This window comes from Thiohalorhabdus sp. (genome assembly GCF_036628635.1).
Classification (GTDB): domain Bacteria; phylum Pseudomonadota; class Gammaproteobacteria; order Thiohalorhabdales; family Thiohalorhabdaceae; genus Thiohalorhabdus.
The window spans coordinates 1-107,395 of the sequence record NZ_JAZKRM010000004.1 but is presented as its reverse complement, the minus strand read 5'-3'; the positions used below and the strand labels follow the sequence as shown (position 1 = coordinate 107,395).

The window sequence follows — 107,395 nt, the reverse complement described above, 5'->3', positions numbered from 1 at the left end:
GGTTGAACACCTCTACTACCTACTGAAAGCTGGTCCGGACTGATGGTCCGATCCCTTTTGATTTTGCCTTTTTGGCATGGTCGCTGGAACGCCGAACTGCCCCTGTCTTAAAGCTTGCGTAATGCTTATAGTTTGGGGTGGCAGGCTGGCCCGCGGGGCCGGCGCCAAAGGGGGGCACCCTGTGCCCTGAGAACGGCGTGAAAGGCGGTCGCGGGTATGCTTAATGTCATGATCGTGGACGACCAATCCACCGATCGTCAGATCCTTGCCCAGCTTACCGCAAATCTCGACGAAGGCATCCATGCGGAGGCGTTCGAGGAGCCCTACATGGCTCTCGAATGGCTCCGTTTCAACCAGCCCGACCTGATCCTTGTGGATTACCGTCTGCCCGGGATGGACGGGCTCACCTTCCTAAAGCGGTGCCAAGAGCTACCCTCCGGCGAGGGCGTCCCCGTTATCGTTATAACGGTGGTCCAAAGCTCCGAGCTGCGCTACCAGGCCCTTCAGGCCGGGGCCACCGATTTCCTTACCAAGCCTCTTGATGTCCAGGAATGCCAGGCTCGCTGTCGCAATCTGCTAACCCTGCGCAACCAGCAGTTGATCATTGAACGCGATGCCGAGCGTTTGGCTGCCGCGCGCAAGCGCACGGGCCGGGCCCTGAATATTCTTACCCTTGGCAGCGAGCTCCTCGTTCGGGTGCGGGAAGAGCAGGCCCTGGTTGAAGGCATGTGCCGGGTGGTTATGGAGCAGGGTGGCTATCCGTGTGTCTGGGTAGGCCTACCCGAGGGGGTCTTTGGAGCAAGTATAAGGGTAGTCGCTTCGTCGGTAAGGGACGGCAATAACGGGGTGGCGGATAAAGCCTCCGTGCCGCCGGAAACCCTTTTGAAGGTGGCCGAAACACATTGCCCCCTGGTCCTGAACGACTTGAGTGGCGAGGTGGGCTATGAGCCCTGGTTGGCAGGCCTGCGGGGTGCCGGACTGGGGGCATTGATAGTCCTTCCAGTGCGCATCGAAGGCCATGCCAACGGGGTTCTCGCGGTATTCGCCCGCATGCGGGAGCAGTTCGATGAGGACGAGATGGAGTTGCTGGCGCGCACGGCGGACAATCTGGGTTACGGTGTGGCGGCTCGGCGGGCCGACCAGAAGCGGAAACAGGCTGAGCAGGATGCGGAAAACCTGGCTTACTACGATCGCCTAACCGGCCTGCCCAATCGGACCGGGCTGATCAGGCACCTAAGGGCCCTGACCCAGGAAGGGAGCGAGTCACTGACCGCTCTGCTGGTGATCAACTTGGACCGATTCAAACTGGTGGACGATACGGGCGGCCCCAATGTCGGGGATATGCTTCTGCTTCAGGCAGTTTCTCGCCTCAAGAGCGTCGCCGGCCAGGGAAATAAGCTCGCCCGGCTCTCGGGGGACGAGTTCGCCCTCCTGGTGCCTGCCAGCAACGGAGGAGAAGGCGGGGACAGTCGGGGCGGTGAGGCGTCCAGGTTGGCGGAGCGGGTGATCCAGGCCTTCCGCCAGCCCTTTAAGGTGGTTGGATTCGAGTACTTCATAGGCGCCAGCGTGGGCATTACCACCGTGGAGAATGCCGACGAGGACCTGCAACGGCTTCTCCAGCAAGGCAATACCGCCCTTCGCCTGTCCAAGGAAGCCGGGGGGAACACCTATTCCTTCTACTCCGGAGAGCTCACGGAGCGGCATACCCAGCGCCTTTCCCAGGAAAGGCGGTTGCACCGGGCGGTGGAAAACGGCGACTTCGTTCTCCACTACCAGCCTATCGTGCGCCTGGAGGATGCTCGCATAGTGGGGGCCGAAGCGCTTCTGCGCTGGCCCCAGGAGGACGGCAGCCTCATGGGGCCCGATGCTTTCATCCCGTTGTCTGAAGAGATCGGGCTTATGGTATCCCTGGGCAGCTGGGTGTTCCGGACCGCCTGCGAGCAGATCCGGGCCTGGAACGATGCCGGTCACGACCTTTACGTCTCCATTAACCTCTCCAACCATCAGCTCCTGAGCCCGTCCCTGAACGAGGACCTGGTGGCCGCCATGGATACCACAGGGGCGGCGCCTTCCCGGCTGGAGCTGGAGGTGACGGAGGGGGCCATGATGACGGATCCCCCTCGGACCGAGCGCATCCTGGAGGGCCTCCACGAGCAGGGCCTGAAGATCGCCGTGGACGATTTCGGAACCGGCTTCTCCTCCCTGAGCCGGCTCAAGCATCTCCCCATCAGCACGCTGAAGATCGACAAGGACTTCGTCCTCGGCCTTCCCGGCAACCCCAATGACCGCACCATCACCCAGAGCATTACGCAGCTGGCCGCCAACCTGGGGATGCGCGCGGTGGCCGAGGGCGTGGAGAGCGAGAGCCACCGGGAGGCGCTGATGGGCATGGGTTGTCAGTTCGGCCAGGGGTTCTATTTCAGCGCGCCCCGGCCTGGGGAAGAGGTCCGGGAGGAGCTTGCGGCGGGAAAAAAGGCCTAGGGTCGAGCATTCCGGGCGGTAGACGGGTAGAATAAGCTGGGGCAAGCACGGGGCCTTTTATGCGATTGCTGGACCGTCTCAAGCAATCTCCGGATACCGAGCACGAGCAGGCGATTGTGCGGGTGGCCGTGGTCAGCGCTATCCTCGTCTACCTAACCGCCTACCCCCAGTGGTTCCAGACTGAGCCGAGCACCATGTTCTCGGCGATTGCCCTTGCCGGCGGTTTCCTGGGCGTTTCCCTAGTATATGTCGTTTGGTTACTGCTCTCCCCTGGGCGATCCCACCTGCGCCGGGTGCTCGCCACCGTAATGGACCACGGCACACTGTCTCTGCTAATGCTTTGGTACGGGGAGTTGGTGGCACCTCTTTACATCGTCTTCCTGTGGGTAATCATCGGCAACGGCCTGCGCTACGGCCGAACCTACCTTTTCCTCTCCATGATGGTGGCGCTGTTCGGCTTCGCTACCGTGATTTCGACCAATACCTATTGGCAGGAAAACACCACACTGGCCTGGGGGCTTTTGGCAGGCCTGGTTATTCTGCCGCTATATTTCCGTACCCTTCTGGCCAAGCTGGACCGTGCCCGGGCCGAGGCCGAGGCCGCCAACCGAGCCAAGAGCCAGTTCCTGGCCAACATGAGCCACGAGATTCGGACGCCCATGAGCGGCGTTGTCGGCATGGTCGACCTGCTCAAGGACACCTCCTTGTCTCCTCTGCAGCGCCATTTCACCGAGACCATCCACCGCTCGGCCAAGGCCCTGTTGGAGCTGCTGGAGAATGTCCTCGACCTTTCCAAGATCGAAGCGGGTAAGATTGCCGTCCAGCCGGGGGACTTCGACCTGTACGCCACCGTCAAGGGCACCGTGGACATGTTGGTCCACCAGGCCGAGACCAAGGGCCTGCGCCTGGAGCTGTCCATCGACCCGCACACTCCTTACCGGGTCCACGGCGACGAGGTTCGGCTCCGCCAGATCCTGATCAACCTCATTAACAATGCCGTCAAGTTCACCGACCAAGGCCGGGTGGCATTGTGGGTAGCCCCTGAGGATACCGGGGATGCCACCACGGGAGTCCGGTTCGAGGTGGTGGATACCGGCATCGGCATGTCGGACGAGGTCCAGGAGCATATCTTCGAGGTCTTCACCCAGGCCGACGGCTCCATTACCCGGCGCTATGGCGGTACCGGCTTGGGGACGGCCATCTCTCACCAGCTTGTAGACCTGCTGGGGGGCACCATCGAGGTGGAGAGCGTTCCCGAGGTGGGGACCGCCTTCACCGTGACTCTGCCCTTGGGTAGGCCGCAGACCGCAACCAGTCACGGAACCCTTTCGCCCGGGGGGCGGGTGCTTCTGGTAAGCCGCGACCGCGCCCTGGTTCGAACCCTTGCCCATTGGATGGACGTCTGGGAGCTGGAGGCGGAAGTGGTTGGCGGATCCGATGAGTGTCTGGCCCGGATACAGGACGGGGAGGCCAGCTACCGGGCGGTACTGATGGACGAAGGGGAGGTCCTGGACCCCATGGGGTTCATAAGCTGTTTCGGTTCCCCCAGTGCCGATTCCATGCCTGGCCTAGTCCTGCTGCGGCGGGACGCTACCAGTACCCGCCTGCGCGGTCTGGAAGGCAATTTCTCCGCGATTCTGGACCTCCCTCCGGAGAAGCCGTTGGTCTTCAACGCCCTTTATGCCCTGCAGACCGATCTGCCCGACGACGAGCGCGTGGTGGACCTGGCCAAGCACCGTCAGGCCCAGGGGAAGTCCGTATCTGCTGGACACATTCTGGTGGCGGAGGACAGCGCCACCAACCAGGAGGTGATCCGCCTGATCCTGGAAAAGGGCGGCTATCAGGCTACGGTGGTGGATGACGGCGAACAGGCCCTAAACGCCCTGGAGAACCAGAACTTTGACCTCGCCCTGGTAGACATCCACATGCCCGAACGCAGCGGCCCCGAGGTCGTCAAGACGCACCGGTTCATGGACACCGAGGGAGCCGGCATGCCGTTTGTCCTGCTTACCGCCGATGTCACCAGCGATGCCGAAAAGCAAGCCGAGGAGGCCGGCGCTGCGGCGCACCTGACCAAGCCCGTCGAGGCCAATAGGCTCCTGGCTACCCTGAAGCGGGTCCTTCCCGAAGATGGCCCGTCCGCCGGCTCCCCGGAGGGCCCCTTCCTCCCATCGTCGGGGGAAGAAGGGAACGCCTCCGGGGAGCCGGCGACGACGCCGGACGGTCAGCTGGTTTCGGCCCAGACGCTGCGTGAGCTGGCCGGCCTAACTTCCGATCCCGCCTTCATGGCCAGCCTCATCCAGGGCTTCCTGCGCGACGCCGACAACCTGCACGCCAAGATGAAAGAGGCCGCCGGCGCGGGCAACCTGGAGGAGCTCCAGGGGCACGCCCATGCCCTCAAAGGCAGTGCCTCCAATATCGGGGTCGAGGCGGTGGCCAATGTCTGCCACCGGTTGCAGGAGGCCGACGCAACTGACTTGGGTAGTGGCACAGTGCGCTACGAGCTGGACTGGCTGGCCGAATTGCTTCAGCGGGCCAGGCCGGCCCTCCTGGTGCATGCCAGCGGCCAGCTCCAGCATTGAGCGTGGTGCAACACACCGCTCCACGGGCCTAGTTGGCCTGGCGGTCCTCCTTACCGGTGCGCCGGTCCTGGGCCCGCACCAGGCGCTCCATGGTGCGCACATCACGCTCGCCCAAGGCCAGGGCGGATTCCACCCACAATTCGGCGATGTCCCGTAACTCCTCGAACGGCACCCGGTTGTGGCGAGCATGTACGCGCTGGAATAGGCGCTGCACGGAACGGTGTTTGTCGGCATCGGTCATAAACTCCTGAAGCTTTTCCCGCCCCTCGCCAGGTTCGGCGAGGAAGTCCACAACGCCCATGTCGTAAAGCTCTTCGGCAGAATACAGCCGGCCGGAGAGGATCATGCGCTCGGCTAGGCCAGGGGCGATTTTGCGCGACAGGAAGCTGTAAGCCCCCATGCCTGGGAAGAGGTTGAACAGCACCTCGGGGAAGCCCATCTGGGCGTCGCGTTCGGCGATCAGGACGTTACACGCTAGCGCAGCCTCGAAGCCGCCGCCCTGGGCCCGGCCCTCCACAAGGGCGATGGTGGTCAGTGGCAGGTCGAATCCCACCGAGAAGTCGTGAGCCACCTGGATGCAGCGCAAGGCGTAATCGCGCAGTCCCTGCCCGTCGCCGTTGCGGATCAATTGCCCGAACAGGTCTAGGTCGCCGCCGTAGTTGAAGACCCCGGGAAGCCCCGAGGCCACCACCGCATATCGAAGGCTCTGGGGATGGCCCGCTTCGAGTTCCGATTGGACCCGATTGGCAATGTCGGTCTTGAACTGCTGCAGGTCAGCCAGCAGCTGTGGGGTGAAGCTCGGCCGGGGACGCGGCTCCATGAAGATGTAGGCGGCCTCCTCCTGATTGTTGATGAGGGCCTGGGACTGCTGGTTCTGCCCTTCGCTCTTGGGGAACGGGATCAGGTTGCTCATGGCACTAACCTCCAAGGGTGTTGAATTGGCCAGGGCCCGGCCCCGGCCCGGAAAGGACGACGTTAAGGCGTAAAGGGCGCAACGGGTTATCGGCCCGCACTCGGCGGATCCCGAGCAGGGCGGTCCAGGGGAAAGGCGGTTGGCGGCGCGAGGAAGGGGGCGGGGCCCAGAACCAGGCACACTCGGCCGCTACCCGCTGCGGCCGGTTGTGGCGACAGGCGTAGGATGAGGGCGATCGCCGAGCGAGGGTCGCCTGAGCGGTTAAAGGTCACGGGCCCCCCTTTTTGGCTCGGTACCGAAATGGCAAAGGGACCGGGAAAGGCCCGTGCCCCCGTTGCGGGATAGGACTGATTCCTTCCAGCTTAACGCGTATAATGGCGACGTGAAGATGAAATCCTGCGCCCTTAGAAAAGCATAAAAACTATGGTGGCCCTTCCTCCGGGGCCGGCCCTTGGCTCCTAGGGGGGCGGAGCCTATAATAAATTTCCTGTTAAAGCCGGTCTGAACCGCCTCTATGCCTAAAAAGCTCTACATCCGCACGTTCGGCTGCCAGATGAACGAGCATGATTCCACCCGCATGGTGGACCTGCTCGCCGAAGAGTTGGACGTGACCACCACTCAGGATCCCACCGAGGCGGATATTCTCCTGCTCAACACCTGCTCGGTGCGGGAAAAGCCCCAGGAGAAGGTGTTCTCCGAGCTGGGGCGGTGGCGGCCGGTCAAGGAGTCCCGTCCGGGCACCGTGATTGGTGTGGGCGGCTGCGTGGCCCAGCAGGAGGGCGATCGGATCCGCCAGCGCGCCCCCTATGTGGACGTGGTCTTCGGCCCCCAGACCATCCATCGCCTGCCCCAGATGATCGCCGAGGCCGAGCAGCAGCAATCCGCCGTGGTGGACGTGGATTTCCCGGAAATCGAGAAATTCGACCACCTGCCGGCACCGCGGGTGGAGCGCGCCCGTGCTTTCGTCACTATCATGGAAGGCTGCGACAAGTTCTGCACCTTCTGTGTGGTCCCCTATACCCGGGGGCGGGAGCTGTCGCGCCCGTTCGATGACGTCCTCGCGGAGGCCTTCGAGCTGGCCCAGCAGGGGGTTCGCGAGATCACCCTGCTGGGCCAGAACGTCAACGGCTATCGGGGGGTGATGGAGGACGGCACCGAGGCTGATCTGGGCCTGCTGCTGCACTATCTGGCCGGTATCCCGGGCATTGATCGGCTGCGCTTTACCACCAGCCACCCCAACGAGTTCGGTGACGGTCTGATCGAGGCCTTCCGCGAGGTTCCCGAATTGGTCTCCCATCTCCACCTGCCGGTGCAGACCGGCTCGGACCGGCTGCTGGCCCGCATGCACCGCAACCACACCCGAGCCGAGTTCCTGGACAAGGTGGCCCGCCTGCGCGAAGCCCGTCCCGACATCGCCATTGGCAGCGACTTCATCGTCGGCTTTCCGGGCGAGACCCAGGAGGACTTCGCCGATACCCTGGACTTGGTGGCCGAGGCCGATCTCGATGCCAGCTTTTCGTTCAAGTACAGCCCCCGGCCGGGTACGCTCGCCGCGGAGATCCCGGACGATGTCCCCGAGGCAGTCAAGGCCGAGCGCCTAAGCATTCTGCAGAACCGGCTCAATCAGCAGGCCATGGAAAAGAGCCGCGCGCTCGTCGGTCAGCGCCGCAGCGTCCTGGTGGAAGGATCCAGCCGCAAGGATGCCGATGAGCTTATGGGCCGCACCCCTTGCAACCGCATCGTCAATTTCTCCGCGCCTCCGGAGTACATCGGGCGGCTGGCAACGGTTGCCGTGACCGAAGCCCTGCCTAACTCACTGCGCGGTGAGCTGGCCGAAGAGGCGCGCCTGACGGTCACCCCCTGATCTCGTCCCAGCCCCGTTCGCCGTCGATTCCCCATGCGCCAAAATCCGGAGCCCGCCTTGCCAATGCCTTCCTCCGCATTGCCGCCCGTTTACCGCCGGGGCCCGGATGGCCCTCGGGCCCTGCGGCCGGTTCGGGGAGGTCCCTGATGGCTGAAATCCATGCCGGCACCGAGGCGGGGAACGGCGAGGCCAACCCGGTGGTGGTCCAGTTACCCGCCGATGCCTCCGGCTTGCCCTCAATCCAATCGATAACCGAATGGGTGCGTGCCGCCCTAGCCCGCGTACCCCGAGGTGCCCCCGCGGGGGAGGTAGTGGTTCGGGCCGAGGATGCCGACGAGATGGCTCGCCTCAATGCCGATTTCCGGGGAAAGGAGGCGCCCACCAACGTCCTCTCCTTCCCGGCGGATCTGCCGCCGGGCCCCTGGGAGCCGGTCCTGGGCGATGTGGTCCTCTGTCCCCAGGTGGTGGACCGGGAGGCAGCCGATCAGGGCAAGACGGTCGAGGCTCACTGGGCCCACATGGTGGTGCACGGTACCCTTCATCTTGTGGGCTACGACCACCAGGAGACGGCGGAGGCCGAGGCCATGGAAGGGCTGGAACGGCGAATCCTGGACGGCCTTGGGTACGATGACCCCTATGCGGAGGAGTAGCGCGGTGGCCGAGGAGGGCCCGAAGCGACGCAATTGGATCGAGCGCCTGGCCCGCGGCTTGGGCTCCGCGCCCGAGTCGCGTCAGGAGCTGTTGGAGATGCTGCGCGAGGCGGGCGATCAGGGCCTGCTGGATGTGGAGGATCTCCACATGATCGAAGGCATCTTCAAGGTCTCCGAGACCCGGGTCCGCGACGTCATGGTGCCGCGGGGCCAGATGGAGGTGGTGCGCACCGACGAAGCACCCGACGGGTTCATCCCGCGCATAGTTGAAGTGGGTTATTCGCGTCTGCCGGCGATCGGCGAGGACCGCGACGATGTACGCGGCATCCTCTTCGCCAAGGACCTGCTGCGCTATTGGGGGTCCGAAGAGCGCGATCAGTTCGACCTGATGTCGGTGATTCGGTCCCCGGTCTTCGTCCCCGAGAGCAAGCACCTCGACAGCCTCCTCCACGAATTCCGCGCCAGCCGCAACCACATGGCCATCGTGGTCAACGAGTTCGGCGGGACCGCTGGATTGGTGACCATCGAGGACGTCCTCGAGGAGATCGTCGGCGAGATCGAGGACGAGTTCGACATCGAGGCGGTCATGGTGGAGCAGCGCGGCCAGGGGCGGTTCCAGGTGGACGCCCAGATCCCCCTGGAGACCTTCGCCGCCCGCTTCGGGAGCCACCTGGAGGCCGATGGCGTGGACACCCTGGGTGGCTGGATGGTGCGCCACATGGGCCACCTGCCGGCAGTGGGCGAGTCGGTGCGGGTGGACGGCCTGCTGCTGGAGGTAATCCGCGCCGATCGCCGTCGCCTCCGCTCCATCCGGGTGGTGGAGGCGGACCAGGCCGGCCGCGAGGGCACTTCCGGTCCCACGGACCAATCCGTGTGATCCTGCTGTGACGCGCCCTGGCGGCCTTGGTTTCGACCTCCTTTGCCTGGCCGCCGGCCTGGCCCTGCCCCTGGCCTTCGCCCCCTGGTCTCTCTACCCCCTGGCCTGGGTGGCCCTCATCCCCCTTTTCGCGGTCAGCGAAGCTCCCGGACCCGGCTTGCGCTTCCGGCGGGGTCTATGGTTCGGGCTGGGGCAGTTCGGCTTTGGCCTGTACTGGCTGCTGCCAACTATCCACACCTTTGGCCACATGCCGCTAGTCCTTGCGGTGCCCACGTGGGTACTGCTGGTAGCCTATTGCGCCCTCTATCCGGCCTTGTTTGCCCTGCTTGGCGGTTGGCTCGGTGGCCCGGCGGCGCTACGCTTTGCCGCGGTCCTGCCGCTATTGTGGGTTGGCCTGGAGGCCCTGCGGGGCTGGGCCTTCACCGGTTTCCCCTGGCTCAGTCTGGGGGCAAGCCAGGCCCCGGGACCCCTGGCCGGTTGGCTCCCGGTGGCCGGTAGCCTTGGCACCGGCCTAGTGCTGGCCGTGGTTAACGGTTTGGTTCTGCTGGCCGGACGGGGCCTGGCCCACCGGCGCTGGCTGGTGGGGGCGGTGCCGTTGCTGGCGGTTGCGGCCCTGGCAGGAGCGGGCTCAGTGGCCGCCGGGTGGAACTGGACCCGGCCCGACGGACCGGCGGTGGAAGCCGCGCTGGTCCAGGGCAACGTCCCCCAGGGGGAGAAGTGGGACGCGGAGCGCCGAGGCGAGATCCTGGGGCGCTACGAGCGGCTGACGCGCGCGCACCTTGACGCCGACCTGGTGGTGTGGCCCGAGACGGCCGTCCCCCTGTACGCCGACCGCGCTACCGGTTACCTCAACAGCCTGGCCACCGACGCTCGCGCCCGCGGCAGCACCCTCCTGGTCGGGGTCCCCGAGCGGGAATGGGTGGCGGGCCGGCAGCGCTTCTACAACAGCGTTTTGGCCCTGGGTGCCCACCAGGGCCGTTACCGCAAGCGCCACCTGGTGCCCTTCGGCGAGTACGTGCCTTTGTCCAGCGTTTTGTTTTTCGCCGAGCGGTTCGTACCCGGCGGGGGAACCTTCGTCGGCGGAGACAGCGCCGAGCCGCTGGCGCTCGGCGGCTACCGGGCGGGCCTGTCCATATGCTACGAGGACGCCTTCCCCCGGGAGGTGGCCGCCACCGTCCATCGCGGCGCCACGTTACTGGTCAACGTTACCAACGACGCCTGGTTCGGCCGGTCCATAGGCCCAGCGCAGCACGCCCAGCTGGCGCGGGTGCGGGCGCGTGAGATGGGCCGGCCCATGCTGCGGGTGGCCAATACCGGCCTGACCTTTGCCACCGACCATACCGGCCGAGCGCTGGCGGCTATCCCGCCGGACCAGGCCGGGGTGGCCGAAGTCCAGGTCAGGCCCCGGGCCGGGGTCACCCCCTATCAGGTGCTTGCCCGCGGCTGGCTATCGGGAGGGCTGGCCCTGGCCCTGGTTGTAGCGGCGGCCTTCCTCTGGCGCGGCCCTCTACCCCGCCGATTTCGGCGCTAAGCGGCGCTTACTCAACTTTCAGTCCAGTCCCAGCTCCGGCCACAGGGCGTCGACCTGGGCCCGGGTGTCGGCATCCATGCGAACCGGCTGGCCCCACTCGCGATCGCTCTCGCCCGGCCACTTGTTGGTGGCGTCGATGCCCATCTTGGAGCCCAGCCCCGAAACCGGGGAAGCGAAGTCCAGGTAGTCGATGGGGCTGTTGTCCACCAGGGTGGTGTCCCGGGTGGGATCCACACGCGTGGTGAGCGCCCACACCACATCGTCCCAGCTGCGGATGGCGATATCGGCGTCCACCACGATGACGAACTTGGTGTACATGAACTGCCGCAAAAAGGACCAGACACCCATCATCACCCGTTTAGCGTGGCCCGGGTACTGCTTGGTCATGGACACCACCGCCATGCGGTAGGAGCAGCCCTCCATGGGCAGGTGGAAGTCCGTGATCTCCGGGAACTGCTTCTGCAGCAGGGGCACGAACAGCTCGTTCATGGCCAGGCCCAGCACCGCGGGCTCGTCCGGGGGGCGGCCCGTGTAGGTGGTGTGATAGATCGGATCGCGGCGGTGGGTGAGGCGCTCCACCGTGAGCACGGGGAAGGTCTCGGTCTCGTTGTAATAGCCGGTGTGGTCGCCGAAGGGGCCTTCCACCGCGGTGTCGTCCGGATAGATGTGGCCCTCCAGGACGATCTCGCTGTGGGCCGGGATCTGCAGGTCCACGCCGAGGCCCGTGGCGAGCTCGGTGCGGGCGTTGCGCAGCAGGCCGGCGAACTGGTGCTCGGAAAGGGTGTCCGGAACCGGGGTCACCGCCGCCAGGATGGTGGCCGGGTCGGGGCCCAGGGAGACGGCTAAGGGGAACGGCGCGTCGCCGTGGACCTCGCGCCAGCGGCGGTAGTCCAGGGCCCCGCCGCGGTGCGCCAGCCAACGCATGACCACGCGGTTGGCGCCGATCACCTGCTGGCGGTAGATGCCCATGTTCTGGCGCTGGCTGTCCGGGCCGCGGGTGAGGGTGATGCCCCAGGTGATTAGCGGTCCGGCGTCCTCGGGCCAGCAGGTCTGCACCGGCAGCCGGGCGAGGTCGACGTCGCCGCCTTCCAGCACCACCTCCTGGCACGGCGGGTTCTTGCGCTCCTTGGGCCGCATGTTCAGGGCCTTGCGCAGGATGGGGACGGTGTCCCACAGCTCGCGGAAGCCCCCCGGGGGCTCGGGCTCCTTGAGGTAGGCCAGCAGCCGGCCCACCTCGCGCAGCTCGGCGGTGGACTCGCGCCCCATGGCCCAGGCGATGCGCTGCTGGCTGCCGAACAGGTTGGTCAGGGCCGGACAGTCGCCGGCTTTGGGCTGCTCGAAAAGCAGTGCCGGGCCGCCGGCTCGCAGGACCCGGTCGCTGATCTCCGTCATTTCCAGGTGGGGGTCCACGGGGCGGGATATGCGTTTGAGTGCCCCCCGCTGTTCGAGGTGGTCGATGAAGGCGCGGAGGTCTTTCATGGGGGATCCCCGGTGAGGTGTGAGGCGTGAGGTGTGAGGTGTAACGGCGCCAACGGCTTATCCGCAGATGACGCCGATGACCGCAGATGGGCAAGGCGAACGACACAACAGTTCCGGTAAAGGTCCGAGATTTTTGACGTCATCTGCGCCATCCGGGTCATCTGCGGATCCTGCCTTTGCCGGTGTCTTTGCGCCTTCCCTCACCCCTCACAGTAAATATTCCAGCACGATCCCGGCGAACACCGCCCCGCCCAGCCACTGGTTGTTCAAAAAGGCCCGCAGGCAGGGACCGCGTTCCCGGTTGCGGATTAGCCACTGCTGGTAGCCGCCGAAGGCCGCCGCGCCCACCAGTCCCGCGGCGTACCAGGCGCCGAGGCCGGCCTGGGTCCCGGCCAGGCCCAGCAGAACCAGGGCTCCCAGCTGGGAGGCGGTTACCGCCGTGCGGTCCCAGGCACCGAGCAGCACGGCGGTGGAGCGGACCCCGATCCGGAGGTCGTCGGGTCGGTCCTCCATGGCGTACATGGTGTCGTAGGCCAGGGTCCAGCAGATATTGGCGGCAAACAGGATCCAGGCGATGGCCGGCACGGCGCCGGAAACAGCGGCGAAGGCCATGGGGATGCCCCAGCCGAAGGCCATGCCCAGGTAGGCCTGGGGCAGGTGGGTGTAGCGCTTCATGAAGGGGTAGGTGGCCGCCAGCACCACCGCCACCAAGGCCAGATACAGGGTCAGCCGGTTGAGCAGCAGGACCAGGCCGAAGGCAACCAGGCACAGGCCCACGAATAGGGCGATGGCCTCGCCCGGACGGACCTCGCCAGCCGCCAGCGGGCGGCTCTGGGTGCGGGCCACGTGGGGATCGATCTCACGGTCGGCGTAATCATTGATGACGCAGCCGGCCGAGCGCATGAGGAAGGTGCCGATCACGAAAACGGCCACGATCCAGGCTGGCGGCGCCCCCTCGCCGGCGATCCAAAGCGCCCACAGGGTGGGCCATAGCAGCAGCAGGGTACCGATGGGCCGGTGCAGGCGCATCAGCCGGGCGTAGGCCCCGAGCCGTTGGCTGACCTTGGCTGCGGTCAGGGGCATACCGAATCCATCGCGGGCAGGAAGACCTCCCCCACCAGCAGACGACCGGTTTGGGTCTCGTGCAGGGAGCGCCGGGCCCACAGGGTTTCGCCCTCGGGACCGGCCACCGGCGCGGCCTCCAGCCGCAGACGCCGGAGCCCGGAATCGGGGTCGAACAGCCGATCCCCTAGGGGATATTCCCCGGGATCGGCAAGGACGCCGTCCGGGATCCAGCTGCGGGCGAATACCACGTCGGCGCCGTCGCACTGGAGGAAGACCTCCCGCTTGGCCACCTCTTCTCCCGCCGGCCGATCCAAAAGGTCGGCCGCACCAGGGGGCAGCGCTACCCGGCAGCGGTCGTGGATGCGGAGAGCGAAGGTTCCCCCGCAGGCAGCCCGTAGGGCTTTGCTCAGGGAGTCGTCCAGGGTCAGCCAATCGGCCAGGTGGGCGCGCTCGGCGAGTCGGCCTATCCAGGCCCGGGGCGGTTGCCAACGCCCCAGGGTGGGGAAAAGGTCAGTCTCGGCGGGAAAGGGGTCGGTCATGATACCGAGGGGCCCGGGTGGCGGGGGGATAACGGAAGCGCAATTCTAGTGACCTGGCCCGCAAATGCCTAGGGGGTCTGAGCGACCTGGGCGGCTCCGATGCTCCCTGCGGGCAGCCCAGCATGGCGGACGGCGCGGCGTCAGCGCTCCTGGACGGGCAGCCAGCCCGCCTGCGTCGCGCTTCCTAGCGGCGCCCGCCGTGCTGGCGCGCAGAACCCCTAGGCATTTGCGGGCCAGGTCCTTCCCGCAGGGCGACGTCAGGCGCCACCGTTGGTCTGCCCATCCAGCCGGCGGTAGTGGACCGCCTCGGCGATATGGCCCCGACCGATGGTGGTGTCCCCCGCGAGGTCGGCCACGGTTCGGGCCAGCTTGAGGATGCGGTGGTAGGCGCGGGCGGATAGCCCCAGGCGCTTGCTGGCCGTCTCCAGGAAAGCGAGCCCGTCGTCGTCGGGGCGGCAGTAAGCTCTGACACCCTGGCCGCTGAGGTTCCCTGCGGGGGCGGCCATGGTGGCCAACTGGCGGGCGCGGACCGCCTCCACTCGCCGTCGGACCACGTCCGAGGGCTCACCGTCCCCAGGGGTACCGGGCCGCAGCTCCTCCACCGGCAGAGCGGGCACCTCCAGCTGGACGTCGATCCGGTCTAGCAAGGGGCCGGAGAGGCGCCCCCGATAGCGTTGGATTTGGGCCGGCGTGCAACGGCAGGCGTGCCGGGGATCGCCCAGATAGCCGCAGGGACAGGGATTCATGGCAGCCAGCAACTGGAAACGGGCCGGGAAACGGGTGCTCCCCTGGGCCCGCGCGATGCCGATCTCCCCGGTCTCCAGTGGCTCACGCAAGGCCTCGAGGACGGAGCGTTGGAACTCGGGCAGCTCGTCAAGGAACAATACCCCCCGATGGGCACGCGTAATTTCCCCGGGTCGGGGCGGGCTGCCACCGCCCACCAGGGCGGCCTGGGAGGCGGAATGATGCGGAGCCCGGAACGGCGGAATCGGATCCAGGGCGGTGACCGCTTCGCCCTGAACCGAGCGGATGCGGGCCACCTCGATCTGGTGGGCCGGTTCCAGTCCCGGCAGGATGCCGGGGAAACAGCGTGCTAGAAGGCTTTTGCCTGCGCCCGGCGGGCCGCTCATCAGAAGCCCGTGCGCTCCCGCGGCCGCAACCTCCAGGGCGCGCTTGGCGGGAGCCTGGCCTTGTACCTCGGCCAGATCCGGCGGGTGATGGTCCGGGGGTCGGCCGGCGGCGGCCGGCGCCACTGGCTCGTCGCCCCGGAGGTGCGCGGTGATGGCGTTGAGGCTATCGACCCCGTAGACGGGGATGGTGTCGGCTACCGCCGCCTCGGCGGCGTTGTCCCCGGCCACCACCAGACCACCGCGCTCGGGGGCCGGTTCCAGCGCCGCCGCCAAGGCCCCGGTGACCGGCCGCAGGCGGCCATCCAGGGTGAGCTCGGCCAGGAACTCGTAGCCTGCCACCGCCTCCCGCGGTAGCTGGCCCGAAGCCACCAGGATGCCGAGGGCGATAGCCAGGTCGTAGCGGCCGCCGTCCTTGGGCAGATCCGCCGGCGCCAGATTGACGGTAACGCGGGCGGTGGGGAACTCGTAGCCGCTGTTGACCAGGGCCGCCCGCACCCGATCCTTGGCCTCCTTAACGGCCGTCTCGGGTAGGCCAACGATGGCAAGCGTGGGCAAGCCGGCGGCCAGATCCACCTCCACTTCCACCGGCGGCGACGCCACACCCGCCAGGGCACGGCTCGCGATTACCGCGTGCGCCAAGGTTTCCCCCCTTTTCATGCTGACTAGGCGATTGGCTCAGACAGGCAGACCCCAATTGCTACCGGGTTCCGAAGGAGCGGTTGCCGACCGTGGCAATCGGGGCTCCCGGCGGAGCCGTCCTCATACAGGAGCTGTTGGTTGTGTAGGACCCCGATTTATCGGACAAGCCGTTGGGACCTCTGCGGGTCGCTCCACTAACACCTCGCACGGCCAGGCGGGCCCCCGCACGGCCCGCTCCTGACCGGAGCGGGTAGCCAATCTTTCGTTCCGGTTGCTTGTGCCCGGGGCGGTTTTATTTGCGGGGCTCGTTAGGGTCGTAGTCGGCGGAGGGATCCCCGGGGTCGGTCGCCAGGGGCTCGGTTTGGAGAGTGCCCCCCTCGCTACCGGGCGGCGGTGTCACGCCCAGCTTGGCTTCGAGGGCTTCCACCCGCCGACGGGTCTGCTCAAGGGCTTGCTGCTGTTGCTCGAACTCCTCCCGAGTGATCAGGTCCATGCGCTCCAGAACGGGACGCACGGCGTCTCGGACCGCCTCTTCGATACGCTCGGGCGGAAGACCCAACCGGCCCAAGGCCTGTCCGATCTCGCGGGCCAGATTGTCCAGCATGCCGGAAGAAGATTGGCTCATTGACGTGCCTCCAGAACGGTTTGGCGGAGAGGTAATTGCCTCTAACCATCCTAGCAGACCGGAAAGGCATGCTGGCCAGTTTCCCGGTGGGCTCCTCTCTCTGGTGCGGCAGGTCGGGCTAGGGGTTTTTAGACCCCCGAGCCGGCGCCCTCGCCTGTGCGCACCCGGAACTGAGCGAGGGCCTCCTGGAGGGAAGAAGCCAGCTCGCCGAGCTGCTGCGAGGCCTCCTCGATCTGTCTGACGCTGTCGCTGACCTGCTCCACGTTGGAGGAGACTTCGCCGATGTTATCGGTGGTCTCCGGCATGGTCGCCGCCAACTCCTCGGCGGCCGAGGCGATCTGGTTCGCGGTGGCGTCGGTATGCTCGATCATGCGCAGGACCTCGTTCATCTTCTCCTGCACCTGATCCATGGCCGCCACCGACGAGTCGGAGTGGATGCGCACGTCGTTGACCACATCGCTCACCTGCCCGGTGGCCTGGGAGGTCTGCTCGGCGAGCGTGCGCACCTCGTCGGCCACCACCGCGAAGGCCTTGCCCTGCTCGCCGGCCTTGGCCGCCTCGATGGCCGCATTGAGGGCCAGCAGGTCGGTCTTCTTGGCGATGGCCTGGATGGTCTCCATGATCTCATCCACCCGCTCGCCGGAGGCCTTGAGCTGGTTGATGCGGTCGGAGGCCTGCTCCACCGCCTGCAGGCCCTCCTTGGTGGTGCTCGTCGACTGGGACGCGGAATCGGAAACCTCGGTGATGTTCTTGGCCACGTCCTGGACCACCTGGTTCACCTCCTGGGCGGAGTTGGCCACCTCCTCCATGGGGTAGCCGGTGATGTCCTTGCCATCCGATCGGCCCCAAAGCGCCTGAGAGCGTTCAGGTCGCCGTGGCAGTTCCTGCAGACCTCCCCAAGGCGGACGGGGCGAAAATAACCAACCGCGTTGGCCTCCTCATCCACGAACGAGTATTCCTTGGCGTCGGGGTGGTTGCGGAAGTGGCGTATGGCCCGCATCTCGGTTTCCGAAGCGGTGTGGTCCGCGTTGTGCGGCTTCTCCCGGATAGGCTTGAACGTGAAACCGGCCCCCTCGGCCTTGGCCTGAGCGGTGCGCCAGGCGGTCACCACCGGAACCGCGGACAGGATCATGTCCTTGCGGGCTTCCTTGGTCCCCGCCTCGGCGACCCAGCTCCGTACCTTGTCGGTGGAGTAGATGTCCTTCTCTCACTTTTCCGCTATCTGCTCCCGCGCCGACTCGGCCATGAGCACCAGGCCGCGGGCCTTGGCCACCTCGCCCTCGATGACGGACCCCCCCGCCTGGTAGGCGTAGCCGGTTAACAGCACCGCCACCAGGATGCCCATGGCGGCCCCCGCAAAGATGGCGATCTGGCTTCCCAGGCCCATATTTTCCAAAAGGCCATCATCCCACTCCATATGGTGGTTTGGCCCGGATGTGGGCGCTGGCTCTCAGCATGAGCCAGTGCCCAGTGCACAGGACGCTCGGGCTGCCGGTCCGGGTTGGTGTGGCCGCTTCCCCACGGCGACCCCCTTATGCTTGATAAGCCTTCCGCAGCAATCGAGAAACCGGGAGTAGCGCCCCGGTATGGGGAAGCGGCTACTCTGGCGTACGGTCCCAACTTAAAGGTTCAATAGCATATTAAGAAGGGATTGGCATTTATGAAAGGAATGTTTCGGGCCGTGGGCGGTTCAAGACCGTTATGCTAGGCTGACCTCGGCATTTTCCCTATCCGGCGGGCCATCATGGGTACTGGTACCGACGACCAGCTCGGTTTTGTGGGCTCTTTTCGCGCTGCCGCCCCGTATGTCCACGCCTTTCGGGGCCGTACCTTCGTCGTGGTCTTCGGTGGCGAAGTGCTCAGCGATGGTCAGTTCGTTGCGCTGGCCCACGATCTCGCCCTGCTCAACAGTCTGGGGATACGCCTGGTGCTGGTGCACGGTGCCCGCCCCCAGATCGAATCCTGCCTGACCACCCATGAGCTCGGGCCCCGCTACGAGCAGGGCTTGCGGGTGACCGATGCCGCCGCCTTGGGGGCGGTCAAGGAGGCGGTGGGCCGCCTGCGCCTGGAAATCGAGGCGGGCCTGTCCATGGGCCTGGCCAATACGCCCATGGCGGGTGCTGGGCTGGTGGTGGGCACGGGCAACGTCGTGCGCGCCCGGCCCCTCGGGGTCCGCGGCGGTGTGGACTACGAGTACACCGGCGAGGTGCGCAGCGTCGATGCCGAGGGCATCCAGGGGCGGCTGGATGCCGGCGAGGTGGTGCTTCTGTCGCCCATTGGTTATTCCCCCACCGGCGAGCTGTTCAACCTCCGCGCCGAGGAGGTGGCCTCCGCCGCGGCGTCCGCCCTTCGGGCCGACAAGCTGTTGTTCCTGGTGGACGCGCCAGGCCTGACCGACATCAACGGCCAGCTCCAGCGCCAGGTGGGTCTGGAGGAGATCCGCCAGGTCCTGGCGGTTCGCCGGGATCTGCCCGAAGAGATCCGCCTCCACCTGCGCACGGCCCTGAGCGCCTGCCAGGCCGGGGTGCCGCGCGTGCATTTGGTCAGCCGCCACCGCGACGGCGCAGTGCTCCAGGAGCTTTTCACCCGCGACGGCATCGGCACCCTCATCGCTGCCGACCGCTACGAGGAGACCCGGCCGGCTACCGCCGACGACATCGGCGGCATCCTGGAGCTGATCGAGCCCCTGGAGGCCGACGGTACCCTGGTTCGGCGAGGCCGCGAGCGCCTGGAGGCCGAGGTGGACCGCTTCCTGGTCATGGAGCGCGACCGCACGGTGGTGGCCACCGCCGCCCTCTACCCCTTCCCCGACGCCGAGGCGGCGGAGCTGGCCTGCCTGGCCGTGCACCCCGACTACCAAGGCCAGGGCCGCGGCGACATCCTGCTCACCGAGGCGGAGGAGCGGGCCCGGGACTGGGGGCTGAGCGCCTTGTTCGTGCTTACCACCCGCGCCGAGCACTGGTTCCGCGAGCGCGGGCTCAAGGAGGTGGGCCTGGACGCCCTGCCGGTGGGCCGCCAGGGCCTGTACAACCTGGACCGGCGCTCCAAGGTCTTCTGGAAGGACCTTTCGGCGTGATCCCGATTTCGGCGGAACCGCCGCCGGCCGCCGGCACCTAAGGGGTAAAGGATACTCCCATGCCCATGCCCAGCCCGAGCAACAGCTTCCTGGCCCGAAACCGGGCCGGTCGGGAGCCGACCGAAACAATCTCCGTCCACGGCCGCCCCGTAGCCCTGCACCTCACCCCGGCGGCCCGCCGCGCCCTGGCGCACCGGGCCGAGCCGCTGACGGTGGAGCTGGAGCTGTTCTTCAGCTGCCTGATCCGCACCCGGGTCCGTTTCCCGGCTACCGGTGATGCCGAGGACGCCGAGGACGGCGAGGTCCTGGCGGCGAACGGGCGCCTGCGGCTGCGCTTCCGGCCGGTCATGAGCCGGCACTGCAGCCTAGCGGAAGGTCACCAGCTCAACGGCTTCCCCCTGGCCGAGCCCCAGCCCTTCGTACCCCATTGGGTGCGCCTGGACTACCGGGCCGGCACCGGCTGGACGGGCGCTTTCGGCTACGGCACCGGCCAAGCCCAGGAGGCCGCCGCATGAGCGGCGATGATTCGCTGTTCTTCATCCCCGCCTCGGACGAGCACGTCGCCCGTGAGAAGGCCAAGGCGCGCGAGCTCAAGCGCAGCCAGTGGTGGAAGCGCCGGCGGGCCAAGGGCGTGTGCCACTACTGCGGGGGCACGTTCCCGGCCAAGGAGCTGACCCTGGACCACGTGGTGCCGCTGATCCGCGGCGGCGAGACCACCAAGGGCAACTGCGTGCCCGCCTGCGCCGAATGCAACGCCGACAAGCGATACCAGCTGCCGGTGGAGTGGCAGGGCCTGTTCGACGGCGATTCGTGACGGCCAAACGCCAAACCGCCACCCGCTTACGCGAAAGGCTAAGCCAGGTTTCCCGCTGTCTGTTGTAGGAGCCCGGCTTCGCCGGGCGAGATTTGTGGGGGGACCGGGCCGAAGGCGAACGGGTCGCCCAATGAATTGGGCTCCTACAGGAAAAATCGGGTGCGGCCAGGTATAGCTGAGCCAGCCGGGAAAACGAAGGGCACCCCGTGCGGGGTGCCCTTTCCTGTTGGCGGGAATGCGTGCCCCTGTACCCTTATTTGCTCAGAAGGCGGCGTCCAGGCCCAGCAGCAGGTAGTGCTCGGCCTCGCGGTGGGCGAAGTTGTTGGTTGCCCGGAGGTCGCCGTTGGCCTCCATAACCCCCCGGACGTTGGTGCCGAAGTAGTAGGAGGTGGTGAAGGTGACGGTGTTGAGGTTGAGGCCGTCATAGCGGTTGTTGGCGAAGGGATCGCTGCTGCTGGAAACGGCCGGAAAATCGGTGAGCCGCACTTCGTCGAAGTCCCCGGCGTCGGCGTAGTTGTACAGCAGGGAGAAGGCCCACTTCTCATTGGGGATCCAGTCCACCCCGGCGAAGGCGCCCCACCAGCTGTAGTCCTCGCCCTCGGCGAGGAAATCGTTCCACTGGTTGTACAGGCCCTGGGCGTACCAGTAGACGCTGCCACCGACCTTGCCGGAGAGATCAACGCCGGCGATTTTCTTTTCCGCCTTGTGATCCGGGATGGTCGAGCTTCCCCCCGTATTGATGTTCCCGCCCTCCTGCTGGAAGCCGTTGGGCTGCTCGCCGGTGAGGCCGAACAGGCCCACCCCGACACCGGAGACGTCGAAGCCGAGGCGGCCGAACACCGATTTGCGGTCGTTGTCGTCGAAGGTGTGGTCGGGGCGCTCGAAGCCGCTGGCGGTCAGGCTGGGCCCTTCCTCGATGCCGTTGCCGTTGGTGACGCCGAGGGCCACGTCCACCGGCCCGAAGCCGCGCTCCAGCAGCAGGCCGCGGTCGTAGGTGATGCCCGCCATGCGGTAGGGGATGTAGTCCTGGAAGGACAGGCGCACCTCGCGCGGGAACATCAGGTCCGACACCTGGAACTGGCCGAGCATGGCCTCCACGCCGGTGCCGAAGACGTCGTCGTGGCGGATCCAGGCGTCCTCGATCAGGACCCTGCCGTTCTCGCTCTTCTCGGCGAAGATGCCGTAGAAGTAGGTGTTGATGTGGTCGGTCAGCGGCGCCCCGCCGAGGAGCTTGATGAAGTAGGGGCTCTGGAAGTCGGCGTTGGCGGCCTCATCGTTGTTGTTGGCGCGGTCGGCCGAGCGCAGCTGGCCGAAGCCCTGGATGCGCACCGCCAGGGGCACGGAATCGGGGAGGTTCAGGCGGTCGTCGCCGTAGCTCTCGCGCTTGGCCTTCCAGTCGGGCAGGCGATAGCCGTTGGCGGCGAAGTCCTCGCCGAAGCTGTTGAGCTTGGGCACCGCCGCGTGGCAAGTGGTGCAGCTCATCTGGGTCTGGCGGGCGAAGGCGGGGATGGCCTGGGCCGCTTGGGGAAGCCACAGGGCCAGGGCCAGGAGCAGGCCCAGCACCATGCGGGGGGCGTGAGAGCGTGCCATGGCTATGCCTCCTTGGTGGGTCGAGGGCGGCCTGCGGCGAGGCCGTTAGCGTTGGCACCAGTCAGGCTAGGCGGGTCCCCTTAATTCACGCTTAACGCACCTCCACGAGCTAGGCAATTGGCCACCAGGCTCACTCGGCGTGGAACTCGCGGGAGATCTCAAAGACCTGGGTCTCGTCGCTGCCCTCGGGCTGGATGTGAAACTCGATGCGCACGGTCTCCGGGGGGTCGATGCGGAAATCGGCCAGGTAGTAGATGGCCTCGGCCTCGTCCACCTCATGCATGTCCAGCTCGCGGCGCTGGGCCGACAGGTTCACTGCCACCGCCCGGACATCGGCGCGGACGGCCTTGCTGCGCCCCTCCTCGGTGTTCTTGCGCACGGCCACGGTAACTAGGCCACGGTTCTGGCTGCGCTGGATGTCGTACTGGCGGGCCACGTTGGGGTCGAGATTGGCCGTGAGCATGGTGCCGTGATGGACCACGTAATCGCCGAAGAGCTTTTGGGCCGTGGCGCTCATGGGCAGGGTGACGAGGGCGGCGAGCGCTGCAAGGGCGAGAGTCAGGTGGCGCATTAGGCTCTCCTGTCGAAGATGCAACCGGATAATAGTCCCCAGTGTAGGTCGGCCGTGTCCGGGACGCCATAGGGGCGATAACCCGTTGGGCTTAATGGCCGCGCTATAGGCTCATCCCGGGCCCCCGCTGGATGCGGTACATGGCCGTGGCACCGTAAAGGTTGGGCAGCCTGTGAGCGAGCATGCCCGAGCGGCCGTGGCGGTCGAGCACCCGGCGCTCTAGAATCTCGATGTCCTCCTGGCGGCACAGGAACTCGAAGTCGCGCAGAGTGTGAAGATGGATGTTGGGGGTGTTGTACCAGTTGTAAGGCAGGCTCGGTGTCCGCGGCATGCGCCCGCCCAGTCCCAGCTGGGCACGGGCCAGCCAATGGCCAATGTTGGGAAAGGAGACGATGGCCTCGCGGCCCACGCGCAGCATCTCCCGCAGCAGGTAGTGGGGATGGCGGATGGCCTGCAGGGTCTGGGACAGCACCACGAAGTCCACCGAATCGGGCTCGAAGTCCTGCAAGCCGGTGTCCAGGTCCGCCTGGATCACCGGAACCCCTTTGTCGATACAGGCGATGATGTTGTGGACGCTGATCTCCACGCCATAGCCGGAGATGGTCTTGTTGTCCCGCAGCCGGGCCAGGAGGGTGCCGTCGCCGCAGCCCAGGTCGAGGATGCGCGTGCGGGGCTCGACCCAGGACTCGATAACGTCGAAGTCGACGCGGAAGCGCTTGGCTCCGGTTTTCATGCCATGGCCCCGCTGGTCATAGCCCCGCATCCCGGCTCAGCCGGTCCATGAAGGTGGCCACCATGTCGTGGTAGGCCCGAATATTGAGCAAAAAGGCGTCGTGGCCGTGGGGCGATTCGATCTCGGCGAAGGTGACGTCCAGATTGTTGGTGTACAGGGCCCGGGTGATCTCCCGCGAGCGCTCCGCGGAGAAACGCCAGTCGCTGGAGAAGGCGACCACCAAAAAGCGGTTGTCCGAGTGGGCGAAGGCTCGGGAAAGATCACCGTCGTAGTCGGCGGCCGGATCGAAGTAGTCCAGCACCTTGGTGAGATAGAGGTAGCTGTTGGCGTCGAAGCGGTCGACGAAGCGCCGGCCTTGATAGCGCAGGTAGCTTTCCACCTCGAAATCCACGTCGAAGCCATAGGACAGCGGCTGGCCCTTGCGCAGGTCGCGGCCGAACTTGTCCCGCATGGCGTCTTCGGAGAGGTAGGTGATGTGGCCGATCATGCGCGCCAGGGCCAGACCCCGCCGGGGCTTTTCGCCACCGTAGTAGCGGCCGCCGTGGAACTCGGGATCGGTCATGATGGCCTGGCGGGCCACCTCGTTGAAGGCGATGTTCTGGGCGGACAATTTGGGGGCGGCGGCCACCGCCACGCAGGCCTCCACCCGTTCGGGGTAGTCGATGGCCCACTGCAGGGCGTTCATGCCGCCCAGGGAGCCACCCACCACCGCCCGCCATTGGCTTATGCCCAGGCGGTCCATGAGCCGTATTTGACTGGCGACCCAGTCCTTGACGGTAACAATGGGGAATTCGAGGCCGTAGGGCTCGCCGGTAGCGGGGTTGATGCTGGAGGGTCCCGTGGACCCCTTGCAGCTGCCCAAGACGTTGATCGACACTACGTAGAAGCGCTCGGTGTCCAGGGGCTTGCCGGGCCCGATCATGTTGTCCCACCAGCCCGGTTTGCGGTCCTCCATGGACAGATAGCCGGCGGCGTGCTGGTCCCCGGAAAGGGCGTGGCAGACCAAAACGGCGTTGCTACGCTCGGGATTGAGCGTGCCGTAGGTCTCGAAGGCTAGGTCAAACGCCTCCAGGCGCTCGCTACTTTCCAGCTCCAGGGGCTCGTCGAAGTGCTCGACAGCGCCCTCGACGATGCCAATAGAATCTTCGGGGATCCGTTCCGGCATGGGGTCCCTCAGGCTCGCTTGGCCCCGCGCCTTTCGGGGGCGCGGGGATCGGTCCGGCGGGGGCTCACCATTCGGGCTCCGGAGCTGGTGCGAACAGCTCACCGGGCGGATCGGCATGACCGGTCACCGAGACCCGCTGGGCCTCGGTGCGCAGCCTTCCCTCGGCGTACCAGCCTACCGCCTGTGGCAACAGGCGGTGCTCCAGCGCCTGGACGCGCTCGCGCAGGCTGTCCGGAGTATCGGTTTCGTGCACCCGCAGCGCCGCCTGGGCGATGATGGGCCCGGCGTCCAGGTCCTCGGTGACGAAATGGACGGTGGTGCCGTGGATTCGGCAGCCTTCCTCCAGGGCTTTGCGATGGGTATGGAGGCCCCGGAAGGCGGGCAGCAGGCTGGGATGGATGTTGATTAAGCGCCCCCCGAACCGGGCCACGAAATCGGGGGTCAGTACCCGCATGAACCCGGCCAGCACCACCAGGTCCGGCTCGAACCGCGCGACCGCGTCCTCCAGGCCCGCATCGAAGGTGGCCCGGTCGAGGAAGGCGGTATGGTCCACCACCTGGGTGGCGACCCTGGCCGCGCCAGCCCGCTCTAGGGCATAAGCGTTGGGCCGGTTGCTGACCACCGCCGTCACCTCGGCGCCCAGGGTGCCTTCAGCGGCCCGGTCCAGCAGGGCCTGCAGGTTGCTCCCGGAGCCCGAGACCAGCACCACGCAGCGGCAATTTTCAGCCATCCACGTGCACTCCTTGGGCGGGGTCGTCGACCAGCCGGCCCACTCGGTAACCGGGCTCGCCTGCCTGGCTCAGGGCCTGGAGCGCGGCCTCTGCGCGTGCCTCGGGAACGGCGGCGACCAGGCCCAGCCCCTCGTTGAAGGTGGCCAGCATCTCATCAAGGGCGACGTTGCCCCGCTCCATCAGCCACGGGAAGATGGCGGGCCGGGGCCAGCTGTCACGCTCCAGACGGGCGCCGACGCCGTCGGGCAGCGACCGGGGCAGGTTGCCCGGCAAGCCCCCGCCGGTGATGTGGGCAATTGCGTGCACCGGAACGGCTTTGGTGAGGGTACGCACTGCGGATACGTAGATGCGGGTGGGCTCGAGAAGCGCCTCGCCCACGGTGGTGTCGCCCAGGTCGGTGGCCAGATCGGCGCCGCTGTCGGCGAGGATGTGCCGAGCCAGGGACAGGCCGTTGCTGTGTACCCCCGAGGAAGGCAGCCCGATTAAGGCGTCGCCAGGAGCGGCGCGGCTGCCGTCGATGAGGCCGTCGCGCTCCACCACGCCCACGGCGAAGCCGGCCAGGTCGTAGTCGTCGCCGGCGTACATGCCGGGCATTTCGGCGGTCTCGCCGCCCAGCAGGGCGCAGCCGGCAGTCTCGCAGCCGCTGGCAATACCGGCTACCACGGCCTCGCCGCGATCGGCGTCGAGCCGGCCGGTGGCGAAGTAGTCCAAAAAGAACAACGGCTCGGCGCCACAGACGATGAGGTCGTTGACGCACATGGCTACCAGGTCAATGCCCACGCCGTCATGGCGGTCCATGTCCAGGGCCAAGCGCAGCTTGGTACCGACGCCGTCGGTGCCGGCCACCAGCACGGGGTCGCGATACCGCTGCGGATCCAGGCGGAACAGGCCACCGAAGCCCCCTAGACTGCCCAGGACCTCGGGGCGCTGCGCCTTAGCCACCAGGGGCTTAATGCGCTCCACGAAGGCTTCTCCGGCGGCGACGTCGACGCCGGCGTCCTTGTAGGTCAGGGAATGCTGGCGGTCTTGGCTCAATGGAACGCTCACGGGTGGGGCGGTGAGGGGAAGTAATGGTAAAGGAAAAGGCCACCGCCCAAAACCAAGGGGCAATTCGGGTGGGGGTGAAACGGTTGACGGGCCCCGGGGGGTGGCATAGTTTCCCGCGCATGCACGCCCGCCCCCTGGTCCGCTTACTCATTCTGGTTTTTGCCGTTCTCCTCACCGGCGCTGGCGCCCACGGCGGCCGTGTGGATCAGCTGTATACGGCGGAGGCCGGTACCGAGGATCTCGGCCTTGTCGGTGTTGACCCCGAGGAGGCAAAGCAGACCGGGGACCGTCCGCTGCGCCGGGACCTCATGCGCGCGGCCCTGGCCCGGGTCCTGATCCGTGTCGCAGGCACCGCCGAGGTGGCAGCGGATGCGGCTATGCAGGAAGGTCTGATTGAGCGGGCACCGTCACTGGCGAACCAGTTCCAGTTTCTTAACCGGGGAGGACCCGAGGGACCTCGTATCCGGGTCCATTTCGACCCGGCGGCGGTGCGCGAGGGCCTATGGCGGTCGGACTGGCCGGTCTGGGGCGCGCTGCGTCCTGGGATCCTGGTCTGGGTAGCCCAGCGAAACGGTGGCAGCCTGGAGCTGGTGGGGCCGGACGACTCTCCGGAGGTGTTCGAGCCATTGCGCCGGGCCGCGGCTCGCAGTGGTCTGCCGCTGGTGCTTCCCCTCATGGACGGGACCGATCGCCGCAGCCTGGATGGCCGGGACCTGCTCCTGGAGGACTGGGCGGCCATCGGAGAGGCATCCCGGCGCTATGATGCCGAAGCCGTTCTGATCCTGCGGCTTGCCGGCAAGGGGGACAGAATGCGGGCCGAGTGGGTCTTGCAGGAGCGGCAGGGAGGCCATGCCTTCACCACCAGTGGCCCCCACACGGACCAGGCCCTGGCCAACGGCATGAAAGCGGTTTTGGAGTACCTGGCGCGCAAGCACGCGGTGCATCCCGGCGAGGCTTCCACCGTCCGCATGGTGGTGGACGGACTTCCTGGGCTTGGGGGTTTTGCCCGGGTGGAGCGTGCCCTGAGCCGGTTGGTGGCCGTTCAGACGCTCGCTCCGGAGCGGGTCGCCGGGGATGAGGCTCGGTTCCGCCTGGCTTTCCGCGGGCCTCCGCAAGATGCGGCCCGCATTCTGGGCCTGGTCGATCTACTGGAGCCCAAGAGGGAGCCGGTTTCGGCTCCCGGGCAAGGCGAAACGGAAACTGGCGACCCGGGGCAAGGCGATGAGCAGACCCAAGGTGGCGACGATTCCCGCACCGTCGATCCTCGATTAATCTTCACCTATCGGCCTTGAAGACGAACCGCTATTTCCCCGGTGGCGAGGTGAGGTCGTGACGCTAGCTAATGCCCTTACCCTGCTCCGGCTTATCCTGGTTCCCATCTTGGTGGTGCTGCTGCACGAAGGCAGTTACGTCGGAGCCCTCGCATTATTCGTTTTCGCCGGACTTACCGACGCCGCCGATGGTTTTGTTGCCAAGCGCTACAACCAGGTTACCGAGCTGGGCAAGGTGCTCGATCCCATCGCCGACAAGGCGCTGGTGGTCGCCCTTTACGTCACGCTGGCTTGGCTCGGCTGGGTGCCCTTCTGGCTGGTGGTGGCCGTGGTGGCCCGCGACGTTATCATTGTCACGGGGGCGCTGCTCTACCACTACCTAACCAGCGGCCTGGAGGTGGCGCCCACCCTGTTGTCCAAGGCCAACACCGCCCTGCAGCTGGGCTATGTTGCGCTGATCCTGGTGGATGGCGCCCTCACCATCGATTTAGGGGGCTGGCACTTCCCCCTGGCCGTGGCGGTGGCCGTAACCACCGTCGCCTCGGGGCTGCAGTACGTGCTGGTGTGGCTGCGCAAGGCGGTCGAGCATGAACTGGGCACGGGCTAGGAACTGATGGAGGGCCAGCTGCCGCTCGTCCTGGATCGCCCCGACCGCCACCGGCTGGACCTGTTCCAAGTGGGGGCCGAGGGGCGGGAGGCATGGGAGCGCGTCCAGGCTTTGCTGCGGGCGGAGGTCCGCTTCGCCTTTGTGTGGGGTGGCAGCGGCGCCGGTAAAACCCATCTCCTGGAAGGAGCGGCGCGCGCGGGAGGGGGTACCTACTGGGAGCTGTCGGCGCTGCGGCGGGAGGCAGCGGCGGCGGGCGTCTCCCCGGAAACGCTGCTGGCGGTCGGCTCCGGCGGCGGCCTGGTGGCCCTGGACGGGGTGGAGGCGATCGCCGGTGACACCGATTGGGAGGCGGTGGTGTTCCACCTCTATAACCGCCTCAATGAGGAGGGTGGTCGGCTTTTGGCCGCCGCCACCGTCAACCCCAATTCCCTGGAGCTGGTGCGAGAGGAGCTGCGGTCCCGTTTGCACTGGGGCGGCAGCTTCCCCCTGGGCCGATTGAGCGACGACGAGCGCCTAGCGGCGCTCCAGGGCCACGGCGAGGCCCGGGGCCTGGCGGTCAAAGACGAGGTGGGCATCTACCTCCTGCGCTACTACAGCCGCAATATGCATCAGCTGATGGCTGCCCTGGAACGCCTCGACGCCGCCGCTCTCGCCGAGCGGCGGCGTCTTACCGTGCCTTTCGTTAAAGCCCAGCTCGGGCTCTAGTGTTCTGCCCCAGGACACTAAGCAGGCCAAGGCCAGTGGCTTACTTGCCGGACTTCTTGATCTTGTACATCCAGATCCCGAGCCAGCCGATGATGACGGCGAGGGCCCCGATCACGGTGACGAGGGAGAGGATACCGATGGGGCTTTGGAATAGGACCTCGGCCACGGGTCGCTCCTGTGCCTGTCTGGTCGGTTGGGCGGGTTAAAACCCCTTCTTTACTCAAGAAAATGTAGCCACGCCGTTAGGGGGTGTCAACGCCGCCTCCCGAGGTGTGGTGGAGGCTAGCCGATGCACGAGCTGGTGGCGGGCAAGGGGCGAACCGTGTATCACGTGTGCGGTGGGGAGCAGTCTCCCGCCGTTTACTGGATCCGGGACCGCGAGGCCGGGGGCATCTTGGTCAATACCCCTGTCTTCGACGGGGGTCTGGCTGCCGAATTGGTGGCTGCGGGAGGCGTGGATTTCCTGTTCCTGCCCAGCGCCCGTGGGGGCGCCGACCTGGATCAATGGCGGGATGCGCTGGGGGCCGAGGCCCTGGCCGGTCAGGACGAGGTCCAGCGCATCCCGGGGGAGGTCGACCGGCCGTTGGACGGCACCATTCGCCTGTCGCGCAATATCCGCTTCTACACCATGTCGGGACGTACGCCCGGGAGCACCGCTTTGTACTTCAAGCACTGGCCGAGCATGCTGTTCCTCGGCCCCGTCCTGGAACCCGGTGGCGACGGTTGGCCCACCTTGATTCCCCACCACGACGACTGGTCCTGGGAGAACCGGGTGATGGGGGCCCTGGGCCTCCAGGACCTGCGCTTCGAATACGTCTTCACGGACCATCTCGACCCTGACACTCGCATCGGTCCTGGAGCTGCCCAAGGGGTAAAGGCGGCCCTTAAGCGCTTTTACGCCTAGCCTAGTTTCCTTTCTTAGGGTTCGGCCGTCGGTGGGTTGGCTCGTAGGTGATCGGTGAAGGTATCGGCAATGGCTAGGTGGGGCCTCTGGGGTGCTCTCGCACCGCCCAGAAGGCGCGCTCCAGTTTGATCCCGCGCACCGGTAGCAGCACCAGGTAGCCGCTGATTTCGGCACAGCGCCGATGCCTCAGGGATGACAATGCCGGCGGGAGCCGCCCAAACCGTTGCCGCCTCCAAGGGATGGCTAGGCAGGCTTGCCAAGGTCGCGACAGGGCGGCATTATTGCCCCTGGTAAATGCCAGGGTGCTAGCGGGAGGAGCGCAATGACCGAACAGGTCAACCTGGACGAGATCGAACTGGAGCCGGACTACAAGCCCGGCCCAGACGAGCCCTACATGAACAACAAGCAGCTCGCCTATTTCCGGTTCAAGCTGCTGGACTGGCGGCGACAGATCTTGGAGGACACTACCAACGCCAGAGAAAGCATCAACGAAACCGAGAATCAGGCCGACGAGGTCGATCGCGCCAGCATCGAGACCGACCGCTATACCGAGCTGCGCACGGTGGAGCGCGAGCAGCGCTTGCTGTCGAAGATCGACGCCGCCCTGCGGCGCATCGAGACCGGCGAGTTCGGTTACTGCGAAGTGACCGGCGAGCCCATCGGCCTCCGCCGGCTCGATGCCCGCCCGGTTGCCACCATGAGCATCGAGGCCAAGGAGGCGCAGGAGCGCCAGGAACGCCATATCGCCGAAGACTGAGCCAAAGCACCCGGCATTAGGGGCCTTCCGTCCTCCGGGACGGAAGGCCCTGTTTGATTGCGCCCTCTCGTTAGCCCCAGGAGCCCGCCATGACTGCGGATGCCTTTCAGCCCCTGAGCTGCGTAGTGCTGACCGTCTCCGACACCCGTACACCGGATAGCGACACCTCCGGCGGCCTGGTGGTTGAGCGCCTGACGGAAGCCGGTCACCAGGTGGCCGAGCACCGCATCGTCCCCGACGAGCGCCAGGGCCTGGAGGCACTGTTGCGCGAGTGGGCCGCGGAGCCCTGGGTGGATGCGATCCTGACCACCGGCGGCACTGGCATCACCGGCCGCGATGTTACCCCCGAGGCCGCCGCGGCGGTGTACACCAAGGCCATCCCCGGTTTCGGCGAGCTGTTCCGATGGCTTTCCTACGCCGAGATCGGCGCCGCCACCATCCAATCCCGAGCCCAGGCGGGCCTGGCCGGCAGCACTCTGATCTTCAATCTGCCCGGCAGCTCCGGTGCCTGCCGCCTGGCCATGGACAGTATCATCCTGCCTCAGCTGGACAGCCGTACCCGCCCCTGCAACTTCGCTGAGATCATGACTCGCTTCGGGGAGCGCTGAATCCGGGCTAACCGCCAAGGGCGCCAAGTATGGCAGAGACCACGCTGGGTCCCCCGGCCCTGTAGGGGCGTGGCCGCGCCGCGATGCTTTGTTTCGGCCCCCTCATTGAGCCTCTGCCACAACGTCCCCCTTCCAACGCCCGGTTGCCTCTGCCTCTCTTGACCCGCTTGGCGTCCTTGGCGGTTAAGCTTAGCCGGGCCTTCCCCGCAACCCCATCACCACCGCGAACACCGCTCCCTGAAGGAGCACGATCAGGGCGCCAACCGGTGCTTCCACCGGGTACGACAGCAGCAAGCCCGTCACTGCCGTCAACGCCCCCAGGCTCGAGGCCATCATAGTGATCGCCAGGAAGGTGCCGCCGAGCAGCCGGGCGGTAGCAGCCGGGACCACGAAGAAGCTGGCCACCAGCACCACGCCCACCACCTTGACCGACGCTACGATCGCCAGCGAGGCCGCGGCGTAGAAGCCGTAGTCCAAGAGACGCACCCGGACCCCGGAGGCCTGGGCTAGCTGGCGGTCGAAGGTGACCAGGGTGAGCCGTCCCCAGGTGGGTACCGTGAAGGCAGCCACGGCGGCCGTTATGCCGGTCATGAAGGCCAGGTCGGTGTTGCCGATGGCAAGGATAGAGCCGAACAGGTAGGCGGAAAGGCTGGCGTTGGCCCCGGCCAGCGACAGCAGGAGCACGCCCAGGGCCATACCGGCCGCGAACAGGATGCCCACCACCGTGTCCTCGGCGAGGTTGCCGCGTAGCCGCAGGAAAGCGATGACCAGGCCGATGCCGAGGGCCACGGGAACCGCCACGGCAAAAGGGGCAACGCCTAAAAACAGACCCAGCCCGATGCCGGCGAAGGAGCCGTGACTGACACCAGCGGCCAGAAAAGCCAACCGCCGCTGAATCAGGAAGACCCCCAGCAAACCGCCCAGGAAGCCGGTGAGCACGGCGGCCGCAAGGGCTCGCTGCATGAACGGCATGGTCAGCAGCTCAGCCATGGTTTGACCCTAACGCGTGGGCGTGGCCCATGTGACCGAAGGCCTGACGCAGGCAGTCCTCGGTCAGAACCTGGTTCGAGGGCCCGAAGCCAATCACCCGGTGATTGAGGATCAGCGACTTGTCGGCGTGGTGGCGGGCCACCTCCCAATCGTGGGTGATCATGGCGATGGCCACCCCAGGCCTTTCGCGCTGGTAGGCTTCAAGGTACTCATAGATGTCGTACTCGCCCGCTCGGTCAATGCCCGCCGCAGGCTCGTCCAGAAGCAGCAAGTCGGGCTCATGCACCAGCGCCCGGGCCAGATAGACCCGCTGCAGCTGGCCGCCGGACAGCGCGGCCAGCTGCCGCTCGGCGTAGTCGCTTGCTCCTACCCATGCCAGGGCCGCACGGGCCCGGGGGAAGTGGCGACGGTCGCGCCAGCCCGGCCAGCGGTCGGTAACCCCGGAGGTCACGACCTCCACCGCCTTGCCGGGGAAGCTGCGGTCGAAATTCTTGATCTGGGGGACGAAGCCAACGCGCTGGGCCCGGTTAACGATGGTGCCGCGGTAGTCGGTCAATCCCAGGATGCAATGGAACAGAGTGGTCTTGCCCGAGCCGTTGGGACCCAGCACCGCCAGGAAATCGCCCGGGTCGATTTTGAAGCGGACGTTGTCCAAAGCGGTAACATCGCCGAAACGGACGCTCACGCCCTCGGTGGTGACGAGGGGGCGCCCCCCCCAGTCGTCAGGGACGGTAGGCATCGCGGACCTGACGGGCGTTATAGCGGAGGAGGTCGGGGTAGCCGTCAATGCCCTCGGCGAAGCCCAGCGGATCGAGTACCGCCAGGTCCACCCCGGCCTCCTCCGCCAGGGAGCGGGCGGCATTGGCGGGCAGCTGGGGTTCCCGGAATAGCGCCGGCAGCTGATGGCGGCGGATGGTTGCCAGGAGCTCGGCGATGCCTCGCGACCCAGGCTCATTGCCGGCGAGGTCGCGGTAAGTACCGACCGCCTCCAGGTTGAAGTGGCGGAAGAAGTAGTCGAAGCCCGGGTGGAAGGTCACGAGCTTACGGGTGGGTAGCTCCTGCAACCATTTCCGGCACTGGGCCTCGGCGCTCGTGACCGTTTCGCCAAAAGCGTTCGCGTTGGCGGCGAAGCGTTCCGCCGCCTCGGGCCGGAGCTGCCCAAGGCGGTCGGCTAGGGCATGGGCCGCTTGGGCCATCACATCCGGATCGAGCCAGATGTGGGGATTGGTCTCGCCCCCTGGTCCCCGGATGGGCTCGAACGCGGCTGCTTCGGCCACGGTGAACAGGGAGGGATCACCCGCAGTTCGCTGGATATGGTCTTCCACCGGGCGCATGCCGATGCCGTTGCGGATGACGGCGTCGGCCCGGCGCAGCCGGGCCATGGCCGATACTGTGGGATCGAAGTGGTGGGGGTCGTGGCCGCGCTGCACCATGGCCGCCACCTCCGCATTCTCCCCGGCCACCGCCCGGGCCAGCATGGCGTAGGGGGGAATCGTAGCGACGATGCGCAGCGCCTGGTCATTGGCCCGGGCCGCCGATATGCCCGAGGCCAGCAGAGCGACAGCAACAGCCGCCAAGCCGAGTAAGCGCTGGATATGGGTCAAGGTCGCCCCTTTCCGGTGAAACGATACCGCCTGGCGCGGTAACGGACCTTTGATTGCAAGGCGCAACCTTAGCAACCCTGTCAACCTAGACCGGGCCTAGAGCCGGGGCATGCGCTCCGCCAGCTGACGGCGCCGGTCGTAGGCCTCGCGCACGATGGCCAGGTCCTCGGCGAAGTACGGCAGCTCCTCCAGATGCAGGGCCTGAGGTCCGTCCACCAGGGCGTGCTCGGGGTGGGGATGGAAGTCGGTCAGGACCATGTTGGCCCCGGCGACTACCCCCTGGGCCGCGGTGTGCTGGAGCTCCAGCAGGCCGTCTGGGGCGCGCTCGCGGCTGCCCACGGAGTGGCTGGGGTCCACGCACACCGGCATGCGAGTGAGGCGCTTGAGTGCCGATACATGGCCGAAGTCCACCAGGTTGCGGTGGGGGGCGCCCATGTGGGATTTCACCCCGCGCAAACAGAAGACGATGTTGCGGTTGCCGCCAGTGGCGATGTACTCGCAGGCGTTTATGGACTCCTCCAGGGTGATGCCAAAGCCGCGCTTGTACAGGATGGGAAAGCGCTGCTGGGAGCCCGCGGCGGTTAGCAGCTCGAAGTTCTGGGCGTTGCGGGTGCCGATCTGGAGCATGATCCCGGTGGGGCTGCCGGCGTCGTCGAGGGCGCGGTTGATCTCCTCGATGTGGGCCGGCTCGGTCACCTCCATGGCCACTACCCGTATGTCGTACTTGCCGGCGAGCTCGAACACGTAGGGCAGGCACTCGGCGCCGCGGCCCTGGAAATCGTAGGGGCTGGTGCGCGGCTTGTAGGCACCCATCCGGGTGGTATGCAAGCCCTGGCGGTGCAGGGCGGCCATCATGGCCTCGGTGTTGGCCGGGTTATCCACGGCGCAAAGCCCGGCGAACAGGTGGAAATTGTCCTGGTCGAAGCGGACGCCGTTGTACTCGAAGCCCGTGGCCTCCACCTGCCCCTTGTGCCGGCCCAGAAGCCGGTAGCGGTCGGACACCCGGACGACCCGCTCCACCGCCGGCTCGCCGGCGACCTCCTCGGCGTCCAGGGCGGCGGTGTCGCCGATCAGATAGAGCTCGGTGATGGTCGCCTGGGTACCGTGCTCCTGGTGCTTGCGCACCTCGATACCGGGCTTGGCCTCCAGGTAGTCGAGCAGGGAGCGGTACTCGGGATCGGACTCGCTGACGCCGGTCTTGAGGATGATGATCATGGTGGCTCGGGATCGGGTCGGGGGACGGCTCAGCCGCTCGGCGAGTCGCCGAGCTCGCCGCCCCGGGTGAAATTGAGGTAGTGGCTGATGGTGTAGGTTTCCGGATGGCTCCGGCTCATGCCATCCGGGAAGGGGCTGAACGGGGCCGCCAGGCGCAAGATACGCTTTGCCGAGGCGTCCAGGATCTCGGACCCGGAGGATTCGAGCACCGCCACGCTGGCTAGGCTGCCATCCGGCCGGATGTGCATCTGGAGCCGGACCTTTCCGGTGATGCCGCGATCCCGGGCCTCCTCCGGGTAGTTCATGTTGCCCACCCGCTGGACCTTGTTCAGCAAGCTAGTGGTGTAGGCCGCAACGGCATCCTCACGGGTGGCATTCCGGGCCTTGCCGGCGGTATCGGCGGCCGCCTGGCGTCGCTGGCGCTCGTCGTCCCACCGTGCCACCTCCCGGTCGGAGGGAAACATCTGGAGGGTCTCTTTTTCGGAGCCTTTCGCAGATGCCTCCGGTGCCGGGTCGCCGGCTTCGCTGGGAGCGGCCACTTCGGCGGGGGCGTCTTCGGCCTGGAGAACCGGTGCCTGGTCGGAGCCTTCGGCTCCCGGAGGCTCCGGGGCGCCGGCGGTTTCGGGCTCGGGGGCCGTTTCCGGGTCCGTGGCGGGCTCCGGGGCCGGCCGCGGTGGTGACGGGTTGCGGCCGGCGTCGGGGGCGGTGGCCTCCTGGGACCGGCGGTCTTGACCGCGGGCTTGCTGGGAACGGCTCGCGGAGCGGGCCTCGGGGGATTCCGGAGCGGTCTCCTGGGTGGACTCCGGCATGTAATCGACCATGTGCAGGACCTTGTCTTTCGACTCCCCGCTGCCGTCGGGGGCCAAAAAGCCCAGGCCCAACAGGACGACCACGTGCAGCACCGCCGACACCAGCAGTGCCACGGACAGGTTGGGGTCGGGATCAGGTCTGATCGCCTGCAGGGCCATCGCCGTGGGCGGCCTCCGTATGCCACTCGCGGACCAGCAGATAGGCCGCAAGGCCGTTGAGGGTGCCGGTGGTGGCCGCGGCCAAGCTAAGCACCGGCGCGAGCACGAACAGGCCGGCGTGCTGCACGAACAAGGCGTAGGCTACCAGCAGTTGGCCGCCGATGTGGGCCACGGCCGCCAGTACACTATAGCCTACCGGACCCAGGCCCCGTCCCGGCAAGGCGGAACCGACGCCAAGCATGGCGAGGGCGGCCACGGCACCCCCGAGGGACAGCCAGAACGCCGGTGACAACAGCGTGCCCAGCAGGATGGCGGCCACCAGCACCCGCAACAGGGTCACCACCGCCGCCGTGCGCCAGCCCCATAGGCAAAGGGCCGCCACGGTGATGACATTGGCCAGCCCCGGCTTGATGCCCGGGATGACCGGCGGCAGGGCCGCCTCCAGCAGGTGCAGCGCCACCGCGAAGGCCGCCAGCCAGGCCAGATTGGTGTCCCGGCGCAGCCGGGTGAGGGCCGCCGGTTCGCGGGGGACGGTCTCAGTAGTTGACGGCATCCCAGCCCTGCTCGGAGGTCCCAGCCACCCGCACCATGACCTTGTTGGGGACGCAGGCCGCGCTCGCCCCCGCCCGGTGCTGCCAGCCGCTGCGCACGCAGCGCTTGGCGCTGCAGGGCGCGTGGGTGAAGCGCACACCGCCATCCGCCACGCGCAACTCGGTGGACCCCTGCCGGCCGTCAACCGTGATCCGCTGCTCCCGGTCCAGATCCAGCCGCCGGACCTCTTCGCCCGCCACAATAACCACCACCTCCTGGCCCGCCGGGGCGCTCCAGGCAGTGGCCGCCAAGATCACCATGCCCGTCCAGGCGGCGGCCAGAACAAGGCGGTCCGCGGGGGTGGTGGCCTCTCGCAGGAACCTTAGGAAAGCCGTCAAGGGGCCGGAACCTTCTGTGATTGCCAGTCCAGCCGGGACCGCATGACAAGGTTAGCATGGGCGTTCCCCGCGCCGTCGATAACCAGCCCCGGCTGCGTCGGACCCAGCCGATCCAGGCCGTCGCTTCCGGCCACGAACAGGGCCGTGCTCCAGGCATCGGCCTCGGTGGCGCGCGGCCCCAGCACGGTGGCCTGGCGGGCGGCCCGCGCCGGCCGGCCGGTGGCAGGGTCTAGCAGATGGTGGTAGCGGCGGTCGTCGTGCTGGAAGGTCCGTTCGTAGTCGCCGGAGGTGACGATGGCCTCCCCCGGCTCCAGGGCCACCACGGCCATCACCGCATCGCGGTCGCGGGGATTGCGGATGCCGATGCGCCAGGGGCGGTCGCCGCGCCGCCCCAGGGCGCGCAGATCCCCGCCGGCGTTGATCAGGGCATCGCTGACGCCGTTTTGGCGCAGGATGCGGGCGGCCCGGTCCAGGGCGAGACCCTTGGCAATGCCGCCCACATCCAGAGCGGCGCCGGGCCGGGTCAATCGGGCCTCGAGCCCGTCGCTACGGCGAAGCCTCAGGGCGCGGTCGCCCGCTCCGGCGGCCAGGAGTGCCTTGACGGCGGCCTGTTTGGGAGGCCCGTCGGGGAAAGGCGGCTCGCGGAAGCCCCACAGCCCCACCAAGCGCCCCAGGTGCGGGTTGAAAGCGTTGCCGCTGGCCCGCTGGACCGATAGGGCCCGCGGCAGCAGCGACCTCAGAGGATCCTCCAGGGGCGTCCACTGGCGAGTGGCGCGTCGGTTGAACGCTGCCAGGGCATTGTCCGAGGCCACGGGGGTGAGGGCGTCGTGGATGGCCCGCATGTCCCGGAAGGCTGCCCCGGTGGCCTGGGTGAAGGTGGCCTGGGATACCCCGATACCGGTAATCTCCACCAAGGTGCCCATGACGAAGGCTTGCCCGTGCCGGGGCTCGGGATTGGACTGGCAGCCGGCCAGTATGATCCCCAACAGCCCCAGCAGGAGGGTCCACCCTACCCGATGGGGCTCAGGCCGGTTCATGGTAGGGCGGCCCCGCCGCTAAGCGGCCTTCGATGGCGTCGAACAAGGTGGCGCAGATGTGGGTATTGGCGTAGTAGTCCAGCTCCTGCACCCCAGTGGGGCTGGTGACGTTGATCTCGGTCACCAGACCGGCGATGACGTCGATCCCGACAAATGTCAGGCCCCGCGCCCGCAGCTCCGGGGCCAGGCCCTGGCAGATGCGGTAATCGCCGTCATCGAGATCGGCCAGCTCGGTAGTGGCGCCAGCGTTGATGTTGCCCCGGAAATCACCGCCTCCGGGGATCCGCAATAGCCCGTAGGGAACGGGCTCGCCGTCGATGAGGATGATGCGCTTGTCGCCTTCGGCGGCCTCGGGCAAAAACGCCTGGGCCATGGCGTAGCGGGTGCCGCGGTGGGTGAGGCTCTCCACCACCGAGTTGAAGTTGGGATCCCCGGCTTGCACCAGGAAGATGCCGCTGCCGCCCATGGCGTCCAGTGGCTTGAGGACCACGGTCCCCTGCTCGTGCAGAAAGTCGTGGAACACTCGCGGGTCGCGGGCCACCACTGTGGCGGGGGCCAGGTCCGGGAAATAGGCGGTGAACATCTTCTCGTTGGCGTCGCGCAGGCTGCGCGGGTGGTTCACCACCAGGGTGGAGGCCAGGGCCCGCTCCAGCAGGTAGGTCTGGTAGACGTACTCCATGTCGAAGGGCGGGTCCTTGCGCATAAGCACGGCGTCCAGCTCGGTCAGGGGGCGGTGGTGCTCGTCGCCGAGGGTGTAGTGATGCCCCGGCTCAGGGCGGACCTCCACGGGATACATGCGCGCCATGGGTATATCGTCGCGGCCGTAGAGGTGGCGCGGCTCCATGTAGTACACGTCATGGCCCCGTCGCTGGGCCTCCAGCAGCATGGCGAAGGTGGTGTCCTTCTTGATCGGGATGTCACCGATGGGGTCCATGACGACGCCGATGGAGTAGGGCATGGAAAGTCCTGCTGGAAGTAATTAAGTATTAAGTAGTTAAGTAATCAAGTTAACGGCTCAAGCGAAGGCGGCGCCTTGGTGCCTTGCTTAACGACTTAATTACTTAACTACTTGAAACTGGGTGTTATCCCAAATCCCCCCATTTGGTCTGCGCCCAGGTCAGCGCCGTGACGGCGGCGGTTTCGGTGCGCAGGGTGCGTGGGCCCAGGGCGGTGCGCTTAAAGCCGGCCGCTTCGGCGGCTGCCACTTCCTCGGCGGTCAGTCCGCCCTCGGGGCCGAGCAGCAGGTGCAGGGGTGTTGCCGGAGGCCGGCCGGTTGCCGGGTCGCCCGCCTCGTCCAGTACCAGGCCGGTGGCGACCGGCTCACCCAAGGCCGTGGCCAGGTCGGTGACCTCGGCGATTACGGGTAGGCGGTTGCGGCCGCATTGCTCGCAGGCCCCGGCGGCGATCTTGTGCCAGCGCTGGCGGTTCTTGGCGGCTTTGGTCGGATCCAGGCGGCGTACGCTGCGGGCCGTATGAACGGGTTGGATTTCGGAAACACCGAGTTCGGTGGCCTTCTGCACCACCCAGTCCAGTTTGTCGCCCTTGGAAAGCCCGGCCAAAAGCACGGTGGCCAGGGGCGATTCGCGCTCCACCGGGTGGTGCTCGCCCACACGGACGGCGGGGTTCTTGGCGGAGCCCGCCAGCTCGGCGGTGAACTCGCCGCCGGAACCGTTGAAAACGGTAACCGCGTCCCCGGGGGCCAAGCGCAGGGCCTTGACCAGGTGCCGGGCGGCCTCCGCCGGCAGGGCTAGCTCCTCGCCGGAAACAGCGGCCTCGGGCAGGTAGACACGGGGTGCGGACACGGGTTCCGGGTTCCTGGCTGCGGGGATTTGGTTCCGGATTTCGGGGTCAGGCATAATGGTACGGCTTTGGGCCGGCGGTGCGTAGCCCCGCCGGCGAGTTAGCCTCCCGTTTTCTGCGCACCGTATTCCCAGCGGAGAAAGAAGCAATGGCCCGGACCGAGACACCCATCGTCGATAAAACCTTCCAGGTGCCCGATTTCGAACTGCCGGGCGTGGATGGCAACACCTACCGAATGGAGGACGTGCGCGGCGAAAACGGCCTGCTGGTGATCTTCATGTGCAACCACTGCCCCTACGTGCAGGCCGTTGAGAACCGCATCCTCCGGGATGTCCGCGACCTCGAGGAGTTCGGCATCGGCTCGGCGGCGATCATGAGCAACGATCCCAGCGACTACCCCGAGGACGCCTTCGACAATCTCAAGGCCCGCGCCGAGGAGAAGGCCTATCCCATGCCCTATCTCTTCGACGAGACCCAGGAAGTGGCCAAGCGCTTCGGCGCGGTGTGCACGCCCGACTTCTTTGGCTTTAACGGCGCAGGCTACCTGCAGTACCGCGGCCGCCTTGACGAGAGCCGCAATGAACCGGTGTCTGGGGCCGAGCGGGAGCTGTTCGAGGCCATGAAGCAGGTTGCCACCACCGGTGAGGGCCCGGAGGAACAGATCCCCTCCATGGGCTGCTCCATCAAATGGAAGGACGCCGGCTGAAGGCTGGCGCCTGAAGGGGGCAACCGTGACCGCAACCATAGTCGCCGATGCCACCACCGCCGACCGGGTGGCCGAAATCCTGCGCCGGGCGGCGTCGGATCATGTTCTTCCCGAGTTCGCTGGCGGCCGGGGGACGGCGGCTACGGCCAAGGCCTGTGGGGGCCTGGTAACCGAGGTGGACACCGCCATGCAAGCCGCCATCCAGCGGGAGCTGGCGCAAGCCTTCCCCGAGGTGGGCCTCCTGGGCGAGGAGATGGAGCCGTCCGAGCACCGCCGCGCGCTGGCTGGGGCTGAAACCGGCCTGTGGTGCGTGGATCCCCTGGACGGTACCAGCAACTTCGCCGTGGGCATCCCCGTTTTCGGGGTATCGGTGGCCCTGCTGATGGGTGGCGAGGCGGTGCTGGGGGTGATCCACGATCCCGTCCGTGATGAGCTGTTTTCCGCGGTGCGCGGCGAAGGCGCCTTCCTCAACGGCGAACCTATCGGTGTGCGCCCCGGCCGCTCCTTGAGCCGCAGCGTCGGCCTAATCGACTTCAAGCGCCTGCCGCGGCATGTGGCCAGGCGTTTGGCGGGCGACCAGCCTTTCCACAGCCAGCGCAACTTCGGCTCCAGCGTTCTGGAATGGTGCTGGCTCGCCTGTGGACGGGTGGACTTTTACCTCCATGGCGGGCAAAATCTATGGGATTTTGCGGCCGGGTCCCTGATCGCCGCCGAGGCGGGTGCAGACGTGGCCACCATGGACGGCGAGCCTCTGTTTGCCGGCGATATCCTGCGCCGCTCGGTGCTTGCCGTTGCCGATCCCGGCTTGCGAGCCGATCTGGCCCCCCATCTTTGCCCCGGGGACGACGAGGCACAGATGGAGGGCTAACTCCCCGCGTACAGGAATTCCCTTCGGGCCTTTGTGGAAGTGGCTCGGAGGAAGGAGGATCGCTACGTCTTTCGCCGAGGCTACGGGCGGCCGCCGGAGAGGTGGCCGCTCGCTGCCTTAATCGGCCACCAGGCATTGGTGCGCGGTCCGCGAACAACCCGATTTTTCTTCCTAGAATCAGGAAACGCCTAATGACCATGGAAAAGCTGACCATGCCTCTGGTTCGGACAACAGAGGCCGCCGCCCGCGCCGCCGAGCCGTGGATCGGCCGCGGCGAGAAGGAGCAAGGCGACGGTGCCGCGGTGGAGGCCATACGTCAGGCTATGGCCACCGTGCCCATGGCCGGGGAGGTGGTCATTGGCGAGGGCGAGAAGGACGAAGCGCCCATGCTCTACAACGGGGAGGAGGTCGGCGATGGCGAAGGCCCGACCATCGATATCGCCGTGGATCCCGTGGAGGGTACTAACTTCCTGGCCAAGGGCATGCCCGGTTCCATCGTGGTCCTGGCCGCTTCCCTGAGCGGTAATATGTTCCGGCCCGGGCCGGGCTTTTACGTGGACAAGCTGGTGGTGCCGGCTGCCGCCTGCGGCAAGATCGATCCTCAGGCGCCGCTGGCCTCCAAGCTCGGGGACCTGGCTAGCGCCCTCGACAAGCAGGTGGAAGACCTTCGCATCTTCGTCCTCGACAAGCCCCGGCACCAGGATATGATCGGTGAGATTCGGAGCGCCGGCGCCAGCGTCCGCCTGGCCTCCGACGGTGACGTTAGTGGCGGTGTCATGGCCGCCCTGGGCGATTCGGTGGATGCCCTCATGGGCATCGGCGGCACGCCCGAGGGGGTCATCACGGCCTGCGCAGCCAAGGCAGTGGGCGGCGATATGGTCGCCGCCATGGCCCCGCAGAAAGATGACGAGGCGGCCAAGATCCGGGAGTTCGGGCTGGAGCCCGGGCAGGTGCTGACCATGGATGAGCTGGTTAAGGGGGAGGATCTCCTGTTCGTGGCCACCGGAGTGACCAGCAGCGATTTCCTCGACGGCGTGCGCCACTACGGTGAGGTCGTTAGCACCGACACCATGGTCATTACTGGTGCCCACGGCACCGTGCAGCGCATCCATACCGAAAAGCCCATGAACGACTGATCCCCCCGGGTGGGGTGAGGGGGCGGGCCGCATGCGGCCCGCCCTGCCGGTTTTTCCGGACCTCGTGCCCGCGGGCCGACCGAATTCGAGAATCGCGCAAGGAGAACGTCCGAATGCCTGAAGTGTCCCGCAAGCAGTTGGCCAACGCCATTCGCTTCCTATCCATGGACGCGGTGCAGAAGGCGAATTCCGGTCATCCCGGCATGCCCATGGGGATGGCGGACATCGCCGAGGTGCTTTGGAACGATTACATGAAGCACAATCCGGTCAATCCCGACTGGGCCGACCGGGACCGCTTCGTGATCTCCAACGGCCACGGCTCCATGCTGTTGTACAGCCTGCTCCATCTGACCGGCTATGACCTGCCCTTGGAGGAGCTCAAGAACTTCCGCCAGTGGGGCTCGCGGACTCCGGGCCACCCCGAGAACGGCGTTACCCCGGGGGTGGAGACCACCACCGGGCCGCTGGGCCAGGGCATCGCCAATGGCGTGGGCATGGCCATCGCCGAGAAAGAGCTGGCCAACGAGTTCAACCGCGAGGGCCACACCGTCGTCGATCACCACACCTACGTGTTCGCCGGTGACGGCTGCCTGATGGAGGGGATTAGCCACGAGGCGTGCTCTCTGGCCGGGACCCTGGGCCTGGGCAAGCTGATCGTCTTCTACGACGACAACGGCATCTCCATCGACGGCGAGCTCGAGCGCTGGTTCACCGACGACACCCTCAAGCGCTTCGAGGGCTATGAGTGGCAGACCATGGCCATCGATGGCCACAACCCCGACGCCGTGGTCAAGGCCATCGACCAGGCCAAGGCCGAGCCCAACAGGCCCACTCTGATCGCCTGCAAGACCACCATCGGCTACGGCTCGCCCAACAAGGCCGGCAGCGAGGAGACCCACGGCGCCGCGCTGGGCGAGGACGAGGTGGCGGCCACCCGCCAGGCCCTGGGGTGGGAGTACGAGCCCTTCGAGGTACCCGACCCGATCTATAGCGCTTGGGATGGGCGCAGCGCCGGCCAGGCCGCCGAGGAGGACTGGCAGGCCCGCTTCGAAGCCTACCGTAAGGACTATCCGGAACTGGCCGCCGATTTCGAGCGGCGCCTGAAGCAGGCCGTCCCCGATGACTTCGGCCCTGCCATGGACGCCATCATCGCCGAGTACCGGGAGGGCCAGAAGGCCGACGCCACCCGCAAGCACTCTGGCGCCATGCTCAACACCATCGTGGACAAGGTCCCCGAGGTCCTCGGCGGCTCCGCCGACCTGGCGCCCTCCAACAACACCAAATGGAAGGAAGCGCCCATCATCACGCCGGCCAAGGAGCAGAAGGGCCAGCACGGCCGTTACCTGCACTACGGCGTGCGCGAGTTCGGCATGGCGGCCATTATGAACGGCATCAGCCTGCACCGCGGCTATCGTCCCTTTGGGGGCACCTTCCTGATCTTCTCCGACTACATGCGCAATGGCCTGCGCATGTCAGCGCTCATGCACCAGCCGGTGACCTTCGTGTTCACCCACGACTCCATCGGTCTGGGCGAGGACGGTCCCACCCACCAGCCCATCGAGCAGCTGGCGAGCCTGCGCGCCATGCCCGGCATGACCGTGTACCGCCCCGCCGATGGGGTGGAAACGGCAGTGGGCTGGAGGATCGCCCTGTCCGCCACCAAGGGGCCGGTGTCGCTGGTCCTCACCCGGCAGAAGACCCCGGGGCTGGAGCATACCGACGAGACGGTGGCCGGCGCCGCTAAGGGTGGCTACGTTCTCAAGGACGCCGAGGGTGGAAACCCCGAGGGTGTCCTCCTGGCTTCGGGCTCCGAAGTGGAGCTGGCCCTTAAGGCCCAGGAGCAGCTGGCCGGCCAGGGCAAGCAGGTGCGCGTGGTTTCCCTGCCCTCCTGGGAGCTGTTCGAGGGTCAGGACGAGGCCTACAAGAAGAGCGTGCTGCCGGACTCGGTGACCAAGCGGGTTGCCGTGGAGGCCGCCGAGACCATGGGCTGGGAGCGCTACGTGGGCCGTGACGGCGCCACCGTAGGCATGCATCGCTTCGGCGAGTCCGCTCCGGGCGATACCCTGTTCGAGAAGTTCGGTTTCGCGCCCGAAACCGTGGTCCAGGCCTACAACCACCTGGGCTGAGCGCCGATGCCGCAACCGAATTCACCGCATCAACACTTCGATCCCTGTGGAGGAGCACCCATGAGCATCCGCGTCGCCATCAACGGCTATGGCCGCATCGGCCGCAACGTCCTGCGCGCCATCTACGAGGCCAATCGCAACAACGAGGTTCAGGTAGTGGCCCTCAACGATCTCGGCGATCCCGAGACCAACGCCTATCTGACCCGCAACGACACCGTGCACGGCAAGTTCCCCGGAACCGTTGACGTGGACGGCGAGAATCTGGTGGTCAACGGCGACAAGATTCGGGTCCTGGCCGAGCGCGACCCCACCAAGCTGCCCTGGGGCGACATGGACGTGGATGTGGTTATGGAGTGCACCGGCCTGTTCGTGGAGCGCGACAAGGCCGCCATGCACCTAGAGGCCGGCGCCAAGAAGGTGCTCATCTCCGCCCCTGGCAAGGGCGACGATCTGACCGTGGTTTACGGCGTCAACCAGGACATGATCGATCCCGACAAGCATGAGGTGGTGTCCAACGCCTCCTGCACCACCAACTGCCTGGCGCCACTGGTCAAGCCGCTCCACGAGAGCATCGGCGTGGAGCACGGCCTGATGACCACCATTCACAGCTACACCAACGACCAGGTGCTCATCGACGTCTACCACAAGGACCTTCGCCGCGCCCGCTCGGCCACCCAGTCGCAAATTCCCACCCAGACCGGCGCTGCCGCTGCGGTGGGCAAGGTGCTGCCCGAGCTTAACGGCAAGCTCGACGGCTTCGCCGTACGCGTGCCCACCACCAACGTGTCCTTCGTGGACCTGACCTTCCAGGCCAGCCGTTCCACCTCCGCCGAGGAGATCAATCAGGTTCTCCATAAGGCCTCGGAGAACGAGCTCAAGGGCTTGCTGGGCTACAACGACGAGCCGCTGGTCTCCCACGACTTTAACCACGATCCCCGTTCCTCCATCTATGAAGCCCCGCTGACCCGCATGATTGGCGGCGACTTCATCAAGGTGACCGCGTGGTACGACAACGAGTGGGGCTTCTCCAACCGGATGATCGATACCGCTCAGGCGCTGATGGGCGGCAAGTAAGGGGGGCTGCGATGAGCATCATTCGGATGACGGATCTGGACCTGCGCGGCCAAAGGGTCCTGATCCGTGAGGATTTCAACGTCCCGCAGGACGACGACGGCAATATCACCGATGCCACCCGCATCGAGGCCAGTCTGGCGACCATCCAGAAGGCCATGGAGATGGGCGGCAAAGTCCTGCTTATGGCCCACCTGGGGCGGCCCAAGGGGGAGCGCAACGACAAGTACTCGCTTGCTCCCGTGGCCCAGAGGCTGGGCGAGCTTTTGGGCAAGGAGGTGCCCCTGATCAGGGACTGGTACGACCAGGTCCCGGCCGAGGTGGAAAACCTCGGCGAGGGGGATGTGGCGCTGTTGGAGAACGTCCGCTTCCATCCGGGTGACACCGAGAACGACGAGGCATTCTCCAAGCAGATGGCCGCCCTGTGCGACGTCTACGTCAACGACGCCTTCGGCACCGCCCACCGGGCCCAGGCCTCAACCTACGGGGTGGCCCAATACGCCTCCGTGGCTGCCGCCGGTCCCCTGCTGGCCAAGGAGATCGACAGCCTCACCGCGGCCCTGGAGGATACCCGGCGCCCCATGGTGGCCATCGTCGGTGGCGCCAAGGTCTCCGGTAAGCTGGAGGTCCTGAAGGCCCTCACCGAGAAGGTGGACCAGCTCATCGTGGGCGGCGGCATCGCCAACACCTTCCTCCTGGCCGAGGGCCGCAACATCGGCGGTTCCCTGGCGGAGGCTGACCTGGTGGACGAGGCCAAGGGCGTCATCGACACCTGCCGCGCCAAGGGCGCCGACGTGCCCTTGCCCACCGATGTGGTGGTGGCCAAGGAGTTCGCCGCGGAGGCCCCCGTCCGGACCTGCCCGGTGGAGGATGTGCAGGACGACGAGATGATCCTGGACGTGGGGCCGGATACCGCTGCCCGCTTCGCCGATATCGTCAAGGGAGCCGGCACCGTCCTGTGGAACGGGCCCCTGGGGGCGTTCGAGCTGCCGCAATGCGCCGATGGCACCCGGACCCTGTCTAAGGCCATCGCCGGTAGCGAGGCCTTCAGCGCCGCCGGCGGCGGCGACACCCTGGCGGCCATTGCCATGACGGGCATAACGGATCGGATCTCCTACATCTCCACCGGGGGTGGGGCCTTCCTGGAATGGGTGGAGGGCAAGAAACTGCCGGCCATCGCCATCCTCGAGGAGCGTGCCGGTTAGGCCCGCCCGGCTTCCCCCGGGAGCGGTCCGAAAGATCAAAAAGCCGTTCGTTTTCGGAAAGGAAATCCCTATTTCCGCGAATTGCGAAAATTTGACCACGCCTATCTCGGTTCTGGCGTGCGCTCGCTCGCCCTGGCTTGCCCTCCCCTCAAGCCGTAGTGCGGTTACCGCATCCGGTTTGGGGCGGCGCCAGGGCGGCTACGTGCCGCGCCAGAGCCCGGGACTCCTGGCGGAACGCGCGGGCCAGTCATGAGGCGAACCAAAATCGTGGCCACTCTAGGCCCGGCAACCGACCAGCCGGGAGTGCTCGATGGCATGATCGAGGCGGGGGTGGATGTCTTCCGCCTCAACTTCTCTCACGGCGAGGCCGAGGACCATATCCGGCGGGCCGAGGAGGTGCGCTCGCGTGCCCAGGCCCACAGCCGGACCATTGGGCTCATGGCCGATATCCAGGGCCCAAAGCTCCGCATCGGCCAGTTCAAGAACGGTACCGTGGAGCTGGAGGAGGGCCAGCGGTTTATCCTGGATACCTTTACCGAGCTCGGGGACCAGACGCGGGTCGGGGTGACCTACAAGCGCCTGCCCGAGGACGTCGAGCGCGGTGCCACCCTGCTGCTCAACGATGGTCTGGTAGCGGTGTGGGTGGAGGAAGTGCGCGGCCAGGAGATAATCGGTCGGGTGGTCAAGGGTGGCACCCTGTCGGATAACAAGGGCCTCAACCGAGTCGGTGGTGGGCTCACCGCTCAGGCCCTGACTGAGAAGGATGCCCGGGATATCCACACCGTGGCCGAGATCGGCGCCGATTACGTCGCGGTGTCCTTCCCGCGCTCGGCAGACGATACGAACCGGGCGCGCGAGCTGGTGGAACGCTCCGGCGGCTACGCCCGTATCCTGGCTAAGATCGAGCGGCCCGAAGCGGTGACCGCCATCGACGAGATCATCGAGGCCGCCGATGCGATTATGGTCGCCCGCGGCGATCTCGGCCTAGAGATCGGGGATGCTGCCGTACCCCCGGTGCAGAAGCGCATCATCCATCGGGCGCGTACGGCCAACAAGGCTGTGATCACCGCCACCCAGATGATGGAGTCCATGACCCAAAGCCCCATCCCCACCCGGGCCGAGGTGTCGGACGTGGCAAACGCGGTGCTCGACGGAACCGATGCGGTCATGCTCTCCGGGGAAACCGCCGCCGGCGATTTCCCCGTGGAAGCCTGCGGGGCGATGGATCGGGTGTGCCGGGAGACGGAGCGATCGGGCTTCGAGGAATCGCCGCAAAGCCTGACCGGGTTCGGCACCGAGGAGGCCCACACGGTGGACGAGTCCATCGCCCAATCGGCGTTGGCCATCGCCAACAAGTTGGAGATTTCGGCCATCGCCGCCTTCACCACTAGCGGCCGCACCGCCCTTTGGATGTCCCGCGGCGGCACCCGTGCGCCCATCTACGCACTGTCACCGGAACAGCGCACCCGGCGCCAGGTGACCATGTACCGCGGGGTCTACCCCATCAGCTTCCCCATCGATCCGGAGCGGCATACCCCGCGGGAGCTGATCACTTCGGCGGAGGCGGAACTGCGCCGGCAGGGGGCGGTACGCGAAGGCGATTTGATGATACTGACCTTGGGCGAGCCCCTGGGCCAGCAGGGGTCCACCAACACCATGAAGGTGGTGCGGGTGGGCGAAACCGAGCCCAAGTAAGGTGCATTCGATCGGTTCGCCTACGAGAGCCGGGGGTTGAACCCTTTCGAGGTCATCCCCACCTAATCGTAGGAAATATCCGAACGGGTCCGTTGGGGGGAGGAGGATCGGCGCATTCCAGGCGGCCGGCGCCGTGCCCTTGGGCGTATTTCCGCGCTAGCCCCGCTCCGGGCCCAACCAACCGCGCGGTTTTGTTCAACCTACAAGGGAGGTCGCCACCATGGCGAACTATCAGTGGAAGCACGCTGACGAGCTGAAAGCGACGGCCAAGGCGATGGTAGCCGACTACAAGGGTATCCTCGCCGCCGACGAGTCCAACAACACCGCCACCAAGCGCCTGGAGGAAGTGGGCATCACCTCCAGCGAGGAAGCACGCCGGCAATACCGGAAGCTGTTGTTCAACGCGCCCGACGTCGATAACTACATCAGCGGCGTCATCCTCTACGACGAGACCATCAAGCAGTCGGATGACAACGGCACGCCGTTCCCCGAGCTGCTCAAGGGCCGGGGCATTATCCCGGGCATCAAGGTGGATACCGGCGCCAAGCCGCTTGCCGGCTCACCTAACGAGAAGGTCACGGAGGGCCTTGATGGCCTGCGGGAGCGCCTGGCCGAGTACTACAACATGGGCGCCCGCTTCTCCAAGTGGCGCGCGGTGATCACCATCGGCGACGACATGCCTACCCAGCAGTGCATGGAGGCCAATGCCCATGCACTGGCGCGTTATTCCGCCCTGTGCCAAGAGAATGGCCTGGTGCCGATGGTCGAGCCCGAGGTGATGATCAACGGCGATCACGACATCGACACCTGCGAGGAGATCACCGAAGATAACCTTCGCATCGTGTTCGACGAGCTGTTTCGCCACAACGTCATGCTCGAGGGCGTGGTGCTGAAGACCTCCATGGTCATCTCCGGCCTGGATGCGCCCAAACGCGCTGGCGTCCAGGAGGTGGCCGACCGCACGGTGTCCACCCTCCAGCGGGTGGTGCCCCCGGCGCTGGGCGGTGTGGTCTTCCTGTCCGGTGGTCAGGGCGATGTCGAGGCAACCCAGCACCTGGATGCCATGAACAAGAAGTTCAAGGACCAGGTGCCGTGGCGTCTGACCTTCTCCTACGCCCGAGCCCTGCAGAATCCGGCCCTGGCGACGTGGGGCTCCGATATGTCCAATACCGAGCAAGCCCAGAAGAACTTCGGCTTCCGAGCCAAGCTCAATAGCCTGGCCTCGATGGGCGAGTACTCCGAAGACATGGAGTCCAAGGTCGCCTAGGACCGGCCCCTAGAGCCTGTCGAAAGGCCCCGCCGGGCTCGAACCGGCGGGGCCTTTTAAGTGGGTAAGGCGTTCGCAAAAGGGCGGCCTTCCCGGTAAAATCATGCCTTTCCGGTAGGTGAGCGAAGCCCCCGACGGGGGGTGACCGGATAATGGAATCAGGCAACGGAGTAGCGAGCATGGCGGATTACAAGATTGCACCGAGCATCCTCTCGGCGGACTTCGCCAAACTGGGCGAGGAAGTGAGGGCCGTAGAGGGGGCCGGGTCCGATTACTGCCATTTCGACGTCATGGACAACCATTACGTGCCCAATCTCACCATCGGTCCCATGGTCGCCGAAGCCCTCAAACCGGTGACTAACATGACCCTGGACTGCCACCTCATGATCGAGCCGGTAGATCCCATCGTGCCCGAGTTCGCCAAGGCGGGCGCCGACATCATCACCTTCCATCCGGAGGCCTCGCGCCATCCCCACCGCACGGTGCAGCTGATCAAGGACCAGGGCTGCAAGGCCGGGATCTCCCTGAACCCGGGCACCCCCCTGGAGTGGCTGGACTATTTGCTGGAGGAGATCGACCTGGTGCTGGTGATGTCGGTTAACCCTGGCTTCGGTGGTCAGGCCTTTATCGAGTCCTCCATGGACAAGATCCGGGCCATTCGTGACCGTATCGACGATGCCGGGCTCACTATCGAGCTCGAGGTGGATGGCGGCATCAAGGCCGACAATGTGGCGCGCGTGGCCGAAGCCGGTGCGGACGTGTTCGTTTCCGGTTCCGGGGTGTTCAAGGCCGACGACTACGGCGCCCGGTTGCAGGAATTCCGGGACGCCCTGGGGAAGGTAGAGCGCTGATGAGCGACGATTCGGGCCGGTCCGTGAGCGAGTCCCTGCCCATGCAGGCGCTGCTCCTGGACCTGGACGGCACCATACTGGACACCGCCCGGGACCTGATGACCGCCGTCAACCGAACCCTGGTGGAGGTGGACCGCCAGCCGGTGAGCGAAGCCCAGGTGCGTAGCTGGATCGGTGACGGTGTGCGGGCTCTGGTGCACAGCGCCCTGGATGCCACCGGTGGCCACAAGGAGGGTATGCTGGAGGAGGCCCACGAGCGTTTCATGGTCCACTATGGCGAATGCTTCGCCGAGGAGAGCGCGCCCTACCCGGGCGTACTGGACGTCCTCGAGCGCGCCCGGGAAGCCCGGGTGCCGTCGGCGGTGATCACCAATAAGGCCGCGGCTTTTACCGAGCCCCTACTGGAGGCCACCGGATTGCGTCCCTACCTGGCCGTGGTGGTTTCCGGCGATACGGTGGCTAACAAAAAGCCCGATCCCGAGCCGGTGCGCCACGCCCTTAAGCAGACAGGAGCAGAGGCCGAACGCTCGGTCTTGGTGGGCGATTCCGCCAACGACGTGAACGCCGGGCTGGCCGCCGGCTGCCAAGTGGTCTGCGTCACTTACGGCTACAACCGCGGCGCCGACGTCTACCGGCTAGGCGCGGACCGCGTGGTGGAGGAATTCACGGCCGTTTGGGACTTTATCAAGCCGGAGGGGAGCCTGGCGGGAAGCGCCTGAGCCCCGGGAAAGAGCCCCATGTACGTGCCAAGCCAGGAGCAGTTCCGCGACCTAGCCGCCGAGGGTTACGACCGCATCCCGGTGGTGCGGGAGGTCCTTTCCGATCTGGAGACCCCGGTATCGGCCTTCCTCAAGCTCGCTGCGGGTCCCCGCTCGTTCCTGCTGGAATCGGTGGAAGCCGGGGAAAAGTGGGGCCGCTACTCCATCCTGGGGCTGCCGTCCCGGGAATGGGTGACCCTGCGTGGCGGGGCTTTTACCCGCTACCGCGACGGCGAGGTGGTGGAAGCTGCCGAGCCGGCCGACCCGCTGGACCGGGTGCGGGACTGGGTCCGCGCCAGCCGGACCGCGCCCGTGGGTGGGCTGCCCCCCTTCGCCGGCGGCGCCGTGGGCTATTTCGGCTACGACGCGGTGCGTTACATGGAGGCCATTGCGGACACCAATCCCAATCTTCTGGGGATGCCCGATGCCTTCCTCATGCGCACCGAGCAGCTGCTGGTTTTCGACAACCTGCGCGGCTCCCTGCAGCTGATCCAGCCGGCGGATCCCGGCGCCGACCCCGACGCCGCCTACGCCGAGGCCCGCGAGCTAATCGAGGCCTCGGTAACAGCCTTGCGCCGCTCCCTTCCCGAGCGCAGCATACCGGAGCCGGTAGCGCTGGCCGAGGCCGACTTCCATCACCACACCGCCCGGGCCGATTTCGAAGACGCAGTGGAGCGGGCCAAGGAATACATCCGGGCCGGAGACATCATGCAGGTGGTGCTGTCGCAGCGGTTCTCGGTGCCCTTCCCGGCGCCGCCCTTCGATGTCTACCGGGCCCTGCGCACCCTCAATCCCAGCCCCTACATGTATTATTTGGACACCGGGGAGGCTCAGGTGGTGGGCAGCTCCCCTGAGATCCTGGCCCGGCTGGAAGGCGGCCATGTCACCGTGCGGCCCATTGCCGGCACTCGCCGGAGGGGGCGCTCCGAGGAGGAGGATCGCGACCTTGCCGAGGAGCTATTGGCCGATCCCAAGGAGCGCGCCGAGCACCTCATGCTGCTCGATTTGGCGCGCAACGATGTCGGCCGCACCGCGGTAACCGGCACCGTGGCCGTGGACCGGCCCTTTTCCATCGAGCGCTACTCGCACGTCATGCACATGGTGTCCAACGTGGTGGGACACCTCCGCCCCGGTCTGGACGCCTTCGACGTGCTGCGTGCCACCCATCCGGCCGGGACTCTTTCGGGGGCGCCCAAGGTGCGCGCCATGGAAATCATCGACGAGCTCGAGCCGCTGCGCCGCGGGGTCTACGCTGGTGCCATCGGCCACATCAGCCCTGACGCCATGCACATGGACACGGCCATCGCCATCCGCACCGCGGTGATCAAGGACGGCTGGTTCCACATCCAGAGCGGCGCCGGTATTGTGGCGGACTCGGATCCCGCCACCGAGTACGAGGAAACCATGTCCAAGGGCCGTGCCCTGTTCCGGGCGGCGGCCATGGCGGCTCAGGGCCTGGAGGGTCCGGCATGATTCTCATGATCGATAACTACGATAGCTTCACCTACAACCTGGTCCAGTACCTGGGCGAGCTCGGCGCCGAGGTGACCGTCTACCGCAACGACGCCCTGGGGGTGGACGACATCGCCGGATTGAAACCGGCGGGCATCGTGCTCTCGCCGGGTCCCTGCTCGCCGGCCGAGGCCGGTATCTCCATCGAGACGGTGACTGCCTGCGCCGGCCGCTTCCCGCTGCTGGGTGTGTGCCTGGGGCACCAGGCCATCGCCGCCGCCTACGGCGGCCGGGTCGTCCGCGCCGCCGAGGTGATGCACGGCAAGACCTCCGAGATCCTGCACGACGGTTCCGGGGTGTTCAGTGGCCTGCCTAACCCCTTCGAGGCCACGCGTTACCACAGCCTGATCGTGGCGCGGTCCAGCCTGCCCGCCGAGCTGGCCATCACCGCGTGGACCGAGGACGGCACCATCATGGGCCTGCGCCATCGCGAGCTGGACGTCGAGGGCGTGCAGTTCCACCCCGAATCCATCCTCACCGGCTCGGGCAAGGACCTGCTGGCCAACTTCCTGGCCCGCACCGGCCGGCCCGAGCCGGTACAAGCCTAGCCGGAGGCGCCATGACTCCCGAGACGGACGTCAGCGGTCGCACCAAGGCCGCCATCGCCCGCCTTGTCGAGCGCGAGGATCTAACGCGCGCCGACATGGAGGCGGTCATGCGCGAGATCATGGGTGGCGATGCTGCCCCCGAGGAGATCGCCGGTTTCCTGACCGCCCTGACCATGAAAGGCGAGACCGTCAAGGAGATTACCGGCGCCGTTGCGGTCATGCGGGAGCTCGCTGACCGTGTGGAGGTGACCAGCGAGAACCTGGTCGACACTTGCGGCACCGGCGGCGACCGCAAGGGCACCTTCAACATCTCCACCGCCGCCGCCTTCGTTGCCGCCGGCGCCGGGGCCACCGTGGCCAAGCACGGCAACCGTTCGGTGTCGTCGAGCTCGGGCAGCGCCGACGTATTGACCGCCCTGGGCGTCGACCTGGACATCACACGCGACGCGGTTGCCGGTGCCATCGACGAGGTGGGCATCGGCTTCCTTTTCGCCCCCCGCCATCACGGCGCCATGAAGCACGCCGTGGGTCCCCGCCAGGCCCTGGGCATCCGCACCCTCTTCAATCTGCTCGGGCCTCTGGCCAATCCCGCCCTGGCATCCAACCAGGTGCTAGGCGTCTACGACCAGCGCTGGCTGGAGCCCCTGGCCAAAGTCCTGTGCGAGCTGGGCAGCGACCACGTCCTGGTGGTCCACGCCGACGACGGCATGGACGAGCTCTCCACCCTTGGGCCGACGCGCATGGTGGAGCTGTACGAGGGCGATCTGCTCCACTACGACATCGACCCCGAGCAATTCGGTCTGGACCGAGCTCGCCCCGAGGACCTGGAGGCCGGCGGCGCCGAGGCCAACGCGGCCATCCTGCGCGCCATCCTCGACGGGGAGCCCGGCCCAAGGCGCGACATCGTCCTGCTCAATGCCGGGGCCGCGCTCTATGCCAGCGGCGTCGCCGCCGAGCTCGACCACGGGGTCCGCCGCGCCGCCGAGGCCATCGATTCCGGTGCCGCTCGCGCCAAGCTCGAGCAGCTGGCCGCATTCACCCAGGGGGCGGAAAAGGCCCAATGAGCGAGGGCCGCGCCACCATCCTGGAGACCATCCTGGCGCACAAGGACGAGGAGTTGGCCGTGCGCCGTGCCGAGCTGCCGGAGGCCGAGCTGCGGGCCCGCATCGCCGCCGAGACGGCCCCCGAGCTACGCGACTTCAAGGGCGCTCTGGTCGAACGCGCCGCCGCCGGGGTGCCGGCGGTGATCGCCGAGATCAAGCGGGCCAGCCCTTCCGCCGGCGAGATCCGTACCGAGTTTGACCCCGCCTGGCTCGCCGGTCGCTACGCGGTGGCGGGCGCCGCGGCGTTATCCGTGCTCACCGACCGCGATTTCTTTGGCGGCGACGACGCCCACCTCGCCCAGGTCCGGGCGGCCTCCGGTCTGCCCGCCCTGCGCAAGGACTTCACTATCGACCCCTATCAGGTGAGCGAGGCCCGCCTCCTCGGCGCCGACTGCGTCCTTCTCATTGTCGCCGCCCTCGACGACAACACCTTGACCGCCTGCCTGCAGCGGGCTCGGGAGGAGGGCATGGCCGCCCTGGTGGAGGTCCACGAGGCAGCGGAGCTGGATCGGGCCCTGGCTGCCGGCGCCGATCTGATCGGCATTAACAACCGCGACCTGAACACCTTCCAGACCCGTCTGGAAACCGGCCTGGAGCTGGCCGAGCGGGTGCCGGACGGCGTCATGTTGGTGGCCGAGAGTGGCATCCATGCCCGGACCGACATTGACCGGCTGGCTGCGGCCGGCTTCACCGCCTTCCTGGTAGGGGAGTCGCTCATGCGTGCCGACGACCCCGGGGCCGCCCTGGCCGCTCTCCTCGCCGGGTAGCGCCCCTGGCCGATTGCCCCCCTGGCCTCGAGTCCCACCCGCGCCTTGAAAGCGGTCGGTGGGCTCCGTAGGACGAAGGGGCATGATCAATCGCCTGCGCACCCGCTGGCGCTCCTGGCAGTGGCCCGAGCGCCTCCAGTTCCTGACCGTCGCGGTCCTCCAGCTGGCCATCGGCGGCCTGCTGATCGGCGCCCTGGTGGAGGGCCGCTGGCTGGTGGCCTTCACCGCCGCCGTGTTCCTGGCCCTGACCTTCCTTCCGGCGCTCATCGAGCGCCAGCTGGCGGTACAGATCCCGGTGGAGCTGACCCTGGTCACCTGCGTGCTCCTGTACGCCGCCTTCGGCCTGGGCGAGGTCCAGGCGTTCTACCACCGCTTCTGGTGGTGGGATCTGCTGCTGCACAGCTTCTCCGCCTTCGTCCGCGGCCTGATCGGCTTCCTGCTGGTCTACAGCCTGCACCAGACCCGCCGGGTGGCCCTGTCGCCGCTGTACTTCGCCGCCACCGCCTTCGGCTTCGCGGTCACCCTGGGTACCCTGTGGGAGATCGTCGAGTACGGCATGGACTGGGGCTTCGGCTTCAACATGCAGAAATCCGGCCTCGACGACACCATGACCGACCTCATGGTGGACGTGGCGGGGGCGGCGGTGGCGGCCTGGATCGGTTACGGCTACGTCAAGGGGGGCAATTCCCGGCTGGCGGACCGCCTGTTCCGCCGGGTGGTGGCCAGCAATCCGCGGCTGTTCCCCGGATCCCGGGAGCCGAACCGCTCGGGCTGACGCTGTCCCGGATTTTTCCGGGGGTTGTCCCTTTCAGCCTCCGGCCCCATGTATGGGGAAGAGGATGCCTTTCCTGCATGGGATCAGACGGCAACAAAGAAGGTGGAACCATGGCCGAACAGGAGAAACAGGGTCAGGAGATCGAGCCCCGCCGCGCCGGTGGTGGCAGGAGCGTCGCCCCCTTCGACGAGATGGAGCGGCTGATGGAGGATTTCTTCGGCCGCCGCATGCCCAGCCCGTTCCGCTGGGAGATGCCCCAGGTCGGCGAGCTGGCGCCGTTCGAGGGCCGCCGTCCGCGGGTGGATGTCGAGGACCGCGAGAGCGATATCCGCGTGCGCGCCGAGCTTCCCGGGGTGAAGAAGGACGATATGGACCTGTCGGTGGCCGAGGACACCGTGACCATCAATGCCAGCACCCGCGAGGAGAAGGAAGAGGGCGAGAAGGAAGGCGAGTACTATCGCCGGGAGATAGCTGCCGGCACCTTCGCCCGCACCCTGGCCCTGCCGGCGGTCGTTGACGCCGACAACGCCAAGGCCACCTTCCAGGACGGGGTCCTCCAGCTGACCTTGCCCAAGCGGGAGCAGGCCAAGCGCCGCCAGATCCCTGTGGAATAACCCCTTCCTTTCGGGCTGCGGCCCCGGCGCCTCCCAGACGCGCCGGGGCCGCTTGCGTTGGGGTTCTCCGGCCAGGCACAGACCGCGTTACCATGCTCCCTTGGGCTTTACTGCTAGGAATGATCCGCCATGCACGACACGCTCAACCGCTTCCGCTTTGATGGCACCGATGTCCGCGGGCGCCATGTGGACCTGGATGCTACCTGGAAGGCGGCCCTGGCCAATGCCGAGTATCCGCCGCCGGTACGCGATGCCCTGGGCGAGCTGATGGCCGCTTCGCTGCTGCTCATCGGCACCCTCAAGCTGGAGGGCTCGCTCAAGCTGGAGGCCCGGGGGGACGGGCCGCTGTCCCTAATGGTGGTGCAGGCCACCAGCCGCCGTACGGTGCGCGGGCTGGCCCACTGGCAGGATCCCGTCCCGGAGTCGCCGGATCTGCAAGCCCTCATGGGTGGCAACGGCCATTTGGTCCTGACCCTCGAGCCCGAAGGCGAGGGCCAGCAGTACCAGGGGATCGTCGATCTTGAAGGGGGGTCGGTGGCAGCCGCCCTGGAAGCCTACTTCGAGCGCTCGGAGCAGCTGCCCACCCGCATCTGGCTCGCTGCGGACGGCGGCCACGCCGGCGGCCTGCTTCTGCAGCGCATGCCGGGCGAGACGGACGACGACCCGGACGCCTGGGACCGCACGGTGTCCCTGGCCAGCACGCTAACCGGCCCCGAGCTCCTCGGCCTGCCCGCCAACGACCTCCTGTACCGCCTTTTCCACGAGGAAACGGTGCGTGTTTTCGACCCGGAATACGTCAGCTTCCGGTGCTCCTGCACCCAACAGCGGGTGGCCAACATGCTGCGCGGCCTGGGCCAGGAGGAGGTCCAATCCATCCTCGCCGACGAGGGCGAGGTCCGAGTCCACTGCGAGTTCTGCGGCAAGGCCTATGTCTTCGATACGGTGGACGCGGCCAAGCTTTTCGCCCCCGTTCCTCCTGCCGAGGGCCCGGATCACAGCCACTGACGAGGCCGGGTCGGCAACCGGCAACCGCCCGCCTCAGCCGCTGCCCCTGCCGCCGCCGGCCCTATGGGTCAGCGCGTAGACGTCCTCCAGTATCAGGTAGAGGCTGGGAACGATCACCAGGATGATGGCGGTGGCGAAAACGATGCCGAAGCCCAGCGAGATGGCCATGGGGATCAGATGGGCCGCCTGGCGCGAGGTCTCCAGGATGATCGGCGTGAGGCCGCCGAAGGTGGTCAGGGTGGTCAGGGTGATGGGCCGGAAGCGGCGCTGGCCGGCTTGGAGGATGGCGTCATGGGCGGAGGCCTCGCCGCGCTGGCGGTTGGCGTAGGTGATCATGATCAGGGCGTCGTTGATCACCACGCCCGATAGCGCCACCACGCCCATCAGGCTGATCAGCGACAGATCGAAGCCGAGCAGGATGTGGCCGATGACGCCACCGACGATGCCGAAGGGGATGGCCAGCAGCACCAGCAGAGGCTGCAAATAGCTGGAAAAGGCCACCGCCAGCAGGGCGTAGATGGCCGCCAGGGCCAAAAGGAAGCCGGCCCACAGGGCCTGGGTGGATTCGCGCAGGTCGGCCTGGCTGCCCACGAAGGTCCAGGTCAGGCCCGGATGGTCGGCGCGCAGCTGGGGCAGGACCTCGGTCTTGAGGGCGGTGAGCAGGCGGCCGGTGGCGGCCTTGGGCTCCACATCCATGCTCACCTCCACCACCCGCCGTCCGGCGCGGCGCTTGATGGTGGCGAAGGCGGTGCCGCGCTCCATGCGTGCCACCTCCCCGAGCGGCACATCGGTGCCGTCATCGGTCTGGACGATGAAGTTTTCCAGGTTCTCCATGCCCTCCCGCTGCGCCTCGGGCAGCTTGACCCGGACCTCCACCTCGTTGGTGCCGCGCAGGTGGCGCAGGGCCAGGGCGCCGTAGAAGGCGTTGCGCACCTGGTCACCCACATCGCCGGGGGTCAGGCCAAGGGCCCGGCCCTCGGGGGTAAGCTGGAAGTTGAAGCGGGTCTTGCCCTTGCGGTAGCTGTCCTGGATATCGCGGGTGTTGTCGAAGGCCTCGATCCGACCCTTGAAGGCCTGGCTGGCGGCGGCCAGGGTCTCGATTTCGGTATGGCTCAGGGCCACGTTGATGTCCGGCCGCCAGCCGCCGGGGCCGCGCTCGGCCTCGAAGGTGATCTGGTCCACCCCCTCGATGTCGCCGATGGAATCCCGCCACAGCTCGATTACCGCCTGCGCCCGCATGTCCCGCTGGTCGGGGGGCTTCATGACGATCTCCACGTCGATGAAGTCCTGGCCGCGGACATTGGTCTTGATGCCCTCGGCGACCCGGTGGAGGTCGTGGGTCTCGAACATGCGGGCGGTGGCGGCGGTAACCGCCTCAGCCACGCCAGCCGCCTGCTCGTCGGTGGTGCCCACCGGCAGCGACACCCCTGCCTCGATCTCGTCGGCGGCCACCTCCGGCATCAGGATCATGCCCATGTGATCGCTGGAGGCGTAGCCGCCCACCACCGCCAGCAGGGTGACGGCCACGGCCAGGGTGATGTAGCGCAGGCGCAGGCACAGCGCCAAAAAGGGCCGGTAGTAGCGCGCCACCGCCCGGTTGAACCAGTCCGCGAAGGCCTGCTGCAGGCGGTGCAGGCGGCTGCCGGCGCGGGTGGCGCCGCCGCCGCGGCTCTCCGCCAGGTGCGCCGGCAGGATGAACAGCGCCTCGGCCAGCGAGATGGCGAGCACGGTGATCACCACCGCCGGCAGGGGCCACCAGTAGTTGCCGGTGGTACCCGGCAGGAACATCACCGGCAGGAAGGCCACGATGTTGGTAAGGATGGCGAAGGTCACCGGCGCGGCCATCTCGCGCGCGCCGTGGATGGCCGCCGCCAGCGCCCCCATGCCCCGCTGGCGGTGCTCGTAGACGTTCTCGCCCACCACGATGGCGTCGTCCACCACGATCCCCAGCGCCACCAGGAAGCCGAACATGGAGATCAGGTTGATGGACACGCCGATCCACGGCAGGACCACCAGGCCGCCCACGAAGGACAGGGTCATGCCCATCATGATCCAGAAGGCCAGGCGCGCCTCCAGGAACAGGCTCAGGATCGCCAGGACGATGAGGATGGCCAGGGCGCCGTTCTCCAGCAGCAGCGACAGCCGGTCGTCGAAATCCTCGGCGCGGTTGCTGTCGATGCGCGCGGACACGCCCGGCGGCAGGGTGCTGTTTAGCTCGCTAAGGATTCCCTGAACGGCGTCCTCGATGACCAGGGGCGACTGCTGACCGGTGCGGAAGACCTCCAGCTCGATGGAGGGCTGCTGGTTGAAATGGGCGTGGAAGCCGCCTTCCTCGAAACCGTCGCGGACCGTGGCCAGCTCGCCCAGGGTGACCACGCCCCCGGAGTCGGCGGTGAGCATCTGGATGCCGGCCAGCTCCGACGCCCACTCCTTGCGCTCGTGAAGGCGCAGCAGGACCTCGCCCTCGCTGGTGTCGATGGCGCCGGCGGGGATGTCGCGGCTGGAGCGCTCGATGATGTCGGCCACCTCGCCCAGGGTCAGGTCGTGCTCGCGCAGCCGCTGCTGGGGGATGGTGACGTGGGTGACGTAGTCCGGGACGTTGTCGATGGCCACCTGGGTGATGGCCGGGTCGCTGAGCATGCGGTCCCGGACGCGCTCGCCCAGCTTGCGCAGGGACCACGTCTCCACCTCGCCGTAGAGGCCGATCTCGATGACGCTGCGCTGGCGGGCCTGCAGCCGCACCCGCGGCTCCTCGGCGGCCTCGGGGAAGGTGCGGATGGTGGCCACCGCCTGGTCCACGTCCTGCAGGGCGCGCATGCGGTCGGTGCCGGCCACCAGTTCCAGGCTGACGGAGCCCGAGCCTTCGCGGGCGGTGGAGGTCATCTCCTTGATGCCCTGGACGCCGCGCACCGCCTCCTCGATGGGCAGCAGGATGCCCTGCTCCACCTCGGCCGGCGAGGCGCCGGGATAGGTCACGGAGACGGTCACCACGTCCAGCTGGAACTGGGGCGAGACCTCCTTCTGGATGCTGAAGGCGGTCCACAGCCCCCCAGCCAGGATGATGACCATGAGCAGGTTGGCGGCGATGGGATTGCGGGCCATCCAGGCGATGGGGCCGCTCCCGCCAATGGGCGAGCCGCCGTCCGGGGGCGGGCTAGGGGCCTGGCTCACCGGCTAGGGGTCCCGTCGTCGGGGCCGTCTTGGGAGCCGCGCCGCCGCAGCGGCGCGCCGTCCTTGACGGTGGCCAGGTCGGACACCACCACCTTTTCACCGGCGCCCAGGCCGCCGGTGATGTAGGCGTGGTCACGGTCGAGGAGGGCGATGGCCACCTCGCGGATGGCCAGCTTGCCCTCACGCATGACCCACACCGTCCGGTCCTGGCGCAGATAGTCGCGGTCCAGCCGCACCACGTCGGCCAGGGGCCGGCCGCGGATACGGGTCTGGACGTAGCTGTCCAGCATCAGGCTGGGCTTGTCGGCGTTGGCGGCCGTCTGCGCCAGGGGGTCGTCCACCGCCACCAGCACCCGCGCCATGCGGGTCTCTTCCTCCAGGGTCCCGATCAGGCGGAACAGACGGCCCGTGCGGTGGGCGTCGGGCGCCCAGGCGCCGCGGTTGCGCACGCGCACCCGCGACCCCTCGCCAGCCGCCTCGTCTTCCCGGAAGGTCAGCCAGCGCAGCTTGGCCAGGGGCACGGTGGCCTCCACCCAGTAGGTGTCCGCCCCTACCAGGCGCGCCAACCGGTCCCCCGCGGCCACTTGCGAGCCCATGTTGATATCCCGGCTGAGGACGTGGGCATCGAATGGAGCCTTGATCCGGGTGCGCGCCAGCTCCAGCCGGGCCTGCTTCACCGCGGCGCGCGCCGATTCCACCCGCGAGCGAGCCGAGCGCAGCTGGGGCTTGCGCAGGACCAGCGCCCGGTTGGCCACGGTCAGGTCCTCGTCGAGGAGGTCGTACTCCTGGGCCGCCACGTCCTGCCGGCCCATCTCGAGCTTCAGCTCGGCCTCGGCCTGGGCCAGCTCGCTCTCGCGCTGCGCCAGGGCGTTGCGGTAGTCGGCGGGATCCAGGCGCACCGCGGTCTCGCCCTTGGTTAGCACGCCGCCGGGCACGAAGTCCGCGGCCAGGGCCTGCACCTTCCCCGCCACGCGCGGCCGCAGGACGATCTCGCGGGCGGCGCGCACGGTGCCGGTGGCGTCAAAGGTGGGCCGGAAGGTGCCGGCCTCGGCGCGGGTGACCGCCACCAGCATGGCCGTTTCCTTGGTGGCGCCGCCCTTGGTGGCCATCGGCTCGGTGCGGAAGATCAGCAACACCGCGGCGGCCCCGGCCAGGGCGATGCCGCCGGCGGAGGCAACGGTGGTCTTCCAGCCGGGCCCGCGGCCCGGCTGGCTGGCGGTCTCGTTGGGGGCGTCGTTGCTTGCCACGGCGGCTACTCCGGTTGCGGACCCGCCCCGGGCCCTGGCCGGCGGTTCCCGGCGCGCGCCAGGTCGGCCTCGCGCTCGGTGCGGAAGCCGCCGGCCAGGGCCCGGTACAGGGCGATGCGGTATGCCACCAGATCCATGCGGGCGGCCAGCAGGTCGCGCCGCAGGGCCTGGGTATCGGCCAGTGCGGTGAGCACATCGAGGTAGGCGGCATCGCCCTTGAGGTAGCGCCGGCGCAGCTCGCTGTAGCTCTGCGCCGCCAGCCGCACCTGCTCGCGCAGACTGGCCAGCTCGCGGCGCTGGCCGCGCTCGCGGATGAGGGCGTCCTCCGCCTCCCGGAAGGCGGTGAGCACCGCTTGGCCGTACTCGAACAGGCGCTGTCGCTCCACCGCCCGGGTGCGCGCCACCTCGGCCTCTCGGCGGCCGGCATCGATGAGCGGCGCCGCCAGGTTGGCGGCGAAGGACAGCGCCCAGTCGTCGTACAGCTGAGCGGCGCCGCGGTCGGTGGTCACCGCCGAGGCGGACAACGACAGCCGCGGGAACTGGTTGCTGACGGCAGCGGCGACCTCGCGATCGGCGGCGCGCAGCCGCAGCCAAGCGCTACGCACGTCGGGCCGGCGCTGTACCAGCTCCGCCGGCAGGCCCGTTGCCGGCAACGCCGGCAGGGCCGGCAGGCTGTCCCGCCGGGCATCGACGCCCTGCTGGGGCCGGCGTCCCAGCAGCACTGCCAGCTGGTGTTCCAGGGTCTGGAGGTGGGCCTCGGCGGCGTGGTGCTGTTGGCGCACCGATTCCAGCAGCCGCCGCTGGCGCAGGAGATCGGCGCTGCGGGCCTGACCGTGGCCGAACTGGGTTTCGATCAGCGCCAGCACCTTCTCGTTGGTGGCCGCTTGCTCGGCGATCAGATCGCGCCGTGCGCGTGCCTCGGCCAGCCGGTACCAGATGCGGGTCACCTCGGCGGCCAGGGACAGGGTCGCCGCCCGGTAGTCGGCGTGGGTGGCGCGGGCGCGCAGGCTCTCGGCCTCGGTCCTAGCGCGGATGCGGCCCCAAAGGTCGATCTCGTAGGCGGCGCTGAGCCCGCCTTGGGCGAAGCTGTCGCTGTCGAAGGTGGCGCCACTGGCGCCGCCGCTCTCGGTATTGACCTCGGCGGTGGCTTCCAGGCTGGGGAACAGGGCGGCGGATTGCCGGTTGGTAACCGCACGGGCCTCGCGCAACCGCTGCCAGGCGGTCTTCAGGTCCAGATTGGCTTGCAGCGCCCGGCCCACCAGGGCGTTCAGCTTGCTGTCGCTGAAGGCCCGCCACCAGCGTTCCGGCGGCTGCGCGTCGCCGGCTTCGGAGAAGTTCAGACCCAGCTCCACGGGCGGCTCCGGCTGCTCGCCACGGGTGGTGCAGCCGGCCATCAGCGCCAGCGCCAGGACGGCGAGCAGGGGCCGGGCGGTGTGCGGTGGGTGGGAGGATGCGGCAACGGTCATCGGCATTCGGAGCCCGGGAAGCCTCCGTCTGGCAAAACGCTGTGCGGGCCTTGAGCCGCCAGCCCGACCCCGCCATGTCGGATCGGCGGTGGCCCATGGCAAATGACCGCCCCGCTGCCATGCGAGGGTTGGGCGGACCCGGCTTACCGCTCGGTCAAGGGACCACCCTACCATGTCCCGGCACGGGGCCAACGGGGCGCGGCGGAAGGATCAAAAAAGCGGCCCCCTTTGCGGGGGCCGCCCAAACACCGGAGCCGGAGGCCGGCTAGCCGAGCTGGGCCATGGCCGCCGGAACCGCCTCGCCGGATCGGATGTCGGCGCCCATGTCGGTGAGCACCGCGTCCAGCGCGCCCAGGCAGGTGAGGATGTTGGTGGGATTGGCGGAGTGGCCCATGAGGCCGATGCGCCAGATCTTGCCGGCCATGGGGCCGAGCCCGGCGCCGATCTCCAGGTTGTACTGCTCCAGCAGGCGCGAGCGCACGTCGGCCTCATCGATGCCGCCCGGAATGGTCACCGAGTTGAGCTGCGGCAGGCGAGAGGCCTCGTTCACGAAAAAGGACAGCCCCATGGCCTCGATACCCGCCTTCAGGGCGTGATGCATCTGGCTGTGGCGGGCCCAGGCATGCTCCAGCCCTTCTTCCTGCAGGATCACCAGAGCTTCATGCAGGGCGTAGAGCGGGTTGATGGGCGCGGTGTGGTGGTAGGCGCGCTTGCCGCCGCCGTCACTGCCCCAATAGCCCATGACCAGGTTCAGGTCCAAGAACCAGCTTTGGACCTTGGTGGCACGGTTCTCGATGGCCGCGGTAGCGCGCTCGCTGAAGGTTACCGGCGAGATCCCGGGGACGCAGGACAGGCACTTCTGGGTGCCGCTGTAGACGGCATCGGCGCCCCACTCGTCCACCTTCACGGGGCTGCCGCTTAGGGAGGTCACGGTATCGACGATGGTCAGGCAGTCGTGCCCCCGGGCCATGCGGCACAGTTCGGCGGCGTTGGATTGGGCCCCGGTGGAGGTTTCGGCGTGGACGAAGGAAAGGATCTTGGCGTCGGGGTTAGCCTGGAGGGCCTCGGCCACCTTGGCCGTATCCACGGGATTGCCCCATTCGTCCTCGACCATGACGGCGGTACCGCCGCAGCGCTCGACGTTCTCCTGCATGCGGCCGCCGAAGACGCCGTTCTTGCAGACGATGACCTTGTCCCCGGGCTCCACCAGGTTGGCGAAGCACATCTCCATGCCCGCCGAGCCGGGGGCGGATACCGGGAAGGTGAGCTTGTTGTCGGTCTGGAAAGCGTACTGCAGCAGGGCCTTCACCTCTTCCATCATGCCCACGAATACGGGATCGAGGTGGCCGATGGTGGGCCGCGACAGGGCCTCCAGGATCCGTGGATGGACGTCGGAGGGTCCCGGGCCCATCAGGGTCCGCTCCGGCGGGTGGAAGGAGTTCGCGGTCATGGGAATCGCCCTTGTTGGCTCGTTGTCGTATGAGAGGTAAATCTAATTGAGTTTAAGTTCGCCCTTCCGGCCGGGCAAGCGAGCGCACGGCCCGGTGGTCAGAGGAGGCCAAGCGGATTAAACTTGATCAACCCACTGAGGCATGGGCGACCCTATCATGAATGACGCCACCGAGGTTCCTCGCCAGGACCCCGACGCCACCGAGGTCACCCTCCTCGCCGAGCGCTTCCGTCGCTTTCTGCCCGCGGAGTCGGTGATCACCGAGGCCGAGGAGCTGCGCCCTTACGAGTGTGACGGCCTCGCCGCCTACCGCCAGCTGCCCATGGTGGTGGTGATCCCCGAGACCTACCAGCAGGTGGCCGAGGTGCTCTCTGTTTGCAGTGAGCGCCGGGTTCCCGTCGTGGCTCGTGGCGCCGGTACCAGCCTTTCCGGCGGCGCCATGCCCCTGGAATTTGGCGTCCTGCTTTCGCTGGCCAAGTTCAACCGGATCCTGGAGGTGGACCCGGCCAATCGCTGCGCCCGCGTGGAGCCCGGGGTGCGCAACCTGGCGGTGTCGCAGGCCGCCGAGCCCTATGAGCTGTTCTACGCCCCGGACCCTTCCTCCCAGATCGCCTGCACCATCGGCGGCAATGTGGCCGAAAACAGCGGCGGCGTCCACTGCCTCAAGTACGGGCTGACCGTGCACAACGTCCTGGGGCTCAAGGTGCTCACCATGGACGGGGAGTGGCTGGAGCTTGGTGGCAAGGGCCTGGACGGCCCCGGCCTGGACCTGCTGGCGCTGATGAACGGTTCCGAGGGCATGCTGGGCCTGGTCCTGGAGGCCACCGTGCGCCTGACGCCGGCCCCCGAGCGAAGCCAGGTCATGCTTGCCGCTTTCGACGACCTCGGCGCCGCCGGGCAGGCCGTGGCCGATGTCATCGGTCAAGGTGTGGTTCCCGCCGGTCTGGAGATGATGGACAACCCGGCTATCCGCGCTGCCGAAGACTATGTGGGCGCCGGCTACCCCACGGACGCCGCCGCCATCCTGCTTTGCGAGCTCGACGGCACCAACCGCGAGGTCTCCGAAGAGATCGCCCGGGTGCGGGCAATCCTGACTCGGGCCGGGGCCACTGAGGTGCGCACGGCCGAGACGGCGGAGCAGGCCGCCATCTTCTGGTCGGGGCGCAAGGCCGCCTTCCCCGCCACTGGCCGGCTGGCCCCGGACTACTACTGCATCGACGGCACCATCCCGCGCAAGCACCTGGGCGAGGTGCTCACCCGCATCGGCGCCATCTGCGCCGAGCATGGCCTGCAGTCGGCGAACGTTTTCCACGCCGGGGATGGCAACCTCCATCCGCTGGTGCTCTACGACGCCAACAAGGAAGGCGATCTGGAGCGCGCCGAGGCCGCAGGTCTGCGCATTCTCGAGCTGTGCGTGGAAAAGGGGGGCACCATCACCGGCGAGCACGGTGTCGGTGTGGAGAAGCTCGACGCCATGTGCGGGCAGTTCGCCGGACCTGAGCTGGCCCAGTTCCACGCCGTGAAGGCGGCCTTCGACCCCGACGGCTTGCTCAACCCCGGCAAGGCCGTACCCACCCTCAAGCGCTGCGCCGAGTACGGCGGCATGCACGTCCACCGCGGCGAGCTGCCGTTCCCCGAGCTGCCCAGGTTCTAGGGCGTGAGGTGTGAGGCATAACGGCAACAGCGTCATCTGCGGATAACGCCGTTGCCCGCCGATAACAGAACCAGCCCCGGATTTCCTTGGCCGCTTTCATCTGCGGCCATCGGCGAAATTAGCGTATTCGCTATGGCCTTGGGCTTTGAGTGACCTCTCACCTCTCACCTCGCACCGGCCAGCCATCGCCCCTGCCCTCCGTTAGGAATGCAATGCCGGAAATCCAGGAAAACGACCGAACTGCCGAACTGCAGGCGGCCGTCCGTGACGCCATCGCCGACGGGGAGCCAGTGGCGATCCGTGGTGGCGCCACCAAGGCCTTCTATGGTCGGGATAGTAGCGGACGGCCGATGGAGGTGAGCGGTCACTCTGGCATCGTCCACTACGAGCCCACCGAGCTGGTGGTGACGGTCCGGTCCGGAACCCGCTTGGCCGACCTGGAGGCCCTGTTGGCCGACAACCGCCAGCAACTGGCCTGCGAGCCGCCGCATTTCGGTACCGACGCTACCGTGGGTGGCATGGTCGCCGCCGGCCTGGCCGGTCCGCGACGACCCTGGGGCGGGGCCGTGCGTGACGCGGTTCTTGGGACCCGGGTCCTCAACGGTGCCGGCGAGGTGCTGCACTTTGGCGGCGAAGTCATGAAAAACGTCGCGGGCTACGACTTGTCCCGCCTTTTAACCGGGTCGCTGGGGGTGCTCGGGGTATTGCTTGAGGTCTCGCTCAAAGTGGTGCCGCGAGCCCCGGCCGAAACCACTCGCATTCTGGAACTCGGACCGGGGGAAGCCCTTTCCCACATGGTTCATTGGGGCGGCAAGCCGTTGCCGTTAACCGGGGCGGTCCAAACGGGCGGTTGCCTGTATGTTCGACTTGCCGGCAATGGCTCTGCGGTAGCCGAGGCCGCCGAGCGCATCGGGGGCGAGGATCTGAACGACGGCGAGGCCTTCTGGCGGGATCTGCGCGAACAACGTTTGCCCTTTTTCGCCGGTAGCGAGCCGCTGTGGCGGCTGAGCGTTCCCCCAGCCGCACCGCTGACGGACCTGGCGGGCGATTGCCTGATCGATTGGGGCGGCGCGCAGCGCTGGCTACGCAGCTACGCTGAGGCAGCAACCGTCCAGGCGGCCGCCGCCAAGGCCGGTGGCTACGCCGCTGCCTTCCGCGGCGGTGATCGCACTGCCGAGGTTTTTGCTCCGCTGTCCCCGCCGTTGCTAGGTGTCCATCGCAACCTAAAGCGCACCCTTGACCCCCACGGACTGTTCAACCCGGGGCGGATGTACGCGGATCTTTGAGGCGGGAGGTGTGAGGAGTAACTTCGGAACTGAAATCCCCTACGGGTTGCACGGTTGCCGTAACTCCTCACGACTCAATCCTCCCGCCCAACGCCTCACTCCTCTCTGAGGAAGCCCCCATGCAGACCAACATCGTCGATGAGCTGAAGCAGACCGCTGAAGGCGCGGAGGCCGACCGCATCCTGCGCAACTGCGTCCACTGTGGTTTCTGCAACGCCACCTGCCCCACTTACCAACTGCTCGGCGACGAGCTTGATGGCCCGCGGGGGCGCATTTACCAGATCAAGGACATGCTCGAAGGCGGCGAGGTGAGCCGGCGGACCCAGCTCCACCTGGACCGCTGCCTGACTTGCCGCAACTGCGAGACCACCTGCCCCTCGGGGGTGGAATACGGCAAGCTGGTGGACATCGGCCGCGAGATGGTGGAGCAGCGGGTAAACCGGCCGTGGGGGGAGCGCCTGTTCCGGGGGCTGCTCCGCCGTGTCCTGCCGTATCCGGCCCGTTTCGGCGCTCTGCTGCGCACGGGCCAAACCGTCCGGCCCCTTCTGCCGACGGGCCTCCGCGCCAAGGTGCCCCGGCGCCAGCATGCCGGCGAATGGCCGCCAGCTCGTCATCAGCGCCGCATGCTTGTCCTCCAGGGCTGCGTGCAGCCGGCCATGGCGCCGCGCATCAATGCCGCGGCAGCGCGCGTCCTGGATCGTCTGGGCATTTCCCTGATCGCCGCGGAGGGCGCCGGATGCTGCGGCGCCGTGGACCAGCACCTGGGGGCGCCGGCCGACGCCCGTGACCGCATGCGGGCCAACATCGACGCGTGGTGGCCCCACGTGGCGGCCGGCGCCGAGGCCATCGTCATGACGGCCAGCGGTTGCGGTGCGATTGTCCGGGAATACGCCCACCACTTGGCCCAGGATCCCGACTACGCCGACAAGGCCGACCGCATCGCAGCCATGACCAAAGACCTGAGCGAGGTGGTGGCCGGGGAAGACGTCGCCTCTCTGGCCCCGGCCGCGCCCCCGCCAGTGGCGGTCCAGACCCCCTGCACCCTGCAACACGCCCAAGGCCTGCCCCGCGGCGTCAACGGGCTGCTGGAGCGGGCCGGATTTCCCCTGACCGAGGTGGCCGAGGCCCACCTGTGCTGCGGCTCGGCTGGCACCTATTCCATCCTGCAGCCGGAGCTCGCGGAGCAGCTGCGCGACCGCAAGCTGGCCAACCTCGAGGCCGATCAACCGGCCGTCATCGCCACCGCCAATATCGGCTGCCTCCACCATCTGGCTTCGGCCAGCCAGGTGCCCGTAAAGCACTGGGTCGAGCTCCTCGATCCGGCGCACGAGGGCCCCGAGGCGTAGCGGCGGGTCGCAAATTTTGCCAGGATGAGCGGCGGATTAGGGTTCCCGGTATCAAAAGGGGTGCGGATGCTTATCCTGCCGTTGGCCCGCAAGCCGGACTGGCGACGGCCACCGATCATCAGCCTATTGCTGGTGGCCGCCAGTGTGGCCGCTTTCTTCGGGCTCCAACGGGACGATGACCGCCTGTATCAAGAGGCGGAGGCGTACTATCTGGAATCGCCCCTGCCCGACCTCGAATTCCCCGCCTATATCGCCCACCTGGAAGAGCGCGGCCGCGCTGCACGGGCCCGGGCCCTACGGCGCGCCCTGGCCCAAGAGAGCGATAAGGCGGCAGCCCGCGTGCTCGCCAGCATGCGGGGTAACGGCCGGTTCATGGAGCGCCTGCGCGCCGGCGGGGTCATCACCCCGGGTCATCCGGCCTTTGCCGAGTGGCGCCAGGCGCGCGCCTCCTTCCAGCGGCGCATGAACCGTGTGACCAGCCAGCGCCTCGGCTTCATCCCGGCCAGGCCCCAAGCCCTGGACGTTCTCGCCCACATGTTCCTGCACGGCAGCGCGGGCCATCTGGTCGGCAACATGGTCTTTTTGGTTCTGGTGGGCTACGTGGTGGAGGCGGTGATCGGCCGGTTGTTCTACCTGGGAGTATATCTCCTCGGCGGTCTGATGGCGGCCTCGACCTTTGCGGCCGTTTACAGCCACAGTAGCGCCCCCCTGGTGGGAGCATCGGGGGCCATCGCCGCCCTGATGGGCACCTATGTTTTGCTGTTCGAGCTGCGTCGGATTCCCTTCTTCTATACCCTCGGATTCTATTCCGGATTCGTGCGCGCCCCCGCCGCTGTCATGCTACCGGTTTGGCTGGGTTTGGAGGCCTACCATTTGCTTTCCGGCGGGGTTTCTGACGTGGCCTATGTCGCCCATATGGGCGGTTTGGCGGGCGGAGCCCTGTTGGGACTGGGTCTGCGGTTGGCCGCGCAGGTGGACATGGCCTTCCTCGATCGCGATCAGCGCGAGGAGCAGGACCGTGCCGATATGGAACAGGGCCTGGCGCACTTGGCCAACCTGGATCTGGATGCGGCACGGGAGCGGTTCCGGGCCCTCCTTAAGCGCAATCCGGACCACCGCGAGGCCCTTGCCAAACTGTACACGGTCGCCAGTTATCGGCCGGACAGCGACGAATACCACCGCCTCGCCCATCGCATCTTCGCCCTCTCCGACAACGAGGCGGCGACTTTACGCTTCAAGCGCGACACCTTCCGCGACTACACGGCCAATGCCCGGCCCCAGATGCGGTTCGATCCGGACCGCTTCCTGGAGCTGGCGGGGCGGTTGGCCATAGGCGGCTTCCCGGAGGATGCCGCGCCCATGGTTAGCTCGTTCCTGGAAAAAGGAAAGGAACACCCCCGCCTGCCGCAGACCCTGGTGCTTCTGGCTCGGGGCTTCGCCCGTCAAGACGAACCGGAGCGCGGCCAACGGTACCTGGCGGCCTTGCGGGAACGCTTTCCGGATTCGGAAGAGGCCGGGGAGGCACGGAAGATGCTGGAAGAAAAAGGCACCCAGCCTGGACGAGGTACCTCCACCCGGCTCGTCGCTGGGCTGCGCGGCGAGGAGATGCGGTATTCGTCCGGACGCCCCCACGTACCATTTCTATTGGCCGACGCGGAGAGCTTGGGGCAAGGAAAGGCCCGGGGATAACAGCCGCTATTCGGCTACAATCCGACTAGCGCCGGGGGGGCACGGCCAGGTCACGCCGTGCCGATGGCGCGCAGCAAGCGCTGCGCCTCGGCTGCCTGGGTGTGATCGGGGACGTGGCGCAGCAGGCCCTCCAGTACAGGGCGGGCCTTGGCGTCTTGACCCAAATCCTCCAAGAGGATGCGGGCGGCGAGCATGGATACCGCAGGGAGGTCGTCCTGGTCGGGGTCGGCCGGGTCCGCGGCCGACCCCGACGCCCTCGCCACCATCGTCTACACCTCGGGCACCACCGGCCGGCCTAAGGGCGTCATGCTGTCCCACCGCAACATCCTGGCCAATGCCTACAGCGGGCTGGGCACCAACCCCGTCTACCCGAACGACCTGTTCCTGTCCTTTCTGCCGTTGTCGCACATCCTGGAGCGTACGGTGGGCTATTACCTGCCCATGATGGCCGGCGCCGCGGTGGCCCATGCGCGCTCTATCAGCTACCTGGCCGAGGACTTGGTACAGGTGCGCCCCACCCTGCTGGTGTCGGTGCCGCGGGTATTCGAGTGGGTCTACAATCGCCTGCGCGACAAACTGGCCCACCGGCCGGTGGCGCGCCGGCTGTTCGAGTCGGCGGTGGCGACTGGCTGGCACCGCTTCGAGCGCGCCCAGGGCCGCGCCGGCTGGCACCCGCGCCTGCTGGCAGCGCCGTTGCTGCACGCGCTGGTGGCGCCCAAGGTCATGGCGCGCCTGGGCGGGCGCGTGCGCTTCGCCATCAGCGGCGGCGCCGCCCTGCCGGAGCCGGTTGCGCGCACCTTTATCGGCCTGGGCCTGACCCCGCTGCAGGGCTACGGTCTGACCGAATACGGGCCGGTGATCAGCGTCAACCGCATCCACCGCAACCAGCCCACCAGCGTGGGCCCGCCCCTGCCGGACACCGAGGTGGCCATCAGCGGCGAAGGCGAGCTGCTGGTGCGGGGCCCGAGCACCATGCTCGGCTATTGGGGGCTGCCCGAGGCCACCGCCGATAAGATCGACAGCGCGGGCTGGCTGCGCACCGGCGACCGGGCCAGCCTGGAGGACGGCTTCATCCACATCACCGGCCGGCTCAAGGAGATCATCGTGCTGGCCAACGGCGAGAAGGTGCCGCCGGCCGACATGGAATCGGCCATCAGTATGGATCCGGTGTTCGAGCAGGCGGTGGTTTTCGGCGAGTCGCGCCCCTATCTGGCCGCGCTAGTGGTGGTGGACCCCGAGCAGTGGCGGCAAGTGGTAGGCGAGCGCTGCGCCAAGCCGGTGCAGGACGTTCTCGCCGATGACTACTGCCAGCGGCTGGCGCTGGAGCGCATCGGCGCGGACCTGCACGAGTTTCCGGGCTACGCCCGGGTGCGCCGGGTGGCTGTGTGCGAGGAGCCCTGGACCATCGACAATGGCCTCATGACCCCCAGCATGAAGCCCAAGCGCCAGCGCATCCTGAATCACTTCAGCGACAAGGTGTCGGCGGTTTATGCCGGCCACGGTAGCGCAGACAATCAGGAGCACGCATCGGGGCTAAGGGCGGAGGGTCAGCCTCGATGAGCGAGGAGCGGGACGGGTTTCCGGAAGGGCCGCCCACCACGCGCATGGTGGCCACCACCACCGACACCAACGCTGCGGGCGACATCTTCGGCGGCTGGATCATGGCCCAGGTGGACATCGCCGAGGCGGTGGTCGCCTACCGCCGCGCCCGTGGCCGGGTGGTGACGGCGGCGGTCAACGCCTTCCAATTCCATCAGCCGGTCTATGTGGGCGACCTGGTGAGCTTCTACGCCCAGGTGGAACGGGTGGGCACCACGTCGCTGACGGTCTCTGTGGCCGTGTTCGCCGAGCGCGATAACGGTGGTTCCGATTCCGAGCACATCTGCCAGCGGGTCACCGAGGCCACCCTAACCTATGTAGCCGTCGACGAGCAGCGCCACAAGCGGCCAATGACCACCGCATAACGGCTGAGGGCGATTCCACGTGGGCTTCCGCTGCCTGCCCGCCACAAGGGCCCCAAAACCGGTAAGACCCGGCAAACCCCCAAGGGCTCAAAGGGCCCCTTCAAAGCTGGTGTTTTTTAGAAAATTCTTATGATTACTGGTTAGGCAAGGGGGCCACATCCCTGAGCGCGCGCTGCCTTAGGAGAGGCCTTCCACCCTTTTTTCCACAAGTTCCGTGGAAAATTCACCCACTGCGTACTGGCATCAGTACCCCAAGGCGTGCTGCGCCCTTACAGTTGGCGGTGACTCCCTTGTGTCCTGCCCCAGAAAGGGGTAGGGGCTCGTCCGGAGGGAGCGTCTGAGCCTCCCAGTGCCGTAAAGCCCATCCTCCATGTGGGCTCACCACCCTGCCCCTGAGCCCCTATAGGTCGTGCCCGTAGCTCCGGAAGCAAGGGGCTCAGCGGCGGACGACTTGCTCTGCACCGGTTCATATCCCTCACAACTCCTAGGCCCTTTTGGAAGGCCCGCGAGGCCTGGGATGGCTTTGCAAGCGGTTGTGGAAAAGCCTTTGGGTCCTGGCGGGAACTCCGCCGGCGATAGCCGGTGGTTACGGAAGACCGGCGGATTGGTCCCATCGCTTGTCAAAGCAAAACCTTCAAATTTGTCAAAATTGGGCTCGTAGCCGCTCGGCCGGTAAGAGATTTAGGCTTGCCTGAGGAATGGGCACGGGCTGAATGCTGGCGGCTATCGGCTGGGTTACGCGGATTTGTCTGGAAGGCCCGTGGTCCGCCGCGGTGGGAGGAAGGGTTATGGGCATCAGCTGGCTATGGGCGGGGGCGGTGATCTTCGCCCTTTTGGCGGTTTTGATCGGCCGTCGCCTGGGTGTCGACCCGGTCTTCTGGGGAGCGCTGGGGTTCTTCTTCGGGCCCCTGCCACTGCCCATCCTCCTGCTGCTGGGGTATTGGCGCCATCGGCGGGGGTAGACCCCCTTGCTACCCTGGATCGCTTTGCGATGCCAGCCCCGGAGGGGTCGTGACCTATCTCGAGTTCATCCTCGGCAACCGCCGGTTTCTGGTCTTTGGGGTGGCCGCCGCCGCCCTTTCCGGCTTCGGCCAGACCTTTTTCATTTCCCTGTTTGGCGGCCAGATTCGTGCCGGTTTCGACCTCAGCCACGGCGAGTTCGGGGCGCTGTATTCCGCCGCTACCCTGGTAAGCGGGCTGAGCATCGTATCCGCCGGCCGCCAAATGGACCGCATGGACCTGCGGGCCTTCGCCGCCCTGGTTACCCTGGGTGTGGCGATGGGCTGCCTGCTGATGGCGACGGCGGGCACGGTGTGGCTGGTGGCGCTGGCCATGTTCCTCCTGCGCCTCACCGGTCAGGGGCTGATGACGCACATGGCCTTCACAAGCATGGGGCGGTTCTTCGAAACCGGCCGCGGGAAGGCGGTTAGCATCGCCGGCATGGGCATGCCGTTGGCGGAGGCCGCCCTGCCGCCTCTGGCAGTAGCCGTCACCGCCGCTGCGGGATGGCGGGGTACCTGGGCTTTGGCCGCGGGCTTCATGCTGGTGGTGGCCCTGCCCCTGCTGCAGGGGCTGCTGAGCGGTCACGGCGCCCGCAAGCGGTGGCTCCATGACCGAACCGGAGCGGAAGTGGGGACGGATAGCGCCGGCCCGCGCCAGTGGCGCCGGGGCGAGGTGCTGCGGGATCCCCGGTTCTATCTGCTGCTGCCCGCGGTGCTGGCGGCCCCGCTGATCGTCACCGCGCTGTTCTTCCACCAGGTGCACGTGGCCGAGGCCAAGGGCTGGGAGCTGTCCTGGCTGGCCGCGAGCTTCACGGCCTTCGCGGCCACCCACGTGGTAGGCCTTCTGGTCTTCGGGGAGGTGGTGGACCGTGCCGGTGCCCGGGGCATGCTGCCCTATTTTTTGCTGCCCATGGCCGGCGGCCTGGTGGTGCTGGCCACCTTCGCCGATCCCTGGGCCGCCTGGCCCTACATGGCGCTCATGGGCCTGACCATGGGCGGCACGGGAACCGTGCTGGGGGCCTTGTGGCCCGAGCTCTACGGGGTCGCCCATCTGGGCGCCATCCGGGCGGTGGTCCAGGCCGCGATGGTGCTTTCCACTGCGGTGTCACCGGTGGCCGCCGGCGTGCTCCTCGACCAGGGCTGGTCGGTAACGGTCCTGGCCCTGGTTTTGTGCGCCTACATCGCCGTCGCAACCGCTCTCGCGGTGGTTGCCCTGCGGCTGCCAGTGGTCCGCTACCCGGGTAGCAGCACGGAGGTTTGACGCCCATCCCCTTCCCCGTATGCGCCTGTTACCCTGCCGCATCTTTTGCCGGCACCAGCGGGGCTGCCTCATGATGCATTCCCTGGAAATCGCTATCGCCCTGGCCGTGGTGCTCGGTATCGCCGCGCAGTGGCTGGCGTGGCGATTCGGTTTCCCCGCCATTGTCCTGCTGGCCTTGACCGGCATCGCCCTCGGCCCCGTAGGGGGACTCCTGCATCCCTCCCAGGACTTCGGCTCGCTCTACCATACCCTGGTGGGTCTGGCGGTGGCCGTTGTCCTGTTCGAGGGCGGCTTCAGCCTCCGTGTCGAGGAGATCCGCGGCTCGGTGGGTGGTCTGGCGCGTCTGACCTCGCTAGGGGTCCTGCTGTCCTGGCTGCTGGGAACTCTGGCCGCCCACTTCGTGGCCGGGCTTTCTTGGCCGCTGGCGGCGGTGCTGGGCGCCATCCTGACCGTGACCGGACCCACGGTGGTCGGCCCTCTCTTGCGCCATGCCCGGCTGCGCTCCCACGCCGCCAACCTGTTCAAGTGGGAGGGCATCATCAATGACCCCATCGGTGCCCTGCTGGCGGTTCTGGCGTTCGAGTACGCCCTGGGTGCGGGCACCGGCTCTACCGTCCCCGCCCTGACCGCCAAGCTGGTACTGATACTGGCCTTAACCGGGGCCATGGGGGGCGGTGTCGGCTGGCTCCTGGGCCGGCTTTACGGCCAGGGCCACGTCCCCGAATTCCTCAAGGCCCCGGGCCTGCTGGCGGCGGTGGTCCTGGTCTACGTCACCGCCAACCAGATGCAGGCGGAGGCCGGGCTGCTGGCGACCACCACCATGGGCATCGTCATGGGCAACCGCGAGCTGGCGGGGGCCCTGGAGCTGCGGAGGTTCAAGGAGAACATCGTCGTCTTCCTGGTGACGGTGCTTTTCGTGGTGCTGACCGCGGACGTCGAGGTGGCCACCCTCGCCCGCCTGGATTGGACCAGCGCCGCTTATGTGGCGGTGGTAGTGCTGGTGGTGCGCCCGCTGGCGGTGTTTCTGTCCACCATCGGCAGCCGCATCACCTGGCCCGAGCGGGCGCTTCTGGGCTGGGTGGCACCGCGCGGCGTGGTGGCCGCCGCCATGGCCGGGCTGCTGGGCAAGAACCTGGCCGAGGCGGGCTACCAGGGGGCGGAGCTGCTGTTCCCCCTGACCTTCGTCATCATCCTGGTGACCGTGACCCTGGGCGGCTTCACCATCCGCCCACTGGCCCGCCGGCTGGGCCTGATCGCCGAGGATCCCCACGGCCTACTGATCATCGGCGCCAGCCCCTGGAGCATCCAGCTGGCCCAGCGGCTGCACGAGATGGGCGTCCGGGTGCTGCTGGCGGACGTGTCCGAGTATCGGCTGGCCCCGGCCGAGGCGGTGGGGGTGCCCACCTACTGGGGCGAGGTGCTGTCCGACTGGGGCCGGCAGCGGCTGGAGATCGGTCGCATCGGTTATCTGCTGGCGGCCACCGAGAATCCCTCCTACAACGCCCTGGCCTGCTCCCGGTTCGCCCAGGAGCTGGGACGGGACCGGGTGTTCGAGCTGCCCGCCGGCACCGGCATGGACAGTGACAGTCCCCAGCTCAGCCAGGACATCGAGGGCCGGCTGGCCTTCAGCCACGACGCTACCCCGGACCGCATGGCGCATCGCTATTACCTGGGCTGGCACTTCACCGTGGAAAAGGCCCCCCTCAGCGCCGAAAGGCGCACCGCGCGGGCGCACAGGCCCGAGTGCCCGGAGGGCGGCGAGCCCATCATGGTGGTGCGCCGCAGCGGTGCGCTGGCCCTGAGCTCGCCGGACCTGATCCCGGAAGCCCGCCCCGGGGACCGACTGGTGTGCTATGTGCCGGGCTCCGACGAAAGCGAGGAAGAAACGGAAGACGGCAGCGAGGCGGTCGCCCCGGCTTCGGACTAGCCGGCCTGCTCCCGCTTCTGGAGGTCCCGGGCTGGTGGGCAGATAGCGCCCGCAAGGAGGGCAAGGCGGCGTGACGGAGCTCCTTCAGATCACCGACACCCATCTGTTCGCCGAACCGAGCGGCCGGCTCAAGGGGGTGGACGTGGATGGCGGCCTGGGCTCGGTGGTAGCGGATGCGGCCCGGCGCCATCCCCAAGCCGAGGGCGTGCTGCTCACCGGCGATCTGGTCCACGAGGAGACGGCTGCCAGTTACCGGCGCCTGGCGGGGCACATGGGGCGTTTGGGCATGCCCGTCTTTTGCCTGCCCGGGAACCACGAGGACAAGGCCCTGCTCGCCCAGGCCTGCCAAGGCGGCGCCCTGCGCTGCGATCAACGGGTGTTCATCGGGAGTTGGCAGATCCTGCTGCTGGACTCCGCGCGACCACCCGCGCCCGGGGGATGGCTGGCCAGGGAGGAGCTGGACCGCGCCGAACGGGCCCTAGCCGAGCACCCCGACGTTCCCGCCCTGGTCGCCCTCCACCATCCCCCGCTGTCGGTGAACAGCCCCTGGATGGACACCATGCAGGTGGCCAACGGCGGCCAGCTGCTGGCCCTGATCGACCGTCATCCGCAGGTGCGTGCCGTGGTTTTCGGCCATATCCATCAAGCCTTCGAAACCGAGCGCAACGGGGTGCGGTTCCTGGGCAGCCCATCCAGTTGCGCGCAGTTCCTGCCCGGGGCTGCGGCATCCGCCGTGGACAACCGGCCACCGGGGTACCGTTGGCTGATGCTGGCTCCCGACGGCCGACTGGACACCGCCGTGGAGCGGGCCCCGTGGCCCGAATTCGGCGGACCGGGCTCGACCCGAAGCCCGGGCGCCGGCTAAGGTATGGGTCGATCAACCATCCAGCCCCAACCCCGAGAGGAGACAACCATGGCGCCGCCGGCTCCCAAGCAGCCCGCCTTACTCTGTCAGTTTCCCATCCAGCTTTTGGTGGTAGCGGTCCTGTTCGCCATCGGTGCCTCCCTCCCCGCAGGGGATATTCCCCATCCGGTAACCGCCCTGCTGGCCCTGGTCGCCATCGCTATCTCGGCCATCTGTTTCGCCAAGGCCAAGCCGCCGGAGGAGTAAACCTAGCAACGGCCCGCTCACCCGGCGGGCGGGGCGCCCACCCGGTTCCGCCCCGCCTCTTTGGCCACGTACAGCTGCTGGTCCGCTCGCGCCAGCAGACCGTCCACGGTGTCTTCCGCCCCCTGAAAGCCCGCCATCCCCAGACTGATGGTGATACTGATCTCGCCCGAGCGGGTCGGGATGGGCGTGCCAGCCACCAAGGCGCGGAGGCGTTCGGCCACCGTCTCCGCGCCTTGGTGGTCGGTCTCGGGCAGGAGGATGGCGAATTCCTCGCCCCCGATGCGGCCTACCACCTCCTCCTCCCGGAGGTTGGTCTCGAGGACCTTTGCGAGCGTCTTGAGAACCAGGTCCCCGGTCTCGTGACCGTAGTGGTCATTGATCGCCTTGAAGTGGTCCGCGTCAGCCATTAGCAAGCTAAAGGATAATCCGTGGCGGAAGCTCCGGTGTAGCTCCGAACGGGCCGCTTCCAGGAAATGCCTTCGGTTGGCGAGGCCCGTCAGCGAGTCGGTGGCGGCGAGCCTTGCCATTTCGGCTTCCAAACGCTTTTGCTCGCTGATGTCATGGAAGACGCTTACGAAGTGCTCCACTTCCCCGTTTTCCCTGGTCACCGCCGTAATGGTCTGCCACACCGGCATCAGATGGCCGTCTTTATGCCGGTTCCAGATCTCGCCTTGCCAGTGCCCTTCCTCAAGAAGCTGTCGCCAAAGCGCCTGATAAAAGGCCGGATCGTGCGTCCCCGATGAAAGCAGGCGGGGGTTGCGGCCAATGACTTCAGATGCGGTGTAGCCCGTGATTTGGGTAAAGGCGGGATTGGCTCGCTCGATGATCCCCTCGGCATCCGTTACCAAGGTGGCCTGGCCCGTATGGAAGGCGACGGCCATGATTCGTTGCTCCCGCCCCAGGGCCCAGCGCTCCCGGGCCTGGTCGATGATGCGGGTGCCCAGCGCAGGGCCCAGCTCGTCCTTGGTCAGGTAATCCTGGGCCCCTTCCTGGATGGCCAGGGGCCCCATTTCCTCACCCCCCTGCCCGGTCATCACGATGACCGGCCGGATGCCGGGACCTTCGAGCCAGGCACGGATCGTGGTTAGCCCTTGTGCGTCCGGCAAGTTGAGATCCAGCAGAACTGCGTCGAAGGTTTGCTCCTGCGCAACCCCGATGCCCTCTGCAAGCGTCGTGGCTCGCTGGATGCGGTAAGGGGCGTCGGACCTGGCGGCCAGTATTGCCTGGATCAGGTCGGCATCGGCCGGCGAGTCCTCGATCAGGAGCAGGTGGACAGCTTCCATTTGTTCTTTCCACCTAGGTTTGGGTCTGCCGCAAGGGGCTCGGCTCCATTGACCGGCAGGGGGAGCAGGTAGCGTAAAGGAGGCGCATCCTGGACCTGAGCCATAATTTAATAGTGATCCATTTTTGCCATGGAGGCCGCTAGATAGCTAGCCCCGTCCCCGATAGCTGGGAACGTCCTGGTCGGGAATCCACACCCCGGGCGGCGGCTCGCCGGTCCGGTAGAAGACATCGACGGGAATGCCGCCGCGAGGGTACCAGTAGCCACCGATTCGGAGCCACTTGGGGACCACCGCCCCGATGATGCGCTGGGCGATGGTCAGAGTGCAGTCCTCGTGGAAGGCCCCGCAATTGCGGAAGGCCCCCAGGAACAACTTGAGCGACTTGCTCTCCAGGATCAGGCCGTCGGGGACGTAGTCAATCATCAGGAAGGCGAAGTCCGGCTGCCCTGTGACCGGACACAGCGACGTAAATTCGGGAACCGTGAAGCGCACAAGGTAGTCAAGCTCGGCGTGCGGGTCGGGTACCGCCTCGAGCTCGGCCTCCTGGGGGCTGGCCGGCAGGGCGGCATCGGTGGCGCCCAGGTAGCGCAGATCGTGGTAGTCGGGCATGGCGGTTACCCCGTGAGGCGTGAGGAGTGAGGAGTCACGTCAAAGGTGCGATCCGCAGATGACGCCGATTAACGCAGATAAAGCCTAGGGAAGCTCAAGGCAGAATAATAGGGAAAGGCCTATGGTTTCGCCGTACCATCTGAGCTTATCTGCGTCATCTGCGGATAACGCCGTGGCCGTTGCCGGTACTCCTCACGCTTCACTCCTCACACCCCTCTGGCATTGCCCCAGGCCAGCACGTGCAGCTGGGGCAGAATGGTCGGGGCGTACCAGCGCTCGCTCAGGCACCGCTCCACCAGCCAGCGGTAGCGGCGCATGAGCTCGTCCGGCTCGGGCTCGCCCTCAGGAACCGGATTGCCCACCTGTAGGTAGAAGGGGTAATCCCGGTAGTTGGCCGCGAGCTCGGCGGCGTAGTCGAAGTCAGGGTCGTTCATGATGACCACCTTGAACACTGTCCGTGGTTCCGCCCCCGAGGCGTCGAGGCAGGCCTCGATCTCGCCCAGAGAAGTCAGGTGGCCGCTGGAGGGGCCCTTGGGCGACAGGGTCAGGTGATCGAGGTCAGCGAACCAGGACTGGCTCACCGAGGCCTGGGTCTCCAGGGCGAAGGTGTGGCCCCGTTCATGACCGGGGCGGATCAGCGGGCCCAGCTCCTGGAGGGCCGGATCGCCGCCGGATAGGGTGACCAGGACGGGGGCCCCGGCCAGGCGGTCCACCTCGTCCAGCACCGCCTCCGGTTCCCAGGCCTGCCACTGGTCGCGGTATTCGGGCAGTACCGCGAATGGCGTGTCGCACCAGCGGCAGCGGTAGCCGCAGCCCCCGGTGCGTACGAACACCGTGGGCTGGCCAATCAGGGCCCCTTCCCCCTGGACGGTGGGGCCGAAGATCTCGCTGAGGCGCAGGCTGTGGGCTTCGTGGGCGGCGGTTTCAGAGGTCATGGATGCTGTCGTCGGCGCGGCGCCACCAGGGTGGATCGGGGAAGCCGTCGCGTGGCAGCACGGGCGCCGGATCGCCGTCGAAGATCACGGTGTTGGTGGGAGTCTCCTCGATGCGCACCTCCGTGCACGTGAGGTCCCCACCCTGCTCCGCCAAAAAGGCACTCACCTTGGCCATGAAGCACGCGGCCAGGGCCTCGGTGGAGGGGTCCCCCGGTGTGACCAGGATGCGGTCGAGCTGCTCCGGCTCCTGCTCGCGGAAATAAGCCAGCAGGGGATCGCCGGCGGCCAGCTGCAGGCTGTGGTCGACGCGCGCGTCGATCCAGGCGTGCCAGCGTTTCTTGGCTGCGTGGAAAGGCGTAACCATGTTGGCCTTGCCGTCCAGCGGCTGGGGGTTCCGGGCCACCAGTCGCACCGTGACGTATTCGTTGTGGCCGTGCGGGATGCCGCACTTGCCCGACTGCAGGGACAGCAGCCGGTGGCTCATGCTGTAGCGGCGGGTGAAGGCCAGGGTGAACATGGTTGCGCTCCGCGCCTGCCCGGGGCCGGGACGGGATCAGGCGTTGTCGGCGGTGACCGATTGCCAGTAGTCGGGGTCGGCGTAGGCCGTGGGATCGGCGACGCCAGCCTCGAAGAAGGCCTCGCGGCGCTCCACGCAGGTGCCGCAGCGGCCGCAATGAACCGCCTCCCCCTGATAGCAGGACCAAGTGGCCTCGAAGGGCACGCCCAGCCGGGCGCCCTCGGCCACGATGTCCGCCTTGGACCAGGTCACGAAGGGGGTATGGAAGGCAACCTCGCCCAGGCCTTCCAGGGCGCGGTGCTCCATGGCGGCGAAGGCGTCCACGAACTCCGGCCGGCAGTCGGGATAGACGAAATGGTCGCCCGAGTGGACCGCCGCCGCCACCCCGTCCCAGCCGCGAGCCGAGGCGATGCCGAAGGCGAGGGTGAACAGGATGGGGTTGCGGTTGGGCACTACCGTCAGCGCCATGTTGGCCGCGGTGTAGTGGCCCTCGGGGACATCGACGTCGTCGGTAAGCGCCGAGCCGGTCAGGTGGCGGCCCAGCACGGACAGATCCACCAAGTCGTGGGGGGTGCCCAGCCCTTCGGCTGCCGCCGCTGCGTATTCCAGCTCCTTGCGATGGCGCTGGCCATAGTCGAAGGTCACCAGGCCCGCCAGATCGCCTTCTGCGGCTACCCTGTGGGCCAGGGTCACCGAATCCAGTCCGCCGGAGCAGACCACCAGTGTCGCCATGGGAATGCGTCCTCGCTGCCGTCCCGAATATTCCCCTTGGAGGCGGCGCTCGCCGCCGGGCTCCGCATTATCCCATATCCCGGCGGCGGTGTTCGCCCGGTCAGTTCGGTAACGGCACGTAGGTCAGCTTGACCACGCCGCTGGCGAAGGAATGGTTGGCCTCCAGCCGCAGGGGTCGCAGCGGTCCGTTGGCGGCAAACAGCGAGGTGCCCCCGCCCAGCAGGCGCGGCACCAGAAGCAGCTCCAGCTGATGGAGCCGGCCGGCGGCGAGGAACTGCTCCACCACCCGGGCGCCCCCCGCGATCCAGATGTCCTTGCCCTTCTCGGCGGCCAGCTGGGTCGCTAGCTCGTCGACGTCGCCGGCGAACGCCTCGAAGCCGGCTTTGGGCAGTGGCTCCGGCTCGTCACGGGTCAGCACTACGGCGCGCTTGCCGGTGTAGGGCCACGGCTTGCGGGGGCGCATCCGCTCCAGGGTGCGCCCGCCCATGACCACGGTATCCACAGCGTCGAAGAAGGCCTTGTAGCCGGAGTCGCTGTCGGCGAAGGGCGCCAGCGCCTCGGCGCTGCCCTCGGTATCGGCGATGTAGCCGTCGAGGCTGACGGTGAGATAGGCCCGGAATCGGCGAGTGGCCACTTGGCGGTCCTTGGCCCCAACAGCGGGCGGCGGGTGGTGGCCTCGTATCAGGGGATGAGGCCGGACAATCAGTATACTACACATTCCCTGCCAGCGCCCGCTCCCAATCCGTCACCACCTCCGGATCCGTCTCCCGGTCCCGCCGCGCCGGCCACTGGCCCAGGCGCTGGGGGGCCAGCCGGGCCAGGGCCCAAACCGCCATGCCGCGCACCAGGGGGGAGTCGTCGTCCAGCCGCTCCTCGGCCACCGGTACCAGTCGGGGCTCGGCGCTGTTGCCCACCGCCACCAGGACGTTGCGCACGAACCGGTCCCGGCCCAGGCGCTTCACCGGCGAGCCGGAGAACTTGGCCCGGAAGCCGGCGTCATCCAGGCGGGCCAGCTCGGCCAGGTCGGGGCTCTCCAGCTCCGGGCGGGCCTGGAGCCACCCGTTGCGGGCGGTCTCGGCGAACTTGTTCCACGGGCATACTGCCAGGCAGTCATCGCAGCCGTAGATGCGGTTGCCTATGGCGGCCCGGAATTCGATCGGGATCTGGCCGCGGTGCTCGATGGTGAGGTACGAGATGCAGCGGGCAGCGTCGAGCTCATATGGGGCGGGGAAGGCATTGGTAGGGCACACGTCCAGGCAGGCATGGCAGGAGCCGCAGTAGTCGCCTTCGGGTTCGTCCGCGGGCAGGTCCAGGGTGGTGAACACCTCGCCCAGGAACAGCCACGACCCAAAGGTCCGGGAGACCAGGTTGGTATGCTTGCCCTGCCAGCCCATGCCGGCGGCCTGCCCCAGGGGCTTCTCCATTACCGGAGCGGTGTCCACGAACACTTTGATGTCCTCGCCGTGGGCATGGAGGAGCCAGCGTCCGAGCTGCTTGAGCCGCTTCTTGACCACATCGTGGTAGTCCCGGCCCCGGGCGTAGACGGAGATGTTGCCGGTGTCGCCGGCCTCCAGGTCATCCAGAGGGTCATGGTCGGGCCCGTAGTTCATTCCCAGACTGATCACCGTGGCCGTCTCCGGCCACAGCGTCCGCGGGTCCTCCCGCCGGTCGACGTTGCGCGCCAACCAGTCCATGTCGCCTTGGCGGCCCTGGGCCAGATAGGCGCGCAGGCCTTGGCTGGCTTGGCACCTCAGCTCCGGGGCGGCGAAGCCCACGGCGTCGAAGCCCAGCTCGAAGGCCTTGGCGCGGATGGCGGCCTTGGTGGCGGTCATGGGTGGCCCCGTAACAAGTGAGGAGTCAGGTGTGAGGCGTAACGGATACGGCGGAGACGGTCCCTCATTGGTGTCGCGGATGGCAGCGGATGACGGCAAGCCCTCGCCTACTGTATTAGGTTGGCAAGACGGGTCAGGTTCCTGCCGCGGTGATGCCGGTTCCCAAGGATATGCGGTAATCTGTGCCCTATGCGGCTAGCGCCGTTTCCGCCGTTCGCCCCACGCCTCACGGGAAGTCCCATGCCCGATTCCGCCGTCCATATCGACCTCCCGGACTGGGTCGCCGCCATGGCCCCTGAAGGAGCCTGCTTCCCCGATGCCGAGGCCCGCATGCGTCTGGCCATTGCCCTTGCCGACGCCAATGTCGCCCACGGCGGCGGGCCCTTCGGCGCGGCCGTGTTCGAGCGCACCAGCGGCCGGCTGGTGGCGTCGGGGGTGAATCGGGTGCTGGCTGACGGTCTGTCCATCGCCCACGCCGAGGTGGTGGCCCTGAGTGTGGCCCAGCAGCGCCTGGGCAGCTTCGACTTGAGCTGGGAGGCCGACCGGGATTACGAGCTCGTCACCAGCGCCGAGCCCTGTGTGCAGTGCTTCGGGGCCCTGTTCTGGGCGGGCTTGCGCGGTTTGGTGTGCGGCGCGCATAGCGCCGATGCCCAGTCTGCCGGCTTCGACGAGGGGCCTAAGCCGGCAGACTGGGCGGAGCTGCTCCAGGCTCGGGGAATCGCCGTCACCACCGATGTTCTGCGCGAGGAGGCGACCGCGGTGCTGCGGGCCTATGTGGCCCTCGGCGGAATCATATACAACCCTGGGCAGCATCATCCGTGAGGCGGTACGCCCGCCGGCCGGTTTCCCGTCGCACCGATAGGCCCCCTCAGCCAACCTGACATCCCCTACCCGAGGCTGGCCCTAACCCTTTCGGCCTGGTCACGGATTGCCCGCAGCTGCTGCCCCGAATACCGTTCGAGGTTTTTCCACTGCAGGGCGGTGCGCGGATGGTGCGCGAAGCGTTCGCGGTGGCGGGCCAGGAAGTCCCAGTAAAGGGTGGTGAAGGGGCAGGCCTGGGGGCCGGTAGCTCGGGAGGGATCGAACGGGCAGTGCTGGCAGTAATTGCTCATGCGCTGGATGTAGCGGCCGCTGGCCGCATACGGCTTGGAGGCCATCAGGCCCCCGTCGGCGAACTGCGACATGCCCATGGTGTTGGGCAGCTCCACCCATTCCACCGCGTCCACGTACACCGCCAGGTACCACTCGTGCACCCGGCGGGGTGCCACGCCCGCCAGCAGGGCGAACAAGCCTGTCACCATTAGCCGCTGGATGTGGTGGGCGTAGCCGTATTGCAGGGTCTGGCTAACCGTCTCGCGCAGGCAGGTCATGGCCGTGTCGCCGCTCCAGTAGAGATCCGGCAGCGGTGCCTCGGCGCCCAAGGCGTTCCAGTCCAGCCAGTCCGGCATGAAGCGCCAGTACAGCCCGCGCACGAACTCCCGCCAGCCCAGGATCTGACGGATGAATCCCTCCACTGCCGCCAGCGGCGCCCGGCCCTCCCGGTAGGCCGCCTCCGCTGACGCCATAACCTCCCCGGGGGTGAGCAGCTTGAGGTTCAGGGCGGCGGCCAAGCGCGAATGGTAGAGGAACGGCTCACCGGTCCACATGGCGTCCTGGAAGTCCCCGAACGCGGGCAGGCGGTTGTCGATGAAATCGGCCAGGGCGGCCCGCGCCTGGTCCGGGGTCACCGGCCAGTCGAACGGCTCCAGGGCGCCGGGATGGTTGGGGAAATGGGCGCGCACATCGGCCACAGCGCCGGCGGTGAGGGCATCGGGCGGGAACGTCGCCGGCTCGGGGAGGGGCGGTGGCCCCGCCTTTGCGAAGGCCTTGCGGTTGGCCGCATCGAAATTCCACTGCCCGCCCGCCGGTTGGCCATCGTCCATGAGCACACCGGTGGATCGCCGCGCCGCACGGTAGAAATGCTCCAGGCGCATGGCCTTGCGGTCGCTCGCCCACCGGTCGAAGGCGGCCAGGTCGAACAGGAAGTGGTCGTCGCTGACGATCTCCAGAGGCAAGTCAGCCGCCTCGGCGGCCCGCTCCAGGGCCTGCCGGACGCGGTGCTCCCCGGGCTCGGTGACCTGCACCCGGGCCGGGCGCAGGGCCGCCAGGTCCGCGGCCAGGGCCGCCTCCAAGGTGCTCTCGGCGTGCTCGCCCAGGGGGCGGTAGTGAACGGTGTAGCCGGCGGCGTCCAAATCGTCGCGCATGTGGCGCATGGCCGCCAGGAACAGGGCGATACGAGCCCGGTGGGACCACACCGTTTGTGCCTCGCCAGCTACCTCGGCCATCCACACCCCATCGCGGGCCCTATCCAGCCCGGTCACAAGGCTGGATTGGCGTTCCAGCTGGTCGCCCAGCACCACCGCCAGGATGCGAGGCGCGCTCAAAAGGACGGCCCCGGGCGATCTTCCATCTGGGCGTTTTCAAGCCATTGCCGCATGGCGGGGGCGGCTTCTTCGCCCTCTGCCGGCGCCCATGGGGCGACCGCCTTGTCCGTCAGCGGCTGGTAGGGCCCTTCCTTGAGCTCGAACAGAACCGTTCCCGGCGCCAGGGCCACCAGGGTGTGCCACGTGGCCGCCGGGATCTCGACGCCGTAAAGGGGGCCGCCGGCGGTGATTTCGCAGCGCTCGGTCACCGTGCCAGCGCGGTCGAAGGTCAGGCCGGCCGCCGATCCGGTGAGCGCCAAAAGCAGCTCCCACCTGGGCGGGCCGGCGTGGCGGTGGGGGCGCACGCAGGTGCCGGGCTCGAAGGCGTTGAGCATGCGCTGAACCGGCTCAGTGAAAGCGTCGTGGAGGTTGTGGTTGGCGCGCAGGCGGTGGCTGGCTTCGGCCTGGGCGGACAAATCCTCCAGGTCGGCGCTGTCGATCGGTTTCATGCGGTTATCTCCCAAAGCGACCGTTCGGTTGCCCCAGGTCACAATACGGTCGTGGCGGGCTCGGCGAAAGGCTGCGCGCCCGGCGGAGTAGCCAGGGTAGCCGGCGTTGCTGTGCTGATCCAGGGCCAAGATGGTGTCCCCCATGCGGTTCAGCAAGCCCGACACCACGGTCTCCATCCCAGGCCGGTCGCGGCAAGTGATCAGCAGGCGGGCGCTGATGGCCTCGCCCAGGGGAGACCTCCCGCTCGGTTTCCCCGCCATCATGACGGGGAAACCCGCCGTTGGGAGCCGTGCGCCGGCTACGCGCAAGGCGGGCCAGCGAGCCCTTATGTATTGGGCGGCGATAACAGCTGGTAGCGGGCGTGCGGGATTAGAGGCGTTTTACCAGGATCCAGACCGAGTCCTCGCCCCCGGATTTGCGCATGTGGACCTTTACCCGCTCGGTGGCCATCTGATGATCGAAGATGTACTCGAACACCGTGTCCAGCTCGCCCTTTTCCAGGCCCTCAACGAAGCGCCCGTAGAACTGGGGGTTGACGGTGCAGGGGGCGACATCCCGGAAGAAGTTCTGACCCATCACTTTCCGCGGGTCGGTTCCCGTCAGCTGGCCCTCGGTCAGGTTGTACTCGAGGATGGTGCCCTCGCGGTCCAGGCGGATGACGCCGAAAGGCAGGCTATTCATCGCTTCCCCGTCCATGTCGGCGAGGGCATTGAAAATATTGTCTGATTCGAAGCGCAATCGTTCGGTCATGGCGGACCTCGCGTGGTTAGCCCGTAATGGCGCCTTCGGCGGCGCTGTGCTGCGAGATCGTACCCAGGCTGTCCAGCTGGATGGCCCCGAAGCTGAAGTCGTCGACGGCCTCATCGTCTCTGTCCGACATGGCGTTGCAGCTGTCTTACTCGCCAAAGGTGATGCCTTCGGTCATCGGCAGCTCCGGGTGATGGGTGCCCCGCTGCGATGGGGCACTAGCGTCGCGCCGGCGCCGGTTGCAGTCGGGCGAAGCCGCCGTCTACGTTCAGCACCTCGCCGGTAATCCAGCCGGCCTCGGCGGACAAAAGCCAGGCCATGGCCGCGGCCACATCCCCTGGCTGGCCATAGCGCCCGAGGGGGTATTCGGCGCTGATTTGGTCCTCCGCATCGGCGTGGCGGAAAAGGTCCTCAGTGCCCGGGCCGCGCAAGAGGCCCGGAGCTACGGCGTTGATGCGTAGCCCCGAACGGGCGTAGGTGCTGGCGGCGCTGCGCATCAGGCCTTCGATGCCCGCCTTGGCGGCGGATATCGCCTCGCGGTTGGCCACGCCGCGGCCGGCCAGGGTCGAGCTCACCAGCACCGCCGAGCCCCCGGTACCGGTCTTGCGTAAGCGGGATGCCCACGCCTTGAGGGTGTAAAAGGTGCTGTCCAGGTTGGCCGCCATGCAGTCGGCGTAGGCGTCGGTGGAAGTGCCGTGTAAGGGCTTTACAAGGCGGCTGCCTGCGCAGTGTGCGAGCCCGTCCGGCGGGCTGGTTGCGCTGGCGGCGGCCATGGCAGCCTCCGCGCCGTCCGACGCGGATACATCCGCCTCAACCACCCGCGCCTGCCAGGCCTCGGGGATGTCGGTCAGGCACTGGGCGTCGCGGGTGGCCAGCGTCAGCTGCCAGCCAGCCTGGTGCAGATGGGCCGCCAGGCCCCGGGCAAGGGCCCCGCTGGCGCCGGTGATCAAGGCATGGTGCATGGTTCGGCCTCGCTCGTGGTGGTGGCGGCCCTGCCGTCTGCCAAAAGATCGGCATTCCGACCGGGGTCAAGCAGCACCGCCGCAATTTTTTGAATCTCGTTGGGCACCGGCCGGTCCGCGCACAACGGCGGGACCTGCCGGCGAACCAGGGCATGGAGGCGCCGCCTCCTTCCTCGGCCGTCTGGCGGGCACCGATGGTGCCCATGGTGACCACATCCTGGTCGTTGGCGTTGGTGGCGCTTGTCCGCCACCAGGGCCGAGCTGGTTACCTGGGGGCCCATGAAGCCGCTCTGGAGGCCGCGGTGCGGATGCCGGAATGACCCCGTGCCAGGCTGAGGATGCGGGTGGTGGTTGCCGCCCCCGCCCGGGGTCCGAAGCCCATGGCGAGGCCTTAGAACCGGCGGTGTCCGGGCTGCAAGCCGGTGACGAAGTCATGGCCCTCGTTTGCCGCTTGCCAGGCCCCGGGGTGCAGGGAAAGCGTGAGCCCGCCCCGAGCAAGGCCTTCGAGCTCCGTCAGCGTTACATCCCGGTCGGCATGCAATTCCATGGGTCTGACTGATGCTAGGGCCGGCGGGAGACGGGAATGCCCGTATCGCCCGCTTCCTGGTCAAACGTAAGCGCCCGGGGACGCCGGGACGGATCGAAGCGCTCGTCGATCCACTGCCGCAGCACCGCCCGCGCCTGCTGGATGTCGGGGGCGTCGTTGGCCAGGGAAATGTGGGCCCTCAGCCGCACGCCCCGATCCGAGGGCTGGGCTGCTACTTGCGCGCCTTGGACCCATGGGTGCTCGCAGAGGGCCTCGCCAACGGCCTCCGGGTGGACGTTGGTGCCGCCCACGGATACCGCCCCGTCATAGCGCTCTTCGGGCCGGAATTGCCGCTGCCCGGTCCAGCGCAGCTGGTCCATGGGCACCATCGGTTCGCCGGTTGCGCCGGAGGTCGGCACCAGTCGTCCCTGCTCATCCCGTTGCCAATGGGGCAGCAGCGTGAAGGCCTCCCCGGGCGCCTGCCGGTAGCCCGCGCCGCCCGTTTCCGTCGCCCCGTAGATTTCCGTAATGGCCTCGATGCCGCTGTCGAGCAGGCGGCGATAAACCGTCGTGTCCAGGTGTGCCGTGGACGACACCCCGGCAACCGCCTCCGGCCATTGACCCCGCACGCTGGCCAGGTAGCGCCAGCGCTCGGGAATGGTTACCACCAGGTCCCCAGGCTGTAGATCGGCGTGGACGGTTGCCCAGGCGGCCTCCCCATCCACTACAGGAACCCCCCATCGCTCCGGTAGCGCAACGGTGAGGAGGAAGCCGTAGATATTATGGGCCGGCACCAAGGCGATAACACGACGGGGAGTGGGCAGTACCCGCTCGAGGGCCCTCAGCTCCGCCTCCAGGGCATCCCAGCCGTGGGAGATCAGCTTGGCGGGGCCGGTGGTGCCCGAGGTCCGGAAGGCCATGCCAGCCGTGCCCTCCAGGAGAGCCTCCCGCACCAGGCCGACCCAGTCTCCTAGCGTCCGGTAGCGGAGCAGGAAGTCCTCGTTCCTTAACTCGTGCAGCCGGAAGCGTTCGTTCACGGCCGTGGCCAGGGTGGTCAGGTCAAGCGAGTCGGACCTCACCTCGGGGCCGTCTAGGGTCGTGACCGTGCTCCAGCCGGCACTGTCCGGCCGGTCCCCGGAATGGGCCAGCTCGTCCTCGACAAGGTCCCGCAGCATGCGGAACAGGGATTGTTCGGAAAAAGCCATGGTTAATCTCCCGGGGGCGCGGAGTCGGGGCCCGCGCCCGGTGGCTTACACCCGCTTGACCAGGATCCAGCAGGAATTACCGGTTAGCGCCTTCTTCTTGGGCGCCCCCACCTTGGGGGCCGGCATCTGGTAATCGAAGGTGTACTCGAAGACCGTATCCAGCTTCCTGGTTTGCATCCCACCCGTGAACTTGCCTGGGAACCCGGGGCCCGTGGTGCAGGGGGCCACTGCCTCGAACACATTCTCGCCGTTCAAAGCCTCGGGGCCGCGGCCGGTGATATCGCTCTCGGCGGCGTTGAAGGACATGACCCTGCCGGCGCTGGCCACCGGCACTGCGCCGAAGGCGAGGTTGTCCAGATCGTGATGGTTCCTATTGACCAAGCTGTTTTCCACATCGCCCGGGTCGAGGAGACCTCCTCCATGGTGGAGGTTATATGAATGTTTTGAACGATTTTAAGTTAATCTGACACCCTGCCATGGGGCCGTCAACCCCAAATTCGTTCAAAACGGGCATAGGGGTAGGGGCTTGGCGGCTGGTGGCCATTGAGGCCGAACCCGTGCTTGGGTGGGCCGTGGGGGAGCGGGCGGGATGGGCGGGTTGCGGTGACCCTGGACCGGGGCATTGGGGCGAGCTGGGGGGTTGCCTGGGCCCTAACCGACCTGCCGGTTCCGGAAATCGGCAGCGAAGTCTTTGAGTCGGCCGGTTTCGATGGCGGTTCGCATGGCGCCCATCAGCTGCTGGTAGAAGTGGACGTTGTGCCAGGTGAGCAGGGTCCAGCCCAGGACCTCGCCCGCCTTGAACAGATGATGCAGGTAGGCCTTGGAATAGTCCCGGCTGGCGGGGCAGTCGGAGGTGGGATCGAGGGGCTCGGGGTCGTCGCGGAAGCGGGCATTGGTCAGCTTCACGGCGCCGTCCCAGGTGTAGGCCAAGCCCCGCCGGCCGGAGCGGGTGGGCAGCACGCAGTCGAACAGGTCGATACCCCGCTCGACGGCCTCGACCAAGTCCAACGGCTTGCCTACGCCCATCAGGTAGCGCGGCCTGTCCGCGGGCAGGGCCGGAGTGGTGACCTCCAGGGCGGCGTTGCGCTCCGCCGCGGGCTCGCCCACTGCCAAGCCGCCCAGGGCGTAGCCGTGGAAGCCGATGTCCACCAGCCGCCGCGCCGACGCCTCCCTCAGGTCGGGATGGACCCCGCCCTGGACGATGCCGAACAGCCCAAACCCGGGGCGGCCGTGGAAGGCGTCCTTGGAGCGCTGCGCCCAGCGCAGGGTGAGATCGAGCGAGCGCTCGGCGTTGTCGTGGTCGCAGGGATAGGGCGGGCACTCGTCGAGGACCATGGTGATGTCGGCGTCCAGCAGTTCCTGGACCTCGACCGAGGACGCTGGAGTCAGGCGGTGGTAGGCGCCGTCGATGTGGCTGCGGAAGGTGACGCCGTCGTCGTCCAGCCGGCGCAGACCGGCCAGGGACAGCACCTGGTAGCCGCCGGAATCGGTGAGGATGGGGCCGTCCCAGTTCATGAAGGCATGTAGCCCGCCCAGGGCGGCCACCCGCTCGGCGCCGGGGCGCAGCATGAGGTGGTAGGCGTTGCCCAGCAAAATCTGGGACCCGGTGGCGCGCACCTGGTCGGTGAGCAGGCCCTTGACCGTGCCGGCGGTGCCCACGGGCATGAACGCCGGGGTGTCGATGGGCCCGCGCCCGGTGTGCACCCGCCCGCGCCGGGCGGCGCCGTCGGTGGCGAGGAGGGCGAAGCGGAAGTCGGGGTTGTCGGCCACGATCAGCTCTGGAAGGCGGTCCAAAGGCGGGAATTTACCACGGAGGTCATAGAGCACACGGGGAACGGCAAGTCTTGGCCTTTCCTTCCTGCCTTCCGTGACCTCCGTGGTTGGGCCGGCCGTTCAATCCGCCCCCGGATGCAGCAGGCAGGCGTCGCCGTAGGAATAGAACCGGTAGCCCGCCTCCACGGCGTGGGAGTAGGCGGTCTTGATGCGCTCCAGGCTAGCGAACGCCGCCACCAGCATGAGCAGGGTGGAACGGGGCAGGTGGAAGTTGGTCACCATGAGATCGGCGATGCGGAAGCGGTAGCCCGGGGTGATGAAGATGTCGGTCTCCCCAGCCCAGGGATGCAGGGTGCCGTCGTCGTCGGCGGCCGCCTCCACCAGGCGCAGGGAGGTGGTGCCCACCGGCACGATGCGCCCGCCCGCCCGGCGGGCGGCGTTGATGCGTGCGGCGGTGGCCGCGGGGATCACCCCGTACTCGGCGTGCATGACGTGGTCGGCGGTTTCATCCGCCTTCACCGGCAGGAATGTCCCCGCGCCCACGTGCAGGGTCAGGGTGGTCCAGCCGATGCCGGCGTCGGCGAGCTCGCCCATGAGGCGGTCGGTGAAGTGCAGGGCCGCGGTGGGTGCGGCTACCGCCCCGGGCTTGTCGGCGAAGCGCGTCTGGTAGCGCTCGCGGTCCGCCGTCTCGGCCTCGCCGCCGCGAATGTAGGGGGGCAGGGGCATGGCACCGATCGCCTCCAGGGCGTCGAGCAGTGAGCCGCCGCCGCGGTCGAAGGCCAGCACCACCTCGCCGCCTTCCCCCTTGTCCTGCACCTCGGCGGTCAGGTCGCCACCAAAGCGGACGACCTGCCCCGGCCGGAGCCGCTTGGCGGGGCGGGCGAAGGCGCGCCACACGCCGTCGTCCTTGGTGGCCTTGTGCAGGGTGGCCTCGATGGCGACGCTGTCGCGGTGGCCAACCAGCCGCGCCGGGATCACCCGGGTGTCGTTGAACACCAGGAGGTCGCCCGGGGCCAGCAGCCGGGGCAGGTCGGGCACCCCGTAGTCGCCCAGGCCGTCGGGGCGGACCTCCAGCAGACGGGCGCTGTCCGCCGGCTCCGCCGGGTACTGGGCGATTAGCTCCTCGGGCAGCTCGAAGTCGAACGCGTCGACGCGCATGGGGTTTCCGTGAGGCGTGAGGAGTGGGGTGGGAGGTGGAAAAGGCGAAGACGGCGTTATCCGCAGATGGCGCAGATTAACGCAGATAAGATACCAAATTCGGCAAGGCGTAAAGACCGCGGGAATGGTTGGTGCCTTTGCCTTCCCATCTGCGTTAATCTGCGTCATCTGCGGATCGAGCCTTGGCCGTTGCCGTTCCGCCTCACCCCTCACGCCTCACTCCTCACAGCAGGACGCCAGCCATGAGCGAGCAGGATCGCCGGCAAGCCACCCAGGACCTGTTGGCCTACATCGACGCTAGCCCCAGCCCCTGGCACGCCGTGGCCAACGCCGCCGCCGATCTGGAGGCCCGCGGCTACCGGCGCCTGGCCGAGGACGAGCCGTGGCGGCTGGAGGCCGGCGGCGGCTATTACGTAATACGCGACGACTCCAGCCTGATCGCCTTCCGCATCGGCGACAGCCCCCTGAGCCGCTCGGGCTTCCGAATCGTGGGCGCCCACACCGACTCCCCCGGGTTTCGGGTCAAGCCCAACCCCGCGCACGCCAAGGGCCCGCTGACGGCCCTCGGGGTGGAGATCTACGGCGGCCCCATCCTGGCCTCCTTCGCCGACCGCGACCTGACCCTGGCCGGTCGGGTCATGGTGCGCGACGACAGCGCCCCCGGCAGCCTGGGCACCCGCCTGGTCCACTTCGACCGGCCTCTGGTGCGCCTGCCCAACCTGGCCATTCACATGAACCGGGAGGTGAACAAGGAAGGCCTCAAGTTCGATTACCAGGACCAGCTGCCGCTGTTCCTGGCCGCCGTCTCCGAGGAGCTGCCGCCGGAGGAGCGTTTCCGGGGCCTGCTCGCCGAGGCCGCCGGGGTCGCCGCCGACGACCTGTGCTCCTGGGGCCTGGCGGTGGCCGACACCCAGCCCGGGGCCTTCTGGGGCCCCGAAGGCGAGTTCATCGCCGACAGCCAGCTCGACAATCTGGCCTCCTGCCACGCCGCCCTCGCCGCCCTGCCCGACGACGGCCCGGAGGCGGGGGTGGCCATGGCCGCGCTGTTCGACCACGAGGAGGTGGGCTCGGAGTCCTACAAGGGGGCGGCCGGCAACTTCCTGGAGAGCGTTCTGGAGCGCATCGGCGCCGCCCTGGGCCTGGACGCCGAGGCCTACCGCGCGGCCCTGGCCGGCAGCTGGCTGGTCTCCGCCGACATGGCCCACGCCTACCACCCCAGCTGGCCTCGCCACCACGACGACCAGCACCAGGTCCGGGTCAACGAGGGCCCGGTGATCAAGGTCAACGCCGCCCAGCGCTACGCCAGCGACGAGCTGGGCCAGGCCTACTTCGCCCGGTTGTGCGAGCAGGCGGGGGTGCCCCACCAGTCTTACATCCACCGCAACGACCTGCCCTGCGGGTCCACCATCGGCCCCATGATGGCGGCGCGCCTGGGCCTGCGCACGGTGGATGTGGGCAACCCCATGTGGGCCATGCACTCGGTGCGCGAGAGCGCCGGAGGCGAGGACCAGGGCGCCCTTATCGAGGTGCTCAAGGGCTTCTACGCCGAAGGCTCGAGCGGCTCGTAACGGGGCCTGTGGGGTTTGCCGCGCTGCTTTTGGAAAAGATCTGCCTATCTCGTAATCAGTCAAAAACCATTTAAAACAATAAAATAACTGTAAGTCCTTGAGCTTTGGCGAAGGCCTTTTCCCTTCGCATCCGCTTCCACCGGGTGGTGGAAAGCCCTTGCGTTCAAGGCGGTTTGCGGGGCCCATTCGGGAAGGTCGGCCCCCGGGAGGGCGAGGCCGAAGCCCGCTGACCAAACCCCATCGGGTCGCTCGGGTTTTTCAATCGATTCGCGAAGCCGGGCAGTTTTCCCCGAAGCTTGTGGAAAACGTTGTGGAGAAGTGAAGCCATAGCCCAGGCAGCCGGGAAGTTAGGTAGCCCTGCCTAATTTTTAGGCAATAAAAAAGCCTAAAAATCAGAAAATTAACCGTAGGCTACTGAGTTGCCGGGGTGGCCGGCAGGCTTGACATGACGAGCCGCCTTGTGGACGGCACTCGCGGAGCCGGCAAACGGCGAGCCCCCCACGGCAAGGCAGGGCGGGGAGGCATCCCGGTGGTTGAGGACCGGGAAGCGGCGGTGGTCGCTCAATCTGGCGTCTCACCCGTGCCCAGCGGCAGCAGGATGTGGAAGGTGGCCCCCCGGTCGTCGGTGTTGTCCGTGGCCCAGAACCGGCCGCCGTGGGCCTCCATGATCGAACGGCAAATGGAAAGGCCCAGCCCCAGGCCGGAGGCCTTGGTGGTGAACAGGGGGCGGTCGATGCCCTTCTGGAGCTCCTCCGGCAGCCCTGGGCCCCGATCCCGCACCCGGATCGCCAGCCACTCGGCGGTGGTCTGGGTGGTAATGCACACTTCCGGGTCGGCCGGGGGGGCCTCGGCCATGGCCTCGACGGCGTTGTTGAGGCAGTTCAGGATCGCCTCCCGCAGCTGGATGGGATCGGCTTGGGCGGTGGCAAGCTCCGGCTCCAGGTCCAGGTAGAAACGGTAAGGGGCCTCGGGGCCCTGATAGGAAACGGCAGGCACCACCTCGCGGATAAGGTGGTTGAGGTCCACCGGCTGGATCTGGGGCTTGCCCCCCTGCAGGAAATTGCGCAGGGACTGGACGATGCCGCCGGCCTTGTGGGTCTGCTCCAGGATGTGGTCCAGACCGGAGCGGAGGAAGTCGGGGGGCGCTTCCATGGCTTCCAGGTAATTCCGGGTGCCTTCGGCGAAGTTGGTGGCAGCGGTCAGGGGCTGATTGACCTGATGAGCCAGCACCGAGGCCAGCTCACCAAGGGCGGCCAGATGGCTCTGGCGCTCCAGGTCCATACGATGTTGCTTCAAGGCGGACAAATCGTGGCCCACCATGGACAGGCGCACCAGCTCGCCGTTTTCGTCGTGGTGGCCGATGGTGATCTGGAAGATGGGAACCTCCCGGCCCTCCCGGGAAAGCAGGGCCATCTCCCCGCGCCAGACGCCCACCTCATGAATCGCGGGGAGCACCGTGGCTCGCAGCCGATCAGTAGCCCACGGAGCGTAGGCCGCCTCTATGGACAAGCCCAGCGGCAGCTCCCCGGCGGCATATCCGAGTAGCCTCAGGGCCCCCTGGTTGCGGTACAGGATCTTGCCCTGGGCGTCGGCTATGGCAACACAATCGGGGCTGGCGTCCAGAATCTGGGTGAGCCAGCTTCGTTCCTGCTCCAACACTGCCCGGGCCCGGCGAAGCTCCAGATTGCGCCAGGCCAGGGCGGTCTCCGCCGCGACTTCATCCAGCCAGGCGATCTCGGCCGCATCGAAAGCCCCGGGATGGCCCGAGTAGAGGCCCAGCACACCCAATAGGCCCTCTTCGGTTCGCAAGGGCAGAGCTGCCGCCGACCCCAGGTGGAGGCAGTCGGTGTGGTCCTGGGCTCCCTGGGTCCCTTCTGGAGGGTCGCCGGGGCGCGCCTTCACCACCAGAGACCGCGAACAGGCGGCGGCCTTCAGGGGCCCGGCGGCGTTTGGCGGCAGGTCCCAGGTGGCCGGGTCCATAGCGCAGGCTAGGAGCCGGTCCGGACCCGCTGAGGTGGCGGTTTCCAGCTCTTCCGGATCCTTTTCGCTGGGAACCATGACCACCGCCAGCCGGAAGCCGATCGACGACGTCAGGTAGTCGCAGACCCGGTAGAGCAAGGCCTGGGGATCGGCGGTTTCCTGCTCGGCCTTGTGCACGGCGTTGAGGCTGCGCAGGGCAAGGTTGGCCCGATTCTGTTGGGCTTGGGCGGCTTTGGTTTCGGTGATGTCGGTCAGCACCAGCCGCACAACCGGCTGACCGTGATGATTTTCCCTGGGGGGCAGGCCTTCCAGGACCAGGGACCGGGGTGGCAGTGCGAGGTAGGTCGGTGACCGCAGCTCGATGCTCGCTGCCTGATCCGTCCGGAACAAGTTCTGCAGAAAGGAATAGAAGGGCTGGACATCGGTGGGGTCCAGGTAGGCCGACAGCGGTTCGCCCTCGAGCTCGAGCGGGCGGGACTTGCTTGCTAGCATGTGCGCGCCGGTGGCGTTGATGCTGGCGATCCGCCCCTCTTGGTTTAACGCCAGATAACCCATGGGAGCGCGGCCGCCGAGGTGGTCGGAGGGCTGGCGCTGGGGATCGTACCGGGTTTGGTGATCGCGCGGGCCATGAGGCGGGCGGTTGGCCTTTGGAGCTTCCGCGTGGCCGCCTTCCAGGGCCCGCAGCCGGGCGACCAGCTCGGCGCGGGACCAGCCGCTGTAGTCCTCCGCGGCCAGGTGGTCGGTGGGCCGTCGTTTCGGATCGGGCTGCGGATCGGTCATTCCTTTCCCCTTTCGGCCGCCAAAATGATCCCCAAGATGAGGCCCCTTTCCCCATACTTTTCATGGCGTGGCCATCGAGGTCCAGGGTTAAAGGGAACAGGGCGGGAAGCACGCGTGTCCGTTTTGCCCCGGTGGTCACATTGTGCCGGAGGGCTAGCCCGGTTGCCGGCGAGGGCCGGCCGGTGCAGGGTGAGATCAACAGGCCCGGTACCCCCAGGGCGGTCACAGGCTGCCTTTCGCAATTCGGCCTCCCCACAAGGAGAACCCCTTGGACTACCGCGCCACCCTCCTCATGACCGAATTCGTCACCCACGACGTGTGCCGCTACATCGTGGAGCGGCCCCCCGGTTTCGACTTCGAGCCCGGCCAGGCCGTGATGATGGCCCTCGACCGGCCCGGCTGGGCCGAGGTGCGGCGCTCCTTCACCCCCACCTCGCTGCCCCGGGACCGGGTCCTGGAATTCACCATCAAGACCTATCCCGCGCATCAGGGCCTGACCCGGGAGCTGGCTGGCACCGAGCCCGGCGCCGAGGTGCTGCTGTCCCGGCCCTTCGGCACCCTCACATACCGCGGTCCGGGCACCTTCATCGCCGGCGGCGCCGGGATTACCCCCTTCCTGGCCATGCTGCGGGATCTGGCGCGCAGGGATCGGTTGACCGGCCACCGCCTGATCTATGCCAACCGCAAGGCCGCCGACATCATCACTGCCCAGGAGCTTCGACATAACCTGGGCGAAGGCTGCCATTTCCTGTGCAGCAAGGCCGGCGGCGCCCTCTGCGACCAGACCGGCCTGGTGGATCGCGATTACCTGGCCCGAATGATCGGTACCACCGACCAGGCCTTCTACGTTTGCGGCCCGCCCGGTTTCGTGGACGCTGTAAACGAGGCCCTGGGCGAGCTCGGTGCCGGCGCCGAGCAGGTGCTGTTCGAGAGCTGACCGGGAGTGGCGGGCAATTGGCGGCTAAACGCCCTCAGGCCAAATTCGTGCTAACGGGCCAGGTGCATCATCGGGGCGCTTGGCAAGGCAGTAGCCAAGAGGCTGGCACCGTCGACCGAACGAGCCCCATTTACCGGGCGAGCCGTTGGTTCCCGTCCGCGGCCCATCCAACGCCTCCCCCGGCAGAGCCGGGCTCCCAGAACCCCTGTCCAGGGGAACGCAACGGTCCGGATTCGGCCTTGACCCGTTCGCTTTACCGGGAAGCTCGGTCAGAACGAATTGGCCCTGAAACGGGCTAGAGGCATTTGACACCGGATAGCGGGCCTTGTCCCTCTGGCCCCGGGCCCAAGGAGGTTCCCTTGGCCGGCTCCCGGCGAATCCGCGCCGAAGGTCACCTCCACCCGCCTCAAGTTGTGCTCCGCCTGATCGATAAGCCCAGAGGAAGGGGCGGCGTGGCTTACGGCCGCCCAGCAGTGTCGCCCCCGGTGCCCCCAGGGGGCGCTGAAACCATTCGTGTCCGGGAGCCGCCATGGCCCAAAACGACCGCCTCCTCGCTCAGGTCCGCCAAGCCCTCGATCAGCTGGGGGCGCGCGTCTGGGAGCGGGGAACGGACTTCCCTGACGCCGACGGCGCCCCGCCCTTCTTCGTCACCTCGCCCGACCGCGATCAGCTCCAGGCCGTCCTTGTGGATCCGGACGCCGGCTCCGGGGTCAGCATCCAGGCCGCCGAAGGCCTGGCCCTCGATACCCAGCTGGACACCGACCTCGCCCGCAGCATGCTCGAGCTCGGCCGGCGCGCCGGTAGCGCCCGCGCCGCCCGCTCCGGCCTTGAATCCGGCCTGCCCGAGGAATCTCCCCTGGGCGGGATCGCCTTCTTACCCCAACTGCCCGAGGAGCGGATCGACCACCTCAACGGTCGCCTGAATACCGCCATCCGCTGGCAGCATTTTGCCGGTGACTACGCGGCGCTGATGCTGTCCGCCGAGGACCTCCACACCCTCGAGGACGTCTACGCAAGCTACGGCGAGGCCGTCGAGCCGGAGGAGGAGCCCGGCGAGGAAGCCGGGCCCGGGTCCGATATGGCCCCGCAAGGCGCCCCGCAGTCAGCCGAGGGCTTCGCTGGCGAGGCGGTCGAGCCCGTCGCCGAGGCCGGGTCGGAGGCCGCCGAAGAACCGGAGGTTGAGGCCGCAGAGCCGGAGGATAGCTTCGAGCCCTACCGCCAGGCCATCGCCACCGAGACCGTAAGCGAGCCCCCCGCCGGGGAAGAGCTTGCCGCCGAGCCGGAGAGCCAGCCGGCGGCGGAGCCGTCGGAGGCCGCAAGCGAGGGACGCGGTGACGCGGCGGAAGCGGCAGGGGACGCCGCCGGCGCCGAAGAGGGAGCTGCCGAGGAGCCAGCGCCGCCCGATGACGGTTCGGCCCCGTCGGAAGAAACCGAAGCCGGCGCGGAAACCGTGACCGAGGAGATCGACCTGGCCGAGGGCCTCGACGGGGCCACGGAGGTCCCCGAGGGACCGGAGCCCGAGGAGGACAGCGGGGAGCCCGCCGCCACCGAATCCGAAGACGCCGAGCCCGAACCGGCCCCGATCGCTCCCGAGGAAGGCACCGACGAGCTGCGGCAGATGCTGGAGGCCGAGCCGCCCGACGAGGGCGAGACCGATGCAGCCGGGCCGGAGCCTGCCGCGGAACTCCGCCCGGATGACGCCCCCCAGGCCGAGGGGCTGGAAAGGGAGGATGACGCCCCCCAGGCCGAGGGGCTGGAAGCGGAAACCCAAGCCCTCGAGCCCGAGTCGGCGGAGCCCTTTCACGGGGAACTGGCGGAGGCCGAGCAGAACCTGGAGGAGGCCATGGGCCTGGCCGATCCCTGGGCTCCATCAGCGCCCGAGCCGCAGGCTCCGGCCGCCGGGCCCCAGCCGGGATCCGAGCGCGCACCCGAACCGGCGCCCGAGCCCGAGCCGGCACCCGAGCCTGAACCGGAGCCGGCGCCCGAGCCTGAACGGGAGCCCGAGCCCCCCGCTGAGCCGGATCCCGATCTGGCCGAGCAGGTCCCCGCCAGCCGGATCCCCTGGGCGGCGTTGCCCGGCCTGGTTCTGGATTTTCTCTACCTCCTGGCCTTGGCCCTGCAAGGCCTGCAAGGTCTTGCGGCGGACCGTTCCGACGCCCTGGGGGCCTTGCTGCCGCTCCTGGTGGTCATGGGCTGGGCCGGGGTGCTGGGTGCCTTCCTGCTGGCCCTGCGCCGCTACCGCCGGGGTACCCTGCGGGTGCCCGCATGGTGGGGCGCGGTAGCCCTGGTCTTCCCCTGGGCCACCTATCTGGCCGTGCTCACACGGCCGGAATTCGAGGAAAGCGAGGCGCGCACCGCCCGGAATTTCCCCATCGGGGCCACGGTGGTGACCGCTGTCGCCGCCGTGGTATTCGCCACCGGGACCCATCTGGTGCTTCTGGATCCCTTGTTGGAGCGCCTGCAGGCCCTGGGGCTGGGCGGGATGGCCGACGCCCGCGCGCAGGCCCAGGCGCTCGGTGAGCGGGCCGCCGCCGGGCGCCTGGAAGCGGTGCAGGCGGCCGTGACCGGCGCGGCCGGGCAGGACCCCGGCCTGGCCAGCGGTGCCCAGCACGCCGCCGGGTTGAGCGTGGTGGGTGCGCTCGCCGCGGGAATCCTGGAGACGGTGGGCCGGGTGGCCTGGGCCTTCGCCCTGCCGGTGGTGCTGACCGCGGGGCTGGTGCTGATCATCCCCGGGCTGTGGCGGGACACCCAGGTGGCCGACAAGCTGGCCGGCTTCGGCAGCCGCCTGGCGGTTTTCGCCCTGGCCTTCCACCTGTTCCTGCCCCTGGCGGGCTCGATGGCGGATGCCGTGGGCCCCTTCCTGCCCGTGGGCGAGGCGGTGGCCGGTGCCCAGGCCCATGCCGAAGGCGACAGTGGCCCGGAGCAGCAGGGGGCGGCCCTGCGCGGCCAGGGAGTGGCCCTAACCATCCAGGCGGTGGCGGTTCCGGTGCTGATGCTGTGGCTGCTGGGGTGGGGGCTGCGCCGCCTCGGCCGACCCCTGGATCGCATCCACCCGGCCCAGTCAGCGATGGACGAGCCTGCCGAGGCTGACTAGACTCGGGGGTTTAACCGAGCCTTGACCCTTCCCGCGCCCTTTCCCTGCTTTAAGGAGGGTGCGGTTTTCAACTAAACCGAGCCATCATGTCCGAAACCAAGTTCCGCAATGTCCTGGGTGACCAGCTGGAGCCCTGCGGCATCGACCCCCCCGCCGGGTTCTACCGCACCGGCAAGTGCGAGACCGGCGTCCAGGACCTGGGCAACCACTCGGTATGCGCCGAGGTTACCGAGGAATTCCTGGAATTCAGCGCCGCTCGCGGCAACGACCTGACCGCCGGGGTGCCTGAGTTCAATTTCCCCGGTCTGGCGCCCGGCGACCGCTGGTGCCTGTGCGCCGCCCGCTGGCAGGAGGCCTTCGAGGCGGGCTGCGCTCCCAACGTGCGCCTCGCCGCCACCGAGGAGAACGCCCTGGAGGTGGTCCGTCTGCCGGACCTCAAGGCCCACGCCATCGACGGCTGAACTGCCCCTGTAACCCTGGCTCAGTTACGCCGATCAAAAAAACGCCGGGGCGACGCGTTAGCGGTTACCCTGGCCCTCTCCCCTTGGAGGGGAAAAGGTAGGGCACGGCGAGCGGCGAATAGGCCCTGGCGCCCAACCTCAGGATCCCCTCCTCTCCTTGGGGGAGAGGGACAGGGTGAGGGGAAGAGGAATATGGCTATCCGGTTCGGTCAAGGACTAGGCCGGGATCCGGGCTCGAATCCTGTGGGAGAGGCCATTGGCCGCGACAGGAAGGGCCTCGGATACCAGTCGGGGCTGGTAGCCCCTCCCACAAGCACCCTCCCTGAATGAGGCGGATAGCCAGTGAGAGGAAAGGCCCAGCAGACGGCACCCGGCTCATTCCCTAAACAAAAGATACCTTCTCCCCTTCGGAGAGAGGGGCAGGGTGAGGGGAGAGGGGACCAGAACCGCCGAGTGCGCCTCGCCTGCTCCCTCACCCCTCCAGCCCTGCACGGGTGAGCGCCGAGCGCACCGCCGATTCGGCGGCGCTCCGGCCGATGTCGTCCTGGGCGGCCTCCAGGACCTCCTCCAGCAGGGCGGCGTAGCCGTCGCGCAGGTGGTCGATGGTCTTGCCCTTTCCGAGCTCGGCGGCGATGGCGTACAGCTGCCGCCGGAGGGCCTGCTCGTCGTGGTCTTCCATGCTTTTCCCCGAGGGTCCGAGGGAATGGCCGATTGCCCCTACGGAGGGACGCCTTGCTCCGAGCCCTGATCCTGCTCCTCGCCCTGGCCGGGCCCGCCGCGGCCGCCGCCGTCCCCGCCGGCATCCCCCTGTGGGAAGGCGCCGAGACCGGCATGACCACCGAGGAGGTGCTCCAGGCCTTCCCCGAAGCGACCCCGGTCCCCAAGGGCGAGCGCGCCGGTAAGGAGGGACCGGCCGGCGGCGAGCTGCGCGTGACCATCGAGCGGGTGGCGCTTGGCCCCGATCCCTACGCGGCCCGCTTCTACTTCGGCCGAAGCGGCCTTCAGCGGGTTATCCTGGACCGGCACCTGGAAGGCGACATGGCCTTCAGCCGCGGTCTCAAGCTCGCCGGCCGGGTGCGCGATGCAATGTCGGAGCACTACGGCGAGCCGGTGACGCGGGAGACCGGTGGCGACGGCTACATGGTGACGTGGCGCCAGGACGCCAAAAGGGTTCGGCTGGTGGTAATTACCCAGAGCTACGAGGTGAAGTCCTTCCAGGTGGTCTACGAGCCCAGGCCGCAGGATTGACCCGGTTACCCGGAGCCGGCCGGGCGCAGCTCCGCCTGGCCCGCCCGGATGACGCGGTTGCGGCCCTCCTCCTTGGCGCTGTAGAGGGCTTCGTCCACCGTGTCGATCAGGGTCTCCGGGCTCTGAGTTAGCGGATCCCACCGGGCCACCCCCAGACTGGCGGTGGCCGCAAGGTCGCTACCCTGGGTGGGTATGGGGTGGCGGGCGACTTCGGCCCGAATGCGCTCGCCGAGCGCCATGCCTTCGTCGAGGTCCCGGTTGGGCGCCACGATGAGGAACTCTTCGCCGCCGAATCGGGCGACCAGGTCCTCCGGGCCGGCCTCCCGGTTGATCAGGTTGGCTAGATACACCAGCACCTCGTCGCCGACGGGATGGCCGTAGTGGTCATTGATCACCTTGAAGCGGTCCAGATCCATGAATACCAGGGTCAAGGGCCCCGCCGACCCCCGCCCCGCCGTCAGGTCCTCCCGGATGCGGCGGAACAGCGCACCGCGGTTGAGCAGGCCGGTCAGGGGATCGAGGCTGGCCTGCCGGTGCAGTAGCATCAGGATGTAGAGGTGGACGGCCTGGGCCACCAGCGCGAAGCCCCCCATCAGCAGCGTGACCCACAGCATGCCCATGGAGGCCTCGCCCAGCAGGTCGCGGTTCTGGGCCACCGTCAGCCCTTCCAGGCCGATGATCACCGCCAGCAGGGGCAGGCTCTCCAGCGTGGTCAGCGGGAATAGGGCGGTGCAGGCCACCAGGAAAAGCGGCAGGGTGGTGTAGCCGATCAGGCCCGGCTGGGCCATGGTGCCGCCCACCAGGATCTGGGCGTAGAGGTGAAAGGCCAGCAGGATGATCACCAGCGCCCATAACCCGGCAATCCCGTTCAGCCGCGAGCGCTGGGTCGGCCACAGCAGCGCCACGCCCAGGAAGGCCACCCCGGCCACTACCCGGCCCACGCCCATGGCGAAGAGCCCTTCCCCCGGCAGCAGCCACATGGCCACGGGGATCCACAACGGCGTGGCCACGGCGAACAGCAGGGCGAAGATGCGCACCCGCAACAGCAGGTGGCCGCCCCGATAGAAATGGAAGTCGGCCGAATGGTGGCCGGCCGTGGCCACGTCGCGGAAGGCGCCCCGCATCAGCGTGAGCCAATGGGGTAAGTCGCTTAGGGCCACGGTTGCTCCTCTGGGGCGCTGCGGGCGGTTCGGTCTCGCTCGGATGGCGCCTTCTCCCGGTTATTGGTGGAGCCCGACCGGACTCGTGACGGCTACCGTGGCGCCCAAGCCCTGAAGCCGCAAGGGGCGGTGAAGTCGGCCCCGGGTGGCGGTCCTGGGTGGCTTAACCAGAGACGGCGCCCGCCACCTCGCCGGCGAAGCCGTCCACCGCCGACTGCGACGGCGGCTGGCTGATCAGCTCGGGGCGCAGGAAGGCCGCCGTGCCGCTGCTGTCGGTGGGAAGGTCCACTGTCCGCAAGCACTCCGGCGGCGGCGCCACCACCGTCCATCCGTACTCCTCCAGCATCAGCCGGCAGGAGTGCCCGAGGTCGGACCGGGGCGGCTGCGGGCTGTCGAAGACCCGGTGGGGGTCGGCGGTCACCGCCTCCGCGATGCGCAGGGCCAGCATCCGGCGCCCCTCCGCCTCCGAGGCCACCCGGTCCTCCGCCGCCAGAGCGCCCCGGACCCGGGTCGCCCGGCTGGCCAGGGCGTTGCGCCAGCGCCAGCTGCTCTCCAGCCCCTGGCGACCGTAGTGGTTGCCGCGGCAGTAATCGGCCTTGAGCACCCCCAGGAACTGCTCGATGTGCCTGTCGATGGCGGCCCGGGCCCCGGTCCGGCGCTGCCGGTGGGCGGGGGCGCGGGCCTGGACGGTGGTGGCCGCCGCCACCAGCACCATGGCCACGTGGAACATCCAGCCGGTGAGCGCCAGACCCGGGGCCAGGCCGCCATGTCCACCGCCAGCCCCTTGCGCAAGCCGAGCCGCTGCCAGAAGCCGTAAGGGGAGGACCGCTGCTCGCGGCTCATGAGGAGTGGCTCCTGCGCAACGGGAAAGGTCCGGTCAACCGCTGCTTGGGCGCAGGCGGTACTGCTGCACCGTCTGGCCCAGCTCGCCGGCGGCCTCCTGGAGCTGCTGGCCCACCGTCTCGATGCGCTGGCTCTCGCCGGAGACCTCGCCCACCTTCTCGGCCACCTCGTCCACGTGGCGGCGGGTCTCGCCCATGGTCGCCGCGAGCTCCTCCGCCGCCGAGGCTATCTGGTTCGCCATGCGGTCGGTCTCGGTGATGGCTTCCTCGATGGTGTCGAAAGCGGTCTCCACTTGACCTACCTGGGTAACGGCGTCGCTGGCCTCATCGGCCAGCCGGCCGATGACCGACTGGATCTCGGTGGAGACCTGGCCGGTCTGCTCCGCGAGCTTGCGCACCTCGTCGGCCACCACGGCGAACCCGGTGCCGGCCTCGCCGGCATTGGCCGCCTCGATGGCGGCGTTGAGTGCCAGCAGGTCGGTCTTGCTGGCGATGGCCTGGATGGTCCCCGTGAGCGACTCGACCTGGCTGGTGGCCTGCTGCAGCTCGCCGATCTGGCGGCTGGCCCCGCCCAGGGCGGTGCGCCCCTCGCCCGCCCGGGAGCTGGCCTCCGAGGCGCTGGCGGAAACGGTCTGGGTGTTCGCCGCCACCTCCTGCACCACCCGCTCCACCTCGCCGGCGGAATGGGCCACCTCCTTGACCTCCGTCGAGGCCTGTTCGGCCGAGCCGGCGATGGTCTCGCTCGCCCCGGCCATGGTGGTGCTGGTGGCTTCCAGGTTGCCGGCCTGGTCCTGGACCCGGCCCAGGGTGTCGCCCTGGTTGGCGATGAGGCGGTTGTAGGCGGCCACCATGGCGCCGATCTCGTCGCTCTGGACCCGGGCCGGCAGCTCCTGACCGAAATCGCCCCGGGCCACCTGCCCCAACGCCTGGCGGACCCGGTCCACGGCGGTCATGAAGGAGCGGATGCCCACCCACTGCATCAGCAGGATGATGACCAGTGCCCCCACCACCATCCAGATCATGTCCCGGTGAAGGCCGTCCAGGCTGGCGCTGCGGGCCGCCCGCAGCGAACCGGTGAGGTCGTGCAGGGCGGTCAGCACCCTGGCGCGGGCCTCGGCGCCGGGGGCAGCGCGGTAATCCGCCCAGGCCGTGCCCAGCTTCTGCAGGGCCCGGCCGGACGGACCGGCGGAGGCTTCGGGGCTGGCGCGCAGGGTATCGAGCAGCCCGTCCACGCCGGCGCTGCCGGCTTCGGCTCCGGACCCAAGGGCCTCGTGCACCGCCGCCTGCAGCTCCCAGGCCGTGGCCACCTCCGGGCGGTAGTCGTCAATGCTGGTGAAGATCACCACCGCCCAGGCGGCGATGTAGACGAACAGAAAGGAGAAGAACAGCAGGAACTGCCGGTTCTGGGTGGCGATGCCCGCCTTCTCCAGGGGCTGCTGGATGCGCAGCGCCACTGCCTCGTACCAGGTCATCGACCCCTCCTAGGTCCTATCCGCCGGTTCGGCGGGCAAAGATAGCACGTTACGGCGGGGGGATGTCCGGGGTGGTTCCTTCGGGCGGGATGCGGTCGGTTGCGGGGCATAGCCCTTCAGCCCCGTTGCTTGTTCAGCTTGTCCAGGCTCAGGTGCAATACCTCGCCCGTTTCCGGGTCCTCACAGCGGGCGTAGACGTCCAGGCAGACGCGCCCGGCCTCCGGGAGCTTGAGATTGACGATGACGTCGTTGGCCACGATCCGGACGCGGCGGGCGGTGAGCGCGTCGGTGGCGGGGTCTAGGATCTGGAGGGTCAGCGCCTGGCCGACCAGGTGGCGAGTGTCGGCGATGAGCTGGTGGGCGGTTTTGCGCTGCATGGTCTGAGTCGCCCCGGGACGCTTCCTTGTTTCGTACCTCGGCCCGCAATAGGCAGTATGGCCCGGATCGGGGGGACCGGATAAGGTAGCTATTGGCTATCCGCCTCATTCAGGGAGGGTGCTTGTGGGAGGGGCTACCAGCCCCGACCCGGATCGCCAATAGGCATTTTCCTCCCCGGCCCCAACGCGGTCCGCCCCATCTTCCCCG

The 107,395-nt window shown here is 67.8% G+C and carries 101 protein-coding genes; 49 read left to right on the top strand and 52 right to left on the bottom strand.

Translation table 11 applies throughout. The features are described from left to right. Positions 1–216 precede the first annotated feature (216 nt). A complete protein-coding gene (locus tag V5A19_RS02795; RefSeq protein ID WP_332317787.1) occupies positions 217–2,481 on the top strand; it encodes a GGDEF/EAL domain-containing response regulator in 2,265 nt (754 codons plus the stop codon). Between the two features lie 59 nt (positions 2,482–2,540). Next, positions 2,541–5,063 (top strand): ATP-binding protein, encoded by a 2,523-nt coding sequence (locus V5A19_RS02790; RefSeq protein ID WP_332317786.1) that lies wholly within the window; start codon positions 2,541–2,543, stop codon positions 5,061–5,063. A gap of 28 nt (positions 5,064–5,091) precedes the next feature. Here the strand turns inward: V5A19_RS02790 and V5A19_RS02785 are convergent, their stop codons facing one another. Then, positions 5,092–5,976 carry a crotonase/enoyl-CoA hydratase family protein gene (locus V5A19_RS02785; RefSeq protein WP_332317785.1) on the bottom strand — a complete coding sequence of 295 codons (885 nt, stop codon included), beginning with the start codon at positions 5,974–5,976 and terminating at the stop codon, positions 5,092–5,094. A gap of 514 nt (positions 5,977–6,490) precedes the next feature. On the opposite strand from V5A19_RS02785, the gene miaB reads away from it, so the two are divergent. The 4 genes from miaB (at position 6,491) to lnt (ending at position 10,898) form a co-directional block, all read left to right on the top strand. Continuing rightward, positions 6,491–7,840, top strand: a complete 1,350-nt coding sequence (gene miaB / locus V5A19_RS02780; RefSeq protein WP_332317784.1) for a tRNA (N6-isopentenyl adenosine(37)-C2)-methylthiotransferase MiaB — start codon at positions 6,491–6,493, stop codon at positions 7,838–7,840. A 146-nt stretch (positions 7,841–7,986) separates the two neighbouring features. Next, positions 7,987–8,490, top strand: coding sequence for an rRNA maturation RNase YbeY (gene ybeY, locus V5A19_RS02775; protein ID WP_332317783.1), 504 nt, complete (start codon positions 7,987–7,989; stop codon positions 8,488–8,490). Next, entirely contained in the window at positions 8,477–9,367 is an 891-nt protein-coding gene (locus V5A19_RS02770) for an HlyC/CorC family transporter (RefSeq protein WP_332317782.1), read from the top strand. Before ybeY ends, V5A19_RS02770 begins: the two co-directional genes overlap by 14 nt. 7 nt (positions 9,368–9,374) lie before the next feature. Beyond that, positions 9,375–10,898, top strand: a complete 1,524-nt coding sequence (gene lnt, locus V5A19_RS02765) for an apolipoprotein N-acyltransferase (RefSeq protein WP_332317781.1) — start codon at positions 9,375–9,377, stop codon at positions 10,896–10,898. An 18-nt stretch (positions 10,899–10,916) separates the two neighbouring features. Here lnt and ubiD read toward each other — a convergent pair whose 3' ends face one another. The 8 genes from ubiD to V5A19_RS02725 all read right to left on the bottom strand — a co-directional run bounded on the left by ubiD (position 10,917) and on the right by V5A19_RS02725 (position 17,771). Beyond that, positions 10,917–12,377: a 4-hydroxy-3-polyprenylbenzoate decarboxylase gene (ubiD, locus tag V5A19_RS02760; protein ID WP_332317780.1), complete on the bottom strand. Its 1,461-nt coding sequence runs from the start codon at positions 12,375–12,377 to the stop codon at positions 10,917–10,919. A gap of 207 nt (positions 12,378–12,584) precedes the next feature. Further along, a complete protein-coding gene (gene ubiA / locus V5A19_RS02755; RefSeq protein WP_332317779.1) occupies positions 12,585–13,460 on the bottom strand; it encodes a 4-hydroxybenzoate octaprenyltransferase in 876 nt (291 codons plus the stop codon). Continuing rightward, a complete protein-coding gene (locus tag V5A19_RS02750; protein WP_332317778.1) occupies positions 13,451–13,981 on the bottom strand; it encodes a chorismate--pyruvate lyase family protein in 531 nt (176 codons plus the stop codon). The genes ubiA and V5A19_RS02750 overlap by 10 nt, the downstream gene beginning before the upstream one ends. Before the next feature lie 257 nt (positions 13,982–14,238). Beyond that, positions 14,239–15,750, bottom strand: a complete 1,512-nt coding sequence (locus V5A19_RS02745; RefSeq protein WP_332317777.1) for a YifB family Mg chelatase-like AAA ATPase — start codon at positions 15,748–15,750, stop codon at positions 14,239–14,241. A 292-nt stretch (positions 15,751–16,042) separates the two neighbouring features. Continuing rightward, positions 16,043–16,375, bottom strand: a complete 333-nt coding sequence (locus V5A19_RS02740) for an accessory factor UbiK family protein (RefSeq protein WP_332317776.1) — start codon at positions 16,373–16,375, stop codon at positions 16,043–16,045. Between the two features lie 128 nt (positions 16,376–16,503). Continuing rightward, the gene (locus V5A19_RS02735; RefSeq protein ID WP_332317775.1) at positions 16,504–17,184 is read right to left on the bottom strand and encodes a methyl-accepting chemotaxis protein; all 681 of its coding nucleotides are present in this window, start codon (positions 17,182–17,184) and stop codon (positions 16,504–16,506) included. After that, complete coding sequence (locus V5A19_RS02730) at positions 17,151–17,573, bottom strand: Tll0287-like domain-containing protein (RefSeq protein ID WP_332317788.1); 423 nt, start codon at positions 17,571–17,573, stop codon at positions 17,151–17,153. The genes V5A19_RS02735 and V5A19_RS02730 overlap by 34 nt, the downstream gene beginning before the upstream one ends. A 9-nt stretch (positions 17,574–17,582) precedes the next feature. Beyond that, positions 17,583–17,771, bottom strand: coding sequence for a hypothetical protein (locus V5A19_RS02725; protein ID WP_332317774.1), 189 nt, complete (start codon positions 17,769–17,771; stop codon positions 17,583–17,585). Between the two features lie 348 nt (positions 17,772–18,119). Between V5A19_RS02725 and argA the strand changes: the two genes are divergently transcribed. From argA to V5A19_RS02710, 3 genes are read left to right on the top strand one after another with little or no spacing between them, the layout of a single operon-like run. After that, complete coding sequence (gene argA / locus V5A19_RS02720; RefSeq protein ID WP_332317773.1) at positions 18,120–19,451, top strand: amino-acid N-acetyltransferase; 1,332 nt, start codon at positions 18,120–18,122, stop codon at positions 19,449–19,451. 59 nt (positions 19,452–19,510) lie between these two features. Beyond that, positions 19,511–19,966, top strand: a complete 456-nt coding sequence (locus V5A19_RS02715) for a hypothetical protein (protein ID WP_332317772.1) — start codon at positions 19,511–19,513, stop codon at positions 19,964–19,966. Then, the gene (locus tag V5A19_RS02710; RefSeq protein ID WP_332317771.1) at positions 19,963–20,265 is read left to right on the top strand and encodes an HNH endonuclease; all 303 of its coding nucleotides are present in this window, start codon (positions 19,963–19,965) and stop codon (positions 20,263–20,265) included. The genes V5A19_RS02715 and V5A19_RS02710 overlap by 4 nt, the downstream gene beginning before the upstream one ends. A 261-nt stretch (positions 20,266–20,526) precedes the next feature. Here the strand turns inward: V5A19_RS02710 and V5A19_RS02705 are convergent, their stop codons facing one another. The 6 genes from V5A19_RS02705 to purM all read right to left on the bottom strand — a co-directional run bounded on the left by V5A19_RS02705 (position 20,527) and on the right by purM (position 26,090). Then, a complete protein-coding gene (locus V5A19_RS02705) occupies positions 20,527–21,855 on the bottom strand; it encodes a hypothetical protein (RefSeq protein WP_332327696.1) in 1,329 nt (442 codons plus the stop codon). A 130-nt stretch (positions 21,856–21,985) separates the two neighbouring features. Further along, positions 21,986–22,426 carry a DUF4426 domain-containing protein gene (locus V5A19_RS02700; RefSeq protein ID WP_332317769.1) on the bottom strand — a complete coding sequence of 147 codons (441 nt, stop codon included), beginning with the start codon at positions 22,424–22,426 and terminating at the stop codon, positions 21,986–21,988. A 103-nt stretch (positions 22,427–22,529) separates the two neighbouring features. After that, a complete protein-coding gene (gene metW / locus V5A19_RS02695) occupies positions 22,530–23,159 on the bottom strand; it encodes a methionine biosynthesis protein MetW (RefSeq protein ID WP_332317768.1) in 630 nt (209 codons plus the stop codon). 16 nt (positions 23,160–23,175) lie between these two features. Then, the gene (gene metX / locus V5A19_RS02690; protein ID WP_332317767.1) at positions 23,176–24,324 is read right to left on the bottom strand and encodes a homoserine O-succinyltransferase MetX; all 1,149 of its coding nucleotides are present in this window, start codon (positions 24,322–24,324) and stop codon (positions 23,176–23,178) included. A gap of 64 nt (positions 24,325–24,388) precedes the next feature. Continuing rightward, entirely contained in the window at positions 24,389–25,054 is a 666-nt protein-coding gene (purN, locus tag V5A19_RS02685) for a phosphoribosylglycinamide formyltransferase (RefSeq protein WP_332317766.1), read from the bottom strand. Continuing rightward, positions 25,047–26,090, bottom strand: a complete 1,044-nt coding sequence (gene purM / locus V5A19_RS02680; protein ID WP_332317765.1) for a phosphoribosylformylglycinamidine cyclo-ligase — start codon at positions 26,088–26,090, stop codon at positions 25,047–25,049. Before purM ends, purN begins: the two co-directional genes overlap by 8 nt. Before the next feature lie 35 nt (positions 26,091–26,125). On the opposite strand from purM, the gene V5A19_RS02675 reads away from it, so the two are divergent. The 3 genes from V5A19_RS02675 to V5A19_RS02665 are packed head-to-tail and all read left to right on the top strand — an operon-like array spanning position 26,126 to position 28,685. After that, complete coding sequence (locus V5A19_RS02675) at positions 26,126–27,394, top strand: DUF2066 domain-containing protein (RefSeq protein ID WP_332317764.1); 1,269 nt, start codon at positions 26,126–26,128, stop codon at positions 27,392–27,394. A gap of 37 nt (positions 27,395–27,431) precedes the next feature. Beyond that, a complete protein-coding gene (locus V5A19_RS02670) occupies positions 27,432–27,980 on the top strand; it encodes a CDP-alcohol phosphatidyltransferase family protein (protein ID WP_332317763.1) in 549 nt (182 codons plus the stop codon). A gap of 6 nt (positions 27,981–27,986) precedes the next feature. Further along, positions 27,987–28,685 carry an HdaA/DnaA family protein gene (locus tag V5A19_RS02665; protein WP_332317762.1) on the top strand — a complete coding sequence of 233 codons (699 nt, stop codon included), beginning with the start codon at positions 27,987–27,989 and terminating at the stop codon, positions 28,683–28,685. A 40-nt stretch (positions 28,686–28,725) separates the two neighbouring features. Here V5A19_RS02665 and V5A19_RS02660 read toward each other — a convergent pair whose 3' ends face one another. After that, positions 28,726–28,851 carry a hypothetical protein gene (locus V5A19_RS02660; protein WP_332317761.1) on the bottom strand — a complete coding sequence of 42 codons (126 nt, stop codon included), beginning with the start codon at positions 28,849–28,851 and terminating at the stop codon, positions 28,726–28,728. 123 nt (positions 28,852–28,974) lie between these two features. Between V5A19_RS02660 and V5A19_RS02655 the strand changes: the two genes are divergently transcribed. The 3 genes from V5A19_RS02655 (at position 28,975) to moaB (ending at position 30,954) form a co-directional block, all read left to right on the top strand. Further along, positions 28,975–29,589 (top strand): hypothetical protein, encoded by a 615-nt coding sequence (locus V5A19_RS02655; protein ID WP_332317760.1) that lies wholly within the window; start codon positions 28,975–28,977, stop codon positions 29,587–29,589. Positions 29,590–29,911: 322 nt separating this feature from the next. Beyond that, entirely contained in the window at positions 29,912–30,346 is a 435-nt protein-coding gene (gene dksA / locus V5A19_RS02650; protein WP_332317759.1) for an RNA polymerase-binding protein DksA, read from the top strand. Positions 30,347–30,435: 89 nt separating this feature from the next. Next, complete coding sequence (gene moaB, locus V5A19_RS02645) at positions 30,436–30,954, top strand: molybdenum cofactor biosynthesis protein B (protein ID WP_332317758.1); 519 nt, start codon at positions 30,436–30,438, stop codon at positions 30,952–30,954. A 189-nt stretch (positions 30,955–31,143) separates the two neighbouring features. Here the strand turns inward: moaB and V5A19_RS02640 are convergent, their stop codons facing one another. From V5A19_RS02640 to V5A19_RS02595, 10 genes are all read right to left on the bottom strand, one after another. Next, a complete protein-coding gene (locus V5A19_RS02640) occupies positions 31,144–31,944 on the bottom strand; it encodes a metal ABC transporter permease (RefSeq protein ID WP_332317757.1) in 801 nt (266 codons plus the stop codon). Beyond that, complete coding sequence (locus V5A19_RS02635; RefSeq protein ID WP_332317756.1) at positions 31,937–32,683, bottom strand: metal ABC transporter ATP-binding protein; 747 nt, start codon at positions 32,681–32,683, stop codon at positions 31,937–31,939. The genes V5A19_RS02640 and V5A19_RS02635 overlap by 8 nt, the downstream gene beginning before the upstream one ends. Continuing rightward, positions 32,667–33,548: a metal ABC transporter substrate-binding protein gene (locus V5A19_RS02630; protein ID WP_332317755.1), complete on the bottom strand. Its 882-nt coding sequence runs from the start codon at positions 33,546–33,548 to the stop codon at positions 32,667–32,669. Before V5A19_RS02630 ends, V5A19_RS02635 begins: the two co-directional genes overlap by 17 nt. Before the next feature lie 96 nt (positions 33,549–33,644). Next, positions 33,645–34,763, bottom strand: a complete 1,119-nt coding sequence (locus V5A19_RS02625; protein WP_332317754.1) for a hypothetical protein — start codon at positions 34,761–34,763, stop codon at positions 33,645–33,647. Between the two features lie 29 nt (positions 34,764–34,792). Then, complete coding sequence (locus V5A19_RS02620) at positions 34,793–35,731, bottom strand: energy transducer TonB (RefSeq protein ID WP_332317753.1); 939 nt, start codon at positions 35,729–35,731, stop codon at positions 34,793–34,795. Then, entirely contained in the window at positions 35,706–36,284 is a 579-nt protein-coding gene (locus V5A19_RS02615) for a Gx transporter family protein (protein WP_332317752.1), read from the bottom strand. The genes V5A19_RS02620 and V5A19_RS02615 overlap by 26 nt, the downstream gene beginning before the upstream one ends. Further along, positions 36,268–36,660 (bottom strand): NusG domain II-containing protein, encoded by a 393-nt coding sequence (locus V5A19_RS02610; protein ID WP_332317751.1) that lies wholly within the window; start codon positions 36,658–36,660, stop codon positions 36,268–36,270. Before V5A19_RS02610 ends, V5A19_RS02615 begins: the two co-directional genes overlap by 17 nt. Then, a complete protein-coding gene (locus V5A19_RS02605) occupies positions 36,657–37,697 on the bottom strand; it encodes an FAD:protein FMN transferase (RefSeq protein ID WP_332317750.1) in 1,041 nt (346 codons plus the stop codon). The genes V5A19_RS02610 and V5A19_RS02605 overlap by 4 nt, the downstream gene beginning before the upstream one ends. Beyond that, positions 37,684–38,655 (bottom strand): glutathione synthase, encoded by a 972-nt coding sequence (gene gshB / locus V5A19_RS02600; RefSeq protein ID WP_332317749.1) that lies wholly within the window; start codon positions 38,653–38,655, stop codon positions 37,684–37,686. Before gshB ends, V5A19_RS02605 begins: the two co-directional genes overlap by 14 nt. A 124-nt stretch (positions 38,656–38,779) precedes the next feature. After that, positions 38,780–39,499, bottom strand: coding sequence for a 16S rRNA (uracil(1498)-N(3))-methyltransferase (locus V5A19_RS02595; protein WP_332317748.1), 720 nt, complete (start codon positions 39,497–39,499; stop codon positions 38,780–38,782). Between the two features lie 146 nt (positions 39,500–39,645). Between V5A19_RS02595 and V5A19_RS02590 the strand changes: the two genes are divergently transcribed. From V5A19_RS02590 to hslO, 17 genes are all read left to right on the top strand, one after another. Continuing rightward, positions 39,646–40,203 carry a thioredoxin family protein gene (locus tag V5A19_RS02590; protein WP_332317747.1) on the top strand — a complete coding sequence of 186 codons (558 nt, stop codon included), beginning with the start codon at positions 39,646–39,648 and terminating at the stop codon, positions 40,201–40,203. 25 nt (positions 40,204–40,228) lie between these two features. Further along, entirely contained in the window at positions 40,229–41,071 is an 843-nt protein-coding gene (locus V5A19_RS02585; RefSeq protein ID WP_332317746.1) for an inositol monophosphatase family protein, read from the top strand. A gap of 191 nt (positions 41,072–41,262) precedes the next feature. Continuing rightward, a complete protein-coding gene (gene glpX, locus V5A19_RS02580) occupies positions 41,263–42,207 on the top strand; it encodes a class II fructose-bisphosphatase (protein WP_332317745.1) in 945 nt (314 codons plus the stop codon). Positions 42,208–42,320: 113 nt separating this feature from the next. Beyond that, a complete protein-coding gene (tkt, locus tag V5A19_RS02575; protein ID WP_332317744.1) occupies positions 42,321–44,333 on the top strand; it encodes a transketolase in 2,013 nt (670 codons plus the stop codon). Positions 44,334–44,393: 60 nt separating this feature from the next. Then, entirely contained in the window at positions 44,394–45,407 is a 1,014-nt protein-coding gene (gap, locus tag V5A19_RS02570) for a type I glyceraldehyde-3-phosphate dehydrogenase (RefSeq protein WP_332317743.1), read from the top strand. Positions 45,408–45,418: 11 nt separating this feature from the next. Beyond that, positions 45,419–46,609, top strand: coding sequence for a phosphoglycerate kinase (locus V5A19_RS02565; protein ID WP_332317742.1), 1,191 nt, complete (start codon positions 45,419–45,421; stop codon positions 46,607–46,609). 249 nt (positions 46,610–46,858) lie between these two features. Next, positions 46,859–48,304 (top strand): pyruvate kinase, encoded by a 1,446-nt coding sequence (gene pyk, locus V5A19_RS02560; RefSeq protein WP_332317741.1) that lies wholly within the window; start codon positions 46,859–46,861, stop codon positions 48,302–48,304. Between the two features lie 220 nt (positions 48,305–48,524). After that, positions 48,525–49,571, top strand: coding sequence for a class I fructose-bisphosphate aldolase (locus V5A19_RS02555; protein WP_332317740.1), 1,047 nt, complete (start codon positions 48,525–48,527; stop codon positions 49,569–49,571). Positions 49,572–49,750: 179 nt separating this feature from the next. Continuing rightward, entirely contained in the window at positions 49,751–50,422 is a 672-nt protein-coding gene (gene rpe, locus V5A19_RS02550; RefSeq protein WP_332317739.1) for a ribulose-phosphate 3-epimerase, read from the top strand. Next, positions 50,422–51,141, top strand: a complete 720-nt coding sequence (gene gph / locus V5A19_RS02545; RefSeq protein ID WP_332317738.1) for a phosphoglycolate phosphatase — start codon at positions 50,422–50,424, stop codon at positions 51,139–51,141. Before rpe ends, gph begins: the two co-directional genes overlap by 1 nt. 18 nt (positions 51,142–51,159) lie before the next feature. Beyond that, positions 51,160–52,653, top strand: coding sequence for an anthranilate synthase component I (gene trpE, locus V5A19_RS02540; protein ID WP_332317737.1), 1,494 nt, complete (start codon positions 51,160–51,162; stop codon positions 52,651–52,653). Next, complete coding sequence (locus V5A19_RS02535; protein ID WP_332317736.1) at positions 52,650–53,240, top strand: anthranilate synthase component II; 591 nt, start codon at positions 52,650–52,652, stop codon at positions 53,238–53,240. The genes trpE and V5A19_RS02535 overlap by 4 nt, the downstream gene beginning before the upstream one ends. Positions 53,241–53,251: 11 nt before the next feature. Then, positions 53,252–54,304: an anthranilate phosphoribosyltransferase gene (trpD, locus tag V5A19_RS02530; protein ID WP_332317735.1), complete on the top strand. Its 1,053-nt coding sequence runs from the start codon at positions 53,252–53,254 to the stop codon at positions 54,302–54,304. Further along, the gene (trpC, locus tag V5A19_RS02525) at positions 54,301–55,110 is read left to right on the top strand and encodes an indole-3-glycerol phosphate synthase TrpC (RefSeq protein ID WP_332317734.1); all 810 of its coding nucleotides are present in this window, start codon (positions 54,301–54,303) and stop codon (positions 55,108–55,110) included. The genes trpD and trpC overlap by 4 nt, the downstream gene beginning before the upstream one ends. A gap of 82 nt (positions 55,111–55,192) precedes the next feature. Further along, positions 55,193–55,885 carry a hypothetical protein gene (locus V5A19_RS02520; protein ID WP_332317733.1) on the top strand — a complete coding sequence of 231 codons (693 nt, stop codon included), beginning with the start codon at positions 55,193–55,195 and terminating at the stop codon, positions 55,883–55,885. A gap of 110 nt (positions 55,886–55,995) precedes the next feature. Then, positions 55,996–56,499: an Hsp20/alpha crystallin family protein gene (locus V5A19_RS02515; RefSeq protein ID WP_332327695.1), complete on the top strand. Its 504-nt coding sequence runs from the start codon at positions 55,996–55,998 to the stop codon at positions 56,497–56,499. Positions 56,500–56,628: 129 nt separating this feature from the next. Beyond that, positions 56,629–57,504 carry an Hsp33 family molecular chaperone HslO gene (gene hslO / locus V5A19_RS02510; protein ID WP_332317731.1) on the top strand — a complete coding sequence of 292 codons (876 nt, stop codon included), beginning with the start codon at positions 56,629–56,631 and terminating at the stop codon, positions 57,502–57,504. 33 nt (positions 57,505–57,537) lie between these two features. Here hslO and V5A19_RS02505 read toward each other — a convergent pair whose 3' ends face one another. From V5A19_RS02505 to V5A19_RS02490, 4 genes are all read right to left on the bottom strand, one after another. After that, positions 57,538–60,606 carry an efflux RND transporter permease subunit gene (locus V5A19_RS02505; RefSeq protein ID WP_443081400.1) on the bottom strand — a complete coding sequence of 1,023 codons (3,069 nt, stop codon included), beginning with the start codon at positions 60,604–60,606 and terminating at the stop codon, positions 57,538–57,540. 65 nt (positions 60,607–60,671) lie between these two features. Then, positions 60,672–61,922 (bottom strand): efflux RND transporter periplasmic adaptor subunit, encoded by a 1,251-nt coding sequence (locus V5A19_RS02500; RefSeq protein WP_332317729.1) that lies wholly within the window; start codon positions 61,920–61,922, stop codon positions 60,672–60,674. Between the two features lie 5 nt (positions 61,923–61,927). Further along, on the bottom strand, positions 61,928–63,394 hold the full coding sequence (locus V5A19_RS02495; RefSeq protein ID WP_332327694.1) for an efflux transporter outer membrane subunit: 1,467 nt from the start codon (positions 63,392–63,394) through the stop codon (positions 61,928–61,930). Between the two features lie 259 nt (positions 63,395–63,653). Continuing rightward, positions 63,654–64,838: a pyridoxal-phosphate-dependent aminotransferase family protein gene (locus V5A19_RS02490; RefSeq protein WP_332317727.1), complete on the bottom strand. Its 1,185-nt coding sequence runs from the start codon at positions 64,836–64,838 to the stop codon at positions 63,654–63,656. 157 nt (positions 64,839–64,995) lie between these two features. Here V5A19_RS02490 and V5A19_RS02485 point away from each other — a divergent pair, with 157 nt between their 5' ends. The 4 genes from V5A19_RS02485 to V5A19_RS02470 all read left to right on the top strand — a co-directional run bounded on the left by V5A19_RS02485 (position 64,996) and on the right by V5A19_RS02470 (position 70,813). Continuing rightward, a complete protein-coding gene (locus V5A19_RS02485) occupies positions 64,996–66,492 on the top strand; it encodes an FAD-linked oxidase C-terminal domain-containing protein (RefSeq protein WP_332317726.1) in 1,497 nt (498 codons plus the stop codon). A 212-nt stretch (positions 66,493–66,704) separates the two neighbouring features. Continuing rightward, positions 66,705–67,778 carry a glycolate oxidase subunit GlcE gene (glcE, locus tag V5A19_RS02480; RefSeq protein WP_332327693.1) on the top strand — a complete coding sequence of 358 codons (1,074 nt, stop codon included), beginning with the start codon at positions 66,705–66,707 and terminating at the stop codon, positions 67,776–67,778. Between the two features lie 119 nt (positions 67,779–67,897). Continuing rightward, positions 67,898–69,124, top strand: a complete 1,227-nt coding sequence (glcF, locus tag V5A19_RS02475) for a glycolate oxidase subunit GlcF (RefSeq protein WP_332317724.1) — start codon at positions 67,898–67,900, stop codon at positions 69,122–69,124. 66 nt (positions 69,125–69,190) lie between these two features. Further along, on the top strand, positions 69,191–70,813 hold the full coding sequence (locus tag V5A19_RS02470; protein WP_332317723.1) for a rhomboid family intramembrane serine protease: 1,623 nt from the start codon (positions 69,191–69,193) through the stop codon (positions 70,811–70,813). 50 nt (positions 70,814–70,863) lie between these two features. On the opposite strand, the gene V5A19_RS02465 is transcribed toward V5A19_RS02470, so the two are convergent. After that, positions 70,864–71,007, bottom strand: coding sequence for a hypothetical protein (locus V5A19_RS02465; protein ID WP_332317722.1), 144 nt, complete (start codon positions 71,005–71,007; stop codon positions 70,864–70,866). Here V5A19_RS02465 and V5A19_RS02460 point away from each other — a divergent pair. The 7 genes from V5A19_RS02460 to V5A19_RS02430 all read left to right on the top strand — a co-directional run bounded on the left by V5A19_RS02460 (position 71,006) and on the right by V5A19_RS02430 (position 78,077). Then, entirely contained in the window at positions 71,006–72,373 is a 1,368-nt protein-coding gene (locus tag V5A19_RS02460; protein WP_332327692.1) for an AMP-dependent synthetase/ligase, read from the top strand. The two genes, V5A19_RS02465 and V5A19_RS02460, sit on opposite strands and share 2 nt — an antisense overlap. Then, complete coding sequence (locus V5A19_RS02455) at positions 72,370–72,777, top strand: acyl-CoA thioesterase (RefSeq protein WP_332317720.1); 408 nt, start codon at positions 72,370–72,372, stop codon at positions 72,775–72,777. The genes V5A19_RS02460 and V5A19_RS02455 overlap by 4 nt, the downstream gene beginning before the upstream one ends. Positions 72,778–73,565: 788 nt before the next feature. After that, positions 73,566–73,739 (top strand): hypothetical protein, encoded by a 174-nt coding sequence (locus V5A19_RS02450; protein WP_332317719.1) that lies wholly within the window; start codon positions 73,566–73,568, stop codon positions 73,737–73,739. Between the two features lie 49 nt (positions 73,740–73,788). Then, positions 73,789–75,039, top strand: coding sequence for an MFS transporter (locus V5A19_RS02445; protein WP_332327691.1), 1,251 nt, complete (start codon positions 73,789–73,791; stop codon positions 75,037–75,039). 70 nt (positions 75,040–75,109) lie between these two features. Next, positions 75,110–76,966 carry a cation:proton antiporter gene (locus tag V5A19_RS02440; RefSeq protein ID WP_332317717.1) on the top strand — a complete coding sequence of 619 codons (1,857 nt, stop codon included), beginning with the start codon at positions 75,110–75,112 and terminating at the stop codon, positions 76,964–76,966. A 70-nt stretch (positions 76,967–77,036) separates the two neighbouring features. Further along, positions 77,037–77,831, top strand: a complete 795-nt coding sequence (locus V5A19_RS02435) for a phosphodiesterase (RefSeq protein ID WP_332317716.1) — start codon at positions 77,037–77,039, stop codon at positions 77,829–77,831. 48 nt (positions 77,832–77,879) lie between these two features. Then, on the top strand, positions 77,880–78,077 hold the full coding sequence (locus tag V5A19_RS02430) for a hypothetical protein (RefSeq protein ID WP_332317715.1): 198 nt from the start codon (positions 77,880–77,882) through the stop codon (positions 78,075–78,077). Positions 78,078–78,094: 17 nt separating this feature from the next. Here the strand turns inward: V5A19_RS02430 and V5A19_RS02425 are convergent, their stop codons facing one another. The 7 genes from V5A19_RS02425 to queG form a co-directional block, all read right to left on the bottom strand. Further along, positions 78,095–79,360, bottom strand: coding sequence for a GGDEF domain-containing response regulator (locus V5A19_RS02425; RefSeq protein ID WP_332327690.1), 1,266 nt, complete (start codon positions 79,358–79,360; stop codon positions 78,095–78,097). 147 nt (positions 79,361–79,507) lie between these two features. After that, positions 79,508–79,969, bottom strand: a complete 462-nt coding sequence (gene queF, locus V5A19_RS02420; RefSeq protein ID WP_332327689.1) for a preQ(1) synthase — start codon at positions 79,967–79,969, stop codon at positions 79,508–79,510. Between the two features lie 206 nt (positions 79,970–80,175). Continuing rightward, positions 80,176–80,904 carry a 7-carboxy-7-deazaguanine synthase QueE gene (gene queE / locus V5A19_RS02415; protein WP_332317712.1) on the bottom strand — a complete coding sequence of 243 codons (729 nt, stop codon included), beginning with the start codon at positions 80,902–80,904 and terminating at the stop codon, positions 80,176–80,178. Then, positions 80,894–81,421: a 6-pyruvoyl trahydropterin synthase family protein gene (locus V5A19_RS02410; RefSeq protein ID WP_332317711.1), complete on the bottom strand. Its 528-nt coding sequence runs from the start codon at positions 81,419–81,421 to the stop codon at positions 80,894–80,896. The genes queE and V5A19_RS02410 overlap by 11 nt, the downstream gene beginning before the upstream one ends. Before the next feature lie 36 nt (positions 81,422–81,457). Beyond that, entirely contained in the window at positions 81,458–82,153 is a 696-nt protein-coding gene (queC, locus tag V5A19_RS02405; RefSeq protein ID WP_332317710.1) for a 7-cyano-7-deazaguanine synthase QueC, read from the bottom strand. Positions 82,154–82,253: 100 nt separating this feature from the next. Continuing rightward, on the bottom strand, positions 82,254–82,787 hold the full coding sequence (locus V5A19_RS02400) for a dihydrofolate reductase family protein (RefSeq protein ID WP_332317709.1): 534 nt from the start codon (positions 82,785–82,787) through the stop codon (positions 82,254–82,256). A 76-nt stretch (positions 82,788–82,863) separates the two neighbouring features. After that, positions 82,864–83,985, bottom strand: coding sequence for a tRNA epoxyqueuosine(34) reductase QueG (gene queG / locus V5A19_RS02395; protein WP_332317708.1), 1,122 nt, complete (start codon positions 83,983–83,985; stop codon positions 82,864–82,866). Positions 83,986–84,225: 240 nt separating this feature from the next. On the opposite strand from queG, the gene V5A19_RS02390 reads away from it, so the two are divergent. Beyond that, on the top strand, positions 84,226–84,807 hold the full coding sequence (locus V5A19_RS02390; protein WP_332317707.1) for a nucleoside deaminase: 582 nt from the start codon (positions 84,226–84,228) through the stop codon (positions 84,805–84,807). A gap of 65 nt (positions 84,808–84,872) precedes the next feature. Here V5A19_RS02390 and V5A19_RS02385 read toward each other — a convergent pair whose 3' ends face one another. From V5A19_RS02385 to queA, 8 genes are all read right to left on the bottom strand, one after another. Continuing rightward, positions 84,873–86,408, bottom strand: coding sequence for a cryptochrome/photolyase family protein (locus V5A19_RS02385; RefSeq protein WP_332317706.1), 1,536 nt, complete (start codon positions 86,406–86,408; stop codon positions 84,873–84,875). After that, positions 86,405–87,160: a WbuC family cupin fold metalloprotein gene (locus tag V5A19_RS02380; protein ID WP_332317705.1), complete on the bottom strand. Its 756-nt coding sequence runs from the start codon at positions 87,158–87,160 to the stop codon at positions 86,405–86,407. The genes V5A19_RS02385 and V5A19_RS02380 overlap by 4 nt, the downstream gene beginning before the upstream one ends. Positions 87,161–87,266: 106 nt before the next feature. Then, the gene (gene pyp, locus V5A19_RS02375; protein WP_332317704.1) at positions 87,267–87,647 is read right to left on the bottom strand and encodes a photoactive yellow protein; all 381 of its coding nucleotides are present in this window, start codon (positions 87,645–87,647) and stop codon (positions 87,267–87,269) included. 215 nt (positions 87,648–87,862) lie between these two features. Further along, positions 87,863–88,606, bottom strand: coding sequence for an SDR family NAD(P)-dependent oxidoreductase (locus V5A19_RS02370; RefSeq protein ID WP_332317703.1), 744 nt, complete (start codon positions 88,604–88,606; stop codon positions 87,863–87,865). Positions 88,607–89,167: 561 nt separating this feature from the next. Beyond that, positions 89,168–90,337 (bottom strand): hypothetical protein, encoded by a 1,170-nt coding sequence (locus V5A19_RS02365; RefSeq protein WP_332317702.1) that lies wholly within the window; start codon positions 90,335–90,337, stop codon positions 89,168–89,170. Between the two features lie 45 nt (positions 90,338–90,382). After that, positions 90,383–90,718, bottom strand: coding sequence for a PAS domain-containing protein (locus tag V5A19_RS02360; protein ID WP_332327688.1), 336 nt, complete (start codon positions 90,716–90,718; stop codon positions 90,383–90,385). Between the two features lie 270 nt (positions 90,719–90,988). Beyond that, positions 90,989–92,113 (bottom strand): tRNA guanosine(34) transglycosylase Tgt, encoded by a 1,125-nt coding sequence (tgt, locus tag V5A19_RS02355; protein ID WP_443081399.1) that lies wholly within the window; start codon positions 92,111–92,113, stop codon positions 90,989–90,991. Between the two features lie 117 nt (positions 92,114–92,230). Next, positions 92,231–93,268, bottom strand: a complete 1,038-nt coding sequence (gene queA, locus V5A19_RS02350; protein ID WP_332327687.1) for a tRNA preQ1(34) S-adenosylmethionine ribosyltransferase-isomerase QueA — start codon at positions 93,266–93,268, stop codon at positions 92,231–92,233. A 242-nt stretch (positions 93,269–93,510) separates the two neighbouring features. Here queA and V5A19_RS02345 point away from each other — a divergent pair, with 242 nt between their 5' ends. Then, a complete protein-coding gene (locus tag V5A19_RS02345) occupies positions 93,511–94,836 on the top strand; it encodes a M18 family aminopeptidase (protein ID WP_332317698.1) in 1,326 nt (441 codons plus the stop codon). Between the two features lie 561 nt (positions 94,837–95,397). Here V5A19_RS02345 and V5A19_RS02340 read toward each other — a convergent pair. Further along, positions 95,398–97,596 carry an ATP-binding protein gene (locus tag V5A19_RS02340; RefSeq protein WP_332317697.1) on the bottom strand — a complete coding sequence of 733 codons (2,199 nt, stop codon included), beginning with the start codon at positions 97,594–97,596 and terminating at the stop codon, positions 95,398–95,400. Positions 97,597–97,864: 268 nt separating this feature from the next. Between V5A19_RS02340 and V5A19_RS02335 the strand changes: the two genes are divergently transcribed. The 3 genes from V5A19_RS02335 (at position 97,865) to V5A19_RS02325 (ending at position 102,088) form a co-directional block, all read left to right on the top strand. After that, positions 97,865–98,533: an FAD-binding oxidoreductase gene (locus V5A19_RS02335; protein WP_332317696.1), complete on the top strand. Its 669-nt coding sequence runs from the start codon at positions 97,865–97,867 to the stop codon at positions 98,531–98,533. 529 nt (positions 98,534–99,062) lie between these two features. Then, on the top strand, positions 99,063–101,627 hold the full coding sequence (locus tag V5A19_RS02330; RefSeq protein WP_332317695.1) for a hypothetical protein: 2,565 nt from the start codon (positions 99,063–99,065) through the stop codon (positions 101,625–101,627). A gap of 86 nt (positions 101,628–101,713) precedes the next feature. Then, complete coding sequence (locus V5A19_RS02325; RefSeq protein WP_332317694.1) at positions 101,714–102,088, top strand: DUF2237 family protein; 375 nt, start codon at positions 101,714–101,716, stop codon at positions 102,086–102,088. 472 nt (positions 102,089–102,560) lie between these two features. Here the strand turns inward: V5A19_RS02325 and V5A19_RS02320 are convergent, their stop codons facing one another. Further along, a complete protein-coding gene (locus tag V5A19_RS02320) occupies positions 102,561–102,767 on the bottom strand; it encodes a hypothetical protein (RefSeq protein ID WP_332317692.1) in 207 nt (68 codons plus the stop codon). Positions 102,768–102,820: 53 nt separating this feature from the next. Between V5A19_RS02320 and V5A19_RS02315 the strand changes: the two genes are divergently transcribed. Beyond that, entirely contained in the window at positions 102,821–103,336 is a 516-nt protein-coding gene (locus V5A19_RS02315; RefSeq protein ID WP_332317691.1) for a hypothetical protein, read from the top strand. A 5-nt stretch (positions 103,337–103,341) separates the two neighbouring features. On the opposite strand, the gene V5A19_RS02310 is transcribed toward V5A19_RS02315, so the two are convergent. The 4 genes from V5A19_RS02310 to V5A19_RS02295 all read right to left on the bottom strand — a co-directional run bounded on the left by V5A19_RS02310 (position 103,342) and on the right by V5A19_RS02295 (position 107,187). Next, a complete protein-coding gene (locus V5A19_RS02310; RefSeq protein WP_332327686.1) occupies positions 103,342–104,496 on the bottom strand; it encodes a GGDEF domain-containing protein in 1,155 nt (384 codons plus the stop codon). A gap of 163 nt (positions 104,497–104,659) precedes the next feature. Continuing rightward, the gene (locus V5A19_RS02305) at positions 104,660–105,217 is read right to left on the bottom strand and encodes a hypothetical protein (RefSeq protein ID WP_332327684.1); all 558 of its coding nucleotides are present in this window, start codon (positions 105,215–105,217) and stop codon (positions 104,660–104,662) included. A 156-nt stretch (positions 105,218–105,373) separates the two neighbouring features. Further along, complete coding sequence (locus V5A19_RS02300; RefSeq protein ID WP_332327683.1) at positions 105,374–106,810, bottom strand: methyl-accepting chemotaxis protein; 1,437 nt, start codon at positions 106,808–106,810, stop codon at positions 105,374–105,376. A gap of 116 nt (positions 106,811–106,926) precedes the next feature. Beyond that, positions 106,927–107,187: a hypothetical protein gene (locus V5A19_RS02295; protein ID WP_332327682.1), complete on the bottom strand. Its 261-nt coding sequence runs from the start codon at positions 107,185–107,187 to the stop codon at positions 106,927–106,929. Positions 107,188–107,395: the final 208 nt, after the last annotated feature.

What these genes read in the sequence shown, in the direction of transcription:
- V5A19_RS02705 (WP_332327696.1), bottom strand. Translation starts at nt 21,855, where the DNA reads ATGGCACGCTCTCACGCCCCCCGCATGGTGCTGGGCCTGCTCCTGGCC.
- queC (WP_332317710.1), bottom strand. Translation starts at nt 82,153, where the DNA reads ATGGCGACACTGGTGGTCTGCTCCGGCGGACTGGATTCGGTGACCCTG.
- V5A19_RS02625 (WP_332317754.1), bottom strand. Translation starts at nt 34,763, where the DNA reads ATGATCATCATCCTCAAGACCGGCGTCAGCGAGTCCGATCCCGAGTAC.
- V5A19_RS02615 (WP_332317752.1), bottom strand. Translation starts at nt 36,284, where the DNA reads ATGCCGTCAACTACTGAGACCGTCCCCCGCGAACCGGCGGCCCTCACC.
- queE (WP_332317712.1), bottom strand. Translation starts at nt 80,904, where the DNA reads ATGACCTCTGAAACCGCCGCCCACGAAGCCCACAGCCTGCGCCTCAGC.
- V5A19_RS02425 (WP_332327690.1), bottom strand. Translation starts at nt 79,360, where the DNA reads ATGGAAGCTGTCCACCTGCTCCTGATCGAGGACTCGCCGGCCGATGCC.
- gap (WP_332317743.1), top strand. Translation starts at nt 44,394, where the DNA reads ATGAGCATCCGCGTCGCCATCAACGGCTATGGCCGCATCGGCCGCAAC.
- V5A19_RS02365 (WP_332317702.1), bottom strand. Translation starts at nt 90,337, where the DNA reads ATGGCTTTTTCCGAACAATCCCTGTTCCGCATGCTGCGGGACCTTGTC.
- V5A19_RS02495 (WP_332327694.1), bottom strand. Translation starts at nt 63,394, where the DNA reads ATGCCGATGACCGTTGCCGCATCCTCCCACCCACCGCACACCGCCCGG.
- gshB (WP_332317749.1), bottom strand. Translation starts at nt 38,655, where the DNA reads ATGCCCTACTCCATCGGCGTCGTCATGGACCCCATCGGTGACATCCCG.
- V5A19_RS02795 (WP_332317787.1), top strand. Translation starts at nt 217, where the DNA reads ATGCTTAATGTCATGATCGTGGACGACCAATCCACCGATCGTCAGATC.
- ubiD (WP_332317780.1), bottom strand. Translation starts at nt 12,377, where the DNA reads ATGAAAGACCTCCGCGCCTTCATCGACCACCTCGAACAGCGGGGGGCA.
- argA (WP_332317773.1), top strand. Translation starts at nt 18,120, where the DNA reads ATGGGTACTGGTACCGACGACCAGCTCGGTTTTGTGGGCTCTTTTCGC.
- V5A19_RS02785 (WP_332317785.1), bottom strand. Translation starts at nt 5,976, where the DNA reads ATGAGCAACCTGATCCCGTTCCCCAAGAGCGAAGGGCAGAACCAGCAG.
- V5A19_RS02735 (WP_332317775.1), bottom strand. Translation starts at nt 17,184, where the DNA reads ATGGAGGAGGTGGCCAACTCCGCCCAGGAGGTGAACCAGGTGGTCCAG.
- hslO (WP_332317731.1), top strand. Translation starts at nt 56,629, where the DNA reads ATGCACGACACGCTCAACCGCTTCCGCTTTGATGGCACCGATGTCCGC.
- V5A19_RS02675 (WP_332317764.1), top strand. Translation starts at nt 26,126, where the DNA reads ATGGTAAAGGAAAAGGCCACCGCCCAAAACCAAGGGGCAATTCGGGTG.
- V5A19_RS02620 (WP_332317753.1), bottom strand. Translation starts at nt 35,731, where the DNA reads ATGGCCCTGCAGGCGATCAGACCTGATCCCGACCCCAACCTGTCCGTG.
- V5A19_RS02490 (WP_332317727.1), bottom strand. Translation starts at nt 64,838, where the DNA reads ATGACCGCGAACTCCTTCCACCCGCCGGAGCGGACCCTGATGGGCCCG.
- V5A19_RS02700 (WP_332317769.1), bottom strand. Translation starts at nt 22,426, where the DNA reads ATGCGCCACCTGACTCTCGCCCTTGCAGCGCTCGCCGCCCTCGTCACC.
- V5A19_RS02565 (WP_332317742.1), top strand. Translation starts at nt 45,419, where the DNA reads ATGAGCATCATTCGGATGACGGATCTGGACCTGCGCGGCCAAAGGGTC.
- ubiA (WP_332317779.1), bottom strand. Translation starts at nt 13,460, where the DNA reads ATGCCCCTGACCGCAGCCAAGGTCAGCCAACGGCTCGGGGCCTACGCC.
- V5A19_RS02590 (WP_332317747.1), top strand. Translation starts at nt 39,646, where the DNA reads ATGGCCCGGACCGAGACACCCATCGTCGATAAAACCTTCCAGGTGCCC.
- trpE (WP_332317737.1), top strand. Translation starts at nt 51,160, where the DNA reads ATGTACGTGCCAAGCCAGGAGCAGTTCCGCGACCTAGCCGCCGAGGGT.
- miaB (WP_332317784.1), top strand. Translation starts at nt 6,491, where the DNA reads ATGCCTAAAAAGCTCTACATCCGCACGTTCGGCTGCCAGATGAACGAG.
- V5A19_RS02320 (WP_332317692.1), bottom strand. Translation starts at nt 102,767, where the DNA reads ATGGAAGACCACGACGAGCAGGCCCTCCGGCGGCAGCTGTACGCCATC.
- V5A19_RS02715 (WP_332317772.1), top strand. Translation starts at nt 19,511, where the DNA reads ATGCCCATGCCCAGCCCGAGCAACAGCTTCCTGGCCCGAAACCGGGCC.
- metW (WP_332317768.1), bottom strand. Translation starts at nt 23,159, where the DNA reads ATGAAAACCGGAGCCAAGCGCTTCCGCGTCGACTTCGACGTTATCGAG.
- glcE (WP_332327693.1), top strand. Translation starts at nt 66,705, where the DNA reads ATGCCGGAAATCCAGGAAAACGACCGAACTGCCGAACTGCAGGCGGCC.
- V5A19_RS02790 (WP_332317786.1), top strand. Translation starts at nt 2,541, where the DNA reads ATGCGATTGCTGGACCGTCTCAAGCAATCTCCGGATACCGAGCACGAG.
- queA (WP_332327687.1), bottom strand. Translation starts at nt 93,268, where the DNA reads ATGCGCGTCGACGCGTTCGACTTCGAGCTGCCCGAGGAGCTAATCGCC.
- V5A19_RS02555 (WP_332317740.1), top strand. Translation starts at nt 48,525, where the DNA reads ATGGCGAACTATCAGTGGAAGCACGCTGACGAGCTGAAAGCGACGGCC.
- trpC (WP_332317734.1), top strand. Translation starts at nt 54,301, where the DNA reads ATGAGCGAGGGCCGCGCCACCATCCTGGAGACCATCCTGGCGCACAAG.
- V5A19_RS02485 (WP_332317726.1), top strand. Translation starts at nt 64,996, where the DNA reads ATGAATGACGCCACCGAGGTTCCTCGCCAGGACCCCGACGCCACCGAG.
- glpX (WP_332317745.1), top strand. Translation starts at nt 41,263, where the DNA reads ATGACCATGGAAAAGCTGACCATGCCTCTGGTTCGGACAACAGAGGCC.
- V5A19_RS02655 (WP_332317760.1), top strand. Translation starts at nt 28,975, where the DNA reads ATGCACGAGCTGGTGGCGGGCAAGGGGCGAACCGTGTATCACGTGTGC.
- V5A19_RS02520 (WP_332317733.1), top strand. Translation starts at nt 55,193, where the DNA reads ATGATCAATCGCCTGCGCACCCGCTGGCGCTCCTGGCAGTGGCCCGAG.
- V5A19_RS02410 (WP_332317711.1), bottom strand. Translation starts at nt 81,421, where the DNA reads ATGTTCACCCTGGCCTTCACCCGCCGCTACAGCATGAGCCACCGGCTG.
- V5A19_RS02465 (WP_332317722.1), bottom strand. Translation starts at nt 71,007, where the DNA reads ATGCTCGCCGCCCGCATCCTCTTGGAGGATTTGGGTCAAGACGCCAAG.
- V5A19_RS02455 (WP_332317720.1), top strand. Translation starts at nt 72,370, where the DNA reads ATGAGCGAGGAGCGGGACGGGTTTCCGGAAGGGCCGCCCACCACGCGC.
- gph (WP_332317738.1), top strand. Translation starts at nt 50,422, where the DNA reads ATGAGCGACGATTCGGGCCGGTCCGTGAGCGAGTCCCTGCCCATGCAG.
- V5A19_RS02390 (WP_332317707.1), top strand. Translation starts at nt 84,226, where the DNA reads ATGCCCGATTCCGCCGTCCATATCGACCTCCCGGACTGGGTCGCCGCC.
- V5A19_RS02380 (WP_332317705.1), bottom strand. Translation starts at nt 87,160, where the DNA reads ATGATGGCGGGGAAACCGAGCGGGAGGTCTCCCCTGGGCGAGGCCATC.
- V5A19_RS02340 (WP_332317697.1), bottom strand. Translation starts at nt 97,596, where the DNA reads ATGACCGATCCGCAGCCCGATCCGAAACGACGGCCCACCGACCACCTG.
- pyp (WP_332317704.1), bottom strand. Translation starts at nt 87,647, where the DNA reads ATGACCGAACGATTGCGCTTCGAATCAGACAATATTTTCAATGCCCTC.
- glcF (WP_332317724.1), top strand. Translation starts at nt 67,898, where the DNA reads ATGCAGACCAACATCGTCGATGAGCTGAAGCAGACCGCTGAAGGCGCG.
- trpD (WP_332317735.1), top strand. Translation starts at nt 53,252, where the DNA reads ATGACTCCCGAGACGGACGTCAGCGGTCGCACCAAGGCCGCCATCGCC.
- V5A19_RS02710 (WP_332317771.1), top strand. Translation starts at nt 19,963, where the DNA reads ATGAGCGGCGATGATTCGCTGTTCTTCATCCCCGCCTCGGACGAGCAC.
- V5A19_RS02295 (WP_332327682.1), bottom strand. Translation starts at nt 107,187, where the DNA reads ATGCAGCGCAAAACCGCCCACCAGCTCATCGCCGACACTCGCCACCTG.
- V5A19_RS02440 (WP_332317717.1), top strand. Translation starts at nt 75,110, where the DNA reads ATGATGCATTCCCTGGAAATCGCTATCGCCCTGGCCGTGGTGCTCGGT.
- V5A19_RS02430 (WP_332317715.1), top strand. Translation starts at nt 77,880, where the DNA reads ATGGCGCCGCCGGCTCCCAAGCAGCCCGCCTTACTCTGTCAGTTTCCC.
- V5A19_RS02635 (WP_332317756.1), bottom strand. Translation starts at nt 32,683, where the DNA reads ATGCCTACCGTCCCTGACGACTGGGGGGGGCGCCCCCTCGTCACCACC.
- dksA (WP_332317759.1), top strand. Translation starts at nt 29,912, where the DNA reads ATGACCGAACAGGTCAACCTGGACGAGATCGAACTGGAGCCGGACTAC.
- V5A19_RS02515 (WP_332327695.1), top strand. Translation starts at nt 55,996, where the DNA reads ATGGCCGAACAGGAGAAACAGGGTCAGGAGATCGAGCCCCGCCGCGCC.
- V5A19_RS02345 (WP_332317698.1), top strand. Translation starts at nt 93,511, where the DNA reads ATGAGCGAGCAGGATCGCCGGCAAGCCACCCAGGACCTGTTGGCCTAC.
- V5A19_RS02505 (WP_443081400.1), bottom strand. Translation starts at nt 60,606, where the DNA reads ATGGCCCGCAATCCCATCGCCGCCAACCTGCTCATGGTCATCATCCTG.
- V5A19_RS02450 (WP_332317719.1), top strand. Translation starts at nt 73,566, where the DNA reads ATGGGCATCAGCTGGCTATGGGCGGGGGCGGTGATCTTCGCCCTTTTG.
- V5A19_RS02665 (WP_332317762.1), top strand. Translation starts at nt 27,987, where the DNA reads ATGGAGGGCCAGCTGCCGCTCGTCCTGGATCGCCCCGACCGCCACCGG.
- tkt (WP_332317744.1), top strand. Translation starts at nt 42,321, where the DNA reads ATGCCTGAAGTGTCCCGCAAGCAGTTGGCCAACGCCATTCGCTTCCTA.
- queF (WP_332327689.1), bottom strand. Translation starts at nt 79,969, where the DNA reads ATGCCCGACTACCACGATCTGCGCTACCTGGGCGCCACCGATGCCGCC.
- moaB (WP_332317758.1), top strand. Translation starts at nt 30,436, where the DNA reads ATGACTGCGGATGCCTTTCAGCCCCTGAGCTGCGTAGTGCTGACCGTC.
- ybeY (WP_332317783.1), top strand. Translation starts at nt 7,987, where the DNA reads ATGGCTGAAATCCATGCCGGCACCGAGGCGGGGAACGGCGAGGCCAAC.
- V5A19_RS02740 (WP_332317776.1), bottom strand. Translation starts at nt 16,375, where the DNA reads ATGAGCCAATCTTCTTCCGGCATGCTGGACAATCTGGCCCGCGAGATC.
- V5A19_RS02325 (WP_332317694.1), top strand. Translation starts at nt 101,714, where the DNA reads ATGTCCGAAACCAAGTTCCGCAATGTCCTGGGTGACCAGCTGGAGCCC.
- rpe (WP_332317739.1), top strand. Translation starts at nt 49,751, where the DNA reads ATGGCGGATTACAAGATTGCACCGAGCATCCTCTCGGCGGACTTCGCC.
- queG (WP_332317708.1), bottom strand. Translation starts at nt 83,985, where the DNA reads ATGACCGCCACCAAGGCCGCCATCCGCGCCAAGGCCTTCGAGCTGGGC.
- metX (WP_332317767.1), bottom strand. Translation starts at nt 24,324, where the DNA reads ATGCCGGAACGGATCCCCGAAGATTCTATTGGCATCGTCGAGGGCGCT.
- V5A19_RS02330 (WP_332317695.1), top strand. Translation starts at nt 99,063, where the DNA reads ATGGCCCAAAACGACCGCCTCCTCGCTCAGGTCCGCCAAGCCCTCGAT.
- V5A19_RS02750 (WP_332317778.1), bottom strand. Translation starts at nt 13,981, where the DNA reads ATGACCGACCCCTTTCCCGCCGAGACTGACCTTTTCCCCACCCTGGGG.
- V5A19_RS02460 (WP_332327692.1), top strand. Translation starts at nt 71,006, where the DNA reads ATGGATACCGCAGGGAGGTCGTCCTGGTCGGGGTCGGCCGGGTCCGCG.
- V5A19_RS02640 (WP_332317757.1), bottom strand. Translation starts at nt 31,944, where the DNA reads ATGGCTGAGCTGCTGACCATGCCGTTCATGCAGCGAGCCCTTGCGGCC.
- purN (WP_332317766.1), bottom strand. Translation starts at nt 25,054, where the DNA reads ATGGCTGAAAATTGCCGCTGCGTGGTGCTGGTCTCGGGCTCCGGGAGC.
- V5A19_RS02605 (WP_332317750.1), bottom strand. Translation starts at nt 37,697, where the DNA reads ATGAACCGGCCTGAGCCCCATCGGGTAGGGTGGACCCTCCTGCTGGGG.
- pyk (WP_332317741.1), top strand. Translation starts at nt 46,859, where the DNA reads ATGAGGCGAACCAAAATCGTGGCCACTCTAGGCCCGGCAACCGACCAG.
- V5A19_RS02535 (WP_332317736.1), top strand. Translation starts at nt 52,650, where the DNA reads ATGATTCTCATGATCGATAACTACGATAGCTTCACCTACAACCTGGTC.
- V5A19_RS02370 (WP_332317703.1), bottom strand. Translation starts at nt 88,606, where the DNA reads ATGCACCATGCCTTGATCACCGGCGCCAGCGGGGCCCTTGCCCGGGGC.
- V5A19_RS02470 (WP_332317723.1), top strand. Translation starts at nt 69,191, where the DNA reads ATGCTTATCCTGCCGTTGGCCCGCAAGCCGGACTGGCGACGGCCACCG.
- V5A19_RS02770 (WP_332317782.1), top strand. Translation starts at nt 8,477, where the DNA reads ATGCGGAGGAGTAGCGCGGTGGCCGAGGAGGGCCCGAAGCGACGCAAT.
- V5A19_RS02300 (WP_332327683.1), bottom strand. Translation starts at nt 106,810, where the DNA reads ATGACCTGGTACGAGGCAGTGGCGCTGCGCATCCAGCAGCCCCTGGAG.